103 protein-coding genes, 1 pseudogene and 1 riboswitch are annotated in these 107,049 nt (G+C 71.6%); of the genes and pseudogenes, 67 read left to right on the forward strand and 37 right to left on the reverse strand.

Annotation, left to right across the window (positions count from 1 at the left end):
- From IG54_RS0116265 to IG54_RS0116280, 4 genes and pseudogenes are all read left to right on the forward strand, one after another.
- A pseudogene (locus IG54_RS0116265) lies at nucleotides 1-295 on the forward strand (hypothetical protein); the annotation flags it as partial.
- Between the two features lie 34 nt (nucleotides 296-329).
- Nucleotides 330-794 carry a DUF5304 domain-containing protein gene (locus tag IG54_RS0116270; RefSeq protein WP_030783710.1) on the forward strand — a complete coding sequence of 155 codons (465 nt, stop codon included), beginning with the start codon at nucleotides 330-332 and terminating at the stop codon, nucleotides 792-794.
- Between the two features lie 51 nt (nucleotides 795-845).
- A complete protein-coding gene (locus IG54_RS0116275; protein ID WP_030783713.1) occupies nucleotides 846-1,799 on the forward strand; it encodes an ROK family glucokinase in 954 nt (317 codons plus the stop codon).
- 122 nt (nucleotides 1,800-1,921) lie between these two features.
- Nucleotides 1,922-2,686 (forward strand): endonuclease/exonuclease/phosphatase family protein, encoded by a 765-nt coding sequence (locus IG54_RS0116280; RefSeq protein ID WP_030783716.1) that lies wholly within the window; start codon nucleotides 1,922-1,924, stop codon nucleotides 2,684-2,686.
- 28 nt (nucleotides 2,687-2,714) lie between these two features.
- On the opposite strand, the gene IG54_RS0116285 is transcribed toward IG54_RS0116280, so the two are convergent.
- Together IG54_RS0116285 and IG54_RS0116290 are read right to left on the reverse strand one after the other, a co-directional pair.
- A complete protein-coding gene (locus tag IG54_RS0116285) occupies nucleotides 2,715-3,410 on the reverse strand; it encodes a hypothetical protein (protein ID WP_030783719.1) in 696 nt (231 codons plus the stop codon).
- Nucleotides 3,403-4,182 (reverse strand): alpha/beta hydrolase, encoded by a 780-nt coding sequence (locus IG54_RS0116290; RefSeq protein ID WP_030783722.1) that lies wholly within the window; start codon nucleotides 4,180-4,182, stop codon nucleotides 3,403-3,405. Before IG54_RS0116290 ends, IG54_RS0116285 begins: the two co-directional genes overlap by 8 nt.
- A 195-nt stretch (nucleotides 4,183-4,377) precedes the next feature.
- On the opposite strand from IG54_RS0116290, the gene IG54_RS0116295 reads away from it, so the two are divergent.
- From IG54_RS0116295 to IG54_RS0116315, 5 genes are all read left to right on the forward strand, one after another.
- Nucleotides 4,378-5,163: a lysophospholipid acyltransferase family protein gene (locus IG54_RS0116295; RefSeq protein WP_078594176.1), complete on the forward strand. Its 786-nt coding sequence runs from the start codon at nucleotides 4,378-4,380 to the stop codon at nucleotides 5,161-5,163.
- 40 nt (nucleotides 5,164-5,203) lie between these two features.
- Nucleotides 5,204-6,451: a MacS family sensor histidine kinase gene (gene macS, locus IG54_RS0116300; protein WP_030783728.1), complete on the forward strand. Its 1,248-nt coding sequence runs from the start codon at nucleotides 5,204-5,206 to the stop codon at nucleotides 6,449-6,451.
- A gap of 83 nt (nucleotides 6,452-6,534) precedes the next feature.
- Nucleotides 6,535-7,206, forward strand: a complete 672-nt coding sequence (locus IG54_RS0116305; protein WP_030783731.1) for a response regulator — start codon at nucleotides 6,535-6,537, stop codon at nucleotides 7,204-7,206.
- Between the two features lie 134 nt (nucleotides 7,207-7,340).
- The gene (locus IG54_RS0116310; protein WP_030783735.1) at nucleotides 7,341-8,378 is read left to right on the forward strand and encodes a 6-phosphofructokinase; all 1,038 of its coding nucleotides are present in this window, start codon (nucleotides 7,341-7,343) and stop codon (nucleotides 8,376-8,378) included.
- A gap of 162 nt (nucleotides 8,379-8,540) precedes the next feature.
- Nucleotides 8,541-9,545, forward strand: a complete 1,005-nt coding sequence (locus tag IG54_RS0116315; RefSeq protein WP_030783738.1) for a 2-hydroxyacid dehydrogenase — start codon at nucleotides 8,541-8,543, stop codon at nucleotides 9,543-9,545.
- Here IG54_RS0116315 and IG54_RS0116320 read toward each other — a convergent pair.
- The 3 genes from IG54_RS0116320 to IG54_RS0116325 all read right to left on the reverse strand — a co-directional run bounded on the left by IG54_RS0116320 (nucleotide 9,488) and on the right by IG54_RS0116325 (nucleotide 12,180).
- Nucleotides 9,488-11,410, reverse strand: coding sequence for an anthranilate synthase family protein (locus IG54_RS0116320; RefSeq protein ID WP_030783741.1), 1,923 nt, complete (start codon nucleotides 11,408-11,410; stop codon nucleotides 9,488-9,490). The genes IG54_RS0116315 and IG54_RS0116320 overlap by 58 nt on opposite strands.
- A 106-nt stretch (nucleotides 11,411-11,516) precedes the next feature.
- A complete protein-coding gene (locus IG54_RS43780; RefSeq protein WP_106977022.1) occupies nucleotides 11,517-11,576 on the reverse strand; it encodes a trp operon leader peptide in 60 nt (19 codons plus the stop codon).
- Nucleotides 11,577-11,586: 10 nt separating this feature from the next.
- Nucleotides 11,587-12,180, reverse strand: coding sequence for a TetR/AcrR family transcriptional regulator (locus IG54_RS0116325; RefSeq protein WP_030783744.1), 594 nt, complete (start codon nucleotides 12,178-12,180; stop codon nucleotides 11,587-11,589).
- A gap of 45 nt (nucleotides 12,181-12,225) precedes the next feature.
- On the opposite strand from IG54_RS0116325, the gene IG54_RS0116330 reads away from it, so the two are divergent.
- From IG54_RS0116330 to IG54_RS0116340, 3 genes are all read left to right on the forward strand, one after another.
- Nucleotides 12,226-13,164 (forward strand): DUF2867 domain-containing protein, encoded by a 939-nt coding sequence (locus tag IG54_RS0116330; RefSeq protein WP_030783747.1) that lies wholly within the window; start codon nucleotides 12,226-12,228, stop codon nucleotides 13,162-13,164.
- A 35-nt stretch (nucleotides 13,165-13,199) separates the two neighbouring features.
- Nucleotides 13,200-14,552 (forward strand): class II 3-deoxy-7-phosphoheptulonate synthase, encoded by a 1,353-nt coding sequence (locus IG54_RS0116335; protein WP_030783750.1) that lies wholly within the window; start codon nucleotides 13,200-13,202, stop codon nucleotides 14,550-14,552.
- 167 nt (nucleotides 14,553-14,719) lie between these two features.
- Nucleotides 14,720-14,965, forward strand: coding sequence for a (2Fe-2S)-binding protein (locus tag IG54_RS0116340; protein WP_030783753.1), 246 nt, complete (start codon nucleotides 14,720-14,722; stop codon nucleotides 14,963-14,965).
- A gap of 12 nt (nucleotides 14,966-14,977) precedes the next feature.
- Here IG54_RS0116340 and bfr read toward each other — a convergent pair whose 3' ends face one another.
- Entirely contained in the window at nucleotides 14,978-15,457 is a 480-nt protein-coding gene (bfr, locus tag IG54_RS0116345; protein ID WP_030783756.1) for a bacterioferritin, read from the reverse strand.
- A 165-nt stretch (nucleotides 15,458-15,622) separates the two neighbouring features.
- Between bfr and IG54_RS0116350 the strand changes: the two genes are divergently transcribed.
- Nucleotides 15,623-16,255 (forward strand): sulfite oxidase-like oxidoreductase, encoded by a 633-nt coding sequence (locus IG54_RS0116350; protein ID WP_030783759.1) that lies wholly within the window; start codon nucleotides 15,623-15,625, stop codon nucleotides 16,253-16,255.
- Nucleotides 16,256-16,311: 56 nt separating this feature from the next.
- Here IG54_RS0116350 and IG54_RS0116355 read toward each other — a convergent pair whose 3' ends face one another.
- The 6 genes from IG54_RS0116355 to thiO all read right to left on the reverse strand — a co-directional run bounded on the left by IG54_RS0116355 (nucleotide 16,312) and on the right by thiO (nucleotide 22,398).
- On the reverse strand, nucleotides 16,312-16,908 hold the full coding sequence (locus IG54_RS0116355; protein WP_030783762.1) for a DUF4396 domain-containing protein: 597 nt from the start codon (nucleotides 16,906-16,908) through the stop codon (nucleotides 16,312-16,314).
- A gap of 81 nt (nucleotides 16,909-16,989) precedes the next feature.
- On the reverse strand, nucleotides 16,990-17,865 hold the full coding sequence (locus IG54_RS0116360) for a deoxyribonuclease IV (RefSeq protein WP_030783765.1): 876 nt from the start codon (nucleotides 17,863-17,865) through the stop codon (nucleotides 16,990-16,992).
- 196 nt (nucleotides 17,866-18,061) lie between these two features.
- On the reverse strand, nucleotides 18,062-20,020 hold the full coding sequence (pknB, locus tag IG54_RS0116365; RefSeq protein ID WP_030783780.1) for a Stk1 family PASTA domain-containing Ser/Thr kinase: 1,959 nt from the start codon (nucleotides 20,018-20,020) through the stop codon (nucleotides 18,062-18,064).
- 119 nt (nucleotides 20,021-20,139) lie between these two features.
- A complete protein-coding gene (locus IG54_RS0116370; RefSeq protein ID WP_030783783.1) occupies nucleotides 20,140-20,934 on the reverse strand; it encodes a thiazole synthase in 795 nt (264 codons plus the stop codon).
- Nucleotides 20,935-20,941: 7 nt separating this feature from the next.
- Nucleotides 20,942-21,166, reverse strand: coding sequence for a sulfur carrier protein ThiS (gene thiS, locus IG54_RS0116375; RefSeq protein WP_030783786.1), 225 nt, complete (start codon nucleotides 21,164-21,166; stop codon nucleotides 20,942-20,944).
- On the reverse strand, nucleotides 21,163-22,398 hold the full coding sequence (gene thiO / locus IG54_RS0116380) for a glycine oxidase ThiO (RefSeq protein WP_030783789.1): 1,236 nt from the start codon (nucleotides 22,396-22,398) through the stop codon (nucleotides 21,163-21,165). The genes thiS and thiO overlap by 4 nt, the downstream gene beginning before the upstream one ends.
- A riboswitch (TPP riboswitch) is annotated at nucleotides 22,396-22,508 on the reverse strand. It overlaps the preceding gene by 3 nt.
- Nucleotides 22,509-22,561: 53 nt before the next feature.
- Here thiO and IG54_RS0116385 point away from each other — a divergent pair.
- The 5 genes from IG54_RS0116385 (at nucleotide 22,562) to IG54_RS0116405 (ending at nucleotide 26,930) form a co-directional block, all read left to right on the forward strand.
- Complete coding sequence (locus IG54_RS0116385) at nucleotides 22,562-23,812, forward strand: FAD-dependent oxidoreductase (protein ID WP_030783792.1); 1,251 nt, start codon at nucleotides 22,562-22,564, stop codon at nucleotides 23,810-23,812.
- Nucleotides 23,813-23,867: 55 nt separating this feature from the next.
- Nucleotides 23,868-24,233, forward strand: coding sequence for an Rv2175c family DNA-binding protein (locus IG54_RS0116390; protein WP_030783794.1), 366 nt, complete (start codon nucleotides 23,868-23,870; stop codon nucleotides 24,231-24,233).
- A gap of 94 nt (nucleotides 24,234-24,327) precedes the next feature.
- Complete coding sequence (gene thiE, locus IG54_RS0116395; protein WP_030783796.1) at nucleotides 24,328-24,990, forward strand: thiamine phosphate synthase; 663 nt, start codon at nucleotides 24,328-24,330, stop codon at nucleotides 24,988-24,990.
- A gap of 124 nt (nucleotides 24,991-25,114) precedes the next feature.
- Nucleotides 25,115-26,032 carry a methylenetetrahydrofolate reductase [NAD(P)H] gene (gene metF, locus IG54_RS0116400; protein WP_030783797.1) on the forward strand — a complete coding sequence of 306 codons (918 nt, stop codon included), beginning with the start codon at nucleotides 25,115-25,117 and terminating at the stop codon, nucleotides 26,030-26,032.
- Nucleotides 26,033-26,084: 52 nt separating this feature from the next.
- Nucleotides 26,085-26,930, forward strand: a complete 846-nt coding sequence (locus IG54_RS0116405) for a hypothetical protein (protein ID WP_030783799.1) — start codon at nucleotides 26,085-26,087, stop codon at nucleotides 26,928-26,930.
- A gap of 16 nt (nucleotides 26,931-26,946) precedes the next feature.
- Here the strand turns inward: IG54_RS0116405 and IG54_RS0116410 are convergent, their stop codons facing one another.
- From IG54_RS0116410 to IG54_RS0116430, 5 genes are all read right to left on the reverse strand, one after another.
- A complete protein-coding gene (locus tag IG54_RS0116410) occupies nucleotides 26,947-28,446 on the reverse strand; it encodes a phytoene desaturase family protein (protein WP_030783801.1) in 1,500 nt (499 codons plus the stop codon).
- Between the two features lie 60 nt (nucleotides 28,447-28,506).
- Nucleotides 28,507-29,121, reverse strand: coding sequence for a DUF4126 domain-containing protein (locus IG54_RS0116415; RefSeq protein WP_030783804.1), 615 nt, complete (start codon nucleotides 29,119-29,121; stop codon nucleotides 28,507-28,509).
- Nucleotides 29,122-29,494: 373 nt separating this feature from the next.
- Nucleotides 29,495-30,115, reverse strand: a complete 621-nt coding sequence (locus IG54_RS0116420; protein WP_030783814.1) for a TetR/AcrR family transcriptional regulator — start codon at nucleotides 30,113-30,115, stop codon at nucleotides 29,495-29,497.
- Nucleotides 30,116-30,162: 47 nt separating this feature from the next.
- The gene (locus IG54_RS0116425) at nucleotides 30,163-32,247 is read right to left on the reverse strand and encodes a YhgE/Pip family protein (protein ID WP_030783817.1); all 2,085 of its coding nucleotides are present in this window, start codon (nucleotides 32,245-32,247) and stop codon (nucleotides 30,163-30,165) included.
- A complete protein-coding gene (locus IG54_RS0116430; RefSeq protein ID WP_030783820.1) occupies nucleotides 32,219-33,016 on the reverse strand; it encodes an ATP-binding cassette domain-containing protein in 798 nt (265 codons plus the stop codon). The genes IG54_RS0116425 and IG54_RS0116430 overlap by 29 nt, the downstream gene beginning before the upstream one ends.
- Nucleotides 33,017-33,174: 158 nt before the next feature.
- Between IG54_RS0116430 and IG54_RS0116435 the strand changes: the two genes are divergently transcribed.
- The 3 genes from IG54_RS0116435 (at nucleotide 33,175) to IG54_RS0116445 (ending at nucleotide 35,347) form a co-directional block, all read left to right on the forward strand.
- Nucleotides 33,175-33,723, forward strand: coding sequence for an SAV_6107 family HEPN domain-containing protein (locus tag IG54_RS0116435; protein WP_030783824.1), 549 nt, complete (start codon nucleotides 33,175-33,177; stop codon nucleotides 33,721-33,723).
- 97 nt (nucleotides 33,724-33,820) lie between these two features.
- Nucleotides 33,821-34,657, forward strand: coding sequence for a class I SAM-dependent methyltransferase (locus IG54_RS0116440; protein WP_030783827.1), 837 nt, complete (start codon nucleotides 33,821-33,823; stop codon nucleotides 34,655-34,657).
- A gap of 276 nt (nucleotides 34,658-34,933) precedes the next feature.
- The gene (locus IG54_RS0116445) at nucleotides 34,934-35,347 is read left to right on the forward strand and encodes a DUF3040 domain-containing protein (RefSeq protein ID WP_030783830.1); all 414 of its coding nucleotides are present in this window, start codon (nucleotides 34,934-34,936) and stop codon (nucleotides 35,345-35,347) included.
- A gap of 138 nt (nucleotides 35,348-35,485) precedes the next feature.
- Here IG54_RS0116445 and IG54_RS0116450 read toward each other — a convergent pair whose 3' ends face one another.
- The 4 genes from IG54_RS0116450 to IG54_RS0116465 form a co-directional block, all read right to left on the reverse strand.
- Nucleotides 35,486-37,918, reverse strand: coding sequence for a transglutaminase TgpA family protein (locus tag IG54_RS0116450; protein WP_030783831.1), 2,433 nt, complete (start codon nucleotides 37,916-37,918; stop codon nucleotides 35,486-35,488).
- A gap of 28 nt (nucleotides 37,919-37,946) precedes the next feature.
- Nucleotides 37,947-39,314 carry a DUF58 domain-containing protein gene (locus IG54_RS0116455; RefSeq protein WP_030783834.1) on the reverse strand — a complete coding sequence of 456 codons (1,368 nt, stop codon included), beginning with the start codon at nucleotides 39,312-39,314 and terminating at the stop codon, nucleotides 37,947-37,949.
- The gene (locus tag IG54_RS0116460; protein WP_030783837.1) at nucleotides 39,314-40,330 is read right to left on the reverse strand and encodes an AAA family ATPase; all 1,017 of its coding nucleotides are present in this window, start codon (nucleotides 40,328-40,330) and stop codon (nucleotides 39,314-39,316) included. Before IG54_RS0116460 ends, IG54_RS0116455 begins: the two co-directional genes overlap by 1 nt.
- A gap of 221 nt (nucleotides 40,331-40,551) precedes the next feature.
- Nucleotides 40,552-41,130 (reverse strand): beta-class carbonic anhydrase, encoded by a 579-nt coding sequence (locus tag IG54_RS0116465; RefSeq protein ID WP_199809547.1) that lies wholly within the window; start codon nucleotides 41,128-41,130, stop codon nucleotides 40,552-40,554.
- A 398-nt stretch (nucleotides 41,131-41,528) separates the two neighbouring features.
- On the opposite strand from IG54_RS0116465, the gene rsmH reads away from it, so the two are divergent.
- From rsmH to IG54_RS0116545, 16 genes are all read left to right on the forward strand, one after another.
- Complete coding sequence (gene rsmH, locus IG54_RS0116470) at nucleotides 41,529-42,488, forward strand: 16S rRNA (cytosine(1402)-N(4))-methyltransferase RsmH (protein ID WP_106977021.1); 960 nt, start codon at nucleotides 41,529-41,531, stop codon at nucleotides 42,486-42,488.
- 70 nt (nucleotides 42,489-42,558) lie between these two features.
- Complete coding sequence (locus tag IG54_RS42525; RefSeq protein ID WP_063756230.1) at nucleotides 42,559-43,209, forward strand: hypothetical protein; 651 nt, start codon at nucleotides 42,559-42,561, stop codon at nucleotides 43,207-43,209.
- 6 nt (nucleotides 43,210-43,215) lie between these two features.
- Nucleotides 43,216-45,168, forward strand: a complete 1,953-nt coding sequence (locus tag IG54_RS0116480; protein WP_078594168.1) for a peptidoglycan D,D-transpeptidase FtsI family protein — start codon at nucleotides 43,216-43,218, stop codon at nucleotides 45,166-45,168.
- 19 nt (nucleotides 45,169-45,187) lie between these two features.
- Nucleotides 45,188-46,849 carry a UDP-N-acetylmuramoyl-L-alanyl-D-glutamate--2,6-diaminopimelate ligase gene (locus IG54_RS0116485; RefSeq protein WP_078594170.1) on the forward strand — a complete coding sequence of 554 codons (1,662 nt, stop codon included), beginning with the start codon at nucleotides 45,188-45,190 and terminating at the stop codon, nucleotides 46,847-46,849.
- Nucleotides 46,850-46,853: 4 nt separating this feature from the next.
- Nucleotides 46,854-48,269 (forward strand): UDP-N-acetylmuramoyl-tripeptide--D-alanyl-D-alanine ligase, encoded by a 1,416-nt coding sequence (locus IG54_RS0116490; RefSeq protein WP_030783858.1) that lies wholly within the window; start codon nucleotides 46,854-46,856, stop codon nucleotides 48,267-48,269.
- The gene (gene mraY / locus IG54_RS0116495; protein ID WP_030783859.1) at nucleotides 48,266-49,336 is read left to right on the forward strand and encodes a phospho-N-acetylmuramoyl-pentapeptide-transferase; all 1,071 of its coding nucleotides are present in this window, start codon (nucleotides 48,266-48,268) and stop codon (nucleotides 49,334-49,336) included. Before IG54_RS0116490 ends, mraY begins: the two co-directional genes overlap by 4 nt.
- Nucleotides 49,318-50,757, forward strand: coding sequence for a UDP-N-acetylmuramoyl-L-alanine--D-glutamate ligase (murD, locus tag IG54_RS0116500; RefSeq protein WP_030783861.1), 1,440 nt, complete (start codon nucleotides 49,318-49,320; stop codon nucleotides 50,755-50,757). The genes mraY and murD overlap by 19 nt, the downstream gene beginning before the upstream one ends.
- Nucleotides 50,758-50,805: 48 nt before the next feature.
- On the forward strand, nucleotides 50,806-52,116 hold the full coding sequence (ftsW, locus tag IG54_RS0116505; RefSeq protein ID WP_030783863.1) for a putative lipid II flippase FtsW: 1,311 nt from the start codon (nucleotides 50,806-50,808) through the stop codon (nucleotides 52,114-52,116).
- Between the two features lie 6 nt (nucleotides 52,117-52,122).
- Entirely contained in the window at nucleotides 52,123-53,217 is a 1,095-nt protein-coding gene (gene murG, locus IG54_RS0116510) for an undecaprenyldiphospho-muramoylpentapeptide beta-N-acetylglucosaminyltransferase (protein ID WP_030783866.1), read from the forward strand.
- Nucleotides 53,218-53,231: 14 nt separating this feature from the next.
- A complete protein-coding gene (locus tag IG54_RS0116515) occupies nucleotides 53,232-54,023 on the forward strand; it encodes a cell division protein FtsQ/DivIB (protein ID WP_030783869.1) in 792 nt (263 codons plus the stop codon).
- A 275-nt stretch (nucleotides 54,024-54,298) separates the two neighbouring features.
- The gene (gene ftsZ / locus IG54_RS0116520) at nucleotides 54,299-55,546 is read left to right on the forward strand and encodes a cell division protein FtsZ (RefSeq protein WP_030783874.1); all 1,248 of its coding nucleotides are present in this window, start codon (nucleotides 54,299-54,301) and stop codon (nucleotides 55,544-55,546) included.
- A 37-nt stretch (nucleotides 55,547-55,583) separates the two neighbouring features.
- Nucleotides 55,584-56,294 (forward strand): peptidoglycan editing factor PgeF, encoded by a 711-nt coding sequence (gene pgeF, locus IG54_RS0116525; RefSeq protein WP_078594181.1) that lies wholly within the window; start codon nucleotides 55,584-55,586, stop codon nucleotides 56,292-56,294.
- 6 nt (nucleotides 56,295-56,300) lie between these two features.
- Entirely contained in the window at nucleotides 56,301-57,020 is a 720-nt protein-coding gene (locus tag IG54_RS0116530) for a YggS family pyridoxal phosphate-dependent enzyme (protein WP_030783878.1), read from the forward strand.
- A 124-nt stretch (nucleotides 57,021-57,144) separates the two neighbouring features.
- Complete coding sequence (locus IG54_RS0116535; protein WP_030783880.1) at nucleotides 57,145-57,771, forward strand: cell division protein SepF; 627 nt, start codon at nucleotides 57,145-57,147, stop codon at nucleotides 57,769-57,771.
- Between the two features lie 81 nt (nucleotides 57,772-57,852).
- On the forward strand, nucleotides 57,853-58,143 hold the full coding sequence (locus tag IG54_RS0116540) for a YggT family protein (RefSeq protein WP_030783884.1): 291 nt from the start codon (nucleotides 57,853-57,855) through the stop codon (nucleotides 58,141-58,143).
- A gap of 46 nt (nucleotides 58,144-58,189) precedes the next feature.
- Nucleotides 58,190-59,296 (forward strand): DivIVA domain-containing protein, encoded by a 1,107-nt coding sequence (locus tag IG54_RS0116545; RefSeq protein ID WP_030783887.1) that lies wholly within the window; start codon nucleotides 58,190-58,192, stop codon nucleotides 59,294-59,296.
- Nucleotides 59,297-59,436: 140 nt separating this feature from the next.
- Here IG54_RS0116545 and ileS read toward each other — a convergent pair whose 3' ends face one another.
- Nucleotides 59,437-62,577, reverse strand: a complete 3,141-nt coding sequence (gene ileS, locus IG54_RS0116550; RefSeq protein WP_030783890.1) for an isoleucine--tRNA ligase — start codon at nucleotides 62,575-62,577, stop codon at nucleotides 59,437-59,439.
- 593 nt (nucleotides 62,578-63,170) lie between these two features.
- On the opposite strand from ileS, the gene IG54_RS0116555 reads away from it, so the two are divergent.
- The 5 genes from IG54_RS0116555 to IG54_RS0116575 all read left to right on the forward strand — a co-directional run bounded on the left by IG54_RS0116555 (nucleotide 63,171) and on the right by IG54_RS0116575 (nucleotide 68,231).
- The gene (locus IG54_RS0116555) at nucleotides 63,171-64,433 is read left to right on the forward strand and encodes a TraR/DksA family transcriptional regulator (protein WP_030783893.1); all 1,263 of its coding nucleotides are present in this window, start codon (nucleotides 63,171-63,173) and stop codon (nucleotides 64,431-64,433) included.
- 78 nt (nucleotides 64,434-64,511) lie between these two features.
- Nucleotides 64,512-65,105 (forward strand): signal peptidase II, encoded by a 594-nt coding sequence (gene lspA, locus IG54_RS0116560; protein WP_030783896.1) that lies wholly within the window; start codon nucleotides 64,512-64,514, stop codon nucleotides 65,103-65,105.
- 62 nt (nucleotides 65,106-65,167) lie between these two features.
- Nucleotides 65,168-66,109 (forward strand): RluA family pseudouridine synthase, encoded by a 942-nt coding sequence (locus IG54_RS0116565; RefSeq protein WP_030783904.1) that lies wholly within the window; start codon nucleotides 65,168-65,170, stop codon nucleotides 66,107-66,109.
- The gene (locus tag IG54_RS0116570) at nucleotides 66,106-66,573 is read left to right on the forward strand and encodes a GNAT family N-acetyltransferase (RefSeq protein ID WP_030783905.1); all 468 of its coding nucleotides are present in this window, start codon (nucleotides 66,106-66,108) and stop codon (nucleotides 66,571-66,573) included. Before IG54_RS0116565 ends, IG54_RS0116570 begins: the two co-directional genes overlap by 4 nt.
- A gap of 71 nt (nucleotides 66,574-66,644) precedes the next feature.
- Nucleotides 66,645-68,231 (forward strand): Na+/H+ antiporter, encoded by a 1,587-nt coding sequence (locus IG54_RS0116575; protein ID WP_030783906.1) that lies wholly within the window; start codon nucleotides 66,645-66,647, stop codon nucleotides 68,229-68,231.
- A gap of 23 nt (nucleotides 68,232-68,254) precedes the next feature.
- On the opposite strand, the gene IG54_RS0116580 is transcribed toward IG54_RS0116575, so the two are convergent.
- Nucleotides 68,255-69,346 (reverse strand): mechanosensitive ion channel family protein, encoded by a 1,092-nt coding sequence (locus IG54_RS0116580; protein ID WP_030783911.1) that lies wholly within the window; start codon nucleotides 69,344-69,346, stop codon nucleotides 68,255-68,257.
- Between the two features lie 44 nt (nucleotides 69,347-69,390).
- Between IG54_RS0116580 and IG54_RS0116585 the strand changes: the two genes are divergently transcribed.
- Nucleotides 69,391-69,960, forward strand: coding sequence for a dienelactone hydrolase family protein (locus tag IG54_RS0116585; RefSeq protein ID WP_030783914.1), 570 nt, complete (start codon nucleotides 69,391-69,393; stop codon nucleotides 69,958-69,960).
- A 43-nt stretch (nucleotides 69,961-70,003) separates the two neighbouring features.
- Here the strand turns inward: IG54_RS0116585 and IG54_RS0116590 are convergent, their stop codons facing one another.
- The 4 genes from IG54_RS0116590 to IG54_RS0116605 all read right to left on the reverse strand — a co-directional run bounded on the left by IG54_RS0116590 (nucleotide 70,004) and on the right by IG54_RS0116605 (nucleotide 74,724).
- Complete coding sequence (locus IG54_RS0116590) at nucleotides 70,004-71,671, reverse strand: alkaline phosphatase D family protein (RefSeq protein ID WP_037897261.1); 1,668 nt, start codon at nucleotides 71,669-71,671, stop codon at nucleotides 70,004-70,006.
- A 99-nt stretch (nucleotides 71,672-71,770) separates the two neighbouring features.
- A complete protein-coding gene (locus IG54_RS0116595) occupies nucleotides 71,771-72,589 on the reverse strand; it encodes a thioredoxin domain-containing protein (protein WP_030783918.1) in 819 nt (272 codons plus the stop codon).
- A 42-nt stretch (nucleotides 72,590-72,631) separates the two neighbouring features.
- Nucleotides 72,632-73,318 carry a hypothetical protein gene (locus IG54_RS0116600; RefSeq protein WP_030783920.1) on the reverse strand — a complete coding sequence of 229 codons (687 nt, stop codon included), beginning with the start codon at nucleotides 73,316-73,318 and terminating at the stop codon, nucleotides 72,632-72,634.
- Nucleotides 73,319-73,395: 77 nt separating this feature from the next.
- Nucleotides 73,396-74,724, reverse strand: coding sequence for a DUF2252 domain-containing protein (locus IG54_RS0116605; protein WP_030783923.1), 1,329 nt, complete (start codon nucleotides 74,722-74,724; stop codon nucleotides 73,396-73,398).
- A gap of 205 nt (nucleotides 74,725-74,929) precedes the next feature.
- On the opposite strand from IG54_RS0116605, the gene dnaE reads away from it, so the two are divergent.
- The gene (gene dnaE / locus IG54_RS0116610) at nucleotides 74,930-78,472 is read left to right on the forward strand and encodes a DNA polymerase III subunit alpha (RefSeq protein WP_030783926.1); all 3,543 of its coding nucleotides are present in this window, start codon (nucleotides 74,930-74,932) and stop codon (nucleotides 78,470-78,472) included.
- 101 nt (nucleotides 78,473-78,573) lie between these two features.
- Here dnaE and IG54_RS0116615 read toward each other — a convergent pair whose 3' ends face one another.
- A complete protein-coding gene (locus IG54_RS0116615) occupies nucleotides 78,574-78,753 on the reverse strand; it encodes a hypothetical protein (protein ID WP_030783929.1) in 180 nt (59 codons plus the stop codon).
- A gap of 334 nt (nucleotides 78,754-79,087) precedes the next feature.
- Here IG54_RS0116615 and IG54_RS0116620 point away from each other — a divergent pair, with 334 nt between their 5' ends.
- The 4 genes from IG54_RS0116620 (at nucleotide 79,088) to IG54_RS37995 (ending at nucleotide 83,036) form a co-directional block, all read left to right on the forward strand.
- Nucleotides 79,088-80,329 (forward strand): NYN domain-containing protein, encoded by a 1,242-nt coding sequence (locus IG54_RS0116620; RefSeq protein WP_030783932.1) that lies wholly within the window; start codon nucleotides 79,088-79,090, stop codon nucleotides 80,327-80,329.
- A gap of 63 nt (nucleotides 80,330-80,392) precedes the next feature.
- Nucleotides 80,393-81,430, forward strand: a complete 1,038-nt coding sequence (locus IG54_RS0116625; protein WP_078594174.1) for an ABC transporter ATP-binding protein — start codon at nucleotides 80,393-80,395, stop codon at nucleotides 81,428-81,430.
- 46 nt (nucleotides 81,431-81,476) lie between these two features.
- Nucleotides 81,477-82,298 (forward strand): ABC transporter permease, encoded by an 822-nt coding sequence (locus tag IG54_RS0116630; protein WP_030783938.1) that lies wholly within the window; start codon nucleotides 81,477-81,479, stop codon nucleotides 82,296-82,298.
- Between the two features lie 87 nt (nucleotides 82,299-82,385).
- Nucleotides 82,386-83,036, forward strand: coding sequence for a hypothetical protein (locus IG54_RS37995; protein WP_030783941.1), 651 nt, complete (start codon nucleotides 82,386-82,388; stop codon nucleotides 83,034-83,036).
- A 226-nt stretch (nucleotides 83,037-83,262) separates the two neighbouring features.
- On the opposite strand, the gene ybaK is transcribed toward IG54_RS37995, so the two are convergent.
- The 4 genes from ybaK to IG54_RS0116655 all read right to left on the reverse strand — a co-directional run bounded on the left by ybaK (nucleotide 83,263) and on the right by IG54_RS0116655 (nucleotide 87,294).
- Nucleotides 83,263-83,760 (reverse strand): Cys-tRNA(Pro) deacylase, encoded by a 498-nt coding sequence (ybaK, locus tag IG54_RS0116640; RefSeq protein ID WP_030783944.1) that lies wholly within the window; start codon nucleotides 83,758-83,760, stop codon nucleotides 83,263-83,265.
- Between the two features lie 30 nt (nucleotides 83,761-83,790).
- Nucleotides 83,791-84,537 (reverse strand): LON peptidase substrate-binding domain-containing protein, encoded by a 747-nt coding sequence (locus IG54_RS0116645; RefSeq protein WP_030783945.1) that lies wholly within the window; start codon nucleotides 84,535-84,537, stop codon nucleotides 83,791-83,793.
- A gap of 2 nt (nucleotides 84,538-84,539) precedes the next feature.
- Entirely contained in the window at nucleotides 84,540-85,517 is a 978-nt protein-coding gene (locus tag IG54_RS0116650; RefSeq protein WP_051819554.1) for a hypothetical protein, read from the reverse strand.
- A gap of 262 nt (nucleotides 85,518-85,779) precedes the next feature.
- Nucleotides 85,780-87,294 (reverse strand): oxidoreductase, encoded by a 1,515-nt coding sequence (locus IG54_RS0116655; RefSeq protein ID WP_234336202.1) that lies wholly within the window; start codon nucleotides 87,292-87,294, stop codon nucleotides 85,780-85,782.
- Between the two features lie 223 nt (nucleotides 87,295-87,517).
- Here IG54_RS0116655 and hisD point away from each other — a divergent pair, with 223 nt between their 5' ends.
- The 8 genes from hisD to hisF are packed head-to-tail and all read left to right on the forward strand — an operon-like array spanning nucleotide 87,518 to nucleotide 93,250.
- Nucleotides 87,518-88,840 carry a histidinol dehydrogenase gene (gene hisD, locus IG54_RS0116660; RefSeq protein ID WP_030783953.1) on the forward strand — a complete coding sequence of 441 codons (1,323 nt, stop codon included), beginning with the start codon at nucleotides 87,518-87,520 and terminating at the stop codon, nucleotides 88,838-88,840.
- A complete protein-coding gene (locus tag IG54_RS0116665) occupies nucleotides 88,837-89,964 on the forward strand; it encodes a histidinol-phosphate transaminase (protein ID WP_030783954.1) in 1,128 nt (375 codons plus the stop codon). The genes hisD and IG54_RS0116665 overlap by 4 nt, the downstream gene beginning before the upstream one ends.
- Nucleotides 89,961-90,554 carry an imidazoleglycerol-phosphate dehydratase HisB gene (hisB, locus tag IG54_RS0116670; protein ID WP_030783956.1) on the forward strand — a complete coding sequence of 198 codons (594 nt, stop codon included), beginning with the start codon at nucleotides 89,961-89,963 and terminating at the stop codon, nucleotides 90,552-90,554. The genes IG54_RS0116665 and hisB overlap by 4 nt, the downstream gene beginning before the upstream one ends.
- A 3-nt stretch (nucleotides 90,555-90,557) precedes the next feature.
- On the forward strand, nucleotides 90,558-90,722 hold the full coding sequence (locus IG54_RS42530; RefSeq protein ID WP_030783958.1) for a hypothetical protein: 165 nt from the start codon (nucleotides 90,558-90,560) through the stop codon (nucleotides 90,720-90,722).
- Between the two features lie 17 nt (nucleotides 90,723-90,739).
- A complete protein-coding gene (hisH, locus tag IG54_RS0116680) occupies nucleotides 90,740-91,381 on the forward strand; it encodes an imidazole glycerol phosphate synthase subunit HisH (RefSeq protein WP_030783959.1) in 642 nt (213 codons plus the stop codon).
- Nucleotides 91,378-92,106: a bifunctional 1-(5-phosphoribosyl)-5-((5-phosphoribosylamino)methylideneamino)imidazole-4-carboxamide isomerase/phosphoribosylanthranilate isomerase PriA gene (gene priA / locus IG54_RS0116685; protein WP_030783961.1), complete on the forward strand. Its 729-nt coding sequence runs from the start codon at nucleotides 91,378-91,380 to the stop codon at nucleotides 92,104-92,106. The genes hisH and priA overlap by 4 nt, the downstream gene beginning before the upstream one ends.
- Complete coding sequence (locus tag IG54_RS0116690; protein WP_030783964.1) at nucleotides 92,103-92,498, forward strand: Rid family hydrolase; 396 nt, start codon at nucleotides 92,103-92,105, stop codon at nucleotides 92,496-92,498. Before priA ends, IG54_RS0116690 begins: the two co-directional genes overlap by 4 nt.
- Complete coding sequence (gene hisF / locus IG54_RS0116695) at nucleotides 92,495-93,250, forward strand: imidazole glycerol phosphate synthase subunit HisF (protein ID WP_030783967.1); 756 nt, start codon at nucleotides 92,495-92,497, stop codon at nucleotides 93,248-93,250. Before IG54_RS0116690 ends, hisF begins: the two co-directional genes overlap by 4 nt.
- 166 nt (nucleotides 93,251-93,416) lie before the next feature.
- On the opposite strand, the gene IG54_RS0116700 is transcribed toward hisF, so the two are convergent.
- Entirely contained in the window at nucleotides 93,417-94,052 is a 636-nt protein-coding gene (locus IG54_RS0116700) for a TIGR03085 family metal-binding protein (RefSeq protein ID WP_030783969.1), read from the reverse strand.
- An 82-nt stretch (nucleotides 94,053-94,134) separates the two neighbouring features.
- Between IG54_RS0116700 and hisI the strand changes: the two genes are divergently transcribed.
- The 11 genes from hisI (at nucleotide 94,135) to lgt (ending at nucleotide 102,846) form a co-directional block, all read left to right on the forward strand.
- Complete coding sequence (hisI, locus tag IG54_RS0116705) at nucleotides 94,135-94,533, forward strand: phosphoribosyl-AMP cyclohydrolase (RefSeq protein ID WP_030783971.1); 399 nt, start codon at nucleotides 94,135-94,137, stop codon at nucleotides 94,531-94,533.
- A gap of 11 nt (nucleotides 94,534-94,544) precedes the next feature.
- Nucleotides 94,545-96,047, forward strand: coding sequence for an anthranilate synthase component I (locus IG54_RS0116710; RefSeq protein WP_030783974.1), 1,503 nt, complete (start codon nucleotides 94,545-94,547; stop codon nucleotides 96,045-96,047).
- Between the two features lie 7 nt (nucleotides 96,048-96,054).
- Entirely contained in the window at nucleotides 96,055-96,729 is a 675-nt protein-coding gene (locus IG54_RS0116715) for a TIGR02234 family membrane protein (protein WP_030783979.1), read from the forward strand.
- 106 nt (nucleotides 96,730-96,835) lie between these two features.
- Entirely contained in the window at nucleotides 96,836-97,060 is a 225-nt protein-coding gene (locus tag IG54_RS0116720; RefSeq protein ID WP_030783982.1) for an HGxxPAAW family protein, read from the forward strand.
- A gap of 122 nt (nucleotides 97,061-97,182) precedes the next feature.
- The gene (locus IG54_RS0116725; RefSeq protein WP_030783985.1) at nucleotides 97,183-97,635 is read left to right on the forward strand and encodes a DUF2752 domain-containing protein; all 453 of its coding nucleotides are present in this window, start codon (nucleotides 97,183-97,185) and stop codon (nucleotides 97,633-97,635) included.
- 141 nt (nucleotides 97,636-97,776) lie between these two features.
- Nucleotides 97,777-98,586 (forward strand): indole-3-glycerol phosphate synthase TrpC, encoded by an 810-nt coding sequence (trpC, locus tag IG54_RS0116730; RefSeq protein WP_030783987.1) that lies wholly within the window; start codon nucleotides 97,777-97,779, stop codon nucleotides 98,584-98,586.
- 9 nt (nucleotides 98,587-98,595) lie between these two features.
- On the forward strand, nucleotides 98,596-98,757 hold the full coding sequence (trpM, locus tag IG54_RS43785) for a tryptophan biosynthesis modulator TrpM (protein WP_420712259.1): 162 nt from the start codon (nucleotides 98,596-98,598) through the stop codon (nucleotides 98,755-98,757).
- A 133-nt stretch (nucleotides 98,758-98,890) separates the two neighbouring features.
- On the forward strand, nucleotides 98,891-100,177 hold the full coding sequence (gene trpB, locus IG54_RS0116735; RefSeq protein WP_030783990.1) for a tryptophan synthase subunit beta: 1,287 nt from the start codon (nucleotides 98,891-98,893) through the stop codon (nucleotides 100,175-100,177).
- Complete coding sequence (gene trpA / locus IG54_RS0116740; RefSeq protein ID WP_030783995.1) at nucleotides 100,174-100,989, forward strand: tryptophan synthase subunit alpha; 816 nt, start codon at nucleotides 100,174-100,176, stop codon at nucleotides 100,987-100,989. Before trpB ends, trpA begins: the two co-directional genes overlap by 4 nt.
- A 62-nt stretch (nucleotides 100,990-101,051) precedes the next feature.
- On the forward strand, nucleotides 101,052-101,831 hold the full coding sequence (locus tag IG54_RS0116745) for a DsbA family protein (RefSeq protein ID WP_030783999.1): 780 nt from the start codon (nucleotides 101,052-101,054) through the stop codon (nucleotides 101,829-101,831).
- Between the two features lie 100 nt (nucleotides 101,832-101,931).
- Nucleotides 101,932-102,846 (forward strand): prolipoprotein diacylglyceryl transferase, encoded by a 915-nt coding sequence (lgt, locus tag IG54_RS0116750; protein WP_051819551.1) that lies wholly within the window; start codon nucleotides 101,932-101,934, stop codon nucleotides 102,844-102,846.
- 64 nt (nucleotides 102,847-102,910) lie between these two features.
- On the opposite strand, the gene IG54_RS0116755 is transcribed toward lgt, so the two are convergent.
- From IG54_RS0116755 to IG54_RS0116770, 4 genes are all read right to left on the reverse strand, one after another.
- Nucleotides 102,911-103,753, reverse strand: coding sequence for an HpcH/HpaI aldolase/citrate lyase family protein (locus IG54_RS0116755; RefSeq protein WP_030784005.1), 843 nt, complete (start codon nucleotides 103,751-103,753; stop codon nucleotides 102,911-102,913).
- Nucleotides 103,750-104,970: a CaiB/BaiF CoA transferase family protein gene (locus IG54_RS0116760; RefSeq protein WP_030784008.1), complete on the reverse strand. Its 1,221-nt coding sequence runs from the start codon at nucleotides 104,968-104,970 to the stop codon at nucleotides 103,750-103,752. The genes IG54_RS0116755 and IG54_RS0116760 overlap by 4 nt, the downstream gene beginning before the upstream one ends.
- On the reverse strand, nucleotides 104,967-105,899 hold the full coding sequence (rbsK, locus tag IG54_RS0116765) for a ribokinase (protein ID WP_030784011.1): 933 nt from the start codon (nucleotides 105,897-105,899) through the stop codon (nucleotides 104,967-104,969). The genes IG54_RS0116760 and rbsK overlap by 4 nt, the downstream gene beginning before the upstream one ends.
- On the reverse strand, nucleotides 105,896-107,049 hold a 1,154-nt coding region (locus tag IG54_RS0116770; RefSeq protein WP_051819552.1), incomplete at its 5' end, for an ADP-ribosylglycohydrolase family protein. The genes rbsK and IG54_RS0116770, both read right to left, overlap by 4 nt.

Genomic DNA, 107,049 nt, shown 5'->3' on the forward strand with positions numbered 1-107,049 from the left:
CCCCGCCGCCGCCCCCGCCGCCCCCCAACCCATCGAGTGGCCCGTCACCCGAGCGCCCGCCGACGAGGACGGACACGCGTACGTCTGGCACATCCCGCTCCCCGGCGCCGTACGCGAGCAGCTCGGCCTGATCCGGCGCGGTGACGAACTCGTCGTCACCGCCGGGGCCCACCGCCGCATCGTCACCCTGCCGTCCGCGCTGCGCCGCTGCACGGTCGCCGGGGCCGGGCTGCGCGACGGCGAGCTGAGAGTGCGGTTCGCGCCGGACCCGGACCTGTGGCCGCAAGGACGGTGAACGGGGTACCCCCATTCGGGTAACGTCGAGTGGTATGAGCGATGCCACCGGGCGCGAAGCCCCCGAAGCCGACGCCGACGCCTGGGGGCAGGCGTGCGCCGAGGACCTCGCGGCGGAACAGGCCCGCCGCCGTGCCGAGTACGGGCCGCAGCCCGGCACGGCCGCCGAGGAGCTGCGCAAGCTCGTCGACGCCGTCTCGGAGAAGCTCTCCGGGCTCCAGACACCGCTGCTCGGCGCGGTCGGCCAGGGCGTCGTCGAGCAGACCGTGAAGCAGGTCGTCCAGCAGGCGAAGGCCGCGGTCGAGCCGGTCATCGAGCGCAACCCCGACGTCTTCGACCACCTCGCCGCCGCCGGTTCCGAGCTGCTCGCCGCCTACCGCTCGGCGGCCCGCGGCCAGGAGGGCCGCTGGACCCGCGGCGCCACCCCGGGCACCCCCGCACCCGGCCCTGACCGCAAGGACGACGGCCCCGCTCCCGGGGAACACATAGACCTCGACTGACCCCCCTCGGGTACGGTGGCCCTAGCGGGGTTGGATCGAACTGAGGGATTCATGGGACTCACCATCGGTGTCGACATCGGCGGCACCAAGATCGCGGCCGGAGTGGTGGACGAGGACGGCAACATCCTCTCGACCTTCAAGGTGCCGACCCCCGGAACGTCCGAGGCCATCGTCGACGCGATCGCCTCCGCCGTGGAAGGCGCGCGGGCCGGACACGAGATCGTCGGCGTGGGCATCGGCGCCGCCGGTTACGTCAACCGCCAGCGCTCCACGGTCTACTTCGCGCCGAACATCGACTGGCGGCAGGAGCCGCTCAAGGACGAGGTCGAAAGGCGCGTCGGTCTGCCGGTCGTCGTGGAGAACGACGCCAACGCGGCCGCCTGGGGCGAGTACAGGTTCGGCGGCGGCAAGGGCCACCGCAACGTCATCTGCATCACGCTCGGCACCGGCCTCGGCGGCGGCATCATCATCGGCAACAAGCTGCGCCGCGGCCACTTCGGCGTGGCCGCCGAGTTCGGCCACATCCGGATGGTCCCGGACGGGCTGCTCTGCGGCTGCGGCAGCCAGGGCTGCTGGGAGCAGTACGCCTCCGGGCGCGCCCTCGTGCGCTACGCCCGCCAGCGGGCCAACGCGACACCCGAGAACGCGGAGTACCTCCTCTCGCTGGGTGACGGCACCCCCGACGGCATCGAGGGCAAGCACATCTCGATGGCCGCGCGGCAGGGCGACGCCGTCGCCATCGACTCCTACCGCGAACTGGCCCGCTGGGCGGGTGCCGGCCTCGCCGACCTGGCGTCGCTCTTCGACCCGTCGGCGTTCATCGTCGGCGGCGGCCTCTCGGACGAGGGCGAGCTGGTCCTCGACCCGATCCGCAAGTCCTTCAAGCGCTGGCTCGTCGGCGCCGCCTGGCGCCCCGAGGCCCAGGTCATCGCCGCCCAGCTGGGCAACAAGGCGGGTCTGGTCGGCGCGGCGGACCTGGCGCGGGAGCCCGACCCGGTCATGTGACCCCGCGACAAAGTGCCGTCGACGGTGCCACGGGCGCCGTCGATCGCGCCGCGCGCACGTCCTCAAACGCCGGACGGGCTGGATGACCTCCGCCCGTTCGGCGTTCGCGTATCTTGATCGGCATGTCGACGAGCCCGGCCCGTACGCTGCCCAACTCCCACACCGAAGAGGACGGTTCGGCCGTCGTGCGGGTGCTCAGCTACAACATCCGTTCGATGCGGGACGACACCGACGCGCTCGCCCGGGTCATCGCCGCCTGCGCCCCCGACCTCGTCCTGATCCAGGAGGCGCCGCGGTTCTTCCGCTGGCGCAAGAAGCTGGCCCGTCTCGCGCGCGCGGCCGACCTGGTGATCCTCTCCGGGGGCGGCACCGCGTCCGGACCCGCGCTGCTCTGCTCGCTCCGGGCGACCGTGGAGCGCACCGAGGACGTGCTGCTGCCCCTCACCCCGGGGCTGCACCGGCGCGGCTTCGCGACGGCGGTCGTCCGTTTCGGGGGCGCTCGGCTCGGCGTCCTGAGCTGTCACCTGAGCTTGCAGACCGACGAGCGGTACGCGCAGGGCGGGATGCTGCTGGAGCGGCTCGCCGGGCTCGGCGTGGAGCACGCGGTCGCGGGCGGCGACCTCAATGAGCGTCCTGACGGCCGTACGTTCCGAAGGCTGTCCTCCGCGCTTCAGGACTGCTGGGTGGCGCGGCCGTGGGGCGGCGAGCACACCTCGACGCCCGGAGATCCGCACCAGCGCATCGACGCGCTCTTCGCCACGCCGGGCGTCGAAGTGCTCGGCTGCGGTGTGCCGTTGGGGCTGCCCGGGGTGACGGAGGAGGACTTGAGGGCGGCCACGGACCATCTGCCGGTCCTGGCCGCCCTCAAGGTTCCCGCCGCGCGGTGAGGCGCGTGCTGTGATGCTGTGGTGAGGCTCAGACGACGGCGCCGCGTCCCGGGTCGTCGTCCTCGTCCTCGTCGCCGCTGTTCATCCGCATGACGAGCGTGGCGAAGCCGCCCAGGAAGCCGCCGAGGCCGAGCGTGGTCAGCCACCATGTCATCTGCCAGCCGAACAGCACCGCGAGCAGGATGAGGAGCGGGCCGCCGAGCACCGCGAGCCAGGCGAACTTGGCCGTCACGTCCGCCTCGGGCAGCCCCGGCGGGTCCGGAGGCACGAAGTGCCCCTCGTCGTCCGCGTCGAAGTCGTCCTCGGAGGGCTCCGGGGCGGTGTAGTCGCGCGGTCCGCCGACGCCGGGCGCGAAGGAGACGGAGCTGCCGAGCGGCTTGTCGGCGCCCGCGTCGGACTTGGCGTCGGGGTCCCGGTCGGTCGTGTCCTTGCCGGGGCCGTCCTTGCCGGATCCGCCCCTGGCAGGGCCGCCCGCCGGGCCGTTGCTCTCGGGCTCCAGAAGCGCCAGGTCCTCGACCGACTTGAAGGGCTTCGCGCCCGGCGGATCCGCGGGCTCCTCGCCGTACCCCGCGACGATCGCCTGCCAAGCGGCGTCCTCGTCCAGCGGCAGCCCGTCGTCGCCGGGCGCCTTGTTCTTCCCGGCGTTCTTCCCGGCGCTCTTCTCGGGCTCCAGGTCCTTCTCGGGCTCGCGGCTCTCGTCGCGGTCCGCCTCGTGCTCAGCCACCGGTGGCCGTCCCTTCCTTACCGACGCTGGGGGCGAGCCGGCCGATGAACGCGTAGCTCTCCTCGAAAATCCGGTCCGCGTCGTGGTCCAACGTCGCCACGTGGTAGCTCTGTTCCAGCAGGATCTCCGTGACGTCCCTGGACGAGACGCGGCTGAGGACGCGCGCCGAGTCGGCGGGCGGCACCACGTGGTCGCGCGGGCTGTGGAGCAGCAGCAACGGCTGGGTCACCTGCGGCAGTTCCCCGTCGACCATGCGGAAGAAGACGCGCATGGAGTGCGCGGCGTGCAGGGGCACCCGGTCGTAGCCGATCTCCACCGAGCCGGGCTTGGCGATGTCGCTGGCGATGCCCTTCGTCGTCCGTACGAAGTGCCGGGCGACCGGCAGCGCGTAGGGGGACAGGCCGTGCAGCTTGTTCGCCGGGTTGACCAGGACGATGCCGCTGATGGCGTCGCCGTGCTTCGCCGCGAGGCGCAGCGTGAGCGTGCCGCCCATCGAGAGGCCGAAGACGAAGACCCGCGTGCACCGCTCCAGGAGGCCGCGCAGCTCGCGCTCCACCTCCGCGTACCAGTCCTGCCAGCCGGTGGCCTGCATGTCCTCCCAGCGGGTGCCGTGCCCGGGAAGGAGCGGCAGCGAGACGGTCAGGCCGCGCTCCGCCAGATACTCGGCCCATGGGCGCAGCGACTGCGGGGATCCGGTGAAGCCGTGGCAGAGCAGGACGCCGACCTCGCCGCCTTCGTGGCGGAACGGCTCGGCTCCGGGGAGGACCGGCACCTTCGGTCTCCTTCGTGAGAGGTGGCAACGGGGCTGATGGGCAAGGGGATGTGAAAAAGGGGGTGACAGCTTGCGAGGAGTGGAGAGGAGTACTTCACCGTACGCGACCGGACTGACACCGACCAGGGTCGTCGGGCCCATTGGCCGTACCCCGGGTTAAGGTCTGATCCACAGAAACAGGAGGCACTCGGTTTGATCTACGGCGCAATGAAGGTTGCCATCGGAGGGCCGCTGAAGCTCGGCTTCAGGCCCTGGGTGGAGGGCCTTGAGAACGTCCCCGCCGAGGGCCCCGCGATTTTGGCGAGCAACCACCTCTCGTTCTCGGACTCCTTCTTCCTGCCCGCGGTCCTCGACCGCAAGGTGACCTTCATCGCCAAGGCGGAGTACTTCACCTCGCCCGGTGTGAAGGGCAAGCTCACCGCCGCCTTCTTCAAGGGCGTCGGCCAGCTTCCCGTGGACCGCTCCGGAGGGCGCGGCGCGGGCGAGGCGGCCATCAAGAGCGGCATCGAGGTCCTGGAGCGCGGCGAGCTGTTCGGCATCTACCCCGAGGGCACGCGCTCGCCCGACGGACGCCTCTACCGCGGTAAACCGGGCGGCCTCGCGCGCGTGGCGCTCGCCACCGGAGCGCCGGTGCTCCCCGTGGCCATGATCGACACGGAGAAGATCCAGCCGCCCGGCAAGGTGATGCCGAAGCTGATGCGCCCCGGCATCCGCATCGGCAAGCCGCTCGACTTCCGCCGCTACCAGGGCATGGAGCAGGACCGCTTCGTGCTGCGGGCGCTGACCGACGAGGTCATGTACGAGATCATGAAGCTCTCCGGCCAGGAGTACGTCGACATGTACGCGACGGCCGCGAAGCGCCAGATCACCGAGGCCGCGAAGGCAGCCAAGGCGCTCGAGAAGGCGGCCGAGAGGGCGGCCGAGAGGGCGGCGGAGAAGCCGGGGGACAAGGCGGGGGACAAGGAACGGACCGGCTCCTAGCCGCGTCCGTTCAGGGGCGGGAAGGCGGGCGGTGGGGGACATGGCCAAGCGCGAGAGAGTCATGCGGATGTTGGTCGAGCAGCCGCTCTGGCGCGCGCTCGTCGGCTACCGCGTCCTGACGATGCTGTACGCGATCGGGCTCTTCGCGGCGGCGCACGAGAAGCTCGACCACCCCTGGGTGGCCATCGCCTACTTCGTCGTGCTCGCCGGCTGGACGATCGGCACGCTGCCCCGCGTGGCGAACGCCGCGAGCTGCACCAGGCGGTTCCTCGTCAGCGATCTGACCGTGGCCATCGCCGGCATCCTGCTCACGCCGCTGGCCTACTCGCACCAGCGGATCCTCGACGGCGGCCCGACGCTGCCCTCCATATGGACCGCCGGGGCCGTCCTCGCCTACGCCATCAAGGGCGGCTGGCGCTGGGCGGCCTTCGCGTCCCTGCTGGTGGGCGTCGCCAACGTGGTGCAGCGCGGCGCGTTCAGCCGCGACACCGTCCACAACGTCCTGCTCGTCTGCATCGCCTCCATCGCCATCGGATACGTCGTCGAGGTGGCCCGCGCCTCCGAGCGCACCCTCGCCCGCGCCCTGGAGATCGAGGCCGCGACGCGCGAACGCGAACGCCTCGCCCGCGACATCCACGACAGCGTCCTCCAGGTCCTCGCCATGGTGCAGCGGCGCGGTACCGCCATCGGCGGCGAGGCGGCGGAGCTGGGCCGGCTCGCGGGCGAGCAGGAGGTGGCGCTGCGCACCCTGGTCGCCGGGGGCCTGGTGCCCGCCTCGCACGTCTCGGAGGACGCCTCGCAGGGCGCGCTGGTACGCGCTGTCGAGGAACCGGACGAGGAGTACGACACCGACGGCACGGTGCCCCGCGATCTGCGCCCGCTGCTCGCCCGGCACGCCGGTTCGAAGGTGACGCTCTCCGAGCCGGGGGCCCCGGTGCTCCTCGCGCCGCCCGCAGCGCGGGAGCTGGCGGCCGCTGTCAGTGCCGCGCTGGACAATGTCCGCAGACATGCCGGAGCCGAGGCGCACGCCTGGATCCTGGTCGAGGACGAGCCGGACGGGGTGATCGTTACGGTCAGGGACGACGGGCCCGGCATCCCGGAGGGCCGCCTCGCCGAGGCCGAGGGGGAGGGGCGCCTCGGCGTCGCCCTGTCGATCAGGGGGCGGCTGCGGGAGATCGGGGGCACGGCCGAGCTGATCTCGGTGCCGGGCCAGGGCACGGAAGTGGAACTGAAAGTCCCGCGCGAAGCGGCGCGGGAAACACGGGGGAAGGCAGGAAAGACACGATGAGCGAGCAGAGTCAGCTGGACCGGCAGGCGGATCCGCGGGGACCGGCCACGGACACCGGCGGGGGAGCGGACCCCGTCAAGGTCATGGTCGTCGACGACCACCCGATGTGGCGGGACGCCGTGGCCCGTGACCTCGCCGAGGCCGGCCTCGACGTGGTGGCCACGGCGGGGGACGGCGAGCAGGCCGTCCGCCGCGCGCAGGCCGCCGCCCCCGACGTCCTGGTCCTCGACCTGAACCTCCCGCTGAAGCCCGGCGCCCAGGTCTGCAAGGAAGTCGTCGCCGCCAACCCGGCGCTGCGCGTCCTTGTCCTGTCCGCGAGCGGCGAGCACGCCGACGTCCTGGAGGCCGTCAAGTCGGGCGCCACCGGCTATCTCCTGAAGTCGGCGTCCACGGAGGAGCTGATCGACGCGGTGCGCCGCACGGCCGTCGGCGACGCGGTCTTCACGCCGGGCCTCGCGGGCCTGGTCCTCGGCGAGTACCGCCGCCTGGCCACCGAGCCCGCCGCGGGCACCCCGGAGGACCCCAAGGCGCCGCGGCTCACCGACCGCGAGACGGAGGTCCTGCGCCTGGTCGCCAAGGGCCTGAGCTACAAGCAGATCGCCGAGCGCCTGGTCATCTCCCACCGCACCGTGCAGAACCACGTCCAGAACACCCTGGGCAAGCTCCAGTTGCACAACAGGGTGGAGCTGGTGCGGTACGCGATAGAGCGAGGCATCGACAAGGGCGACAAGGCAGACAAGGCCGACCACGCGTGACCCCTCGTAAGAGTGAACGCCTGTGATCAACTCCCCAGCGTGGCACAGGAATTGACCGTTCGCCCCGTCCCGGGGTGACCTGGATCACCATTAGCGTGACTCGCGTCAGGTCACTGAGGCGAAGGGACTCCTCCATGGGGGCCAAGAAAATCGGCGCACTGACCGGAGGCGGCGACTGCCCCGGGCTCAACGCCGTCATCCGGGGCATCGTCCGCAAGGGCGTACAGGAGTACGACTACGGCTTCGTCGGCTTCCGGGACGGCTGGCGCGGTCCGCTGGAGGGCGACACCGTCCCGCTCGACATCCCCGCGGTCCGCGGCATCCTGCCGCGCGGCGGCACCATCCTCGGCTCCTCGCGCACCAACCCGTTCAAGGCGGAGAACGGCGTGCGCCGCATCAAGGAGAACCTCGCCAAGTACGAGGTCGACTCCCTCATCGCGATCGGCGGGGAGGACACGCTCGGTGTCGCCGCGCGCCTCACCGACGAGTACGGCGTCCCGGTCGTCGGCGTCCCGAAGACCATCGACAACGACCTCTCCGCCACCGACTACACCTTCGGCTTCGACACGGCGGTCGGCATCGCGACCGAGGCGATCGACCGGCTGCACACCACCGCCGAGTCCCACATGCGTGTCCTGGTCGTCGAGGTCATGGGCCGGCACGCGGGCTGGATCGCCCTGCACTCGGGCCTCGCGGGCGGCGCCAACGTCATCCTCATCCCCGAGCAGCGCTTCGACGTCGACCAGGTCTGCGCATGGGTGACCTCGCGCTTCAAGGCGTCGTACGCCCCGATCGTCGTCGTCGCGGAAGGGGCGATGCCCAAGGACGGCGAGATGGTCCTCAAGGACGGTACGCAGGACTCCTTCGGGCACGTCCGCCTCTCCGGGGTCGGCGAGTGGCTCGCCAAGGAGATCGAGGGGCGCACCGGCAAGGAGGCGCGCACCACGGTCCTCGGGCACGTCCAGCGCGGCGGCACCCCGAGCGCCTTCGACCGCTGGCTCGCCACCCGCTTCGGCCTGCACGCGATCGAGGCCGTGCGCGACGGCGACTTCGGCAAGATGGTCGCGCTCAAGGGCACGGACATCGTCCGCGTCCCGATCGCGGAGGCGACGGCGAAGCTGAAAACGGTGGACCCGGCGCTGTATGAGGAGGTAGGCGTGTTCTTCGGCTGAGCAGAGCGCCCCGCGGAGGTGCGCCCCGCGGAGGTGCGCCCCGAAGGGGCGCGGGGAACTGCGCGACCAGCCCACGACGGCCCGCGGACAGAGGCACACGAGGGACGGCCCCCACCCAGCGCTCCGGGTGCCGTCCCCACGGGCGGTACTTAGACTCGCCGCATGGAGATCCTCGCATTCGGCGTGCAGTCGGACGAGCGGCCGCTGATCGAGAAGGCCTTCGAGGGACACCACGACGTCCGCTGCCTCGACGTCTTCCTGAACGAGGACACCGCCCCCATCGCCGCGGGCTACGAGATCATCTCCTCCAGCGTCAACGCGACCCTGGACAATCACGTGCTGCAAACCCTCGCCGCCGGCGGCACGCAGATGATCGCCCAGCGCTCCACCGGGTTCAACAACATCGACCTCCAGGTCGCCGAGCGCCTCGGCCTGACCGTCGCCCGCGTCTCGTACTACTCGCCGTACTCCGTGGCCGAGTTCGCCTGGACCCTCGCGATGGCCGTCAACCGCCGCATCGTCCGCGCGAGCAACCGGACCCGCGACTTCGACTTCCGCCTCGACGGCCTGATGGGCCGCGATCTGCGCGGCCGCACCGTCGGCGTGCTCGGCACCGGCAAGATCGGCGAGGCGTTCACCCGGATCGCGCACGGCTTCGGCATGGAGCTGCTCGGCTGGGACGCCGTGCGCAACCCCGCCTGCGTCGAGCTGGGCATGACGTACGTGGAGAAGGAGCAGCTCTTCGCCGAGGCCGACCTGATCAGCCTGCACCTGCCGCTGCTCCCCTCGACCCAGCACATCGTCGGCGCCGCCGCGCTGCGGACGATGAAGGACGACGCGATCCTGGTGAACTCCAGCCGCGGCGGGCTGATCGACACCGAGGCCCTGGTGGCGGAGCTGCGCGCCGGGCGCTTCACGGGCGTCGGCCTGGACGTGTACGAGGCCGAGGCGGGCCTGTTCTTCCTCGACAAGTCCCTGGAGGTCGTCGAGGACGACACCCTGGCCCGCCTGGTGACGTTCCCGAACGTGGTGGTCACCTCCCACCAGGCCTACTACACCGCGGACGCGGTCGGCCAGATCATCGACACCACCCTGCGCAACGTCCTGGACTACACACAGGGCCGCCGCTCCGAGAACGTCCTCGTCCCCGCCGCGGCCAGGAGCTGACCGAGCAGTTCCCGCACGATCGCGGTCCCGCGCAACGTCAGCACCGACTCCGGATGGAACTGCACGCCCGCGAAGGAGGGCCCGCGCACCGCGTGGACCTCCCCGTTCGTCCGGTCCCTGCTGACCTCCACGGCGTGCGCGGCCAGCTCCGCCGCCGCCTCGTCGTCGCAGCGCGCCACGAAGCTGTTGTAGAACCCGACCGTCTCGGCCCGCCCGAACAGGTCGACGTCCGTCTGCGCGCCCTGGTAGGGCACGTCCTTCCGTACGATCTCCAGGCCCAGCTCGGCCGCGATCAGCTCGTGTCCGAGGCAGACGCCGAGCACGCCGTACTCGTGGCCCCGGAGCACCTCCGCCGTCAGGGAGCGCAGGAACCGCATCTTCGGGTCGGTGAGGTCGGACGGGTCGCCGGGGCCCGGGCCGAGCACGACGGGCCCCTGGTGCGCGCGCACCGCCTCCCGCAGCCCCGCCTCGTCGTACCGCCGCACCGACACCGCGAGGCCCAGGGAGCGCAGGACGTGCGCGAGCATCGCCGTGAACGTGTCCTCGCCGTCCACGACGAGCGCGTGCCCGGCCCGCTCGCGGGCCGGCTCCTGCATCCGCAGCCAGAACGGCGCGAGGCGGTCCCGCCGCCCGTCCAGTGCCGCACGCACGCGTGGATCATCGGCGAGGGCGGGCCGCGCGCCCTCCTCGCGCGGGCGCCCGGGGCGCACCCCCAGCGCGGCGAGCACCCCCGCCGCCTTCGCATGGGTCTCCGCGACCTCGCCCGCCGGGTCCGAGCCCCGCACGAGCGTCGCGCCGACCGGCACCCGCAGCCTCCCCGTTGCGGAGATGTCGGCGGTGCGGATCAGGATGGGGGAGTCCAGGGTCTGCGCGCCGACGCCCCCTTCCCGCCCACCGCTCCCCGCGGACCGGCCGATGAGCGCGAGGGCGCCGGCGTAATAGCCCCGCCCGCCGCTCTCGTACCGCTCGATGACCCGGCAGGCGTTCTGCACCGGCGACCCGGTGACGGTCGCCGCGAACATGGTCTCCTTCAGGACCTCGCGCACGTCGAGCGACGACTTGCCGCGCAATTCGTACTCGGTGTGCGCGAGATGGGCCATCTCCTTCAGGCGCGGCCCGACCACGACACCGCCCATATCGCCGACGGTGCACATCATCTTCAGTTCCTCGTCGACGACCATCGACAACTCCTCGGTCTCCTTGCCGTCGGCGAGGAAGGCGAGCAGTCCCTCGGGGGTCGGCCCGCCGGCCGGGTAGCGGTAGGTGCCGCTGATGGGGTTCATGACGACCGTCCCGCCGGACATCCGCACATGCACCTCGGGGCTCGCCCCCACGAGCGTGCGGTCACCGGTGTGCACGACGTACGTCCAGTACGCGCCCCGCTCGCCCACCAGGAGCCGCCGGAAGAGGGCGAGGGCGTCCGCCCTGCCGAATCCGGGGATCGCACCCTCGTACGTACGGCGGATGACGAAGTTGGCGCCCTCGCCCCGCCCGATCTCCTCGCGCAGGACGCGCCCCACGATGTCCGCGTACGCCGCGTCGTCCACGTCGAAGGCGCCGCCCTCGACCCGCACCTCGTGCGCGGGCAGCGCCGACAGGGCCGTGTCGAGCGGGAGTTCGTACGTCTCCTCGGGGGTGAGGACGGTCAGCGGCGTGCCGTCGTCGCGGACGTCGAAGCCGCGCTCCCTGATCTGCCGGAAGGGCACGAGCGCCAGGCCGTCGGGGATGTCCGCCAGCCGGTCGTAGGTCCCCGTGGGACCGATGAGGACCTCGACGGTGTCGTGGTCGCGGCCGGGTGTGCGGCGGCGCAGCAGGGCGAACGGGCGGTCGTCGGACAGGAGGTCGGTGAGGACGGTGGGCTGCATCGGTTCTGTTCCTTCTCACTCGGAGAGGAACGGCCGCGCCCGGGACTCCGGGAAACAAAAAAGACCGCCCCTCGGGCGGCCTTTCGCGAGTCTTGCGTACGCGCAGTCAGTGGGCCGCCGGATGAGCGGGCCACCACCAGTTACGAGTCGTCGTCTGCGCGTGCATGTCCGGCACCTTAGCGCATCATCAGGAGATCGAGGCTCTCGTCGAGGTACGCGTCGAATTCAGGGGTGGCGGGCAGGACCGAGGGCACCGCGTGACCGAGCTGGGTGTGGCCCAGATAGACGCTGTACGCGAGCAGACCGCGCCTGCGCGCCTCCGCATCGGGGAAGCCGAGCCCCGCGAACAGTTCGGCGACGTACGCCACGCGGCGCTCGGTCACCTTCCGCAGGGCCGCGGCCACCTGGGGGTGCCCGGCGGTCGCGAGCAGCGAGACCTCCAGCGGGCTGGAGGCGGCGGTGGTCACCGCCTCGGCGAAGAGCAGCCTGATCCGCTTGCGGAGGTCGGGCTCGGCCTCCACGTGGCTGATCATCCCCTCGGTGTGGAGCTTCGCCCACCGGTCCAGGGCGGCTTCGATGAGCGCGTCGCGGCCCGTGAAGTGCCAGTAGAAGCTGCCTTTGGTGGTGCCGAGACGCACGGCGAGGGGCTCCACGGCGACGGCCGCGAGGCCGCCCTCGCCGATCGCCGTGAGCGCGGCGTCCGCCCAGTCGTCGGCGGACAGCCGGGGTTTCGCCGGGGTCTTCTTCCGCTGCCGTTGCGCCATGCCCATACGGTACCGTACGGTTGACCATACGCCAGCGTATGGAGGTGCGGCATGGGAGTCGTGCGCAACGAACACGAGCGGGTCGTCGAGGCTTCGGTGGAGGCGGTCGGGGCGCTGCTCGACCGGCTGTCCGCCGAGGACGACCCGATCTTCCCCACCCCGGCCTGGGAGCCGATGACCTTCGACCGCCCCCTCGGCGTCGGCGCGACCGGCGGCCACGGCCCGATCCGGTACGAGGTCACGGCCTACGAACCGGGCCGCCGCGTCCGCTTCGCCTTCACCCCGCCGGGCCCGCCGGACGAGGGCTTCCACGAGCTGACCGTCGAGCGGCTGGACGAGGGGCGCTGCCTGGTGCGGCACGTCCTGGAGGCGCGCTGGAGCGGTATCGACCGGCTCCTGTGGCCGACCGCCGTCCGGCCCGCCCACGACTCGATGATGGAAGAGCTGTTCGACAACATCGAGCGCGCGGTGGCAGGCGGCTGCGCACGTCCCGTCCGCTGGTCGCCCTGGCTGCGGCTGCTCCACCGCCTCTGGTGGAGCAGGCCCCGGACCGTGGAGGTCCCGCCGGAGGCCCGGCTGCTCCGCGCCTCGGTGGAAGGGCCCGGATACCAGGACGCGTACCGCATGGACATGCTCCCCGGCCTGCCCCGGGACCCCCAGGCGTGGACCGGCGTCCTGCGAGACGCCTTCCCCGTCATCGCGCGAGAGGGGGGCGAGCTGCTGATGGACGTGGACACGGCGGGCCTGACCGCCCGCGCCTCGATCCTGGTCGACGAGCGGCACGTCACGCTGTGCACGGCCGTGCGGGCGGACACCTGGCGCTCCCGGCTCTACTGGGGCGCGGTCAGGCCCGTCCACCCCTTCATGGCCCGCATCATGCTCCGCCGCGCGCACCGGGGGCTCGCCCTCGCGGCGCCGAGCGCGGGCGAGCGGGCCGCGCGGCGGGGCCGCTCGTCCGTGTCTGCTCCGTCTCACTTGGTGAGCGGGTGAATGGACGCCGCGCCCGACCCCGTAATGTTGACGAGGTGACCGTGAACGCTAAGACCACCGCTACCGGTGGCAACACCTGGCGAAACCTGCCCGCGGCGCAGCAGCCCGAGTACCCCGATGCCGAGGCTCTGCGCGATGTGATCGCGGACCTCGAGTCGTATCCCCCGCTCGTCTTCGCGGGCGAGTGCGACCAGCTGCGTGCCCGACTGGCCTCTGTCGCCAAGGGAGAGGCGTTCCTGCTCCAGGGCGGCGACTGCGCCGAGGCCTTCGACGCCGTGTCGGCCGACCACATCCGCAACAAGCTGAAGACCCTGCTCCAGATGGGCGCCGTCCTCACGTACGCGGCGTCCGTGCCCGTCGTGAAGGTGGGCCGCATCGCGGGGCAGTACTCCAAGCCGCGCTCCAAGCCGACCGAGACCCGCGACGGCGTGACGCTCCCGACCTACCGGGGCGACTCCGTCAACGGCTTCGACTTCACCGAAGCGGCCCGGATCCCGGACCCCGAGCGCCTGAAGCGGATGTACAACGCCTCCGCCTCCACGCTCAACCTGGTCCGCGCCTTCACCACGGGCGGTTACGCCGACCTGCGCCAGGTGCACGCCTGGAACCAGGACTTCGTGAAGTCGTCCCCCTCCGGCCAGCGGTACGAGCAGCTGGCCCGCGAGATCGACAACGCGCTCAACTTCATGCGGGCCTGCGGCACCGACCCGGAGGAGTTCAAGACCGTCGAGTTCTACGCCTCCCACGAGGCGCTGCTGCTCGACTACGAAGGCGCGCTGACCCGCGTCGACTCCCGCACCGGCCGGCTGTACGACACCTCGGGCCACATGGTCTGGATCGGCGAGCGCACCCGTCAACTGGACGGCGCGCACATCGAGTTCGCCTCCCAGGTGCGCAACCCCATCGGCGTCAAGCTCGGCCCGACCACCACGGCCGAGGAGGCGCTCCAGTACATCGAGCGCCTCGACCCCGACCGCGAGCCCGGCCGGCTGACCTTCATCGTCCGTATGGGCGCCGACAAGGTCCGCGACAAGCTGCCCGAGCTGGTCGAGAAGGTCACCGCGTCCGGCGCGACCGTCGCCTGGATCACCGACCCGATGCACGGCAACACCTACGAGGCGGCCTCCGGTCACAAGACCCGCCGCTTCGACGACGTGCTCGACGAGGTCAAGGGCTTCTTCGAGGTCCACAAGGCCCTCGGCACCCACCCGGGCGGCATCCATGTCGAGCTGACCGGTGACGACGTCACCGAGTGCGTGGGCGGCGGCGACGAGATCTTCGTCGACGACCTCCACCAGCGCTACGAGACGGCCTGCGACCCGCGGCTCAACCGCAGCCAGTCGCTCGACCTGGCGTTCCTGGTGGCGGAGATGTACCGCGACCAGTAGCCCGCAAGGCTGTACGTACGTGTGGGGCGCGGATCCATGTGATCCGCGCCCCACCGGCGTATCGGGGGCTTTTGTGTGCCGGGAGTCGTGGGTAAGGTTAGGTTAGCCTCACCGATCAATCGGGACGGCGCTACCGATGAGTCCTGTCCGTCCGTCCCCTCCGGGAGGTGAGCCGCGTGTACGTCTGCAACTGCTTCGGGGTCACCGAGGCGCAGGTGAAGAAGCACGCGGAGGACGGTGCCTGCACCCCCCGCCAGATAGCCTCGGCCTGCAAGGCGGGCACGGACTGTGGTTCGTGCGTACGCCGCATCCAGGCGCTGCTCGGCCGGGGCGCGTGCCCGCGGCGCGAGCTGGCCGACCAGGGTGAGCCGGTGCTCTCCGGCCTGGACGAGCCGGCCCGGCAGGCCGCCTAGCTCTCGGGCTGCTTAGCCCTCGGGCTGCTCGATGAGCTGCGCGAGGTACAGCGGCTCGCCCAGCTTCTCGACCAGTTCCAGCTGGGTGTCGAGATAGTCGATGTGGTGCTCCTCGTCCGCGAGGATCGACTCGAAGATGTTGGCCGACGTGATGTCGCCCTTGGTCCGCATCACCTCGATGCCGCGCTTGAGGCGGTCGATCGCCTCCACCTCGACCTGCCGGTCCGCCTGGAACATCTCGGTGACCGTCTGGCCCACCCGGACGTGGAAGAGCCGCTGGTAGTTGGGCAGGCCGTCGAGGAAGAGGATCCGGTCGGTCAGCACCTCCGCGTGCTTCATCTCGTCGAACGACTCTGCGCGGGTGTACTTGGCGAGCTTCGTCCAGCCGAAGTTCTCCTGCATCTTGGCGTGCAGGAAGTACTGGTTGATCGCCGTCAGCTCGGCGGTCAGCTGCTCGTTGAGAAATTCGATGACCTCGGGGTCGCCCTGCATCGCAGAGGCTCCTTCCACACGGGTAACTGGGCAGGTAGCGCGCATCTTTGCACCGGCGTTCGGAAGCCGTCCAGTAAGTGCACGCTTAGTAGGAGTTGCCCGAATCCGTATCTGTCAGACTTCGTCTGGTCACGTCCACCGTCCACGGTCTGTCAGGATGGAGTCATGGGTCAGCCGGCGGAACGCGCATCTCGACAGGCAGCGGAGCCGGAGCTTCCGCCGGGTCAGCGGTTGCAGCGCGGCTGGCCGGTCACGCACTACGGCCCGGTGCCGAAGTTCCGCCCCGAGCGCTGGGAGTTCAGGGTCTTCGGGGCCACCGCGGACGGCGAGAAGCACTGCTGGACCCATGAGGAGTTCTCGGCCCTGCCGTACGCCACGGTCGTCGGCGACCTGCACTGCGTCACGAAGTTCAGCATGCTGGGGGCCGAGTGGGGCGGCGTGACGGCCCGTACGATCCTGGACCTCGCGCCGCCCGCCGCCGACGCCACGCACGTCATGGTCTGGGCGGAGTACGGCTTCAGCTCGAATCTGCGGATGGCCGACTTCGCCGCCGAGGGCACGATCTTCGCCACCCACAAGGGCGGTGAACTGCTCACCGCGGAGCACGGTTTCCCGCTGCGGCTCGTGGTGCCCCATCTGTACGCCTGGAAGGGCCCCAAGTGGGTCCGCGGCGTCGAGTACATGACCGCCGACCGCCGCGGCTTCTGGGAGGAGCGCGGCTATCACAACGTCGGCGACCCCTGGCGCGAGCAGCGCTACTCCTACCAGGAAGAGCCCGGGGACGGCCCCGAACTCTAGCTCTCGCTCTGGCTCCAGCCCTGGCTCCACGCGTGTCGGCGCCGCGTCGCCGCTGGTCAGTGGTGGTACTGATGCACCACCGCATGGCCCTTGCCGCGGCCGATCAGCCACTTGTTCACCGGCGTGGTGATCACGAAGGCGGCGGCCAGCGCGAAAGCGAGGAGCCACCAGAACATCGGGTCCGACAGGTGCGCGTCCATGCCGCCGGGCCAGAGCGCGATCACGCCGTTGTCGATCAGCTCCATCACGGTGATGGAGAGGGTGTCGGCGGCGAGCGCGACACGGAACGCCGTCTTGAAGTCGACGCCCGCCTTGAGGATGCCGCGCAGCGTGAGGGCGTATCCGAAGGTGAACGCCAGGGCGATCGCGAGGGCCATCGTCGGTACGTTGCCCCAGCCGAGCGCGGTGCCGATGATCATGCCGAGCACCTCTCCGATGGCGCAGCCGGTGAGGCAGTGCAGGGTGGCCTGGGCGGCCATGCGCCAGCTGACCTTGCCGGGGGCGACGCCGGGGCCGGTGCCGTGGTCGTGACCGTGGTGGCCGTGACCGTGGTGGCCGTGGCCGTGGCTGTGGCCATGGCCGTGGCTCTGGCTGTGACCGTGCTCCTCGCCGTGCCCGTGGTGCGTGTGCTCGGCGTGTGTGTCGTGCTGCATGAGTAGCCCCCAACGTCGGATAGCGGTTCCTGCCGCTCGACAGGAACCGTATACCCCCGGGGGGTACTCTTCAAGTGTTTTCTAGCTGCTCCTGAGCCCCTTCAGCCGCGCCACGTCCGCCGCGTGCCCCTCCTTGCCGCCGGGCGTCTCGATGATCAGCGGCACGCCCTCGGTGGCGGGGTGCAGCATCAGCTCGCGGAAGGGGTCCTCGCCGATATGGCCGGTGCCGATGTTCTCGTGACGGTCCTTGTGGGCGCCGACGACGTCCTTGGAGTCATTGGCGTGCACGAGCTTCAGGCGGCCCTCGCCGACCGTGTCCACGAGGAGATCCAGGGTCTGCTTCATGCCGCTCGGGCCGGTCAGGTCGTGGCCCGCGGCGAAGATGTGGCAGGTGTCCAGGCAGACGCCCAGCTTGGGGTGGGAGTCCAGCGCCTCGAAATAGGGACCGAAGTCCCAGGTGCGGGAGCACAGGGAGGCGCCCTGACCGGCGGTGGACTCCAGGAGCAGATGCGGGTCGTCGTCGTGCGTCAGCTCGTCGAGCAGGGGCAGCACCAGCTCGCGCACCTGCTTGAGGGCGACCTCGCGGTCCCGTCCGCCCGTCGCCGAACCCGTATGTACGACGACTCCGAGCGCCCCGATCTCGCGTCCCCGGCGCAGCGAGTGCCGCAGGGAGTCCACGGACTTCTCGGCGGTGGCCTCGGTGTGCGAGCCGAAGTTGATGAGGTAGGGCGCGTGGACGTACGCCGGAATGCCCTCGGCCGCGCAGGTCGCGCGGAACGCCTCGTCCTGCTTGGGATTGCCGGGCGGGGTCGCCCAGCCGCGCGGGTTGGCGACGAAGACCTGGACGGCCTCCGCGCCGAGATCACGGGCGTAGGACAGACCCACGGAGGCGAGGCCCCCGGCGACGGGGACATGACCGCCGACGGGGTTACGGGAGGCGGCGCCCAGGGACGCCATGAGGGGGGACTTGTTGCTGCTCACACCGTCAAGGGTGGCACGGGCACGGGGGCGGACGGGCACCGGAGCGGGGTGGGATTGGTCATCACGGGCGGGGCCTGCGGAGGTCCGGGGCGGGGCCTGCGGTTCCGGGGCGGGGCCTGGGGGCGGCTCCTGGGGGCGGGGCAGCTACCCCGCCCCCAGGAGCCGCGGGGTCTCAGCGGATCTCGATGGTGATCGTCGACCCCTTGGGGGCCTCGTCGCCCCCGTCCACCGACTGGTCCTTCACCGTGTCCCCGAAGAGGCCGAGCAGACCGCGGTCCTTGTCCACCTCGAAGCCCGCGGCCTCCAGCTCCTTCACGGCGTCGTCGACGTCCATCCCGGTCACGTCCGGGACCTCGACCATCGGCGGGCCCTTGGAGATCGTCAGCTTGACCGTGTCGCCCTCGGCGAGGGGCCTGCCCTCCCCGGGGGACTGCCGGGCGACATCGCCCTTGTCCTCGTCGGAGGGGACGCGCTTCGAGACGATCTCCGCCCTGAGCCCGGCCTCCTCCAGATCGGCGGTGGCGTCCGCCGCGGACTCGCCCACCACGTCAGGGACCTTGACCTCGCGGCCCTTGCTGACGACCAGCGCGACGGCGGAGCCCGCCTTGCGGGTGAACCCGGCCCGCGGGTCCGTGCTGATCACGGAGCCCTTCTTGACGGCGTCGCTGAAGGCCTTGCTGACCATGCCGGGGGCGAGACCGGAGTTCCTCAGCTCCTTCTTCGCCGTGGCCAGCGGGATGTTCTTGACGTCCGGCACCTTCACGGTCTCCGGGCCGCGCGAGACGGTCAGCGTCACCTGGCCGTTCTGCCGGATGCGCGCACCCGCCGCCGGGTCGCTGTCCATGACCGTGCCGCGCTTGTCGGTGTCGCTGTAGGCGCGCTTGACGTCCTTCACCTCGAGCCCGGCGTCCTCAAGGCGCTGCTTCGCCTGCGCCTCGGTCTTCGCGAGCAGCGGCGGGACCTTCGTGAACTGCCCGGAGTTGATGTACCAGACGCCCGCGCCGAGGCCGAGGGCCAGCAGCACCGCGGCGACCACCACCAGCGTGCGGCGGCGCGGGTCGAGGCGGCCGCGCCCGGACCGGGCCCGCGCGGGAGGCGCGGGCGGCGTCGTCGTCAGGACACTGGTGCGGTTCAGCGGGTCCTGGCCGTCCGGCCCGCCCTGAGCACCCTCGGCGGGCAGCGGAAGCTGTACGGAGCGCGCCGCGCGCGGGATGACGCTGGTGCGGTCCTCGGCGTTGTCGTGCCCCGTCGTGCGGGCCTGCGGCGGGACCGCGTCCAGCTGCTCCTCGCTGAGCGCGGCCCGTGCCTCCCTGAGCCGGGAGAGGAGGGCCACCGCGTCGTACGGCCGGACGTCGGGGGTGCGGGCGGTGGCGCAGGCCACCAGCTCGTCCAGCTCGAGGGCGAGCCCGGGGACGGCCGCCGACGGGGGCGGCACGTCTTCGTTGAGGTGTTGGTAGAGCACCTGGGCGGGGGAGTCACCGGAGTGCGGCTTGGCGCCGGTCAGCATTTCGTAGAGCACGACCCCGCACGCGTACACGTCCACGCGGGTGTCCGCCGTGCCGTGCTCGATCTGCTCGGGAGCGAGATAGGAGACGGTCCCGAGGACGGTGCCGGTCGTGTTCGTGACGGTGTCCACCGCGCGGACGAGCCCGAAGTCGGCGACCTTGACCCGGCCGTCGTCCCCTATGAGGACGTTCTCCGGCTTCATGTCGCGGTGCACGAACCCGGCGCGGTGCGCGGCACCGAGCGCGGCGAGGACCGGCTCCAGGATGTCGAGCGCGGCCCGCGGCTGGAGCGCGCCGCGCTCACGCAGGACGTCGCGCAGGGTGCAGCCCGCCACGTACTCCATCGCCAGATAGACGTACGACCCGTCGGTGCCCTGGTCGAAGACGCCGACCACGTTCGGATGGGAGAGGCGGGCGACCGATTTGGCCTCGCGGATGAAGCGGTCCACGAAGGAGGCGTCCGCCGCCAGCGTGGGGTGCATCACCTTGAGCGCGAGCACGCGGTCGAGGCGGGTGTCCACGGCCCGGTAGACCGTGGCCATCCCGCCGACCGCGATGCGCCCCTCGATCCGGTATCGGCTGTCGAGCAGCTGCCCGACGAGGGGGTCCTGAAGGGTCGTGTCCACGCAGGGGAGTCTACGAGCCGGCACCGACAGCCCATCCCGCCCGGGTGAATTCAGGGCTGGACTGAAGCCGAGCTGTAACAGGCCGGCCCCCGCCCGCGCGCGGCCTTGCGCACGGCCCCTCAGAAGGCGGGCCGCTCCGGGTCCAGCCGTGCCAGGCCCTCCGCGGGGGAGGACGCCTGTGCGAAGTGCCGCCGCGGGATCCGCCCGGCCCGGTACGCCAGGCGCCCCGCCTCGACGCCGTGCCGCATGGCCTCCGCCATCAGGACCGGCTCCTGCGCCCGCGTCACGGCCGAGGCGAGCATCACGCCCGCGCACCCCAGCTCCATCGCGAGCGCGGCGTCGGACGCCGTGCCCGCGCCCGCGTCCAGGATCACCGGCACGCGCGCGTGCTCCACGATCAGCTGGAAGTTGTGCGGATTGCGGATGCCGAGTCCGGAGCCGATGGGGGAGCCGAGCGGCATGACCGCCGCGCAGCCCACGTCCTCCAGCTTCCGCGCGAGCACCGGGTCGTCGTTCGTGTACGGAAGGACCGTGAATCCGTCGTCGACCAGGGTCTCGGCGGCGTCCAGCAGCTCGATCGGATCGGGCAGCAGCGTGCGCTCGTCCGCGATCACCTCCAGCTTCACCAGGTCCGTACCGAGCGCCTCGCGCGCGAGACGGGCGGTGAGGACGGCCTCGCCCGCGGTGAAACAGCCCGCCGTGTTCGGCAGGACGCGGATGCCGAGCCGGTCCAGTACGGAGAGCACCGAGCCCCGCACGCCCGGGTCGAGGCGGCGCATCGCGACCGTGGTCAGCTCCGTGCCGGACGCGACCAGGGAACGCTCCAGGACGTCGAGGCTGGGCGCCCCGCCCGTGCCCATGATCAGGCGCGAGGAGAGCGTGAGCCCGCCGAGGACGAAGGGGTCGTCTGCCATGGCCTGATCAGCCTCCTTGGACGGCGGTGAGTACTTCGACGCGGTCACCCGCGGCCAGTTCCGTACCGGACCACTGCGCGCGCGGGACGACGGTTTCGTTGAGGGCGGCGGCCACCCCGGAGGGCGCCGCGGTGAGGGTGGCGACGAGGGCGTCGAGCGTGGTGCCCGGGGCCACCTCTCGTACTTCTCCATTGATGGAGACGGAGAGCGAAGCGGGGAAAGGCGTACTCATGCGGGTTGCTCCGTGAAGGACTGCGCGGGGATGGGGGGCGGCGGGGCGGTGAAGCGCGCGGGCGTGAACGGAAGTGCCTCGGCGGGCAGTTCGCCGGTGGTCAGGCAGTGCGCCATGACGTCGCCCGTCAGGGGCGCCAGCAGGACGCCGTTGCGGTAGTGCCCGGTGGCCAGCTGGAGGCCGGGCAGCCGCGTCGGGCCGAGCAACGGCGCGTTGTCCGGCGAGCCGGGGCGCAGACCCGCGCGGGTCTCGGTCAGCGGCAGTTCCGTGATGCCGGGTACGAGTTCGTGGGCGTCGCGCAGGAGTTCGTAGACGCCGCCCGCGGTGACCGTGGTGTCCCAGCCCAGCTCCTCGCTGGTGGCCCCGACGACGAGTTCGCCGTTCTCGCGGGGCACGAGGTAGACGTGGCTGCCGCGCACGACCGCGCGCACGGTACGGCTCAGGAACGGCGCGTACGGCTTCGGCACCCGCAGCCGCAGCACCTGCCCCTTCACCGGCCGTACGGGCGGCAGGACGTCGTCGGGGACGCCCGCGAGGCGCCCGCTGAGGCTGCCGGCCGCCAGCACCACCTGAGCCGCGTGCAGCTCCGTGCCGTCCGCGAGGACCACGCCCCGGGCCCGGTCCCGTACCACCGACAGCCGCTCGGCCCACGCGCGGTGGAAGACCACGCCCGCCCGCTCGCAGGCCACCAGGAGCGCCGCCGCGAGCCTGCGCGGGTCGATCTGGTGGTCGCCGTCGACCCGGAGTCCGCCGCGCACACCCGGCGCCAGCATCGGCTCCAGACGACGGCACTCGCGGCCGCTCAGCCACTCCGACTCAAGACCGGAGCGGCGCTGGAGGGCGTGCAGTTCGCGCAGGTGGGCGCGGTCGTCGGAGTCGAGCGCGACGGCGAGCGTGCCGCACGCGCGATAGCCGAGGCCGCCCGCGTCACCGGCATCACCGACCTCACGGCCGCTCGCCTCGGCCAGTTCGGCCGCGAAGTCCGGATAGCGCCGCGCGGACGCGAGGTTGAGCCCGAGCAGTGTCTGCTCGCCGTGGTGCAGCTCCGTGACGGCGGCCAGCATGCCCGCCGCGACCTGCGCGGCGCCGCCGCCGGGCTCGGGGTCCACGACGGCGACCGAGAGCCCGCGCTGCGCGGTCCGCCAGGCCGTGACCAGGCCGATGATCCCGCCCCCTACGACGAGGACGTCTTGCGGAGTCTTCGCTTCCACCGGTGGTGTACATGGCTGCATGGGCGTCCAGCCCCTCCCTTCGCCGGCATGACCCGGATCAGGTTCGTACGGTCGGAGGCCGTCCAGCCTCCCTCTCAGCCCGGTGCGTCCGGGCTCCCGCGAGTGCTCTGCACCGGCCACCCTAGCCCGTCGCCCCGGGCGGCAGTAGCCCTACAGTGATCGGGTGAGCGAGCAGCAGAGGCAGAGCGGGCGGCAGGGCGGGCGGGCGGAGCGGCAGGGGGAGCGGCATGTCGTCATCGTCGGCGCCGGGATGGCCGGGGTGCAGACCGCCGTGGCCCTGCGCGAGCAGGGTTTCGCAGGCACGGTCACCCTGATCGGCGCGGAACCCCACCAGCCGTACGACAGACCACCGCTGTCCAAGGCGGTGCTGCTCGGCAAGGCGGAGGGCTCCGCGTTCGACATCGACTTCGAGGCGCTCGGCATCGGCCTGACCCTGGGTCGCGAGGTCACCGGGGTGCGCCCCGCCGACCACGAACTGGACACGGCCGACGGCCCCGTCGCCTACGACGTCCTGGTCCTCGCGACCGGCGCCGAACCGATCCGGCTGCCGGGTACCGAAGGCGTCCCCGGCGTCCATCTCCTGCGCACCCTGGACGATGCCGCGCGGCTGCGGCCGGTCCTCGCCGAGCAGCACGACATCGTGGTCGTGGGGGCGGGCTGGATCGGCGCCGAGTTCGCCACCGCCGCGCGCGAGGCGGGCTGTGCCGTCACCGTGGTCGAGGCCGCGCCTCGGCCGCTGGCCGGGGCGCTCCCCGAAGCCGTCGCCGCCCCCATGGCGAGCTGGTACGCGGACTCCGGAGCCGACTTGCGCACCCACGCGCGCGTGGAGCACGTCGAACCGGGCGCGGTGGTCCTGGCCGACGGGACCCGCCTGCCCGCCGGCGCCGTCGTCGTCGGTATCGGCGCCCGGCCCGCGACGGCCTGGCTGACCGGCTCCGGCATCGAACTCGGAGCCCACCGCGAAGTAGTGGCCGACGACCACCTGCGCGCCTCGGCGCCCGACGTCTACGCGGTCGGCGACTGCGCCTCCTTCCCCTCGGGGAGGTACGGCGAGCGCCTGCTCGTCCACCACTGGGACAACGCCCTCCAGGGCCCGCGCACGGTGGCGGCGAACATCATCGGCGACACCCCCGCGGTGTACGACCCCGTGCCGTACTTCTGGTCGGAGCAGTTCGGCCGCTTCGTGCAGTACGCGGGCCATCACGCGCCGGACGACGAACTGGTGTGGCGGGGCGATCCCACCGGCGTGGCGTGGTCGGCGTGCTGGCTGCGGGAGGGCGCCCTGGTGGCGGTCCTCGCGGTGGGCCGCCCGAGGGACCTGGCCCAGGGCCGCAAACTGATCGAATCGGCCACCCCCCTGGACCCGGCCCTGGCAGCGGACCCCTCGGTCCCGCTCAAGAGGGCGGCACTGTAGAGCGCCCCTGACCGGCGCAGGCGCCCGGACCCCCGGCCGGAGATACCCTGGGACGGTGACCGAGATTGACGCAAAGACAGACGCTCTCGTCCCCGCCTGGCTCCACCTCCCCGACATCGCCGAAATGCTCGATGTCGAGGTCACGCGCGTGCGCCAGCTGGTCAAGGAGGGCCAGCTGATCGCCGTACGCCGTGGTGAGAACCGGACGCTCCAGGTGCCCGCCGCCTTCATCGACGGCGACAAGGTCGTCAAGGGCCTCGTCGGCACCTTGACGCTCCTGAGGGACGACGGCTTCTCCGACGAAGAGATGATCGAGTGGCTCTTCACCCCCGACCCGACCCTGCCCGGCACCCCCGCGCAGGCACTGAGCGAGAATCGCGGCACGGAGGTGAAGCGCCGCGCCCAGGCGCTCGCCGTCTGAGCAGGCGTTCGTCGTCTGACTGAAAACACCGTTCGGGGTGCGGGCCGCGTGAGACGCGGCCCGCACGCCCATCGACACCGGGGGGACCTCTTCCATGGCCGCCGACCAGCCGCGCGCCCAGCTCGCCGACGCCCGCCTCTACCTGTGCGTGGACGCCCGCAAGCGCCAGGGAGACCTCCCCGAATTCCTCGACGCCGTCCTCGCGGGCGGCGTCGACATCGTGCAGCTGCGCGACAAGGGCATGGAGGCCGGCGAGGAGCTGGAACACCTCCAGGTCTTCGCCGACGCCGCCCGGCGCCACGGCAAGCTCTTCGCGGTGAACGACCGCGCGGACATCGCGCACGCCATCGGCGCCGACGTGCTGCACCTCGGCCAGGGCGACCTGCCGGTCCCCGCGGCCCGCGCCATCCTCGGCGGCAGCAGCGACGACGTGCTCATCGGCCGCTCCACGCACGCTGAATCCGAGGCCGCCGCGGCCGCCGCCCAGGAGGGCGTGGACTACTTCTGCACGGGTCCCTGCTGGCCCACGCCCACCAAGCCGGGCCGCCACGCCCCGGGCCTGGACCTGGTGCGTTACACGGCCGGGCTCGGCACGGACCGCCCCTGGTTCGCCATCGGCGGCATCGACGCGGGCAACCTCGACCAGGTGCTCGAAGCGGGCGCGCGGCGCGTGGTCGTCGTGCGGGCGATCACCGAGGCCGACGACCCGGGAGCCGCCGCCGCGGACTTCGCCAAGCGGCTGCGCACGGCCGACTGAGCCGTGTCCGGACCCGCCCGAGCGCCGTCCCCGCCGTGTCCGATCCGTGGACAAGAAACCGGCAAATGCGGCGAAAGCCCAAGGTCCGGTTGGGCGACCGCCGTGGCCTGGCTAACCTGCCCGTATGGCCCTAGGCACAGCTTCCACCAGGACTGACCGCGCACGCACCGTGCGCGACATGCTCGCGACCGGCAAGACGACGTACTCGTTCGAGTTCTCCGCGCCGAAGACCCCGAAGGGCGAGCGGAATCTGTGGAACGCGCTGCGCCGGGTCGAGGCCGTCGCCCCGGACTTCGTCTCGGTGACCTACGGAGCGGGCGGTTCGACGCGCACCGGCACGGTCAAGGAGACCCAGCAGATCGTCGTCGACACCACCCTGACGCCCGTCGCGCACCTGACCGCGGTCGATCACTCCGTGGCCGAGCTGCGCAACATCATCGGGCAGTACGCGGACGCCGGGATCCGGAACATGCTCGCGGTCCGCGGCGACCCGCCGGGCGACCCGCTCGGCGACTGGGTCGCGCACCCCGAGGGCCTCACCTACGCCGCCGAGCTGGTCGAGCTGATCAAGGAGTCCGGCGACTTCTGCGTGGGCGTGGCCGCCTTCCCCGCGATGCACCCGCGCTCGCCCGACTGGGAGTCGGACACCCGGCACTTCATCGACAAGTGCCGGGCCGGCGCGGACTACGCGATCACGCAGATGTTCTTCGACCCGGCCGAGTACCTGCGGCTGCGCGACCGCGTCGCGGCGGCGGGCTGCGAGACGCCGATCATCCCCGAGATGATGCCGGTCACCAACGTCCGCCAGCTCGACCGGCTGCCCCAGCTCAGCAACGCCGTGGTCCCGGCCGCGCTCAAAGACAGGATCCTCGCGGTCAAAGACGATCCAGCCGCTGTACGCTCCATTGGCATCGAGTTCGCGACGGAGTTCTGCGCGCGATTGCTGGCCGAAGGCGTGCCGGGATTGCACTTCATCACGCTCAACAACTCCACGGCGACGCTGGAAATCTACGAGAATCTGGGCCTGCACCGACAGGCTTGACCGGCCGTACCCCCGTATCCACGGGCGGCGGCCGTAGGGGAGAGGGGCGTACGTGGGCTGGACGGTCCTCTACATCGCGTTCGGATTCGTCGCGCTGTGGCTGCTCGGCGAGGTGCTGTTGCAGTACAAGGCCAGGCTGCGCTGGCGCCTGCTGGCCTTCGTGGGCTTCCTCGGGGTCGTCGTCGGCGTGCTGATGCCGTCCGTGTGGGTCATCGGGGCCGGCGCCATCGCCTTCGCCACGGGCCAGACGTATGTGACGCTGTCGTTCCGCCGGGGCTTCTCCACCGGCTGGGCGCTCGGCGGGAAGCCGGGGCTCAGCAAGCGCCGCAAGAAGCCGTCCCCGGCCGCGGCGGCGAAGGAACCGACGCTCGAGGTCTCCGGTCTGGAGTACGAGCAGGCCCCGCCGCCGCCCTCGCACGACCCCGGGATCTACGAACCGGAGCCGCTGCCCGACGACACCGGGCAGTACGGCGTGTACACCGACACGGCGTACGCCCCGCCGTCCGCGGGCGACGCCCACCAGGGCGACGGCCAGGGCTACGACACCGCGGCCTACACCGGCTACGACCAGCAGAGCTACGGCTACGACGAGACCGGGCACCAGCAGTACGCCGCGTACTCCGACCCGTACGTCGGCACGCAGACCTACGGCGCCGGGCAGGGCTACGACGCCTACGGCGACCAGCAGCAGTACGCCCCGTACGGCGGCGACACCTACGGCGGGCTCGGCGAGGCGTACAACGACACCCCGCCCGGCGGTGTCTGGGTGCCGCACCAGCGCACCACCGACGAGCCCTACGGCGGTGAACTCCCGCAGGAGCAGCCCTACCCGTACCAGGACGGGCCCGCCGACGGCCAGGGGCACTCGGGTCACAACGGGCAGCAGTACCGCTACTGACCCTCTCCGGAGGCCGTCACTGCGAGCCGCGGAACTCCGGACCCTCGACGATCAGCCCCGCGACCAGCGCGCCCGACATCCCCGCGTGGGGCAGCCCGCCGCCGGGGTGCGACCAGCCGCCGACCGCGAACAGGCCCGGCAGGCGGGTGCTGTTGGCCGGGTGCAGGAGCTTTCCGCCGGCCGCGGCGAGCGCCGGGGCGGGGACCGAGCCGCCGTCGGCGCCCGTGGCCTCCGCGATGTCCGCGGGCGTGCGCACCTCGTGCCACAGGAGGCGCTCGCGCAGCCCGGGGATCACCGACTCCGCGCGGGACATGACCCGCTCCACGTCGGCCGGACCCACCTCCAGGTGCGCGGGCACCGTCACCGTGAGCGTCACGGCCTCGTGCGCCCCGTCGGGCGTGCTGTCCGGGTCGTCGGGGCGCAGGACCGTGACGGTGGGGGAGGCGGGGAGTCCGGGCCGCTCTCCGAAGAGGCGGTCCAGCTCGTCGAGGCGGTCGGCCGAGTGCAGCACGGTCCGGTGCGCGGTGCCCTCGGGGCGGGCGCCCGACAGGGCCAGGAGGACCGCCAGGCGGCTGGGGAGCCCGGAGCGCGCGGGGGCGTCACCCTCCGCCCGTATGTTCACACCGGACAGCATCGCGTCCAGGGCCGTGGGGGCCACCCCGGCGACCACGAAGTCCGCGTCGGCCGCCCGGCCGTCCGCTAGCTCCACGCCCGCCGCCCGACCGTCCTTCTCGACGATCCGGACCACCGCCGCGTCGAACACGAACTCGACCCGGCGGGCCAGGCACCGCTCGTACACCGCCGTGGCCAGCGCGCGCAGACCGCCCCGCACCGACCAGGTGCCGAAGGTCTGCTCCATGTACGGCAGGACGGATGCGCTCGCCGGGGTCGTCCGCGGGTCGAGGCCCTGCGCGAGGGCGAACTGCTCCAGGAGCGCGAGCAGCCGGGCGTCGCCGCCCAGCTCCAGCTCGCCGATCTCACTGAGCGTGGCGGCCCGGCGCTCGCGGCGCAGCAGGCGCTTGTGGGGCACCGCGGGGTACGGCTCGCGGGCGCCGAGCACCTGCCAGTTCGGATACAGGGGCTCTTCCAGGAGCGGGCGGCGGGTGCGGTCCCACGTCTCCCGCGCGCGGTTCATGAACGCCGCCCAGCGAGCGCCCGCGCCGTCGCCGAGGGCCGCGTCCAGGGCTTCGCCGACGCCCGCGCGCGAGGCGTTCGGCAGGTCGGTCGTGGTGCCGTCGGCGAAGACATGGCGCACGGCGGGCTCCACCTGGGAGAGCTGGACGCACTGCTCCAGGGGCTCCTTGCCGGTCTTGACGAACACGTCCCGGTAGACCGCGGGGAGCTGGAGCAGTCCCGGGCCGGTGTCGAAGACGAAGCCGTCCCGCTCGACCACGCCGAGCGAACCGCCGTACGTCCGCCCGCGTTCGTACACCACCACCCGGTGGCCCGCGACGGCCAGCCGGGCGGCGGCCGTCATGGCGCCCATCCCGGCGCCGATCACCACAATCCGTGCCATGCCAGGGACTTTATCGGCCACCACTGACAGTCACGCCGCGACCCCGGGGCACACCGGCTCTCAGGGCGGCGGCGGCCCGGTCCGGGCCGCGAGCCGCCTCTCCTCGCGCCGCTGCGCCCTGCGCCGCAGGAACCGCCGGATGCGCGAGACGAGGAAGAACAGCACGAACAGACCGAGCAGCAGGAGCACCGCCGCGATGATCGCGGCCGCCTCCGGATAGAACATCGCGAAGGAGATGAGCCCGCCGACGCCGAGGTCCTCGGCCGTGCTCATCACGACGTTGCTGAACGGTTCGGGCGAGGTGTTGATCGCCATCCGCGTCCCGGCCTTCACCGCGTGGCTCGCCAGCGCGGTCGATCCGCCGACGGCCCCCGCGGCGAGGTCCGGCAGGGAACCGCTCTGGCCCGCGAGGAGCGCCCCCACCACGGCCCCGGACACCGGCCGGATCACGGTGTGCACCGAGTCCCAGACCGAGTCGACGTACGGGATCTTGTCGGCGACGGCCTCACAGACGAAGAGCACACCGGCCGCGATCAGCACGTCCGGCCGCTGAAGCGCCTCAGGGACCTCGTCACTGATCCCGGTCGCGCCGAAGACGCCGAGCAGCAGGACAACGGCGTACGCGTTGATCCCGCTCGCCCAGCCGCTGGTGAACACCAGGGGGAGTACGGACACGGACGTGATCGTAACCAGTCCGGGGCCCGTCGGCCTGGGGTCCCGTGCGCATGCGTGAGTACGGGTACCTAGACGCTGAGATGAGTACGCGCGCGGATGGGCCTCCACCTGCGGAGACGGAAGAGTGTGGGGCACGGAGAAGGGCACGGCGCCGGTACCGCCGACACGGGGCGGCGGAACGGCGCCGGGCCCTTGGCCGCTCCTTCCGCCGTGAGGCGGGAGCGAGGTACGGGGGTGACTCGGGGGGCGACCGTACGGGGGGCCGAACGGGGGTTCGGGGGGACACGAGGACAGCGCCGGGCCGGTGCCGCCTGGAAAACAGGGGCACCGGACCGGCGCTGTCGTACGCGCTGTCGTACGCGCTACCGGGCCGCTACGCGCGCGTGCCGCTGACCCGGCCCTGCAACAGGCGCGACAGCGCCGCGTGCACATCGTCGAGGGAGCGCTCCGGCTGGAAGGCCTGCCAGTCGAGGGCGGCCACCAGCACCATGCCAACGAGCGCGGCGGCCGTCAGCGGGATGTCGATCTCGTCGGCCAGCTCGCCGTTCTCGACGCCCCCGCGCAGCACGTCCTCGACCACGGCGACGGCCTGCTGCCTGACGACCAGGAGCGTGGACTGCCAGGCCCGGTTGGTGCGCCACAGCTCGGCCACATACAGCTGGGTGAAGGCGGGGTAGCGGTTGATGAAGACGAGACCGGCCCTGATCATCGCGTCGAGGGCGTCGACCTTGCTGCCGCCGCTCTTGTCCGTCTTCTCGGCCGCCTCCTTCAGGGAGGCGGTCAACAGGCCGACGCCGTGCCGCAGCAGCTCTTCGAAGAGGACCGATTTGCTCGCGAAGTTGTAGTAGACGGTGCCCTTCGCGACCCCGGCCCGCTCGGCGATCTCGTCCACCGTCGTGGCGGAGAAACCCTGTTCCGCGATGAGGGTGACGGCTGCCTCGTAGAGCTTCTGCCGGGTGGCCTCGCGGCGGGTGCTGCCTGCACTGCTGTCCATGGTCTTGATTCTCACAGGTCTCGCCGGGCTCCCCGGCAGTGCCGCACTCACAGGGTCAGCTCCGGGTGCAGTCGGTCCATGGTCCACACCTGCTTGCGGTGCGCGGAGAGCGCGGTGAGCGCGAGGGCGCCCAGCGTGAATGCCGTCAGGACCGCGCACGCCTGCCAGACGGGGCCGAGGCCACCGCCCGTGATCAGCCTCCGGAGAGCGTCGACCACGTGGCTCATCGGCAGGAAGGGGTGGATCGCGCCGAAGAAGCCGGGGCTCGTCTGCACGGGGTAGGTGCCGCCCGCCGACGTCAGCTGGAGCATGAGCGCGGCGAGGACGAGGATCCGCCCGGCCGCTCCGAAGCGGGCGTTGAGCCACTGCACGATGGCCGCGAAGCACACCGTGACCAGGCAGAGGAAGCCGATGGTGCCGGCCGCCCTGGCCATCTGGAGGCCGAGGCCCCAGTGCAGTACGGACATGAGGGCGGCCGTCTGGAGTACGCCGAGGGCCGCCACCGGCAGCCAGCCTGCCAGCGCGATGCGCCACGCGGAGGCGCCCGCGGCGAGCGCGCGCCGGTTGAGCGGCTGGATCAGCATGTACGCCACCATCGCGCCGACCCAGAGGGACAGCGGGATGAAGTAGGGCGCGAAGCCCGTGCCGTAGTTGGGCGCCTTGTGCATCGACCGCGAGGCGAGCTGGACGGGGTCGGCCATGACGTCGGTGCGCTCGTCGCGGTCCTTCTTGCCGTAGTCGGGGATCTTCTTGACGCCGTCGTGCAGCCCGCCGGACAGCTTCGCCGAGCCGTCGGCCAGCTTGAACAGACCGCCCTTGAGGTCGCTCGCGCCCGTCTCCAGCTTGCCGATGCCCGCGTCGAGGTCCTTCACCCCGGTCTTGGCGTCACCGAGGCCCGTGTACAGCTTCCTGGCGCCGTCGGCCACCTTGCCCGCGCCCTTGTCGAGGTCGTTGATCTGGGTGACGGCCTTCTCCAGGTCCTCGTCGAGGTGCGGGGCGCGGTCGGCGAGCGCCTGCGACTTCTTCTGGAGCGCGGCCAGGTGCTTGTCGAGCTTCTCGGCGTCGCTGTGCTGGTCCTTGATCACCGTGTTCATGTCGTCCGCGATCGTCGACACGTCATCGGCGGCCTTCTTGACCTTCTTGAACTCGGCGCAGCCGGGGTCGGGCACCGGAGCCGTCTCACAGTGCTTCGTGTAGAAGCCGCCGATGATCCTGGAGCCCTCCTTGGCCCCCTTGGCGGCCCCGGGGGCGTGCTTGACCCAGTCGTCGAGGTTGCGGCGCATCGCCTTGGAGGAGTCGGCGACCAACTGGGCCGTGTCACCGATCGTCTTGCCGTTGTCCTTCAGGAAGGGCCGCACCTTGTCGGCGGTGCCGTTGACCTTTCCGGCGAGCTTGTGCGTACCGTCCGCGACCCGCCTCGAACCGCTCTTGATGTCACCCGCGCCCTTGTGGAGCTTCTTGATGCCCGCGACCAGGTCGCCGCTGCCCTTCTTGGCGTTCCCCAGGCCGTTCACGAGGGTTTTGGACCCCTTCTTCGCCTTGCCGATGCCGCCGTCGAGCTTGTCGGCGCCCTCGGCGGCCTTCTGGGTCTCGTCGTGGATGTCGGAGAACGAGATGAAGATCTTGTCGAGGAAGGAGCGCGAGGCCTTGGTGGACGCCGCCCTGCGCACCTCGGAGAAGACCGTCCGTGAGATCTGCCCGACGATGTAGTTGTTGGCGTCGTTCGTACGCACCCGCAGAGCGCCCGTCTCCGGAGAGTCCCCCGAACTCGACGCGATGCGCTTGCTGAAGTCCGACGGCATCGTCAGCGACAGGTAGTACCTCCCGTCCTCGACGCCCTCGCGCGCCTCGGCGTCCGTCACCTCGTGCCACTCGAAGGTCTTGCTGTCGTGCAGCCGCTTGACGATGGAGTCGCCCGCCTCCAGCTTCTTGCCCTGCGCGGTGGCGCCGTCGTCCTCGTTGACCAGCGCCACGGGGATGCGGTCGAGACGGCCGTACGGGTCCCAGAAGGAGCACAGGTACAGCGCGCCGTACAGCAGGGGCAGCAGCAGGAGCGCGACCAGCGCGAGGCGTGGCAGCTTTCCCCTGCCGAAGCGCCTCAGCTCAAGCGCGGCCAGCTTCGGGGAGCGCATCCGCCGTCTCCTTGTCGTCGTCGGTGCCGTGCCGTTCCGGTTCGGTGGCGGTGTCCGTCTCCTGGGCGCCGGTGCGCACCACGACCGCGCCCTCGGGCGCCTCGCTGCACACCGCCACGACGGTCGTCCCGCTCTCGGTGAGGGACGTCAACAGGTCCCAGGCCTCGGCCCGTTCGGCGTCCGAGAGCTTGAGGTCGGTGTCGTCGACGCCGAGTACGCGCGGCCGGCCGATCAGCGCGAGGGCTATGGACAGGCGCAGGGCTTCGAGCCGCTCCAGATCGCGTACGGAGGTCCGCGGCCCCTTGGGCAGCGACTCCATGTCGAGGCCCGCGGCGGTCAGCGCGGTGACGACGCGCAGCCGCGTCTCGTTCCTGCGCTCGGCGCGCGGGCGCAGAAGCCCCCGCAGCGGACCGCCGAACCGCCGCTCCAGGAGCGCCCGTTCGTGCAGGTGCTCGGCGACGGTCAGGGCCGGGTCGAGGTCGGTGACGCCGGGCACCGGCCCGAGCCCGCTGATCCGGCGCACGGCGGCCAGTTGCTTGGGCAACTGGAAGCGCCCCACGCGCGCGTGCCCCTCGGTGGCGCGCATACGTCCCGTCAGAGCGAGCAGGAGGCACGTACGGCCCGAGCCCGAGGGGCCCTCCAGCGCGATCAGTGACCCGGGCTCCGCGGCGATGTCGATGCCGCGGAACGCCCAGCCGCGCGGCCCTTCGAGGCCGAAGCCCTCGGCGGTGACGGCGGCGGCGTACAGGCCGTCGGTCGGATCGTCCACAGTCCCCCCAGACCCTTCTTTTGAACTGACTGGTCAGTACAAAAGTAAGCCCGAACCCTTGCCCGGGGCAAAGGAGCAGGTCAGGGCCGATTGTCAGTGGGGTACTCCACTCTGGGCACATACGGCCACGCGCCGTCACCGACGACAGGAGGTTCGTCATGGCCAGCACTTCCGCAGCAGCCGCACACCGGCACCGCGCCGTGCGCCCCGCGCCCTCACTGACCGGCCCGGCGAGCGATGTCCACCCCGTCCTGCGCCGCGCGACCGCCCCGCCCGCCGCCCTCGAACTGCTCGCCCAGGCCCGCGCCGGAATCGACGAGGCCGCCCGCCTGGACACTCCGAACGAGCGCTACGCCACCGCCCACCTCGCCGCCCTGCGCACCGCCGCCGCCGTGCTGGCCGCGCGCGGCCGCCCCGAGACGAGCCCGCGCCGCAGGCAGCGCATCCGCAGCGCCTGGGAAGTCCTCCCCGAGATAGCCCCCGAACTGACCGAATGGAGCGCCCTGTTCGCCTCCGGCGCCGCCCGCCGGGCCCGCGCGGAGGCGGGCATCCAGGGCGCCGCCACCGCCCGCGACGCCGACGACCTGCTCCGTGACGTGGCGATGTTCCTGCGCCTGGTCGAGCGGATGCTGGTGCTCCAGCCCGTGCTGCCCCAGGCGAGGCAGGATCGGCCGGACCGGGGAGAGGAGCGGCCGGACGCGGGCTGACCGGCGCGTGCGCCCCCGGGACGGGTGACCGGGGCACCGCACGGCAGGCAATAAGGTGGGGTTGATCGCAACCCCACGCGCCGAGGAGTCAACTGCCGTGTCGGACCCGATGCGCCCGCCCGTCTCCCACCACCGCCCTCACGCGGCGTCGGTGCGCTCCGACCCCTCCCGCCCCCGCGCGTCTCTGCGTACCGCCGTGGTCTGGGACGTCCTGAAGGACGCCCTCGACCGCCGCGCGGAGGTCACCGCCCGGGAGTCGCGCACCGCACTCGACGTGCTCGACACCGGAGGCGGCAGCGGCAACTTCGCGGTACCCGTCGCCGGACTGGGCCACCGGGTCACGGTCGTCGACCCCAGCCCGAACGCCCTGTTCGCACTGGAGCGCAGGGCCGCCGAGGCCGGCGTCGCCGAGCGGGTGCGCGGAGTCCAGGGCGATGTGCTCGGCCTCTTCGACGTGGTCGAGCGCGGCGGCTTCGACGCCGTCCTGTGCCACGGCGTCCTGGAGTACGTGGACGACCCCGCCGAAGGCGTGCGCCTGGCCGTCGACGCGCTGCGGCCCTCCGGAGTGCTCAGCCTGCTCGGCGCGGGCCTCGGCGGAGCGGTGCTGGCGCGCGCCCTCGCCGGGCACTTCAAGGAGGCACAGACGGCGCTCACCGACCCGGCGGGCCGCTGGGGCGCGGGCGACCCCGTGCCGCGCCGCTTCACCGCCGAGCAGCTCACCGAGCTGGTCGAGGCCGCCGGCGTGCGCGTGGACGCGGTGCACGGCGTGCGGGTCTTCGCCGACCTGGTCCCCGGCGTCCTCGTGGACACCGAGCCGGGCGCCATGGAGGCCCTCCTCCAGCTGGAGGCCGCCGCCGCCGAGCTGCCCGCCTTCCACTCCGTCGCCACCCAGCTGCACGTACTCGGTGAGGCGCGCGGTGCCACCGAGGCCTGAGAGGCGGCCGGGGCTGCCCTGCTGATCAGGGACGCAGCCGCAGATGGAGTACGCCACAGGCCCCCCGAACGGGCTACAGGCGCCGTATGATCGAGGGACACCGTCCTGCATGACGGTTCGGCCACTGGGGAATGCACGCTTCAGTGAGCCGGAGCGATGTGAAGGTCCGGTTTGGCGAAGTTGGCGCAGAGGGGCGGGTTTCACGGGGGCGATTCCCTGCCTATCCTGAAGGGGACCCCCGGTCGCCCCCGGCGACTGCACGATGAGGAGGACTCCGTGCCGCTCTCGGAGCACGAGCAGCGCATGCTCGAGCAGATGGAGCGAGCGCTGTACGCCGAAGATCCCAAGTTCGCGACAGCGCTTGAGGGAAGCGGGCTGCGTACGTACACCCGGAAGCGGGTCTACCAAGCGGTCGTCGGCTTCCTGGTGGGTATCGCCCTTCTCATGGCCGGAATGGTCGCCCAGCAGATCTGGATCAGCGTGGTGGGATTCCTCGTCATGCTGGGCTGCGCGGTGCTCGCCGTCACCGGTTGGCGCAAGGCGCCGAAGCCGGGTGAACAGCCCTCGGGCGCGGCCGCTGCGCAGGGCGGGCTCCAGGCCCGTCGGCAGACGCGACAGCGCCGTTCCGTCATGGACCGCATCGAGCAGCGGTGGCAGCGCCGCCGCGACGAGCAGCAGGGTGGTCAGTGAGTTCGGCCCCGCAAGGCTGACCCAACAGATGTGAGCGCGTGAGGGGTGACCGCCGGCCTGGCGGTCACCCCTCACGTGCGTCTCAGCGGCGGGGACCCCTCCCGCAGCGGGGCCCCCGGCGCGGGGAGCCCCCGCGCCTCATCCCTCCTGCTGCGAAGCCCTTCGCGGCAGCCTCCGTGTCAGTGCCGTCCACCGCTTCGCGACCCGCTCGCTCCAGCGTGCGCTGAACGCCGCCCAGCGGTCCGAGACCGCCCACACCACCCGTGCGGCCGAACGCGGCGCGAGTGCCGCCCGCAGCCGGGCGGAACGGGTCGACGAGGCGTGCAGCCCCTGCCGTACGCGCCGTACGTCCTCGGAGAGCCCCGCCGCGGGAAGCCGCGGGTCCGGCGCGTAGAGCACCTGTTCCACGGAGGTCGCCACCCGGTGGACCGCCTCAGCGGGACCCGCGGGCAGCTGACCGATGCGGACGATCCGCGCGGCCGCCTTCCGGGGGGTCTGTGACTCGTCCGGCTCAATGCCGTGGTCCCAGGCCGTATCCGTCACCTCCCGCCAGGCCAAGAGGGTCCGCGCGGCGGTGTCCGAGGGCGTACGGCCGCCGGAAGCCAGCCGCGCCGTCCGGACACGGGTCCGCCACAGCAGGGGCAGCAGCGGAACCGTGAGGACGAGCAGCGCCGCCAGGGCCAACAGGACGATCGTCCCGATAGGCGGCCCGTCGCCGCCCGAACCGGCCGCGAGCTGCGGGGCGGCGCTCTCGCAGCCGCCCTGCTTCCTCATGTCGGGCGGGCAGCTGTCGGACGCCGAGGGCGCCGTGGACGGCTGCGCCGCGCGGGACGGCTCAGGGGTGTCCAAGTCGCTCGCGTCATCGGAGGGGACGTTCGAGCGGGTGTACTCGGGCACCGAGCCGCGGCTCGGGGTCGGCTCGAAGCGGGTCCAGCCCACCCCCTCGAAGTACAGCTCGGGCCAGGCGTGCGCGTCGCGCAGCCCGACCGACATCGAGCCGTCGGCCCGCGCGGAGCCCGGCGTGAAGCCCACCGCGACACGCGCCGGTATGCCCAGCGTGCGCGCCATGGAGGCCATCGCGAAGGAGAAGTGGACGCAGAAGCCCTCCTTCTGCTTCAGGAACTTCTCGATCGCGGCAGGACCACTGCCCGCCCGCACCTGCGTGTTGTATGTGAAGCCGCCGTCGGAGGCGAAGTAGTCCTGGAGCTTGACCGCCTGCTCGTACGGGTTCGAGGCGCCCTTCGTGACCCGGCGTGCCGTGTCCGCGACCATCCCCGGCAGGGAGTCCGGCACCTTCGTGAACTCGCGCCGCAGGTCGGCGGGGGGCGAGGACGCGTTCGCCAGCTGCTCGGCCGTGGGCTCCACCACCAGGCTCCTGACCTGGTACTCGGCGCCGCGCGTGGTCTGCCCCCGGTCGCCGACGAGCGCGCGGCCCACCGGCTCGTACCGCCAGCGGCCGTCGATCTCGACCTGGCTGGCGGGGAACGGCATCGGCAGCCAGTTCTGCGCGTAGCCGTCGGCGGCCGAGATGGTCGTTCGGACCTCGGTCCTGCGGACGTCGGGGGACAGCCCCCGGGGGTCCGGGAGGGGGGACGGCACGTCCTCGATGCGCCGGACGGTGGTCTTCCACGTGGTGCCGTCGAACTGGTCGAGCGAGACGATCCGCAGATACAGCTCGTCGGTGCGCTCGGCGTTCGTGCGGTATGAGAGGACCTCGCGGTCCTCCGGTTGGTTCAGACTGTCCTGGAGCGCGACCAGGGGGTTCACGGCGGAGATCGTCCCGCCGCCGCCCGATCCGCTGCCACCCGGGCCGCGGGAGCCGCCCAGGAGGCCGCCGTCCAGAGCCGGCAGCGCGAGCGGCACCACGAGGGCGATGCCCAGGGCGAGGGCGCCGATGCGCCGCCCCGTGCGGACCGGGGCGATCGCCCCGGTGTTGCTCTCCAGGCCTCCGGAGACCCGCCCCGGAGCGCGCGCCGCGCCGCCGAACACCCGGCCCCACGCGGAGATCCGGTCCCGCCCCTCCGCGAGGAGCAGCAGCAGATACCCGGCGGCGGCCAGCAGGAACCACAGCCATCCGGCGCCGTCACCGGAGAGCCCCGCCGCGACCGAGTACAGCGCGAGCAGCGGCAGCCCCGCGGGCGCCGCCGTACGGAACGTCACCGCCAGCGCGTCCACCGCGAGGCCGATCACCAGGACCCCGCCGACCAGCATCAGCCTGATGCCGTCGCTGAGCGGCGCCGGGGTCGCGTACCGCCCGACGTCGTCGCCGCCCGCTTCGAGGAGCATGCCGAAGCGACGGAACACCTCGGGCCCCGGCAGGATCCCCGCGACCGCCTGCTCACGGGCGAAGACCAGGGTGAGCAGCAGCAGCGACACCAGCGCCTGCGCCGCCACGGTGAGCAGCCTGGCCAGCGGCACCCGCCGGGCCAGCGCGCCCGCCCCGCTCTGCACCGCCAGCAGGATCACCGCCTGGAGGAACCACGTCGCCGGATCGACCAGCGGCAGCAGCGCGCCCGAGGCCATCAGTGTCGCCGCGGTGGCACACAGCGCGAGCCGCGCGCGTCCACTCATGACCGTCCCCCCACCGTCGTACCCGTTCTCATGCCCAGCCCCCGGTCGTCGTCCCCGCGGCGGGCGCGGGGCCCGCGCTCGTGCGCGCGTGGTCGGCCTGGCGCCACAGCTCCGTCAGGCTCGCCCCCGGGAGCACGGGGAGGGCGGTCCAGCCCGCCTCGCGCAGCATCCGCACCCGCGCCTCACCGGCGCCGGACAGCACACCGCCGGGCCCCAGCGCCCAGGCCGCGCTGTCCAGGACGAAGGCGACCGCGGAGCCGCTGCGCTGGCGCATTTTGGCGACCACCGCCGCCTGCGCCTCGTCGAGGTCGCCGAGGAAGGCGACCAGGAGGCCTTCGTTGCCACCGCGCAGTACGTCGTACGCGCGCGAGAGCCCCGCCTCGGCGGAGTGGTCGATCACCGCGAGGGTGTCCATCATCAGCCCGGCCGCGTCCGCCGACTCCTGGCTCGCACCCGCGAATCCGTCGGAGCCCTCGCCCGGCACGGAGGTACCGGTGTCGGTCAACAGCCTTACCGAGAAGCCCCGTTCGAGCATGTGCACCAGCGCGGACGCCGCGCCCGACACCGCCCACTCGAACGCCGAGTCGGGGCCCGCACCGCGGAAACCGGCGCCCCGGGTGTCCAGGAGGACCGTGCAGCGGGCCCGCTGCGGCTGCTCCTCGCGGCGCACCATCAGCTCGCCGTAGCGCGCGGTGGAGCGCCAGTGCACCCGGCGCAGATCGTCGCCGTGGCGGTACCCGCGCGGGATGACGTCGTCCTCACCGGCGAGCGCCAGGGAGCGGTTGCGCCCGTCGCCGTACCCCTTGGCCTCGCCCGTGAGCCGCACCGGCGGCAGCGGCTCCACGCGCGGGATGACCGTCAGGGTGTCGTACGTCGAGAAGGAGCGGGTCAGTTCGCACATTCCGAAGGGGTCCGCGAGGCGCAGTTGCAGCGGGCCCAGCGGGTAGCGGCCGCGCAGGTCGGAGCGGACGCGGTAGGACACCTCGCGGCGCCCGCCCGCCTCGACGCGGTCGAGTACGAAGCGGGGCCGGGGCCCGAGGACGTACGGCACCCGGTCCTGGAGCATCAGCAGGCCCGTGGGCAGCCGGGAGACGTTGTCCATGCGCAGGTGTACGCGGGCCTCCGAACCGGCGGGCACGCGCGAGGGGGAGAGCCTGCGGCTGCCCGCGACGCGGTAGCGGGTGCGGAAGAGGACGGCGGCGCAGACCAGCGGCAGCACGGCGAGCAGCAGCCCGACGCGCAGCAGGTCGCTCTGGCCGAGGACGTAGGCACAGATGGCGGCGGCGACGCCGGCCGCGAGGAAGGAACGCCCGCGGGTGGTCAGGCCCGCGAGAGCCGTGCGCACCCCGCCCCTGCCGTCCTCGGCGGGGCCCGCCGGCCTCCCCCCGGCCGCCATCACAGCCTCCGCGTGCCGGGCGGCTGCTGGTCGAAGAAGCCGCCCGGCTGGGCGGCGGCGGGGACCGGGGTGTGATGGAGGATCTCGAGGACGACCGCTTCGGCCGTACGCCTGTTCAGCTGGGCCTGTGCGGTGGGCAGCAGGCGGTGCGCGAGGACCGCGACGGCCAGGGCCTGCACGTCGTCCGGGAGGGCGAACTCCCGGCCGCTGAGCGCCGCGGAGGCCTTGGCGGCGCGCAGCAGATGCAGCGTCGCGCGCGGGGAGGCCCCGAGTCTGAGGTCCGGGTGGTTGCGCGTGGCGCCGACGAGGTCGACCGCGTACCGCCGCACGCTCTCGGCGACGTGGACCGTGCGGACCGCGTCGATGAGCTTCACGATGTCGTGCGCGTGCGCCACCGGCTGGAGGTCGTCCAGGGGCGAGACACCGCCGTGCACGTCGAGCATCTGCAACTCGGCCTCGGGGCCCGGATAGCCGATCGAGACGCGCGCCATGAAGCGGTCGCGCTGCGCCTCGGGCAGGGGATAGGTCCCCTCCATCTCCACCGGGTTCTGCGTGGCCACCACCATGAACGGGCTGGGCAGTTCGTACGTCTGCCCGTCGATGGTGACCTGGCGCTCCTCCATGGACTCCAGGAGCGCGGACTGCGTCTTCGGAGAGGCGCGGTTGATCTCGTCGCCGATCACGATCTGCGCGAAGATCGCGCCCGGCTTGAACTCGAAGTCCCTGCGCTGCTGGTCGAAGATGGACACACCGGTGATGTCCGAGGGCAGCAGGTCGGGCGTGAACTGGATCCGGCGCACCGAGCAGTCGATGGACCGGGCGAGCGCCTTGGCGAGCATGGTCTTGCCCACGCCCGGCACATCCTCGATGAGCAGGTGCCCCTCGGCGAGGAGCACGGTCAGCGAGAGCCGTACGACCTCCGGCTTGCCCTCGATCACACCCTCCACCGACCTGCGGACACGCTCCGCTGTCGTGGTCAGATCTGTGAGGCTCGCTCGATCGTCATACGTCGTCACCCGGCCCTCCTCGGCCCTTACCCAAGCTCGCGAAGGAGCAGGGATACCCCAATTCCGGGCCGCTCATCGTGTGCGCGGCCCGGGCCACCCCGAATTCACCGACACCACGCGTGATGGTTCCGCGTGGTGTCACCCCCGCATTGTTGTTGGGCATGGCGGGTCGTGTCACTCGCCTGTGGATAACTGGCGGCGATTTGTCGGGCCTTACGACCTTTTGTTAGTCACGCAGGGTCGATCTCCCGCAGCAGACCCGTCGTCACGTCGAACACGAATCCGCGGATGTCGTCCGTGTGCAGCAGGAACGGCGAGGTCCGCACGCGCTGCATCGACTGACGTACGTCCTGGTCGACGTCGCGGAAGGACTCCACCGCCCACGTCGGCCGCTGCCCGACCTCGTTCTCCAGGTCCTGCCGGAAGTCCTCGGTGAGGGACTCCAGGCCGCAACCGGTGTGGTGGATGAGGACCACGCTGCGGGTGCCGAGCGCGCGCTGGCTGATGGTCAGGGAGCGGATCACGTCGTCGGTGACCACGCCGCCCGCGTTGCGGATGGTGTGGCAGTCGCCCAGGTTCAGACCCAGCGCGCTGTGCAGGTCGAGACGGGCGTCCATGCAGGCCACGATGGCGACGCGCCCCACGGGGCGGGCGTCCATGCCCGGATCGGTGAAACCGGCGGCGTACCGCTCGTTCGCTGCGACCAGGCGGTCGGTGACCGTGCCGACGGCTATGTCGCCGATCGGCTCTGCGGGGCTGTGGCCCGAGGGGGATGCGGAAGTCGACATGGTGCAGACGTTAGTGGTCATTGATCCAGTCGGCCCGCTGTGGGAAGGGACAAAGAACGCCAAAGACTCTTGTTGTGAGGTAAACCACAGGGCTGGGGAAGGTGCGGCCGAATGGGCGACTTCGCCTGATTCGCGACTCCGTTCCCGACCCGTCCGCGACGCGCAGGCCGGTTGATTGACCGGGCGACACCGTGGACTAAAGTGACGCGAAGCGGGAGACGTGACCTGCTCCCCGCTGGACCGCACATCCCGGAGATTCTCTGAATCCCCACGTGCGCGGCGCGTACGTACGGCTCGGCCTCCTCCCGCTCCCGGTCGGCTGACGCCACTTCCCCGGCGCCGGCAGGCCATTCCCCTTCCCGGAGCGGGCGGGGACCCGGCAGTGCGTACGAACGCCGCGCCGGACCTGAGAGGGCCCCTTGACCGACAACAGCCGACACGTCCCGGTGATGCTCCAGCGGTGCCTGGACATGTTGGCCCCCGCTCTCGCCGAGCCCGGCGCGGTCGTCGTCGACTGCACCCTCGGCCTCGGCGGCCACAGCGAGGCCCTCCTGGCGACCTTCCCCGCGGCCCGCCTCATCGCCCTGGACCGCGACAAGGAAGCGCTGCGCCTGTCCGGCGAGCGCCTCGCTCCCTACGGCGACCGGGCCACCCTGGTGCACGCCGTCTACGACGAACTCCCCGAGGTCCTCGACCGCCTGGACATCCCGCGCGTCCAGGGCGTCCTGTTCGACCTCGGCGTCTCCTCCATGCAACTCGACGAGGCCGACCGAGGCTTCGCGTACGCCCAGGACGCGCCCCTGGACATGCGGATGGACCAGACGACCGGCATCAGCGCCGCCGAGGTCCTCAACACGTACGCGCCCGGCGAACTGGTGCGGATCCTGCGCCAGTACGGCGAGGAGAAGCAGGCCAAGCGCATCGTGAGCGCCGTCGTGCGCGAGCGCGAGAAGGAGCCGTTCAGCAACAGCGCGCGGCTCGTCGAACTCATCCGCGACTCCCTGCCGCAGGCCGCCAAGCGCACCGGCGGCAACCCCGCCAAGCGCACCTTCCAGGCCCTGCGCATCGAGGTCAACGGCGAACTGAGCGTCCTGGAGCGGGCGATCCCGGCGGCCGTGAAGGCCCTCGCCGTCGGCGGCCGGATCGCCGTCCTGTCGTATCACTCGCTCGAAGACCGCTTGGTCAAGCAGGTGTTCGCGGCCGGCGCCACCAACACCGCGCCGCCCGGCCTGCCCATCGTCCCCGAGCGCTACCAGCCGCGCCTCAAGCTCCTGACCCGCGGCGCCGAACTGCCCACGGAGGAAGAGGTCGCCGAGAACCGCAGGGCGGCCCCGGCGCGACTGCGAGGCGCCCAGCGCGTGCGGGAGGACGTCGGCTGAGGCCGGACCCCGAGAACACCGAAAGGCCCGTGAGCCCACGTCCGCCGAGCCGAGTCCGCGAGGAGGCTCCATGAGCAAGAAGCCCGAGCTGCGGGGGAGGGCCGCCCGCCTCGCGCGACTGCTTCCGCAGGGCCCCAACCAGGCCGCGCGCACGCCCTTCGTCCTCCTGGTGGTCCTGCTCCTCGGCGGCGGCCTGATCACACTGCTCATCCTGAACTCCTCCCTCAACGAAGGCTCGTTCCAGGTGAGCGAGCTGAAGAAGGAGACGAAGGACCTCACCGAGGAGGAGCAGCAGCTCCAGCGCGACGTGGACAGCTACTCGGCCCCCGACGCCCTCAAGCGGCGCGCCGACGAACTCGGCATGGTCCCCGGCGGCGACCCCGCCTTCCTGAACCCCGACGGGAGCGTGCGCGGCGTGCCCGGCGCCGCCCCCGCCCGCCCCTCGGCGCTGCGCCCGCCCGCGCCGCGCCCCCAGGAAGTGGCGTCCCCCGCGGCCTCCGTCCCGATCCCGGTCCGGTCCCCGGCCGAGGCCTCCGCCCAGGCCTCCCTCCCGGCCCAGGCCTCCGCCCCGGCCCAGCCCTCCGCCCAGGCCTCCCTCTCGGCCCGGGCCTCCGCCCCGGCGCCCGCCGCCGCGCGCACCGCGGCTCCCCGGCCCACGAACCCCCGGCCCAGGAACCCCGAGCCCACGAACCCCGGCCCCACGACGACCTCCGGCAGGTGACGTTAAGTGTCCGACAGGGAACCCCCGCGGCGCCGGGTACCAGGGCCCGCGCGGCCCGCGCGGCCCGCCGCGCCCCGCCGCCCGGCAGCCGCGGGACGCCGCCCCGCCACCCGTCGCCCCGCCGCGAAGGCCAAGCCCCGCACCATCCGCCTGGGCAGCCCCCGCCCGCGGCTGCGCATGGTCAGTCTGGGCCTGACGCTGGTGATGCTGGCCTTCGTCGTACGGCTGCTCCAGGTGCAGGCGGTGGACGCGGACGTGTACGCGGCCAAGGCCGAGAAGAACCGCTACTTCACACACACCCTGGCCGCCGAGCGCGGGCGCATCACCGACCGCGGCGGCGTCGAACTGGCCGCCAGTGTGGACGCGTACGACATCACGGCGGACCCCACGCTGTTCACGCCGAAGGAGGCGAGGACCAAGGACGCCCCCGAGCAGGCGGCGGCGCTCCTGGCCCCCATCCTCGACAAGGACATCGCCGAGCTGACCAAGAAGCTCAAGAAGCCGAACACGCGTTACGTCCTGCTCGCGCGCCGCCAGGCCCCCCAGGTGTGGAAGCAGATCAAGGACCTGCGCGGCGCGCTCGCCGAGAAGGCGAGCGTCGACCCCGCCTCCCCGAACGTCCTGGCCGGCGTCCTCGCGGACCCGAGCAGCAAGCGGGTCTACCCGAACCACGATCTGGCCGCCGGGATACTGGGCTGGGTCAACGCCGACGGCGAGGGCGGCGGCGGCCTCGAACGGCAGCTCGACAAGCAGCTGGCGGGCGAGGACGGCAAGGTCCGCTACGCCCAGTCCGGCGGCCGTCAGGTACCCACGGCGGGCTCCACGGAGACGCCCGCCGTGCCCGGCTCGGACATCGAACTCACCATCGACCGCGACATCCAGTGGGCCGCGCAGAACGCCATCACCGAGCAGGTCAGGAAGTCCAAGGCCGACCGCGGCTACGTGATAGTCCAGGACACCAGGACCGGCGAGGTCCTCGCGATGGCCAACGCCCCCGGCTTCGACCCGAACGACCTCTCGAAGGCCAACGGCGCGTCGCTCGGCAACGCCGCGCTCCAGGACGCCTTCGAGCCCGGCTCCACCGCCAAGGTCATGTCGATGGCGGCGGTCCTCGAGGAGAACGTGGCCACCCCCGGCACCCACGTCACGGTGCCCAACCGCCTGCACCGTGGCGACCGCCTCTTCCAGGACGACATCGACCACCCCACCTGGCACCTGACGCTCAACGGCGTGCTCGCCAAGTCCTCGAACATCGGCACGATCCTCGCCACCGGACAGCTGGGCAAGACGCAGCAGGAGGCCAACAAGGTCCTCTACTCGTACCTGCGCAAGTTCGGCCTCGGCAAGGAGACCGGGCTCGGCTTCCCGGGCGAGACGTCCGGCATCCTCGCGCCCGCCGCCAAGTGGTCCACCTCGCAGCAGTTCACGATCCCGTTCGGCCAGGGCGTCTCGATCAACGCCATGCAGGCCACCTCGGTCTACTCGACGATCGCCAACGGCGGCGTACGCGTCGAGCCCACCCTGGTCCGCGGCGCCAAGGGCCCCGACGGCCGCTTCACGCCCGCGCCGAAGCCCAGGAAGACCCGGGTGGTGAGCGACAAGACGGCCAAGACCGTCTCGCAGATGCTCGAATCCGTCGTCGACGACGAAGAGGGAACCGGCACCAAGGCCCGCATCCCCGGCTACCGCGTCGCGGGCAAGACCGGTACGGCCAACCGGGTCGATCCCGCGACCGGCCGTTACAAGGGCTACACCTCGTCCTTCGCCGGGTTCGCGCCCGCCGACAAGCCGCGTGTCACGGTCTACTGCGCGATCCAGAACGCCACCAAGGGCAGCTACTTCGGCGGTCAGATCTGCGGACCCATCTACAAGGAAGTGATGGAGTTCGCCCTCAAGACCCTCCAAGTCCCGCCCACGGGAAGCGGCCCGGCCCGCCTCCCCGTGACCTTCGAGCCCTGAGACCCACCAGGAACCGCCCGTGACAACGATCACTCCCGGCCCGGGGAACCACCCCTCGCCACACCGCCCGCTTCGCCCCGAGAGGGGTACGCCCGGTACGCTCACCGCCGTGCCACACGCTGATCAGTCCCAAACCACCCAGAAGGGCGCTCCCGTGACATATCCGGGACCGCCGCGGCCGGAACAGGTCTTCGCGGCCTCACTGACGGAGCTAGCGGGCCAGCTGGGCGTCGCGGTCGAGGCAGACGCGGCCAGCACGGAGATCACGGGCATCACGCACGACTCCCGCGCGGTGCGCCCCGGTGACATCTACGCCGCGCTGCCCGGCGCCCGGATGCACGGCGCCGACTTCGTCGCGCAGGCCGCCGACCTCGGCGCCGCGGCGATCCTCACCGACCCGACCGGCGCCGAGCGCGCGGCCGCGACCGGCCTGCCGGTCCTGGTCGTCGAAAGCCCGCGCGACGAGATGGGCGAACTCGCGGCGACGGTCTACGGCCACCCGGGCCGCGACCTCCTCCAGATCGGCATCACCGGCACATCCGGCAAGACCACGACCGCGTACCTCGTCGAGGGCGGCCTCAAGGGCCTGCGCGCGACCGGCCTCATCGGCACGGTCGAGATGCGTATCGGCGAGACGCGCATCAAGTCCGAACGCACGACCCCCGAAGCCACCGACCTCCAGGCCCTGTTCGCGGTGATGCGCGAGCGCGGCGTCGAGGCGGTCGCCATGGAGGTCTCCAGCCACGCCCTGGTGCTCGGGCGGGTGGACGGCTGCGTCTTCGACGTCGCCGTCTTCAACAACCTCAGCCCGGAGCACATGGAGTTCCACTCCGGCATGGAGGACTACTTCCAGGCCAAGGCGCAGCTGTTCACCAAGCGGCGCTCGCGGCTCGGCGTGGTCAACTTCGACGACGAGTACGGGCGTCGGCTCATCACCGAGTCCGAGGTGCCCGTCATCACCTTCTCCGCCGAGGGGCACCCGGACGCCGACTGGCGCGCCGAGGACGTCGTGGTCGGGCCGCTCGACTCGACGTTCGTCGCCGTCGGCCCCAAGGGCGAGCGGATCACCGCCAAGTCGCCGCTGGCCGGGCCCTTCAACGTCGCCAACACCCTCGCCGCGATCGTCTCGCTGGCCGCCGCGGGCATCGACCCGCAGCAGGCCGCCGACGGCATCGCCGCGGTGCCCGGCGTGCCGGGCCGCCTGGAGCGCGTCGACGCGGGCCAGCCCTACCTCGCGGTCGTCGACTACGCCCACAAGACGGACGCCGTCGAATCGGTCCTGCGCGCGCTGCGCAAGGTCACCGAGGGCAAGCTGCACATCGTGCTCGGCTGCGGCGGCGACCGCGACAAGACCAAGCGGATGCCGATGGGCGCGGCCGCGGCCCGCCTCGCCGACACCGCCGTACTGACCTCCGACAACCCCCGTGGCGAGGACCCCCTCGCGATCCTCGCCACGATGCTCGCCGGTGCCGCCGAGGTGCCGATCCACGAGCGCGGCGACGTCGCCGTGTTCGAGGACCGTGCCGCCGCCATCCGCGCGGCCGTCGTCCGCGCGCGGCCGGGCGACACCGTCCTGGTCGCGGGCAAGGGCCACGAGCAGGGACAGGACATCGCCGGGGTGGTGCGTCCCTTCGACGACCGCCAGGTGCTTCGCGAAGCTATCCAGCAAACCCAGGGATGAAGTTGTGATCGCCCTCTCCCTCGCCGAGATCGCCACCGTCGTCGGCGGGCAGACGTACGACATACCGGATCCGGCCATCCAGGTCACCGGACCCGTCGTCCGGGACTCCCGTGAGGTGGCGCCCGGCAGCCTCTTCGTCGCCTTCGTCGGCGAGCGCGTCGACGGCCACGACTACGCGGCGGACGTCGTCGCGGCGGGTGCCGCGGCCGTCCTCGCGTCGCGGCCCGTCGGGGTGCCCGCCATCGTCGTCGACGACGTACAGGCGGCGCTCGGCGCCCTCGCACGGCACGTCGTCGAACGCCTCGGCGCCACGTTGGTGGCGCTGACCGGCTCGGTCGGCAAGACCAGCTCCAAGGACCTGCTCGCCCAGGTGCTGCGCCGCAAGGCGCCCACGGTCTTCACGCCGGGCTCCCTCAACAACGAGATCGGCCTGCCGCTGACCGCGCTCAGCGCCACCGACGACACGCGGTTCCTCGTCCTGGAGATGGGGGCGCGCGGAATCGGCCATATCCGGTACCTCACCGAACTCACGCCGCCGAAGATCGGCCTCGTCCTGAACGTCGGCACCGCCCACATCGGCGAGTTCGGCGGCCGCGAGCAGATCGCACAAGCGAAGGGCGAGCTGGTCGAGGCGCTGCCCGCGGACGGCGCCGCGGTCCTCAACGCCGACGACCCGCTCGTCCGCGCCATGGCGTCGCGTACGAAGGCGCGCGTGCTGCTCTTCGGAGAGGCCGAGGACGCCGACGTACGCGCCGAGAATGTCCGTCTCACCCCGGTCGGGCAGCCCACTTTTACGCTGCACACACCCTCCGGGTGCAGCGACGTGACCTTGCGGCTGTACGGTGAGCACCACGTGTCGAACGCGCTTGCCGCGGCCGCCGTCGCCCATGAGCTGGGCATGTCCGTCGACGAGATCGCCCTCGCGCTCTCCGAGGCGGGCACGCTGTCCCGCTGGCGGATGGAGGTCACCGAGCGCCCGGACGGTGTGACGGTCGTCAACGACGCCTACAACGCGAACCCCGAGTCCATGCGAGCCGCTCTGCGCGCGCTCGCGGCCATGGGCAAGGGGCGCAGGACGTGGGCGGTGCTCGGTCAGATGGCCGAGCTGGGGGACGAGAGTCTCACCGAGCACGACGCGGTCGGACGCCTTGCCGTCCGGCTCAACGTGAGCAAGCTCGTGGCAGTCGGGGGCAGGGAAGCGTCCTGGCTCCAACTGGGCGCATACAACGAGGGTTCGTGGGGTGAGGAGTCGGTGCACGTGTCCGACGCACAGGCGGCGATCGACCTGCTGCGCAGCGAGCTGCGCGCGGGAGACGTCGTACTGGTGAAGGCGTCCAGATCGGTCGGTCTCGAGCGGGTCGCCACGGCGCTGCTCGACGACGCCGCGGTGTCTTCTGAGGGGCAGGTCTCCGGCCGATGAGGCAGATCCTCTTCGCGGGTGTGATCGGGCTCTTCCTGACCCTGGTCGGCACCCCGCTGCTGATCAAACTCCTGGCCCGCAAGGGTTACGGCCAGTTCATCCGGGACGACGGCCCGCGCGAGCACCACAGCAAGCGCGGTACGCCGACCATGGGTGGCATCGCGTTCATCCTGGCCACGCTCATCGCCTACTTCCTCACGAAGATCATCACGGGCACGGAGACCACGCTCTCCGGCCTGCTGGTGCTCTTCCTGATGGCGGGCATGGGCCTCGTCGGCTTCCTCGACGACTACATCAAGATCGTCAAGCAGCGTTCGCTCGGTCTGCGCGCCAAGGCGAAGATGGCCGGCCAGCTGATCGTCGGCATCGGCTTCGCCGTGCTCGCGCTGAACTGGCCGGACAACCGCAACCAGACGCCGGCCTCCACCAAGCTGTCGTTCGTCACGGACTTCGGCTGGTCGATCGGCCCGGTCCTGTTCGTGGTCTGGGCGCTGTTCATGATCCTCGCCATGTCGAACGGCGTGAACCTCACCGACGGTCTGGACGGCCTCGCCACCGGCGCCTCCGTGATGGTCTTCGGCGCGTACACCTTCATCGGTGTCTGGCAGTACCAGGAGTCCTGCGCCAACGCGACGACGCTGACCAACCCCCAGGCGTGCTTCGAGGTCAGGGACCCGCTCGACCTCGCGGTCGTGGCGTCCGCCCTGATGGGCGCCTGCTTCGGCTTCCTGTGGTGGAACACCTCGCCCGCCAAGATCTTCATGGGTGACACCGGCTCGCTCGCCCTCGGCGGCGCGCTGGCGGGCCTCGCGATCTGCTCCCGTACAGAGCTGCTGCTCGCGCTGCTCGGCGGCCTCTTCGTGATGATCACGATGTCCGTCGTCATCCAGGTCGGCTCGTTCAAGCTGACCGGCAAGCGCGTCTTCCGGATGGCGCCACTCCAGCACCACTTCGAACTCAAGGGGTGGTCCGAGGTCCTTGTGGTGGTCCGCTTCTGGATCATCCAGGGCATGTGCGTGATCGTCGGCCTCGGCCTCTTCTACGCGGGATGGGCAGCCGAAAAGTGACCACTGCGCACGACTGGCAGGGCAAGAACATCACCGTCGCCGGTCTCGGCGTGAGCGGCATCAGCGCCGCCCGCGCCCTGGCCGGCCTCGGCGCGTCGGTGACCGTGGTGGACGGCGGCTCGGGAGCGGCGCACGAGGAACGCGCCGCCTCGCTCCGGGGCGAGGGCATCGCCGTACGCCTGGGTGACGCCGAGAGCCTGCCGCCCGGCACGGATCTCGTCGTCACCTCGCCCGGCTGGAAGCCGTCGTCGCCGCTGTTCGCGGCGGCCGCGGAGGCGGGCGTGGACGTCATCGGCGACGTGGAGGTCGCCTGGCGGCTGCGCGGGCCCGACGCGGCGCCCTGGCTCGCCATCACCGGCACCAACGGCAAGACCACGACCACGCAGATGCTCGCCTCGATCCTTGAGGCGGCGGGCCTGCGCACGGCGGCCGTCGGCAACATCGGCACCCCGATCGTGGACGTCGTCCTGGAGGGCGACGACGCGTACGACGTGCTGGCCGTCGAGCTGTCCTCCTACCAGCTGCACTGGGCGCCCTCCGTGCGCGCCCACTCCGCCGCGGTCCTGAACCTCGCGCCCGACCACCTCGACTGGCACGGCTCCATGGAGGCGTACGCCGCCGACAAGGGACGTATCTACGAGGGCAACCACATCGCCTGCGTCTACAACGTGGCCGACGGGGCGACCGAGGACCTCGTCCGCGAGGCCGACGTCGAAGAGGGCTGCCGCGCCATCGGTTTCACGCTGAACGCGCCCGCGCCCTCGCAACTGGGCGTCGTGGACGGCATCCTGGTCGACCGTGCGTTCGTGCCGGACCGCCAGAAGCAGGCCCAGGAGCTGGCGGAGATCTCCGACGTCAAGCCGCCCGCGCCGCACAACATCGCCAACGCGCTGGCCGCGGCGGCCCTCGCGCGCGCCTTCGGCGTCCCGGCGACGGCCGTACGCGACGGCCTGCGCGCCTTCCGCCCCGACGCCCACCGCATCGAGCACGTCGCCGAGGTCGCCGAGGTCGCCTACATCGACGACTCCAAGGCCACCAACACCCACGCGGCACAGGCCTCGTTGGCGGCGTACGAGTCGATCGTGTGGATCGCCGGCGGACTCGCCAAGGGCGCCACCTTCGACGAACTCGTCGCCGGGGCGGCGAAGCGGCTGCGCGGTGCCGTACTTATCGGCGCCGACCGCGCGCTGATCCGCGAAGCCCTCGCGCGACACGCGCCCGAGGTCCCGGTCGTCGACCTCGACCGGACCGACACTGGGGCGATGTCCGAGGCGGTACGGCGGGCGGCGGAGCTGGCTCAGCCGGGGGACACCGTGCTGATGGCTCCGGCCTGTGCGTCGATGGACATGTTCACCAACTACAACAAGCGTGGTGAAGCCTTCGCGGACGCCGTCCGCGAACTCGGCTCCACGCGCGCCTGACCGGGACTCGCGCCCGGCAGGCGCCGGGCACACCCTTGGGAGGGGAACGTGGCCAGGTCTTCCGTGCGGGTCCCCAGACGACCGGCTCCGGTACGCGCCAGAGGTACCTCCCACCCTCCGGGCGAGAGCGGACTCAGGCGGCTGCGCACCCGGGCCCGCAAGGCCTGGGACCGGCCGCTCACGGCGTACTACCTGATCTTCGGCAGCAGCCTGCTGATCACCGTGCTCGGCCTCGTGATGGTCTACTCCGCGTCGATGATCCAGGCGCTCCAGCTGAACCTGCCCGCCTCGTACTTCTTCCGCAAGCAGTTCGTCGCCGCCGTGCTCGGCACGGTCCTGCTGCTCCTCGCGATGCGGATGCCCGTCAAGCTCCACCGGGCGCTGGCCTACCCGATGCTCGCGGTGACCGTCTTCCTCATGGTCCTCGTCCAGATCCCGGGGATAGGGCGCAGCGTCAACGGCAACCAGAACTGGATCTATCTGGGCGGCCCGTTCCAGCTCCAGCCCAGTGAGTTCGGCAAGCTCGCCCTGGTCCTGTGGGGCGCCGATCTGCTCGCCCGTAAACACGACAAGCGGCTTCTGACCCAGTGGAAACACATGCTGGTGCCGCTCGTCCCGGTCGCCTTCATGCTGCTCGGGCTCATCATGCTCGGCGGTGACATGGGAACCGCGATCATTCTCACCGCGATCCTTTTCGGCCTGCTGTGGCTCGCGGGCGCACCCACCCGGCTCTTCGCCGGCGTACTCGGCATCGCGGCCCTGCTCGGTGTGATCCTCATCAAGACGAGCCCCAACCGCATGGCGCGGCTCGCCTGCATCGGCGCCACCGATCCGGGCCCCGGCGACCAGTGCTGGCAGGCCGTACACGGCATCTATGCCCTGGCCTCCGGCGGATTCTTCGGTTCCGGACTGGGCGCCAGTGTGGAAAAATGGGGTCAACTGCCGGAACCGCACACCGACTTCATCTTCGCCATCACCGGGGAGGAACTCGGTCTGGCGGGGACACTGTCGGTGCTCGCCCTCTTCGCGGCTCTAGGCTATGCGGGTATCCGCGTGGCCGGACGCACGGAGGACCCCTTCGTGAGGTATGCCGCGGGAGGCGTGACCACCTGGATCACGGCCCAGGCCGTGATCAACGTCGGTGCGGTGCTCGGTCTGCTGCCGATCGCCGGAGTCCCGCTCCCGCTGTTCTCCTACGGGGGTTCGGCCCTGCTGCCGACCATGTTCGCCATCGGGCTCCTCATCGCTTTCGCGCGATCGGACCCCGCTGCGAAGGCGGCCCTGGCCATGCGGCAACCTCGGGTGAGATGGAACACGATGCGACGGCGCGCCAAGGCGCGTTCGTCCGGAGAGCGGTGAATTTCGGTGCATGTCGTACTCGCCGGTGGGGGGACCGCCGGCCACATCGAGCCCGCGCTCGCCCTCGCGGACGCCCTGCGGAGGCAGGACCCGACCGTGGGCATCACGGCCCTGGGCACGGAGCGTGGACTCGAGACCCGGCTCGTACCCGAGCGGGGCTACGAACTCGCGCTGATCCCGGCCGTCCCGCTGCCGCGCAAGCCCACCCCTGAACTGATCACCGTCCCGGGGCGGCTGCGCGGCACCATCAAGGCGGCCGAGCAGATCCTGGAGCGCACCAAGGCGGACTGCGTCGTCGGCTTCGGCGGCTACGTCGCCCTGCCCGGCTATCTCGCGGCCAAGCGGGCCGGGGTGCCGATCGTCGTGCACGAGGCCAACGCGCGCCCCGGACTCGCCAACAAGATCGGTTCGCGGTACGCCCACGGGGTGGCCGTCGCCACCCCCGACAGCAAGCTGCGCAACTCCCGCTACATCGGCATCCCGCTGCGCCACACGATCGCCACGCTCGACCGGGCCCGGGTCCGCCCGGAGGCGCGCGCCGCCTTCGGCCTCGACCCCAACCTGCCCACGCTGCTGGTCTCCGGCGGCTCCCAGGGCGCCCGGCGGCTCAACGAGGTCGTCCAGCAGGTCGCGCCGGTGCTCCAGCGCGCGGGCATCCAGATCCTGCACGCGGTCGGACCCAAGAACGAATTGCCGCATGTACAGCAGATGCCGGGAATGCCCCCGTACATCCCGGTACCGTACGTGGACCGGATGGACCTCGCGTACGCCGCTGCCGACATGATGCTCTGCCGCGCGGGCGCGATGACCGTCGCCGAACTCTCCGCCGTCGGGCTCCCCGCCGCCTACGTCCCGCTGCCGATCGGCAACGGCGAACAGCGGCTGAACGCCCAGCCGGTGGTCAAGGCGGGCGGCGGACTCCTCGTCGACGACGCGGAACTGACGCCCGAGTGGGTCCAGGGCAACGTCCTGCCCGTCCTGGCGGATCCGCACCGGCTGTACGAGATGTCCCGCGCCGCCTCGGAGTTCGGCCGCAGGGACGCCGACGAGCTGCTCGTCGGCATGGTGTACGAGGCGATTGCGTCACGCCGCGACGCGTGAGAAGGCAGGGGACCGTGGCCGGACCGACCACCGCCGAACGGCAGCAGAAGAAGTCCGGCCCGCCCCGCCCGCAGCGCACCCGCCGCACCCGGCTGTCGCGTACACGCGCCCTGATCCTGGGCCTGGTCCTCGCCGCGCTCCTCGCGGCGGGGGTCGGCTGGGTGCTCTACGGCTCGCCGTGGCTGCGCCTGGAGAGCGTGCAGGCGTCCGGCACCCGGATGCTGACGCCCCAAGCGGTCGTCGAGGCGGCGGACGCCCCCCTCGGGGCACCGCTGATTTCGGTCGACACGGACGCTCTTGAGAGCCGACTGCGCTCGAAATTGCCCCGAATTGACTCGGTTGAGGCCGTCCGGTCATGGCCGCACGGAATCGGGCTCAAGGTGACGGAACGCAAGCCGGTTCTCCTCATCGAAAAGGGCGAAAAGTTCGTCGAAGTGGACGCCGAGGGAGTGCGATTCGCCACGGTCGAGCACGCGCCCAAGGGCATCCCGCGGCTCGAATTGACGCCGGATCAGGAGAGCGGGGCGGCCAGTCTGCGCCGCTTCGGCACCGACCGGCTGCTGCGGGAAGCGGTGCGGGTCGCCGGTGACCTGCCCGAAGCCGTCGCCGGGGATACTCAGAGCGTCAAGGTCCGCTCGTACGACTCCATCTCGCTGGAGTTGAGCCATGGCCGTACGGTCGTCTGGGGCAGTGGCGAGAAGGGGCGTACGAAAGCCACTACCCTCACCGCGCTGATGAAAGCAGCTCCTGAGGCACGGCACTTCGATGTGAGCGTCCCCACGGCCCCTGCGTCATCGGGGAGTTGACGCGTATCTGTGCAGGCCAGCACCCTGGTTCGGCATCGCTACGGCTGATCACATAGGGTGAAAAGAAAAACGGGAGGTTCGGCGTGTTCGTTGAACGTGCGCCACTTGTCGACTTAGTGTCCTGTTCGGAAGAGTCCAGGGAACAGACACACTGGTAACCCTAAACTTCAGCGTTAGGGTTCGGGTCGGCGTTCGGACCGTCCCATTCGGCATCAGTCGCCGCTTCGCATCGATGCGATACGGCGACACGTAACTCGAGGCGAGAGGCCTTCGACGTGGCAGCACCGCAGAACTACCTCGCAGTCATCAAAGTCATCGGTGTCGGCGGCGGTGGTGTCAATGCCATCAACCGGATGATCGAGGTCGGTCTCAAGGGCGTCGAGTTCATCGCCATCAACACCGACGCGCAAGCCCTGTTGATGAGCGACGCCGACGTCAAGCTCGACGTCGGCCGTGAACTCACCCGCGGCCTCGGCGCCGGCGCCAACCCGGCCGTCGGCCGCAAGGCCGCAGAGGACCACCGCGAGGAGATCGAGGAGGTCCTCAAGGGGGCCGACATGGTCTTCGTCACCGCCGGCGAGGGCGGTGGCACCGGCACCGGCGGCGCACCCGTCGTCGCCAACATCGCGCGCTCGCTCGGCGCCCTCACCATCGGCGTGGTCACCCGGCCGTTCACCTTCGAGGGCCGCCGCCGCGCCAACCAGGCCGAGGACGGCATCGCGGAGCTGCGCGAAGAGGTCGACACCCTCATCGTCATCCCCAACGACCGACTGCTGTCCATCTCGGACCGCCAGGTCTCCGTCCTCGACGCCTTCAAGTCGGCGGACCAGGTCCTGCTCTCCGGTGTCCAGGGCATCACCGACCTCATCACCACGCCCGGCCTGATCAACCTCGACTTCGCCGACGTCAAGTCGGTCATGTCCGAGGCCGGTTCGGCGCTCATGGGCATCGGCTCGGCCCGCGGCGACGACCGCGCGGTGGCGGCGGCCGAGATGGCGATCTCCTCGCCGCTCCTGGAGGCGTCCATCGACGGCGCCCGCGGCGTGCTGCTCTCCATCTCCGGCGGCTCGGACCTCGGCCTCTTCGAGATCAACGAAGCGGCCCAGCTGGTCAGCGAGGCCGCGCACCCCGAGGCCAACATCATCTTCGGCGCGGTCATCGACGACGCGCTCGGCGACGAGGTCAGAGTCACCGTCATCGCGGCAGGCTTCGACGGCGGGCAGCCGCCGTCCAAGCGGGACACCGTCCTCGGCTCGGCCGCCGGCTCCGGATCCGCCGCCAAGCGGGACGAGCCGACGCCGCCCCCGGCCGGGCCCTCGCGTCCCGCCGAACCGTCCCGCCCGGCCTTCAGCGGCCTCGGCAGCGTCACGACGCGCGACGAGCCCTCGACCCCGGAGCCCGCCGAGGCGGCCCCGGCGAGCGAGGCCCCGGCCACGTCCGCGACCCCGCCGCAGGTCCCGCCGGCCCGTCCGTACCAGGACAGCCAGGCCGAAGAGCTGGACGTGCCGGACTTCTTGAAGTGATACCGGACCTCTCGAAGTGATAAGCAAGCACAGCACCGTGAGCGGCGCGCACTTCGCCTTCACCGACAGGTGGGGCGGGGTGAGCGCCGTTCCGTACGAGGAGCTGAATCTCGGCGGCGCGGTCGGCGACGACGCCGACGCCGTCCGGGAGAACCGGACGCTGGCCGCCACCTCCCTCGGCGTCGACCCCGCCCGGGTCGTCTGGATGAACCAGGTGCACGGCCGCGACGTCGCCGTGGTCGACGGGCCCTGGGGCGCCGGGGCCGAGATCCCCTCCGTCGACGCGGTGGTGACCGCCCGCAGGGGCCTCGCCCTCGCCGTACTGACCGCCGACTGCACGCCCGTCCTGCTCGCCGATCCGGCTGCCGGGGTCGTGGCGGCGGCGCACGCCGGGCGCCCCGGGATGGTGGCGGGCGTCGTCCCGGCCGCCGTCGAGGCCATGGTGAGGCTCGGCGCGGAGCCGGGGCGCATCACCGCCCGCACCGGTCCCGCCGTCTGCGGGCGGTGCTACGAAGTGCCGGGGGCGATGCGCGCCGACGTGGCCGCCGTCGAGCCCGCGGCGTACGCCGAGACGAGCTGGGGTACGCCGGCGGTCGATGTGACCGCGGGGGTGCACGCGCAGCTGGAGCGGCTCGGGGTGCGCGACCGGGAGCAGTCGCCGGTGTGCACGCTGGAATCCGCTGACCACTTCTCGTACCGCCGCGACCGCACGACCGGTCGCCTCGCGGGCTATGTCTGGCTGGACTGATAACGCATGACGGACCGTAGGACCGAACTCGCGGCGAATCTCTCGAAGGTCGAGGAGCGCATCGCCGCCGCCTGCGACGCCGCCGGGCGCAAGCGGGAAGAAGTGACCCTGATCGTGGTCACCAAGACCTATCCGGCGAGCGACGTGCGCATCCTGTCGGAACTCGGCGTGCGCCACGTCGCGGAGAACCGCGACCAGGACGCGGCACCCAAGGCCGCCGCGTGCGCGGATCTCCCTCTCACCTGGCACTTTGTCGGTCAGTTGCAGACCAACAAGGTCCGTTCCGTGGTCAGTTATGCCGATCTGGTGCAGTCTGTGGACCGGCCCAAGCTCGTCACGGCCCTCTCGACGGCCGCGGTGCGCGCGGAGCGGGAGCTGGGCTGCCTGATCCAGGTCGCGCTCGACGCCGAGGAGAACGGCCGGGGGGAGCGCGGCGGTGTGGGGCCGGGCGGAATCGAAGAGTTGGCCGACCTCGTCGCCGGGGCGCCCGGGCTGCGGCTCGACGGTCTGATGACCGTGGCCCCGCTCACCGGACCGTACGCGGGACGGCAACAGGCGGCGTTCGAGCGGTTGATGGAATTCGCAACCCTCATGCGCGCGACTCATCCGGCTGCGAACATGGTGTCAGCAGGGATGAGTGCGGACCTCGAACAGGCCGTTGCGGCCGGGGCGACACATGTGCGCGTCGGTACGGCGGTACTCGGAGTCCGACCCGGGCTCGGGTAACGTCGCCAAGAAGTCGGACCACAGCAGAAAATATGGTCATTCTCGCTGTTGGGCGGGGATACCTCGTGGATCGCGGGCAGTTGGTGACGACAGCCGATCCACCACAGAGCGGAGGACTCAGAGCATGGCCGGCGCGATGCGCAAGATGGCGGTCTACCTCGGCCTCGTGGAGGACGACGGGTACGACGGTCCGGGGTTCGACCCCGATGACGAGTTCGAACCCGAGCCGGAACCCGAGCGCGACCGCAGGCGGCACGAACCGCCGCACCAGTCCCATCAGTCCCAACGGGACGAATCGGTACGAGTGGTGCAGCCACCCGCCCCCCGTGAACCGGCGGCCCATTCCGCTTCGCTGGCCGCGGAATCGGGACGTCCGGCACGAATCGCCCCCGTGGCATCTATCACACCCGAACGCCAGAGCCTGGAGAAGAACGCACCGGTGATCATGCCCAAGGTCGTGTCCGAGCGGGAGCCCTACCGCATCACCACATTGCACCCCCGGACCTACAACGAGGCCCGTACCATCGGGGAACACTTCCGCGAGGGCACTCCGGTGATCATGAATCTGACCGAGATGGACGACACCGACGCGAAGCGACTTGTCGACTTTGCCGCCGGTCTGGTCTTCGGGCTGCATGGCAGCATTGAGCGAGTGACGCAGAAGGTGTTCCTGTTGTCGCCTGCTAACGTCGATGTAACGGCGGAGGACAAGGCTCGCATCGCAGAGGGCGGGTTCTTCAACCAGAGCTGAGACGTAAGTGATGAAGTAGTTGCCTTAGACGCAGTACCGGAACGACGCAGTACGAGTATCAGGGGAGAGGGAAGCGCGAACATGAGCGTGGTCTTGCAGGTGCTTTACATCGCGCTGATGTGCTTCCTCATCGTGCTGATCTTCCGGTTGGTCATGGACTACGTCTTCCAGTTCGCCCGCTCATGGCAACCCGGTAAGGCGATGGTGGTCGTTCTGGAGGCCACCTACACTGTCACTGATCCACCGCTCAAGCTTCTGCGGCGGTTCATTCCGCCGCTGCGTCTCGGGGGCGTGGCGCTCGACCTGTCCTTCTTCGTACTGATGATCATCGTCTACATCCTGATCACCGTCGTCAGGTCGGTGTCTGTGTGAACGATACGGTCTTGCCGAATGCCGACGACTACGTTGAGGTGAAGAGATGCCGTTGACCCCCGAGGACGTGCGGAACAAGCAGTTCACGACCGTCCGCCTCCGAGAAGGTTATGACGAGGACGAGGTTGATGCCTTCCTCGATGAGGTCGAAGCCGAACTGACCCGCCTGCTCCGCGAGAACGAGGACCTGCGCGCCAAGCTGGCCGCCGCCACCCGCGCCGCTGCTCAGAACCAGCAGCAGGGCGGTATGCGCAAGGGTCCCGACGGGCCGCAGGACCAGCGCGGTCCCGGCGCCCCCGTGCCCGCCGCTATATCGGGTCCGCAGCCGGTCCCGCCGCAGCAGCAGATGGGTGGCCCGATGGGTGGCCCGCCGCAGCTGCCCGGTGGTGCTCCGCAGCTGCCCGCAGGTCCCAGCGGCCACGGTCAGGGACATGGCCAGCAGGGCGGTCCGCAGGGTCCCGGCCCGATGGGTCAGGGTCCGATGGGCGGCCCCATGGGCGGTCCCATGGGCGGCCACGGTCCGCAGATGCCGCAGCCCGGTCAGGGCCCCGGTGGCGACAGCGCCGCTCGCGTGCTGTCCCTCGCGCAGCAGACCGCCGACCAGGCGATCGCGGAGGCCCGTTCCGAGGCCAACAAGATCGTCGGCGAGGCCCGTTCGCGCGCCGAGGGTCTTGAGCGTGACGCCCGTGCCAAGGCCGACGCCCTGGAGCGGGACGCGCAGGAGAAGCACCGCGTCGCGATGGGCTCCCTGGAGTCCGCCCGCGCCACGCTGGAGCGCAAGGTCGAGGACCTGCGCGGCTTCGAGCGCGAGTACCGCACGCGTCTGAAGTCCTACCTGGAGTCGCAGCTGCGCCAGCTGGAGACCCAGGCGGACGACTCGCTGGCCCCGCCGCGCACTCCGGCCACCGCCTCGCTGCCGCCGTCCCCGGCGCCGTCGATGGCCCCGGCCGGCGCTGGTGCCCCGTCCTACGGCGGCAACCAGTCGATGGGTGGCGGAAACCAGCCGGGCAGCGGCCCGTCCTACGGCGGCCAGCAGCAGATGTCCCCGGCGATGACCCAGCCGATGGCGCCGGTGCGGCCGCAGGGCCAGCAGCCGATGCAGCAGGCTCCGTCGCCGATGCGTGGCTTCCTCATCGACGAGGACGACAACTGACGGGCGCCAACACGCCTTAGGCGTCGGCAGCGTTCAGGGCCGGGCCCCCAGAGTCTCTGGGGGCCCGGCCCTTTTGTGTGAGTAAGAAAAAGCCCGGTTCCGCCAGATCTCCCTGGCGGAACCGGGCCTTCGTACGAGCGTTACGCCTTGCGGAGGCGGAACGTCAGCTTCAGGGAGTCGTCGGTGAACGGCTGCCCGAAGGTGTCGTCCGCGTCACCCTCCGTGTAGGCGGTGGCGAGGACCTCGTCGGAGATGAGCCCGGCGTGCTCGGAGAGGGCCGTGGTCACCTCCGGGTCCGTGGAGGTCCAGCACAGGGCGATCCGGTCCGCGACGTCCAGGCCGCTGTTCTTGCGGGCTTCCTGGATCAGGCGGATCGCGTCACGGGCCAGGCCCGCGCGGCGCAGCTCCTCCGTGATCTCCAGGTCGAGGGCGACCGTGGCACCGGAGTCGGAGGCCACCGACCAGCCCTCGCGCGGGGTCTCCGTGATGATGACCTCGTCCGGGGCGAGCGTCACCGTCTCGCCGTCGACCTCGACGGAGGCCGTCCCCTCGCGCAGGGCCAGGGACAGCGCGGCCGCGTCGGCGTCGGCGACGGCCTTGGCGACCGCCTGGACACCCTTGCCGAAGCGCTTGCCGAGGGCGCGGAAGTTCGCCTTGGCGGTGGTGTCGACCAGCGAGCCGCCGACTTCGGAGAGCGACGCCAGCGAGGAGACGTTCAGCTCCTCGGTGATCTGGGTGTGCAGCTCGGGGTTGAGCGACTCGAAGCCGGTCGCCGCGATCAGCGCGCGGGACAGCGGCTGACGCGTCTTGACGCCCGACTCCGCGCGCGTGGCACGGCCCAGCTCCACGAGACGACGTACGAGGACCATCTGCCGGGACAGCTCCGGGTCGATCATCGACAGATCGCCCTCGGGCCAGGAGGAGAGGTGGACCGACTCCGGGGCGTCCGGGGTGACCGGGGCGACCAGGTCCTGCCAGACGCGCTCGGTGATGAACGGCGTCAGCGGGGCCATCAGGCGCGTGACCGTCTCGATGACCTCGTGCAGGGTGCGCAGGGCCGCCTTGTCGCCCTGCCAGAAGCGGCGGCGCGAGCGGCGTACGTACCAGTTGGAGAGGTTGTCGACGAAGACGGACAGGAGCTTGCCCGCGCGCTGGGTGTCGTAGCCCTCCAGGGCCTGCGTGACCTGGTCGGTCAGCGCGTGCAGCTCGCTGAGCAGCCAGCGGTCCAGGAGCGGGCGGTCCGCGGGCGCCGGGTCGGCGTCGCTGGGGGCCCACTTCGACGTACGGGCGTACAGGGCCTGGAAGGCGACCGTGTTCCAGTACGTGAGGAGGGTCTTGCGGACGACTTCCTGGATGGTGCCGTGGCCTACGCGGCGTGCCGCCCACGGGGAGCCGCCGGCGGCCATGAACCAGCGCACCGCGTCGGCGCCGTGCTGGTCCATGAGCGGGATGGGCTGGAGGATGTTGCCCAGGTGCTTGGACATCTTGCGGCCGTCCTCGGCGAGGATGTGGCCGAGGCAGACCACGTTCTCGTAGGACGACTTGTCGAAGACCAGGGTGCCCACGGCCATGAGCGTGTAGAACCAGCCGCGGGTCTGGTCGATGGCCTCCGAGATGAACTGCGCGGGGTAGCGGCTCTCGAAGAGTTCCTTGTTCTTGTACGGGTAGCCCCACTGCGCGAACGGCATCGAGCCCGAGTCGTACCAGGCGTCGATGACCTCGGGCACGCGCGTGGCCGTGTTCTCGCACTGGGGGCACGCGAACGTGACCTCGTCGATGAACGGGCGGTGCGGGTCCAGGTCCGACTGGTCGGTGCCCGTCAGGTCGGACAGCTCCGCGCGCGAGCCGACGCAGGTGAGGTGGTTCTCCTCACAGTGCCAGATGGGCAGCGGGGTGCCCCAGTAGCGGTTGCGGGAGAGCGCCCAGTCGACGTTGTTGTTCAGCCAGTCGCCGAAGCGGCCGTGCTTGACCGAGTCCGGGAACCAGTTGGTCTTCTCGTTCTCCTGGAGGAGACGGTCCTTGAGGGCCGTGGTGCGGATGTACCAGGACGGCTGCGCGTAGTAGAGCAGTGCCGTGTGGCAGCGCCAGCAGTGCGGGTAGCTGTGCTCGTACGCGATGTGCTTGAAGAGCAGGCCTCGGTCGTCGAGGTCCTTGGTGAGGCTTTCGTCGGCCTTCTTGAAGAAGACACCGCCCACGAGCGGAAGGTCCTCTTCGAAGGTGCCGTCGGGGCGGACCGGGTTCACGACCGGGAGGCCGTAGGCGCGGCAGACCTTGAGGTCGTCCTCACCGAAGGCGGGGGACTGGTGGACGAGACCGGTGCCGTCCTCCGTCGTCACGTACTCGGCGTTCACCACGTAGTGCGCCGGGGCCGGGAACTCGACGAGGCCGAAGGGGCGTTGGTAGGTCCAGCGCTCCATCTCGGCGCCGGTGAAGGTCTCGCCGGTCACCGTCCACTCCTCGCCGAGGGCCTTCTCGACGAGCGGCTGGGCCACGACCAGCTTCTCCGTGCCGTTCGTCGCGACGACGTAGGTGACGTCGGGGTGCGCGGCGACGGCGGTGTTGGAGACGAGGGTCCAGGGCGTCGTCGTCCAGACCAGGAGGGCGGCCTCGCCCGCGAGGGGGCCGGAGGTGAGCGGGAAGCGGACGTAGACGGACGGGTCGACGACCGTCTCGTAGCCCTGCGCCAGTTCGTGGTCCGAGAGGCCCGTGCCGCAGCGGGGGCACCAGGGGGCGACGCGGTGGTCCTGGACGAGGAGGTCCTTGTTGAAGATCTCCTTGAGGGACCACCAGACGGAGTCGACGTACTCGGGGTCCATCGTGCGGTACGCGTCGTCGAGGTCGACCCAGTAGCCCATGCGGGTCGTCAGCTCGGCGAAGGCGTCGGTGTGGCGGGTGACGGACTCGCGGCACTTGGCGTTGAACTCGGCGATGCCGAAGGCCTCGATGTCCTTCTTGCCGTTGAACCCCAGCTCCTTCTCGACCGCCAGCTCCACGGGCAGGCCGTGGCAGTCCCAGCCGGCCTTGCGGGCCACGTGGTACCCCCGCATGGTGCGAAAGCGCGGGAAGACGTCCTTGAAGACGCGGGCCTCGATGTGGTGGGCGCCCGGCATGCCGTTGGCGGTGGGCGGGCCCTCGTAGAACACCCATTCGGGGCGGCCCTCGGACTGGTCGAGGCTCTTGGCGAAGATCTTCTGCTCGCGCCAGAAGTCGAGCACGGCGTGCTCAAGGGCGGGCAGGTCGACCTGGGCGGGCACCTGGCGGTACTGCGGCGGCGTATTCAACGAAGTCCTCCGGCGGATGTGCTGCCTTCCGTCGGAGGGACGAGAGCCGTGTGCGCCTGGTGCGGCGCGCTCCCGCGGTACCACCCTCCTTGGCTCTCCGGAACGGGGTCCGTGCCGGTGAGCCCCCTCATTGGGGTCGCGATACCGGGTCTACTCGCCTGCGCTTGACGCGTCGGCTTTCTTCCGGCGGCTCCGGGGTGATCTTCGCGTCGCGCTCGCCCCCGGGCTCTCACCGTCCCCGGGTCGCTCATGGCTGCGTACGCCGCTACTCGTCCCCATCCACGCTTCTCGCTGCCGCCCAGTGTACGGCGCCCGGGGTGGGGCGGCCGACCGGTTTTCCCGCACTCGCGGTGGCCGCCGGGGCGGGGCGCGGACTGACCCGAATGGCGAGACGCGGGGTGAGCGGATCCGCCGCGCGCACCGGCCGGCGGATTACCCGGCAGGGAGTTGGGCAAAACGCTTGCAGACTCGCCGTGCGGGAGCCGCGGGGCGGGCGAATCGGGCGGCGTGCCCCGTTGCCGCGGGCCTGGAGTCGATTTATCGTCCCAGCACGATTCGCGTGCAAGATCACAATATGTGAAGGGGCCGCGGCCATGGTGGCGAAGAAGACCGCCGTACAGCAGTCGGCGTCCGGCAGATCCACCGGCGCGGGGGCGGGGTCCGAAGCAGAGGGTAAGGGGGCGGGGAAGAAGGCCGCGGCCGCGGTGAAGAAGGCGGTCGCGAAGAAGGTCGCGGCGAAGAAGGCCGTGGCGAAGAAGGCCGTGATGGGGGAGCCGGTGCGGGCGGGGGCGGCTGCGGCGCCGGGGGGTTCCGAGGCTCCGGTGGGGGAGGTGCCCGCGCCGGAGGGCTCCGAGGCTCCCGCGAAGAAAGCCCCCGCGAAGAAGGCTGTCGCCAAGAAGGCCCCCGCGAAGAAGGCCGTCGCCAAGAAGGCCGTCGTCAAGAAGGCCGTCGCTAAGAAAGCGACCGCGGCTGAGGAGGTGCCGGCGAAGAAGATCGCGTCCAAGAAGGCCGCGTCCAAGAAGGCCGCCTCAAAGAAGGCGGCGCCCCACAAGGCCGCGTCCAAGGAGAAGGCCGCTCACGAGGCGGAGCTTGAGGGGGCGCACCAGGCGGGCTCTGAGAGCGCTGCCAAGAAGAGCGCCGCAAAGGCGAGCGCGGTCGGGAAGCCCCCCGCTAAGGAGAGCGCCGCAAAGGCGAGCACGGCCGGGGAGGGCGCGGCCGAGAAGCGCACCTCAAAGAAGAGCGCCGCCTCGAAGCGCGCCGCCAAGAAGGTGGACGCGGAGAGCGCGGCAGGGCAGCAGGGTACGGACAACGACACGGTCGCGATCGCGGCCGAAGATGCGGCTGAGGCCGCGGAGACGACGGGAGCCACGACAGTGGTTGCGAAGAAGACTCCGGGCACGGCGACCGCAGCGACGCAGCCGACGGCGGTGCCCAAGGCGCGTGCCGCCGCGGCGGAACCCGGTGAGCTGGCGGTCCGCCCGGGTGAGGACCCCTGGACTCCGGAAGAGGTCGAGGAGGCCCGCACGGAGCTACAGAGCGAGGCGCTGCGCCTCGGCAGCGAGATCTCGTCCTCCGAGGAGGCCCTGGCGGGGCTGATGCGGGACTCCGGTGACGGGGCGGGCGACGACGACGCGGACACCGGTACGAAGAACATCACGCGCGAGCACGAGATGGCGCTGGCCGCCAACGCGCGCGAGATGCTCCTCCAGACCGAGCGCGCCCTGGAACGCCTGGACGCGGGGACGTACGGCCTCTGTGAGAACTGCGGAAATCCGATCGGCAAGGCGCGGATGCAGGCCTTCCCGCGCGCGACCCTGTGCGTGGAGTGCAAGCAGAAGCAGGAACGACGCTCCTGAGCACGGCCTGGACACCTGGGCCCGTACGTGTGTGCCGTACCCTCGTCCCCAGTCAGGTACCTAGGTTGAGGGACTCACGTGGCAGAGGCGGAGCGCATCATCGGTACGCCGGAGAACCCTGAGGCGGTCGGGGGCGAGCCGGAGCGGCCCGGCGACGTCGTGGGCGAGGACGAGCAGCGGCCCAAGGGCAGGCGCAAGATCGCCGTGCTGTTCGCCGTGGCCGCCGTGGCGTACGCCTTCGACCTGGTCAGCAAGATGATCGTGGTCGCGAAGCTGGAGCACCACGACGCCATCGAGGTCTTCGGCGAGTGGCTCCGCTTCAACGCGATCCGCAACGCGGGCGCCGCGTTCGGGTTCGGCGAGGCCTTCACGATCATCTTCACGTGCATCGCGGCGGCGGTCATCGTGGTGATCGCCCGGCTCGCCCGCAAGCTCTACAGCCTGCCGTGGGCGATCGCGCTCGGCCTGCTCCTCGGCGGCGCGCTCGGCAACCTCACCGACCGGATCTTCCGCGCGCCCGGCGTGTTCGAGGGCGCGGTGGTCGACTTCATCGCCCCCAAGGGCTTCGCGGTCTTCAACCTCGCGGACTCGGCGATCGTCTGCGGCGGCATCCTGATCGTCCTGCTGTCCTTCAAGGGGCTCGACCCGGACGGCACGGTCCACAAGGACTGAGGCGGGGCCCGGCGGGAGACCTGTGGTCGGGGAGTGTCGGTGGGCTCCTGCATACTCAATGGGTGAGCACGATTCCCGAGATCCGTACCCTGCCCGTGCCGGACGGCCTGGAGGGCGAGCGCGTCGACGCCGCCATCTCTCGCATGTTCGGTTTCTCCCGCACGAAGGCCGCCGAGCTCGCCGCGGCGGGGAAGGTCTCGGTCGACGGCTCGGTGGTCGGCAAATCCGAGCGGGTGCACGGCGGCGCCTGGCTGGAAGTGGAGATGCCGCAGGCGCCCGCTCCGGTGCAGATCGTGGCCGAGCCCGTCGAGGGCATGGAGATCGTGCATGACGACGACGACATCGTCGTGATCGTCAAGCCGGTCGGCGTCGCCGCGCACCCGAGCCCGGGCTGGACCGGGACGACCGTGATCGGCGGCCTCGCCGCCGCCGGTTACCGCATCTCCACCTCCGGTGCCGCCGAGCGCCAGGGCATCGTGCACCGCCTGGACGTGGGCACGTCCGGCCTGATGGTGGTCGCCAAGTCGGAGCGCGCGTACACGTCGTTGAAGCGCCAGTTCAAGGAGCGCACGGTCGACAAGCGCTACAACGCGCTGGTGCAGGGCCACCCCGACCCGATGAGCGGCACGATCGACGCCCCCATCGGCCGCCACCCGAACCACGACTACAAGTGGGCGGTCACGGCCGAGGGCAAGCCCTCCGTCACGCACTACGACCTCATCGAGGCCTTCCGGGCCGCCTCCCTGCTCGACATCAAGCTGGAGACGGGGCGCACCCACCAGATCCGCGTCCACATGGCGGCCCACCGGCACCCCTGCGTGGGCGACCTGACGTACGGCGCGGACCCGACGCTCGGCAAGCGCCTCGGCCTGACGCGCCAGTGGCTGCACGCGGTCCGGCTCGGCTTCGAGCACCCGGGCGACGGGCAGTGGGTGGAGTTCGAGAGCCAGTACCCCGAGGACCTCCAGCAGGCGCTCGACCGGGTGCGGGCGGAGAGCGCGTGACCGGTGTGACGATCCGGGTCGCGCGGGATCCGGAGGACCTCGCGGCCTGTTTCGCGGTCCGCAAGGACGTCTTCGTGGCGGAGCAGCAGGTGCCCGAAGAGGTTGAGTACGACGCGTACGACGCCGGGGCGGTGCACGTCCTGGCCGTGCGCGAGGACGGCGTGCCGCTGGGCACGGGCCGGCTCCTGACCGGCGCCGCGGCGGCCGCCAAGAACGGCGGGGACGCCGGCGTGGGCGCGCTCGGCCGGCTCGCGGTGACCGCGGCGGCCCGCGGCGCGGGCGTCGGGGCGGCCCTGGTCCGGGCCATAGAGGACGCGGCACGCGCGCGTGGCCTGGCGGCGGTCGACCTGCACGCGCAGACGCACGCCCTGGGCTTCTACGAACGCCTGGGGTACGAGGCGTACGGCCCGGAGTTCCCGGACGCCGGGATTCCGCATCAGGCGATGCGCAAGGCGCTGCACTGACGCGATGAGCGCCGCCGCGTGGCAGGGTTGAGTCTTGATCGTTGAAGTCTCGACCGCCCGGAGGGCGCACCGTGGATCAATTGGCGCTGCTGCTCGTCCTGCTCCTTGGAGCCGTGGTCACGGTGCCGTTGGGGGACCGGCTCGGGCTGCCCGCACCCGTCCTGATGACGCTCGCGGGGATCGGCATGGCCCTGCTGCCGTTCGTGCCCAATGTCGAGATCCCGCCGGACTACATCCTTCCGCTGGTGCTGCCCCCGCTGCTCTACGCGTCCGTGCAGCGCACGTCGTGGCGGCAGTTCGCGGCCAACCGGCGCCCCATCTTCCTGCTCGCCGTGGCACTGGTCTTCGTGACGACGGCGGCGGTCGCCGCGATGGCCAACGCCGTCGTCCCCGGCCTGCCGATCGCTGCCGCCGTCGCCCTCGGGGCGCTCGTCGCGCCGCCGGACCCGGTCGCCGCGACCGCCGTGGCGGGCTCGCTCGGGCTGCCCCGCAGACTCGTATCGATCCTGGAGGGCGAGGGCCTCTTCAACGACGTCACGGCGATCGTGCTCTACCACGTGGCCATCGCGGCGGCGGTGAGCGGCACCTTCTCCTGGCCGTCCGCCGCGGGCCGCCTGGTGCTCTCCGCCGTGGTGGCCGTGCTCGTCGGGCTCGCGCTCGGCTGGCTGACGAACAAGCTCATGGGGCTGCTCGGTGACGCCATCTTGCAGACCGGCCTGACGCTGCTCGTGCCGTTCGTCAGCTATGTGCTGGCCGAGGAACTGCTCGGCTCCGGTGTGCTCGCCGTCCTCACCACCGCCCTCTACCTCGCGGAGAACGCCGTCGACGCCGACGACGTGCTCGGGCGCATCACCGGGCAGACCTTCTGGCAGATCGTCGACACCCTGGTGACCGGCGCCGCGTTCGGGCTCATCGGTCTCGAACTGCACAACGTGTTCGGCATCGCGAGCGGCCGCGAGTGGGAGATGTTCGGCTGGGGCGCGGCGGTCGTCGGCGTCGTCGTCGGCGGGCGGCTGCTGTGGCTGCTGCCCGCGACCTGGCTCGCCAAGCGGCTGCACAAACGCCGGGACTACGACGAGGAGATCCCGACGACCTGGCGCGAGACCGTCGTCATGTGGTGGGCCGGTATGCGCGGCGTGGCGTCCGTGGCGCTCGCGCTCGCCATCCCGCTCAAGACGGACGACGGGGCTCCGTTCCCGGCGCGTGACGAGATCATCTTCATCGCGTTCTGCGTGATCATGGCGACGCTGGTCGTCCAGGGACTCACCCTGCCCTGGCTGGTGCGGAAGCTCGGGGTGCGCGCCGACACCGACGCGGAGCGGGAGCTGGAGCGGGCGCTCGCGGTGCGCGCCGCCAAGGCCGCCAAGCGCCGCCTCAAGGAGATCGAAGCGGTCGAGGAGCTTCCGGAGGAGGTCTCCGAGCGGCTGCTGCGCGGCGCGTTCGACATCGGGGCCAGGATCAGCCCGGACGTGGTCGACGAGGAGCGGCGCGAGCGGTACGCCAAGCGCGTGGACCGGCTGAAGGCCGTCCAGCGCATCCAGCGCGAGATGATGTCGGCCGCGCGCCATGAGGTCCTCGCGGCGCGCAGCGAGCCCGGCGCCGACCCGGAGGTCGTCGACCGGGTGCTGCATCACCTCGACGTACGCAGCCTGCGCTGACCCCGGGCCCGGTGCCGGGCAGCTCAGCCGCGGCCGGTCCGCGGCACCTTCGGGGCGAGGTGCAGCGGGCGGTGGCCGTTCGGCGCGGGTTCCGCCGAGGCCGTGGTGACCTTCGGCAGTGCGTACGGATGCTTCTCGGTCAGCCACTGCACCATCTGCTCGCGCACCGTGACCCGGACGGTCCAGATGTCGTCCGCGTCCTTCGCGGTGACCAGGGCGCGGACCTGCATCGTGCTCGGCGTCGTGTCCGTGACCGCGAGGCCCCAGTCCCTGCCGTCCCACGCCGCGCAGTCGCGCAGGATGTCGCGGAGCTTGTCGCGCATCTGGTGGACCGGCGCCGAGTGGTCCAGGTGGAAGAAGACCGTGCCGGTCATCTGCGCGCCGCCACGGGACCAGTTCTCGAAGGGTTTCGACGTGAAGTACGACACGGGCATCGTGATCCGGCGCTCGTCCCAGGTGCGTACCGCGAGGAAGGTCAGGGTGATCTCCTCGACGGTGCCCCACTCGCCGTCCACCACCACGGTGTCACCGATCCGCACCATGTCGCCGAAGGCGATCTGGAGGCCCGCGAAGAGGTTGCCGAGGGTGGACTGGGCCGCGACACCGGCGACGATGCCGAGGATGCCGGCCGAGGCCAGCAGCGAGGTGCCGGCCGCCTGCATGGCGGGGAAGGTCAGCAGCATCGCGGCGGCCGCCACGACACCCACGATCGCGGAGAGCACCCGCTGGATGAGGGTCACCTGCGTACGGACCCTGCGGACGCGCGCCGGATCGCGGTGGACCGTGGCGTAGCGGGCGTACGAGGACTCCACTATCGCCGTGGCGATCCGCACCACCAGCCAGGCCGTGGAGCCGATGAGGACGAGCGAAAGGATCCGCCCGATGGCCGCCGAGTGGTCCTTGGCGAGCTGGGCCTGGCCGTAGGAGCCTCTCAGCAGAGCGGTGCACAGGACGATGTGCAGGGGCACGCGGCAGCGGCGCAGCAGCCCCCACAGCGGGGTGTCGTGACGCCGTTCGTCGGCCCTGCGCAAAGCGAGGTCGACCAGCCAGCCGACCAGCACTGTGAGCACGACCGAGCCGCCGATCACGATCAACGGACGCAGTACGTTCTCCATGCCTCCGAGGGTAGGGGTACCGAAGTGAATGGCACGATGGCCCCATGAACATCATGCTTTTCCACTCGACGTACGGGCTGCGGCCCGCGGTGCACGCGGCGGCGGACCGGCTGCGCGCCGAGGGGCACGAGGTGTGGACCCCGGATCTGTTCGGCGGGCGCACGTTCGACGACGTCGAGGCCGGAAGGGCCTACCAGGACGAGATCGGCAAGGACGAACTCCTGAAGCGGGCGATCCTCGCCGCCGCCCCCTACTCCGAGCGCGGCCTCGTCTACGCGGGCTTCTCCCTCGGCGCCGCGACCGCCCAGACCCTCGCGCTCGGCGACGCGAAGGCGCGCGGTCTGCTGCTCCTGCACGGCACGTCCGACATCGCGGAGAACGCGTCCGTGGACGAGCTGCCGGTGCAGCTGCACGTGGCGGAGCCCGACCCGTTCGAGACGGACGACTGGCTGAGCGCCTGGTACCTCCGGATGGGCCGGGCCGGGGCCGATGTGGAGATCTACCGCTACGCGGGAGCGGGCCACCTCTTCACCGACCCGGGCCTCGACGACTACGACGCCGAGGCCGCGGAGAAGACGTGGCGCACGGCGATCGGCTTCCTGGAGACGCTCTGAGGGGGCCGGGCGGGGCTGCTGGGAGGCCCCGCCCGGCGACGGGTCAGCGCACCGGCTCGCGTACCCGCTCGACCTTCTGCGTGCCGCTGAGCGTGCGGTACGAACGGACCCAGGACGAGGTCGCGTCCGGGTCGGTCCGGTCGGAGAGCGCGTAGTAGTCCATCTGCGAGCGCTCGGCGGTGACGTCGAGGACGCCGTAGCCGTGCGAGTCCATGTCCAGCCACTTCACATGGCGGTTGGCCGCCCTGAGGGTGGTCGCGGCCGCCAGGGACACCGTGTGCGGGGCGACGCCGAGCAGGTCGTCGATGTTGTCGGAGCTGACCGAGGTGACGACGAACTCGGTGGCGGCCGAGGCGCTCAGCGGATACGTGGCCGCCTTGGCCGGTACGTCGTTCGCCCACGCCATGTGGATGTCGCCCGTCAGGAAGACGGTGTTGCGGATGTCGTTGTCGCGCAGGTGGGAGATGAGTTCCCTGCGGTCGTCCGTGTAGCCGTCCCACTGGTCCACGTTGATGGCGATGCCCTCCTGGGGCAGGCCGAGCAGCTTCGCGAGCGGCTTGAGGAGATGGGCCGGCAGGGCACCGAAGGCGACCGGCGAGATCATCACCGACGTGCCGACCAGCTTCCAGGCGGCGTCCGAGGACGCGAGGCCCGACTTCAGCCAGTCGAGCTGCGCGCGGCCGGTGAGCGTACGTTCCGGGTCGTCCACCGCGCCGCTGCCGGTGCCCGCCTGCTGGGAGCGGAAGGAGCGCAGGTCGAGCAGGTGCAGGTCGGCCAGCTTGCCGAAGCGGATGCGGCGGTAGACGGTGCCCTCGGTGGACGGGCGTACCGGCATCCACTCGAAGTAGGCCTGCTTGGCCGCCGCCACGCGCTCCGCCCAGGCGCCCTCGGTCTCGGGGGTGTGGTTCCCCGCGCCGCCCTGCCAGGCGTTGTCGGCGAACTCGTGGTCGTCCCAGATCGCGATGACCGGGTGCGTCGCGTGCATCGCCTGCGCGTCCCGGTCGGTCTTGTGGACGCCGTGCCGGGTGCGGTAGTCGGCGAGCGTGACGATCTCGTGCCGGGGCTCGTGCTGACGTACGACCTTCTCGGCCCGCGGGTACTCGCCGCTCGGGTACTCGTAGAGGTAGTCCCCGAGGTGGAGGACCGCGTCCAGTTCGGTGCGGGCCGCGAGGTGGCGGTACGCCGAGAAGTAGCCGGCCTCCCAGTTGGCGCAGGACACCACACCGAAGCGGACGCCGTGCGCGGAGGCGTCGTGCGCGGGGGTGGTGCGGGTGCGGCCCACAGGGGAGTGCACGGGGGAGGCATCGCCTACGGAGAAGCGGAAGTAATAGGTGGTCGCCTGGCGCAAGCCCCTTACATCGGCTTTCACCGTGTGGTCGGAGGCGGCCCGCGCGGTGGTGGAGCCACGGCTGACGACTCTGGAGAACCCCTTGTCCTCGGCTATCTCCCACCTCACCTCGGTGTCGGCCCCCTTGCCGGACCCGGGCACGGCGTCCGGCTCGGGCGTCACCCGGGTCCAGAGCAGGACGCCGTCGGGCAGCGGGTCCCCCGAGGCGACGCCGTGGTGGAAGGCGGGGGTGTCGGCGGCGTGTGCGGGGGTGGCGGCGAGCGGGGCGGCGAGTGCGGCGGTGGCGGCGGCGGCCTTGACGACCGTACGGCGGCTCGGGGCTATGGAGTTGAGCGCCTGCTGAAGATCAGTTCGACTGGTCACGGACGATCACCATACTGATCGGTAAGCCAAAGAGCGGGCGAACTCAGTGAGTTCGCCCGCTCATTCCCCGTGGGCCGGGTAACCGACTCCGGCCCCGGGTCAGCCCTTGAGGGCCTTGTCGACCACGGTCTTGAAGTCCTTCGCCGTGCTCGGCGCGTTCTTCGAGCCGGGAGCGGTCAGCTGCTTGCCGTCCATGACCAGGGAGGGCGTGCCCCTGACGCCGTCCTTGTTGTCGTCGAACTTCTCCGACATCTCCAGGGCCCAGCGGTCGAAGGTCCCGTCCTTGACGTCCTTCTTGAAGGACGCGCTCTTCTTCAGCTCGGGGACCTCGTCGGCGATCTTCAGGAGGTAGGAGTCGTTCTTGAACTTGTCGTCCTGCTCGGCGGGGTGGTTCTTCGCCGAGTACAGGGCCTTCTTGAACTCGAGGAACGCGTCGTCGCTGACGTTCAGCGCCGCGCCCATCGCGCTCAGGGCGTTCCTGGAGCCCTCGCCGGGGATGCCGTTGTCGAGGAAGGTGGCGCCGACGAACTGGAGCTTGTACTTGCCGTCCTTCAGGTCCTTCTCGATGGTCGGGCCGACGGCCTGCTCGAAGCCGGCGCAGACCGGGCAGCGCGGGTCCTCGTAGAGCTTGAGGGTCTTCTTCGCCGAGTCCTTGCCGAGGACCACCGTCGTGCCGTTCGCGCCCGAGGTGTTCGCGGGCTTGACCAGCTTGTTGTCCTTCGCGGCGTCCCAGTAACCGGGCTTGTTGGCCTCCATCACGGCATAGCCGACGCCGCCTGCGATCGCGAGGACGCCGACGATCGAGACGCCGACGATCACCGCGCGCTTGCGCTTCTCGCGCTTGCGCTCGGCCTCCTGCTGGGCGCGGATCCGCTCGCGGGCGGCGGACTTAGCGGCCTGGCTGTTGCGCTTGCTCATGATCTTTTTCTCCGTGTGGGTGACTGCGTGGGAATGTCGTGCTCAGGCGAAGGCGGCCGAGCACGGCGGTCCACGCCGCCCCACGAAGTGCACCAGCAGGCGCGTGCGCGTGACCCGCGCCCGGCGCTCGGGGCGCGGCAGGCGGCGTACGGGGGTGCGCGGAGCGGTCACCGAGGCGACCGCGATCAGGAGCGGCCGGAACGTGGCCCCGGCGACCGCGCGCAGCAGCTGGGCCAGTGCCCGCTCGCCGCGCCGCAGCCAGCCCGCGGCCAGGAGGCCCACGCCGATATGCGCCCCGAGCAGCAGCCAGGCGGCGCCCGGTTCGGCGTCGGCGAGCAGCGCGGCGGCGCCGCCGTGGCCGTCCGCGGTCATCCGGGCCAGCGGCGTCCCGACGGGCGTACCGCCGCACAGCACGTCGAAGCCGACGGAGCGCAGCGGACCCGCCACCGGGCCGCCCGCCTCGCCGTAACAGACGTGCTGGCCCGCGGTGAACACCGTGTCGGCGGCCAGTTCGAGGGGGATCAGCAGGGCGGCGATCCGCCCGAAGCCCCGCTCGTGGCCCGCCAGCGCGTACGCGATGACGAAGACGGCGGCGGCGACAGCCGTGACGGTCGCCAGCGGCAGGGGGACCCGGGACAGCAGCACGTGCGACGCGGCGGAGAGCGTCACGACGAGCGCCGTGAAGAGCGCCGCGCGCACGGCTCTGAGCTGGGTCCCGGATATGTCCATCGCGGAGGAGTGTGCCACGTGTTCCCGTAGGAGGTCCCTAAAGGGTGCCTATGAGTTCCCCATTGGGCCGCGGACGCTTACAGACCTGGAATCCGACCGTTACGGAACAGGTCGACGAAGATCTGGTGGTCCTCCCGCGCGCGGGCGCCGTAGCTGTGGGCGAAGTCGACGAGCAGGTCTCCGAAGCCGGCCTCGTCGGCGGCGATCGCGGCGTCGATGGCGCGCTCCGTGGAGAACGGCACCAGGTCCGAGTGGCCGCTCTCGTCGTCCGCCGCCGCGTGCATCGTGGCGGTGGCACGGCCGAGGTCGGCGACGACCGAGGAGATCTCCTCCAGGTCGTCGATGTCCGACCAGTCCAGGTCCACCGCGTACGGCGAGACCTCGGCGACCAGCTGGCCCGCGCCGTCCAGCTCGGTCCAGCCCAGCCACGGGTCGGCGTGCGCCTGGAGCGCGCGCTGGGAGATGACCGTGCGGTGCCCCTCGTGCTGGAAGTAGCCCCGCACCGCCGGGTCCGTGATGTGCCGGGAGACCGCCGGGGTCTGCGCCTGCTTGAGGTAGATCACGACGTCGTTCTCCAGCGCGTCGCTGTTGCCCTCGAGGAGGATGTTGTACGAGGGCAGGCCCGCGGAGCCGATGCCGATGCCGCGCCGGCCCACGACGTCCTTCACGCGGTAGGAGTCGGGGCGGGTGAGCGAGGACTCCGGCAGCGTCTCCAGATAGCCGTCGAAGGCCGCGAGGACCTTGTAGCGCGTGGCGGCGTCCAGCTCGATGGAGCCGCCCCCGGGCGCGAAGCGGCGCTCGAAGTCGCGGATCTCGGTCATCGAGTCGAGCAGCCCGAAGCGGGTCAGGGAGCGCGCGTCACGCAGCGCGTCCAGGAGGGCGCCCTGGGCGGTGTCCAGCGTGAAGGGCGGCACCTCGTCGCTCTTGGCGCCCGTCGCCAGGTCGTGGATGCGCTCGCGGTACGCCGCGGCGTAGGTCCGCACCAGCTCGGAGATCTGGCCGTCGCTGAGCGCCTTGGAGTAGCCGATCAGGGCCACGGAGGCGGCGAAGCGCTTCAGGTCCCAGGTGAAGGGGCCGACGTATGCCTCGTCGAAGTCGTTCACGTTGAAGATCAGGCGGCCCTGGGCGTCCATGTACGTGCCGAAGTTCTCCGCGTGCAGGTCGCCGTGGATCCACACCCGGCCCGTGCGGTCGTCCAGGTACGGCCCGCCGTGCTGCTCGCGCTCCAGGTCGGCGTAGAACAGGCAGGCCGTGCCGCGGTAGAACGCGAAAGCGGAGGAGGCCATCTTCCGGAACTTCACCCGGAACGCGGCGGGGTCCGCGGCAAGCAGCTCGCCGAAAGCGGTGCCGAAGACGGCGAGGATCTGCTCGCCGCGCTGATCGGCCGTGGGCTGCGGGACGGACATCGCTGGGTGCCTCCTGGTGCGGGGTGGGGCGTGACATTCGAAACAGGGCTCTCGACCGGTCCGACGCACGACGCTCTCGACCGGTCCAACGCACGACCGTACCCCCGAGTGCCCGCCCGCTGTCAGTGCCCCGGATTAGACTTCGTCGCTGTCCCCCCAGACTGCCCGCAGCCTGTCGCCCACCGTTCTCCGGAGGCCTCCCGTCGTGACCAAGCCGCCCTTCACGCACCTGCACGTCCACACGCAGTACTCGCTTCTGGACGGTGCCGCGCGGCTCAAGGACATGTTCAACGCGTGCAATGAGATGGGCATGACGCATATCGCGATGTCCGACCACGGCAACCTGCACGGCGCGTACGACTTCTTCCACTCGGCGCAGAAGGCGGGCGTGACGCCGATCATCGGCATCGAGGCGTACGTCGCCCCGGAGTCGCGGCGCAACAAGCGGAAGATCCAGTGGGGCCAGCCGCACCAGAAGCGCGACGACGTGTCGGGTTCGGGTGGTTACACCCACAAGACGATCTGGGCGGCGAACAAGACGGGCCTGCACAACCTCTTCCGCCTCTCCTCCGACGCGTACGCGGAGGGCTGGCTACAGAAGTGGCCGCGCATGGACAAGGAGACGATCTCCCAGTGGTCGGAGGGCCTCATCGCCTCCACGGGGTGCCCGTCGGGGGAACTCCAGACGCGGTTGCGCCTCGGACAGTACGAGGAGGCGCGGAAGGCCGCCGGTGAGTACCAGGACATCTTCGGCAAGGACCGGTACTTCCTGGAGCTGATGGACCACGGCATCGAGATCGAGCGCCGGGTCCGTGACGACCTGTTGAAGATCGGCAAGGAGCTGGGGATCCCGCCGCTGGTCACGAACGACTCGCACTACACGTACGCGCACGAGTCGACCGCCCACGACGCCCTGCTGTGCATCCAGACCGGCAAGAACCTCTCGGACCCGGACCGCTTCCGGTTCGACGGCACCGGCTACTACCTGAAGTCCACGGACGAGATGTACGCCATCGACTCCTCGGACGCGTGGCAGGAGGGCTGCCGCAACACCCTCCTGGTCGCCGAGCAGATCGACACCACGGGGATGTTCGAGAAGCGCGACCTGATGCCGAAGTTCGACATCCCCGAGGGCTTCACCGAGGTCACCTGGTTCCAGGAGGAGGTCCGGCGCGGCATGGAGCGCCGCTATCCGGGAGGTGTCCCCGAGGACCGGCAGAAGCAGGCCGAGTACGAGATGGACATCATCATCCAGATGGGCTTCCCGGGGTACTTCCTCGTGGTCGCCGACTTCATCATGTGGGCGAAGAACAACGGCATCGCGGTGGGCCCGGGCCGAGGCTCCGCGGCCGGTTCGATCGTGGCGTACGCCATGGGCATCACCGACCTCGACCCGATCACGCACGGCCTGATCTTCGAGCGGTTCCTCAACCCCGAGCGCGTCTCCATGCCCGACGTCGACATCGACTTCGACGAGCGTAGGCGCGTGGAGGTGATCAGGTATGTGACGGAGAAGTACGGCGCCGACAAGGTCGCCATGATCGGCACGTACGGAAAGATCAAGGCGAAGAACGCCATCAAGGACTCCGCGCGCGTGCTCGGATATCCGTACGCGATGGGCGACCGCCTCACCAAGGCGATGCCCGCCGACGTCCTCGGCAAGGGCATCGACCTCTCCGGCATCACCGACCCCAAGCACCCGCGCTACAGCGAGGCGGGCGAGATCCGGGGGATGTACGAGAACGAGCCGGACGTGAAGAAGGTCATCGACACCGCCAAGGGTGTGGAGGGCCTGGTCCGGCAGATGGGCGTGCACGCGGCCGGCGTGATCATGTCCAGCGAGCCGATCGTCGACCACGCCCCGATCTGGGTGCGGCACACCGACGGCGTGACCATCACGCAGTGGGACTACCCCCAGTGCGAGTCGCTCGGCCTGCTCAAGATGGACTTCCTGGGCCTGCGCAACCTCACCATCATGGACGACGCCGTCAAGATGGTGAAGGCCAACAAGGGCATCGAGCTGGAGATGCTCTCCCTCCCGCTGGACGACCCGAAGACCTTCGAACTGCTCTGCCGCGGTGACACGCTCGGCGTCTTCCAGTTCGACGGCGGCCCGATGCGCTCGCTGCTGCGCCAGATGCAGCCCGACAACTTCGAGGACATTTCCGCCGTCTCGGCCCTGTACCGGCCGGGCCCGATGGGCATGAACTCGCACACGAACTACGCCGAGCGCAAGAACGGCCGCCAGGAGATCACGCCGATCCATCCGGAGCTGGAAGAGCCCCTGAAGGAGACGCTGGGCCTGACCTACGGCCTCATCGTGTACCAGGAGCAGGTGCAGAAGGCCGCCCAGATCGTCGCGGGCTACAGCCTCGGCGAAGCCGACATCCTGCGCCGCGTGATGGGCAAGAAGAAGCCCGAGGAGCTGGAGAAGAACTTCGTCCTCTTCCAGGCGGGCGCCCGGAAGAACGGCTACTCCGACGAGGCCATCCAGGCCCTGTGGGACGTCCTGGTCCCCTTCGCCGGCTACGCCTTCAACAAGGCGCACTCCTCCGCGTACGGCCTGGTCACCTACTGGACCGCCTACCTCAAGGCGAACTACCCGGCCGAGTACATGGCCGCGCTGCTCACCTCGGTGAAGGACGACAAGGACAAGTCGGCCGTCTATCTGAACGAGTGCCGCCGCATGGGCATCAAGGTGCTCCCGCCGAACGTGAACGAGTCGGTGCACAACTTCGCCGCGCAGGGCGACGACGTGATCCTCTTCGGCCTGGAGGCCGTCCGCAACGTCGGTACGAACGTGGTGGAGTCGATCATCCGGTCGCGGAAGGCGAAGGGGAAGTTCACCTCCTTCCCCGACTACCTCGACAAGGTCGAGGCGGCCGCCTGCAACAAGCGCACCACGGAATCGCTCATCAAGGCGGGCGCGTTCGACACCATGGGGCACACCCGCAAGGGCCTGACCGCGCAGTACGAACCGATGATCGACAATGTGGTCGCGGTGAAGAGGAAGGAAGCCGAGGGCCAGTTCGACCTCTTCGGCGGCATGGGCGACGAGTCCGGCGGCGACGAGCCGGGCTTCGGGCTCGATGTCGAGTTCTCCGAGGACGAGTGGGAGAAGACCTACCTCCTCGCCCAGGAGCGGGAGATGCTCGGCCTGTACGTCTCCGACCACCCGCTCTTCGGCCTGGAGCACGTGCTCTCCGACAAGGCCGACGCGGGCATCGGGCAGCTCACCGGCGGTGACTTCTCCGACGGGTCGGTGGTCACCATCGGCGGCATCATCTCCGGCCTCCAGCGCAAGATGACCAAGCAGGGCAACGCCTGGGCCATCGCCACCGTCGAGGACCTCGCCGGTTCCATCGAGTGCATGTTCTTCCCGGCGACGTACCAGCTGGTCTCGACCCAACTCGTCGAGGACGCGGTGGTCTTCGTCAAGGGACGCCTCGACAAGCGCGAGGACGTGCCGCGGCTCGTCGCGATGGAGCTACAGGTCCCCGACCTGTCGAACGCGGGCACCAACGCGCCCGTGATCATCACCATCCCGACCGTCAAGGTCAGCCCGCCGATGGTCCACCGCCTGGGCGAGGTCCTCAGCCACCACCGCGGCAACAGCGAGGTGCGGATCAAGCTCCAGGGGGCGCAGAAGACCACGGTGCTGCGGCTCGACCGGCACCGCGTCAAGCCGGACCCGGCGCTCTTCGGCGATCTGAAGGTGCTGCTCGGCCCGTCCTGCCTCGCGGGCTGAGCCCACCCGCCCGCGTGAGGCGGGCAGAGCATCTCCAGGCGGGCAGAGCATGAGGGGCGCACCCGGATCGGGTGCGCCCCTCATGTGTGCCTCAATGTGCGTCAGTTGTGGCCGAAGCGGCGCTGGTGCTTACGGGCAACATCAGCGGGGCTGCCCTGAGCCTGCGTGTCCATCGGCGACTGGGCCTCGGCGGCGGCCGACTTGGCCTGCTCCGACGCCTGCTCGGCCGCCGAGGCGCGGTTCTCCTGGCTGCCCTGCTTGCGATTCTTGTTCTTGGCCATGGTGATCTTCCTCCTGAGGGGGATCCGGGGGCCATGACGCGATCAGACTCACATATGCCGACAGAACGCGCATTTCGGATAATTACCGTGCGTAATAAGGGCTGCCCCGGAGTGATGCGCCGATACGCCACGCCGAAGATCGAGTTCCGCCCGTTAACCTCCGCCAGGTCGGGCAGACTCGAAGCAAACCCGACGCGGACCCGCACCCGCACCCCTGATTCGTTCTCGTCACAGGGTGTGTTCGCGGGCCTTCTAGGGAACGTCCAGGAACCTCCGGACACTTTCAGGAACTTCCCGGAACGCCGGAGACCTCCAGGGAAAGAGGGTGGATCGCGTGGACCGCTGCATCGTCCTGGTGGACGCCGGGTATCTGCTGGGTGCCGCCGCGAGTCTGCTCGCGGGGGAGCCCTCCAGGTCCCGGATCACCGTCGACCACGCCGCCCTGATCCAGGGCCTGCGCGAGCGCGCGGAGTCCGACACCCAGCGTCCGCTGCTGCGGATCTACTGGTTCGACGGCGCCCCCGACCGCGTACCGCAGCCCGAGCACCGGCGGCTGCGCGTCATGCCGCGCGTGACGGTCAGGCTCGGCGCCCTGACCCGCAGCGACGGGCGGTGGGCGCAGAAGGGCGTGGACGCCGCCATGCACGCCGAGCTGACCGAGCTGGCCCGCAACCGCGCCTGCTCCGACATCGTGCTCGTCACCGGCGACGGGGATCTGCTGCCCGGCATGATGGCCGCCAAGGAGCACGGCGTCGCCGTCCACCTGTGGGCCGTACAGGCCGCCGACGGGGACTACAACCAGTCGGAGGACCTGGTCGCCGAGGCCGACGAGCGGCGCGTCCTCGACCGGGCGTGGATCACCAAGGCCGTACGCCCCAAGGAGCTGACCGGCATCTGCGCGCCGTCGCCCGCGCCGCGCCCCGAGATCGCCGCGATCCTCTCCGCCCCGCTCCCGGAGTCCGCTCTCGCCGCCGCCGCGCAGCGCGCCGAGGAAGAGGCCGCCCCCGCCCGCCACGCCGACGCCACGTCCAACGGCCGGGAGCCCGGCGAGCACCGCGTCCCCCCGGGCAAGGGCGTGCCCACCCCCAAGGACCTGGCCGCCCTGCGCGGCCCCGGCACCCAGCCCCCGCAGCCCCCCACGAGCGCGACGCTGCGCTGGTCCTCCGACAAGGGCTGGGTCGAGCGGCCCGGAGGCGCGCCCGAGGGCCCCGAGGCCGCCGCCCTGCCCACCCTCGCCCAGCTGACGACGGCCGAGCAGCGCTGGGCGGACCGGGAGGAGGACATCACCACGGTCGGCGGCGACCCTTTTGAGGTAGGACAGGTGTTCGCCCGGCGGTGGATGGCACGCCTGCCCGAACAGCACAACCTGCAAAAGCTCTCGACGATGTACCCGCGCATCCCGCACCGCATCGACGGCGAGCTGCTGCGCTACGCCGCACGGTTCGGTCTGCTCGCGCACAAGGACGACCAGATCGACGAGCACGACCGGTACGCGATCCGGGCCGGCTTCTGGCGGGAGGTCGACGCGCGGACAGCCGCCGAGCACGCGCCCGCGGGGGACCGGGCAGGTGACTGATACGGGGCGTACGGGGCGCCCCGGGCGTCATCCGCGCCCGCCGACCCCGTAGTCTCGTCCTTCGTGAGTACGCGCCCCGCACCGGCAGTCCGACAGGGACTCCGTCAGGAACACGGCATCGACGCCGTCTGCGCGGTGGGCGACCTGGTCAAGACCTACCCCGCCGCCCGAGGCAGGCGAGGCAGGCCCGCGACGCCCGAGGTCCGCGCCACCGACGGCATCTGTCTGACGGTCCGGCGCGGGGAGATCTTCGGTCTGCTCGGGCCCAACGGTGCCGGCAAGTCCACCCTCGTCCGCCAGCTGACCGGGCTGATGCGGCCCGACAGCGGCACCGTCGACATCCTCGGCCACGACATCGTGCGCCACCCCGAGCGGGCGGCGCGGATCCTCGCCTACCTCGGGCAGGAGTCCACGGCGCTCGACGAGCTGACCGTGTCACTGGCCGTCGAGACCACCGGGCGGTTGCGGGGGCTCGACGTGCACCGGGCGCGGGCCGAGCGGGACGCGGTCCTCGAAGAGCTGGGGCTCACCCCGCTGGCCTCGCGGCCGCTGAAGAAGCTTTCCGGCGGGCAGCGGCGGCTCGCCTGCTTCGCCACCGCGCTGGTGGGGGAGCGGCCGCTGCTCGTCCTGGACGAACCGACCACCGGCATGGACCCCGTCGCGCGCCGTGCCGTGTGGGCGGCGATCGACCGGCGTCGGGCCGAGCGCGGGACGACCGTGCTGCTCGTCACGCACAACGTCATCGAGGCGGAGACCGTGCTGGACCGGGTCGCCGTGCTCGACCGGGGCAGGGTCATCGCCTGCGACAGTCCGGCCGGGCTCAAGGAGCAGGTCGCCGACGAGGTGCGGGTGGAGCTGGTGTGGCGGGAGCGCGCGCCGCTCGGCGTCCCCGAGGTGGCCGCGCTCCGCTCCTTCGCCGTCGAGTCGGGGCGGCGGTGGTCCCTGCGGCTCGCGCCCGAGGAGGCCCGGGCAGCCGTCGCGGCGGTGACGGGCGGGAGCGCCTTCGCCGCGCTGGATGACTTCACCGTGGCTACGCCCAGTCTTGAGGACGTCTATCTTGCGTTGGGCGGGAGCAGTCGGCGGGGGTTGGTGAAGGCGTGAGTTCTTGGGGTGCGGGTGGCAGTGACAGTGACAGAAGGGTTCTCCGGTGAGTGCCGTTCCGCTTGAAGCCGTGGTGCGGGCCGAGGAGCCGGGTGCGGCCGACCTCGGTGGGCCCGCGGTGCTCGGGCCGCGCGCCCGGCTCTTCCCCGCGCTCTGCGCCGTCTACCGCGCCCAGCTCTCCCGCGCGCGGGTCGCGCGGATACCGCTGCTCTTCGTGGCGACCTTCCAGTCCGTCGGCATCATGATCCTGATGCGCGGCGTCGTGGACGGCGGCGGCGAGGCCCGTGCCGTGGTGGCCGGGTCCTCCGTGCTCGTCGTCGCGTTCGTCGCGCTCAACCTGCTCGCGCAGTACTTCGGGCAGCTCCGCGCCGACGGCGGGCTCGACCACTACGCCACGCTGCCGGTGCCGCCCGCCGCCGTGGTGCTGGGCGCCGCGGCCGCGTACGCCTCCTTCACGGTCCCCGGCACCCTCGTCACGGCGATCGTCGGCTGCGGGCTCTTCGGGCTGCCTCTCACGCACCTGTGGGTGCTCGCCGCGGTGATCCCGCTCGCGGGGGCCGCCCTCGCGGGCCTCGGCGCCGCGCTCGGTCTGCTCGCGCCCCGGCCCGAGCTGGCCACGCTGCTCGGCCAGATGGGTATGTCCGCGGCGCTGCTCCTCGGAGTGCTCCCGGCCGAGCGGATGCCGATCCTGCTTCAGTACGCGCGAGACCTGCTGCCTTCCACGTACGGCGTCGAGGCCTTCGCTCGTACGTTCGGGCCGAACCCTGATTGGGCCGTCGTCGCCCTCGATCTGGCGGTCTGCGCGGGGGTCGGTGTCGGCTCGCTCGCCGTGGCCACCTGGGCGTACCGCCGGGCCGCCGTCCGGTGACGCGGCGCACCATCAAAAAGGGGTAGCGCGCAGCGCTTCGGTGAGGGGCGGCGGCCAGGAGAGGGGTAGGCCTGGCACGATGTGTGGGTGACCGCACCGCTGACTCCCTCCCAACCGCCGCACGACCGACCCGCGAGCGACCCCTGGCAGGCACCCGCGCAGCTGTGGGGGGTGGGGGCGATGCCTCCTCACGGCCACGAGCAGGATGGGCCCGGCATGAAGAAGGAACTGTTGCTGGCCGCGGTGATCTTGGCCGTGGTGGCGCTCAGCGGCTTGGTGCTCGGTGCGCTGTGGCTCGGGTTCGCGCCGCGCATCCCGCTCATCTCGGACGGCGAGGCGGTGTACCTCAAGGACACCGAGGGCGAGCAGGCGATCGGTGTCGACGGAACGTTCACTCTGCTCGCGATCGGCTTCGGACTCGTCAGCGGCGTCGCCGCCTTCCTGGTGCGCAGGAGCGGGGGCGTCCCGATCGTGGTGGCCCTGGCGCTGGGCAGCCTGCTGGGTGCCCTGCTGGCCTGGAAGGCCGGGGTTGTGATCGGCCCCGACACGGACGTCGTCGCGCACGCCAAGGCCGTCGGCAAGGGCGTGGTCTTCAACGCCCCCCTGGAACTCAAGGCCAAGGGCACGCTCCTCGCCTGGCCGGTGGCCGCGCTGGCCGTCCACCTCGGCCTCACCGGGCTGTTCGGGCCGCGCGACCCGGAGCCGTACGCGGTGCCTTACGAGGAGCGGGTTCCCTGAGCGGGTCCCCTGAGGTCCCCTGAGCGGGTCCCCTGAGCCGGGCCAAGCGGGGCTAAGCGGGGCGTTTCCCGTGGTTGGCCTTGCGCTTCTTCGCCCGCCACTTCCGCATGCGCGTCTTCTTCGACATGCCTTGGGTTACTAGTCCGGCCCCGCCCGGGTGTCGAGGGCACTTTCACGTCGTAAGAAGCCGTGAGAAGGACGCCGTGCCGAGACGCCGAGGGGAGCGTCAGGCCCTGCCGATCGGCGCCAGCACCGCTCCCGTGAGTTCCGCCAGGTCGCCCGGCGCCAGCTCGACCTCCAGGCCCCTGCGGCCCGCCGAGACGCAGATCGTGGCGTGCGCCGACGCCGAGTCGTCCAGGACCGTGCGCAGCCTCTTGCGCTGGCCGAGCGGGGAGATGCCGCCGCGCACATAGCCCGTCGTGCGCTCGGCGGCGGCCGGATCGGCCATCACCGCGCGCTTGCCGGACACCGCGGCGGCCAGCGCCTTCAGATCCAAAGTGCCCGCCACGGGGACGACGGCGACGGTCAGTTCGCCGTCGACCTCGGCGACGAGCGTCTTGAAGACCCGGTCGGGGGAGACGCCCATCGCCTCGGCGGCCTCCTCGCCGTACGAGGGATGGGCGGGGTCGTGCTCGTAGGCGTGGACCGTGAAGGCGGTCCCGGCCGCGGTGAGCGCTACCGTCGCCGGGGTGCCGGCCGCCTGCTTCTTCTGCTTCTTCGCCAAGGTGTTCGCCTTACGTGCTCAGGGCGTACGTCAGTTGAGGCTGGTCGTCCCGCGCGTCAGTTCCGTCGCGGGCAGCGAGGGCAGATTACGGATGATCGCGGTCTCCGCGCGCAGCAGTTTCAGCTCGTCCCGCAGCCGCGCCGCGGTGTCCGGTGCCTCCAGGAGCCGCTGCTTGGTCGGGGTGTCGAGGACGGCCGCCGCGGCGACCAGGTACGACACCACGGACGGCTCGTCCGGCAGCTCGGCCCCCGTCGTCAGGGAACGCTCCCGCGCCCCGGCCAGCCGCTTCTGGTAGGCGCGGAAGGCCCGCAGCACGCCCTCCGCGAGCGTGCCCGCGCCCTCGCCCGGCTCCTCCGGCACCTCCTCGACCTCCGCGGTGAGGAACGCGCCCGAGGCGTCGACCGAGTGGATCCGCACCCGTGTCGTACCGGTGGCGAGCACCTCGAAGCCGCCGTCGGCGCGCTCCCTGATCGTCGCCGCGTCCGCCACGCAGCCCATGGCGTGGAAGGCCTTGAGCGGATCGTCGCCGAAGCCCGCGGCGGGCCCGTGCTCGGGCACCGCCGTCTGGTCGGGGAGGCCGGGCGCGCTGGGCGCCACCTCCAAGCCGTCGCGGATGGCGACGACGGCGAACTGGCGCTGCTCCTCCTCGGGGGTCTTGAGCAGGTCGCGCATCATGGCGCGATATCGCTCCTCGAAGACGTTCAGCGGCAGGACGAGGCCGGGGAACAGCACCGAGTTGAGCGGAAAGAGCGGAAGCCGGATGGTCACGACCGGCAAGCCTAATGCTCGCCGGAGCGGACGGGTCCGCGCGGCGGCCGCAGCGGGGTCATCGACGCCACTTCGATGCGTACGCCGTCGCGCAGTTCCAGGAACTGGCCGAGTGGATCGTCGGCCATCCGGTCCCAGGGGAAGGACGTGGCGTACGGGCCGATCAGACGCAGCTGTTCGAGGGCGTCGTCCCACCGCTCCAGGCGGACGAGCACGTACGTGAGGAGGTTGCGGACCTCGGCGGGCCAGGGGTCGGCGGCCTCGTACTCCCGGGAGAGACCGATCGCGAGGTCGGCCGCCGCGTCCAGGCGCTCGCGCGGGATGCCCAGGGAGTGCGCGGGACTGGTGAGGTAGGCGAAGGCGGCCCGCGCCGGGAGGACCTGTATCAACGAGCCGGGCAGCGCGTCGGCGGCGGCGCGCTCGGCGAAGTCGAAGCACTCGCGGTGCGAGCCGTACCAGGCGGCCGAGAGGTACTGGAGGGCCGAGGCGTGGCAGCCGTAGTGGTACGAGGAACGGCGCACCGCCTCCTCCCACAGCTGTTCGAAGACGGTGTGCGAGGCGTGTGTGCCGCGCGCGTGGTCGAGGGCTATCCGCCACGGCACCGGGTCGCGCGGGTCGGCCTCGGCGGCGGCGGTGAGCAGCGGGCTCATCTCGCGCAGCAGCTCGGCGCGGGCCGGGGACTCCCAGCCGCGGACGACGGCCAGCTCGGCCTTGACGAGCAGGGCGTCCGGGTCGTGCGGGGACGCGCAGAGCCAGTCGTCGAACCACTCGGGGCGGGAGCGGGCGAAGGCGGCGAGCCGGGTGGTGTAGCGGTCGCGGTTCTCCCACTCGGCGGCCTCGCGGGTGGTGGCGAGCAGCTTGGCCGCCGGGCCGTGGTCGCCCCGGCCCGCGGCGACGAGTGCGGGGGCGAGCCGCTCGTCGGGCACGTCGAGGAGTACGTCCTCGTCCGGCGGCAGCCCGGCGGCGAGCCGCGGGGTGTGCCGGACCATGCGGGCGGTACGGATGAAGGCACGTAGCACCGTGCCCTCCTTTGCGCCTCAACCGGAGCCGCTCGCGCGGGGGAACCGGTCACCGTCGTGGTTGCTCAATTGTTGGTTGCGCAGGGATGACGGTCAAAGGGCGGGGAAGGTTGCTTGTGGCCGGATAACGGTTGAGCGGCGGCCTGCCACCGCCGGGAACCGGCCCGGAACCGGAGCCCGCGCGGCACACGGGCCCCGCCCGGGAGCGCAGGCCCCCGCCCTCCGCCACCCCTCAGTTGCGCCGCAGCAGCCGTGTCGCGCCCGCCGCAACCGTCGTCGCCAGGACCCAGCCGAGCAGGATCAGCGCGGTCGAGAACCACTGCCAGCCGCCGCGCAGCTGCCAGTAGCTGTCCTGGCCGAGATTGATCACGGGCAGCAGCAGGTCGAGGGAGAAGAGCGCCGGGTTCCAGTGCGGGTGTTCGCCCGGTTTGATCGCCGGGTGGTCCGCGTGCGAGAACGCCACCGCGCTGATCGCCCACAGCACGGCCATCCAGACCGCCGCGCGGCCGGGGCGGTAGCCGTACGCGACCGTCCAGTCCTGCGCGTACCCCCACAGCTTCGCCGCCAGCGGCAGCGTCTCGCGGCGCCGGCGCTGCTTGGCGAGGAGGACCTCGCGGGCGTCGGCGTCCTCGCCGCCATTGCGCAGGACGGCGGCCAGCTTCTCGTACGGCTCGGGGTTGTACTCGGCGGTCGCGGCCGCCACCCAGCTCAGCCGCTGGGAGAGCGGGAAACTGCCCAGCGGGACGAGGTTCTCGTAGGTGAAGCCGCCCATCTGGAGGCCGCCGGGCCCGGGCCAGCTGACCGCCTTGTCGATGAGATTGACGACCTTGGCGCCGGACAGGACGACCTTGCCGCGCTGCGGCGCCTCGCCGAGGAAGCGCAGCTCGGGCGTCTGGACGCGGCGCAGCGAGATCTCCTGGTCGTTCTGGAGCACGAAGCGGGCCTGCGCGAAGTCGATGGCGTCGCCGAACCGGCCGTCGTCGAGACGGATGCCGCCCTCGCACTCGAAGCGCTGCACGCGCGTGCCACGCGCCGGCGTCATGCCGCTGGTCTGCGGCGGATTGCCGACGGCGGCCGGGGTCAGATACAGCGTGCGCTCGACCGTCAGCTGCGGGGCGTTGAACGCGTGCCGCCCGTACTGGTTGATGAGCCTGCTGCCGCGCAGGCTCAGCGAGACGCCGATCTTCGCGCCGCGCAGGCTCAGTTCGCCGTGCGACTCCATCATCTCGGCCTGGAGGTCCTGCCCGACGGCGAGGCCGTCGCCGGTGATCGAGCGGCCGCGCCGGTCGCGGTAGACCACCGCCTGGTTCAGGAGCAGGTCCGTGCCGATCTGGGCGTCGGTGAGGCGGATGCCGTTGTGGACCCGGCAGCGCGGCAGGTGCAGATCGCCCTCCGTGTGCAGCCGGGCCGCCTCGATGCGCGGGATCGAGCAGTCGACGAGCCGCAGGGTGGCGAAGCGGGACTCGGGGAGCACGACCTCCTTCTCGAAGCGGCAGTGCTTCATCTCCGTGTACGGCACGACCGTGCCGCCCGCGAGATCGAGCACGTCCGTGATCTGCACGCCCGCCAGCTTCAGCGAGGAGACCCGGCCCGCGAGCGCGGGCGGCCCGTCGAGCAGCAGCCAGCACACGATGCGCGCCCGCACACTGCGCTCGGGACCCCAGGGGTGCCCGCCGTGCGGATCGTCCACCGCCGCGTCGCCCGATCTGAGGTCGTAGACGCTGCCGTTGCGGAAGGCCTGCCACATGCCGATCTCCGCGGCGGTCAGCCCGTCCGGCGGGTCTCCGGCGCCCGCGTCGTCGACCACTGACTCGTCCTCCCCCTCTGCCGTGCACTCATGCCTCGTACACCTGTTTCATGCCCGCTGTGTGACCGGCTGAACGCTAGTGGTGAACGGCGTCTTCCGGGATCCATATCAGCCAGTGATACGGGCGACCGGGGTCGAAAGAAGGTCTGAGAGAATTGGCCATGTGATCTCTCGAATCGATCTGCGCGGCGACGCCCTCCCCGAGGGCCCCGCCCTGCGCGCCCTGCTGCCCCGTGCCGACTTCGACGTCGCGGCCGCCCTGGAGAAGGTGCGTCCCATCTGCGAAGACGTGCATCATCGCGGCGACGAGGCGCTGATCGAGTACGCGGAGAAATTCGACGGAGTGCGGCTCGACCAGGTCCGGGTACCCGCGTCCGCCCTCAAGGAGGCCCTGGCCGGTCTCGACCCCGTCGTACGCGAGGCGCTGGAGGAGTCGATCCGCCGCGCCCGCACCGTCCACCGCGAGCAGCGCCGCGCCCCGCACACCGTCCAGGTCGCCCCCGGCGGCAAGGTCACCGAGAAGTGGGTCCCGGTCGAGCGCGTCGGGCTCTACGCCCCGGGCGGCCGGTCCGTCTACCCCTCCTCCGTGATCATGAACGCGGTCCCGGCGCAGGAGGCGGGCGTCGCGTCGATGGCGCTCGCGTCCCCGCCGCAGGCCGACTTCGGCGGCCTCCCGCACCCGACGATCCTCGCCGCCTGCGCGCTGCTGGGCATCGACGAGGTGTACGCGGTCGGCGGCGCCCAGGCCGTCGCGATGTTCGCCTACGGCACCGAGACCTGCGCCCCCGCGAACATGGTCACGGGGCCTGGCAACATCTGGGTCGCCGCCGCCAAGCGGTACTTCACCGGACGCATCGGCATCGACACCGAGGCGGGCCCGACCGAGATCGCGGTCCTCGCCGACGACACCGCCGACCCGGCGCACGTCGCGTCCGACCTGATCAGCCAGGCCGAGCACGACCCGCTCGCGGCCGCGGTCCTCGTCACGGACTCCGTGGCGCTCGCGGACGCGGTCGAGAAGGAGCTGGCACCGCAGGTCGCCGCGACCAAGCACGTCGAGGACCGGATCGTCCCGGCGCTGAGCGGCCGCCAGTCCGCGATCGTCCTGGTCGACGGCCTGGCGGAGGGCCTGCGGGTCGTCGACGCGTACGGCGCCGAGCACCTGGAGATCCAGACCGCCGACGCCGCCGCCCTCGCGGACCGCGTCAAGAACGCGGGCGCGATCTTCGTCGGTCCCTGGGCGCCCGTCTCCCTCGGCGACTACTGCGCGGGCTCCAACCACGTCCTGCCGACCGGCGGCTGCGCCTGCCACTCCTCGGGGCTGTCCGTCCAGTCGTTCCTGCGCGGCATCCACATCGTCGACTACACCCGCGAGGCCCTCGCGGACGTCGCCCACCACGTGGTGACGCTCGCCGAGGCGGAGGACCTGCCGGCGCACGGCGCCGCGATCAAGTCCAGGTTCGGATGGGAGGTGCCGGGCCAGTGAGCGACGTACGCATCGGCATCGACGACCTCCCCGTCCGCGACGAGCTGCGCGGCAAGTCCCCCTACGGCGCGCCCCAGCTCGACGTACCCGTACGCCTGAACACCAACGAGAACCCCTACCCGCTCCCCGAGCCGCTCGTCGAGCGCATCGCGGAGCGGGTCCGCGAGGCCGCCCGCGACCTCAACCGCTACCCCGACCGGGACGCGATCGAGCTGCGCACCGAGCTGGCGCGCTACCTCACCCGCACCGGCGGCCACGAGGTCACGCTCGCCAACGTCTGGGCGGCCAACGGCTCCAACGAGGTCATCCAGCAGCTCCTCCAGACCTTCGGCGGGCCCGGCAGGACGGCCATCGGCTTCGAACCGTCGTACTCGATGCACGGCCTGATCGCGCGCGGCACCGGCACGGACTGGATCCCGGGACCGCGCCACGACGACTTCACGATCGACGCCGAGGCGGCCACGAAGGCCATCGCCGAGCACCGGCCGGACGTCGTCTTCATCACCACGCCCAACAACCCCACGGGCAACACCGTTCCGGCCGAGACGGTCCTCGCGCTGTACGAGGCCGCACAGGCCGCGAAGCCGTCCATCGTGGTGGTGGACGAGGCGTACGTGGAGTTCAGCCACGGCGACTCCCTGCTCCCCCTGATCGAGGGGCGGCCCCACCTCGTCGTCTCGCGGACCATGTCGAAGGCGTTCGGCGCGGCCGGTCTGCGCCTCGGCTACCTCGCCGCCCACCCGGCGGTCGTCGACGCCGTACAGCTGGTGCGCCTGCCGTACCACCTGTCGGCCGTCACCCAGGCCACCGCGCTCGCGGCCCTGGAGCACACGGACACGCTCCTGGGATACGTCGAGCAGCTCAAGGCGGAGCGCGACCGGCTCGTCGCCGAGCTGCGCGCCATGGGCTACGAGGTGACGGACTCCGACGCCAACTTCGTGCAGTTCGGGCGCTTCGAAGGCGAAGGGGCCGCTCATGAGGTGTGGCGGAAGATCCTCGACCGGGGCGTCCTGGTCCGGGACAACGGCGTACCGGGATGGCTGCGGGTCACCGCGGGAACCCCGGCCGAAAACGACGCGTTCCTCGATGCGGTACGCGAACTCAAGAAGGAGCACGGCGCATGAGCCGCGTAGGACGGGTCGAACGGACCACCAAGGAGACGTCGGTCGTCGTCGAGATCGACCTCGACGGCACCGGTAAGGTCGACGTGTCGACCGGGGTCGGCTTCTACGACCACATGCTCGACCAGCTCGGCCGCCACGGCCTGTTCGACCTCACGGTCAAGACAGAGGGCGACCTGCACATCGACTCCCACCACACCATCGAGGACACCGCGCTCGCGCTCGGCGCCGCCTTCAAGCAGGCCCTCGGCGACAAGGTGGGCATCTACCGCTTCGGCAACTGCACGGTCCCGCTGGACGAGTCGCTGGCCCAGGTGACGGTCGACCTGAGCGGCCGCCCCTACCTCGTGCACACCGAGCCCGAGAAGATGGCGCCGATGATCGGCGAGTACGACACGACGATGACCCGGCACATCCTGGAGTCCTTCGTCGCCCAGGCGCAGATCGCGCTGCACGTCCACGTGCCGTACGGCCGCAACGCCCACCACATCGTGGAGTGCCAGTTCAAGGCTCTGGCCCGCGCCCTGCGGTACGCCTCCGAGCGCGACCCGCGCGCCGCCGGGATCCTTCCCTCCACGAAGGGCGCGCTGTAACCGATGACCGGCCTCAACACCATCCTCATCGTCGTCGGTCTCTTCCTGATCGGCGGCATCATCTCCTTCGTCAAGCAGGGGATGCCCAAGGGCCTGATCACGCTGCTGTCGATCGCCGCCGTGATGTGTCTGGCGGCGGGCATCCTGCGGCTCGACTACTGGAACTGACGGGAGGCGTACGACACATGAGCACGTCCAAGAAGGTCGTCGTCTTCGACTACGGCTTCGGCAACGTCCGCTCCGCCGAGCGCGCCCTCGCCCGCGCGGGCGCCGACGTGGAGATAACGCGCGACTACGACAAGGCCATGAACGCCGACGGCCTCCTCGTGCCCGGCGTCGGCGCGTTCGCCGCCTGCATGAAGGGCCTCAAGGAAGCGCGCGGCGACTGGATCATCGGGCGCCGCCTCTCCGGGGGCCGCCCGGTCATGGGCATCTGCGTGGGCATGCAGATCCTCTTCGCACGCGGCATCGAGCACGGCGTGGAGACCGAGGGCCTGGACGAGTGGCCCGGCACGGTCGAGCCGCTGAAGGCCGAGATCGTCCCGCACATGGGCTGGAACACCGTCCAGGCGTCGGCCGGGTCCACGCTGTTCAAGGAGCTGGAGGACGACGCCCGCTTCTACTTCGTGCACTCCTACGCGGTGCACCACTGGTCCCTCGAAGTCGCGAACCCGGCGATGCGCGCCCCGCACGTCACCTGGTCCACGCACGGCGAGCCCTTCGTGGCGGCCGTCGAGAACGGCGCCCTGTGCGCCACCCAGTTCCACCCCGAGAAGTCCGGCGACGCCGGCGCCCAGCTCCTCACCAACTGGATCGGAACCCTGTGAGCACCCTCGAACTCCTTCCCGCCGTCGACGTCCGCGACGGCCAGGCCGTACGCCTCGTCCACGGCGAGTCCGGCTCGGAGACCTCCTACGGCTCCCCGCTGGAGGCCGCCCTCGCCTGGCAGCGGTCGGGCGCCGAGTGGCTCCACCTGGTCGACCTGGACGCCGCCTTCGGCACCGGCGACAACCGCGAGCTGATCTCTGAGGTCGCGGGGGCCATGGACATCAAGGTCGAGCTGTCCGGCGGCATCCGCGACGACGCCTCGCTGGCCGCCGCCCTCGCCACCGGCTGCACCCGCGTCAACCTCGGCACCGCCGCCCTGGAGACCCCCGAGTGGGTCGCCAAGGTCATCGCCGAGCACGGCGACAGGATCGCGGTCGGCCTCGACGTACGCGGTACGACGCTGCGCGGCCGCGGCTGGACCCGCGACGGCGGCGACCTCTACGAGACGCTCGCGCGCCTCGACTCCGAGGGCTGCGCGCGCTATGTCGTCACGGACATCGCCAAGGACGGCACGCTCCAGGGCCCCAACCTGGAGCTGCTGCGCGACGTGTGCGCGGCCACGGACCGCCCGGTGGTCGCCTCCGGCGGTGTCTCGTCGCTGGACGACCTGCGCGCGATCTCCGAACTCGTCCCGCTGGGTGTCGAGGGCGCGATCGTCGGCAAGGCGCTGTACGCGAAGGCGTTCACGCTCGAAGAGGCGCTCGCCGCGGTGGCGTCGTCATGAGCGGCGTGCGGCGCGTGCAGAGCGGGAGCCCCTGGGAGGAGGCCTTCGGCTTCGCCCGCGCGGTCGAGGCCGGCGACCGGGTCGTGGTCGGCGGCACCACCTCCTTCAAGGGGGACATCCTCTACGGGGAGGGCGACCCCTACGAGCAGACGCAGGTCGCCATCGCCAACGCGCTGGAGGCGATCGGCCAGTTCGGGCTCGGCCCCGAGTCCGTGACCGCCGTACGCCTCCTCATCACCCACGCGCGGGACGTCGACGCGGTGGGCCGCGCGCACAAGGAGGTCTTCGACACCGTGCGCCCGGTGATGACCATGGTGGTCGTGTCCGGCTTCGTCGACTCGCGCATCCTGGTCGAAGTGGAACTGGAAGCCTTCCGAGGAGCCCCCGCATGACGCTGGCAGTCAGGGTCATTCCCTGCCTCGACGTGGACAACGGCCGTGTCGTCAAGGGCGTCAACTTCCAGAACCTGCGCGACGCGGGCGACCCCGTCGAGATGGCCAAGGTGTACGACGCCGAGGGCGCCGACGAGCTGACCTTCCTGGACATCACCGCCTCGTCCGGCAACCGCGAGACGACGTACGACGTGGTCCGCCGCACCGCCGAGCAGGTCTTCATCCCGCTCACGGTCGGCGGCGGCGTGCGCACCGCCGAGGACGTCGACAAGCTCCTTCGCGCGGGCGCGGACAAGGTCGGCGTGAACACCGCCGCGATCGCCCGCCCCGACCTGATCCGCGAGATCGCCGAGCGCTTCGGACGCCAGGTGCTGGTGCTCTCGGTCGACGCCCGGCGTACGGCCGCCGGCTCCTTCGAGGTGACGACCCACGGCGGCCGGAAGTCCGCCGGGATCGACGCCGTCGAATGGGCGCACCGGGCCGCCGAGCTGGGCGCGGGCGAGATCCTGCTCAACTCGATGGACGCCGACGGCACCAAGGACGGCTATGACCTGGAGATGATCGAGGCCGTACGCAAGCACGTCACCGTCCCCGTCATCGCCTCGGGCGGAGCGGGCCGGCTGGAGCACTTCCCCCCGGCGATCGAGGCGGGCGCGGACGCGGTCCTCGCGGCCTCGGTCTTCCACTTCGGCGATCTGCGGATCGGCGAGGTGAAGGAGACGCTGCGGGAAGCGGGACATCCGGTGCGCTAGGGCCTGTCCGGCGGATCAGGCCGTACTTGGGTGGCGGTCACCCTTCTGCGCAGATCGGCGTGCCAGACCCCGCGGCCCGCGGCATGATCCGCCGGACAGGCCCTAGGCGGCTTCCCCTCGGCACCGCCCGCCGCGCACGCGGCGGGCGACGCCGAAGGACGCGAGGCTAGAGCCCCAGCTGCTTCGTCTCGTGGAGGGTGGCGATCGCGCCCTTGTCGCCGTCCAGGGCCACGTCGGCGACGTCCTGCCTGCCGAAGGCGAACATCAGCAGCTCGGACGGCTCGCCCGTCACCGTCACCACCGGCGTGCCCCGGTGCGCCACCGCCGTCTGGCCGTCCGGGCGCCGCAGCACCAGCCCGACCGGAGCCTTGCGGCCCACCAGCCGGGCCGTCCGCTCCAGCCGGGACCACAGGGCGTCCGAGAAGACCGGGTCGAGGTCGCGCGGGGTCCAGCCGGGGCGCGCGCGGCGCACGTCCTCGGTGTGGATGTAGAACTCCACGGCGTTCGAGGCCTCGTCGATCTGCTTGAGGCTGAAGGGCGAGAAACGCGGCGGTCCCGTCCTGATCAGCTGGATCAGTTCCTCGTACGGCTTCGCGGCGAACTCGGCCTGCACCCGCTCCAGACGGCCCGCGAGCTGCTTGATCAGGAGCCCGCCCGCCGCGTCCGCGCGGCGCTCGCGCACCACCACGTGGGCCGCGAGATCGCGGGTCTTCCAGCCCTCGCAGAGGGTGGGGGCCTCGGGCCCCTCCGCCTCCAACAGGTCGGCGAGGAGAAGTCGTTCACGCTTCGCATGGGTCGACATACCGGCAAGCCTACGACCCTCGCCCCCGTCCGGACAGTGGACGTGCGCCGGACCGTCCGCGGCCGCGCGGCACAATGGGCCCATGACCAGCGTTCCCCCGCCCAGCAGCGGCCCCAGCAGCGGCCTCGACCCGGAGATCGCCGCGCGCCTCAAGCGCAGCGCCGACGGCCTCCTTCCCGCCATCGCCCAGCAGTACGACACCGGTGAGGTGCTGATGCTCGGCTGGATGGACGACGAGGCGCTGCACCGCACCCTCACCACGGGCCGCTGCACCTACTGGTCCCGCAGCCGCCAGGAGTACTGGGTCAAGGGCGACACCTCAGGACACGTCCAGCACGTCAAGGAAGTGGCCCTGGACTGCGACGCCGACACCGTCCTCGTCCAGGTCGACCAGGTCGGCGCCGCCTGCCACACCGGCACCCGCACCTGCTTCGACTCCGACGTGCTGCCCTTGTCCGGCGCCCCGGCGCCCGGTCAGTAGGGTCTGCTGCCATGGACCTGGAGACCTTCCGCAAGCTCGCGACCGACCGCCGAGTGATCCCCGTCAGCCGCAAGCTCCTCGCGGACGGCGACACCCCCGTCGGCCTCTACCGCAAGCTCGCCGCCGAGCGCCCCGGCACCTTCCTCCTGGAGTCGGCGGAGAACGGCCGCACCTGGTCCCGCTACTCCTTCGTCGGCGTCCGCAGCGCCGCCACCCTCACCGTCAAGGGCGGCGAGGCCCACTGGCTCGGCACCCCGCCCGTCGGCGTCCCCACCGCGGGCGACCCGCTCGCCGCGCTGCGCGCCACCGTCGGCATACTGCACACCCCGCGCGACCTGGCAGGCCAGCTCCCGCCCTTCACCGGCGGCATGGTCGGCTACCTCGGCTACGACATCGTGCGCCGCCTGGAGAAGATCGGCCCGGGGGAGCGGGACGACCTGAGGCTCCCCGAGCTGACCATGCTCCTCACCAGCGACCTCGCCGTCCTCGACCACTGGGACGGCTCGGTCCTGCTGATCGCCAACGCGATCAACCACAACGACCTCGACACCGGCGTCGACGAGGCGTACGCCGACGCGATCGCCCGGCTCGACGCCATGGAGGCCGACCTCTCGCGCCCCGTCGCCCAGCCCCCGGCCGCGCTCCCGCCCTCCGAGCTTCCGGAGTACACCGCGCTGTGGGGCGGCGAGCAGTACCAGGACGCCGTCGACGACATCAAGGAGCGCATCCGGGACGGCGAGGCCTTCCAGGTCGTGCCGTCCCAGCGCTTCGAAACGCCGTGCACGGCAAGCGCGTTGGACGTCTACCGCGTACTGCGGGCCACCAACCCGTCGCCGTACATGTACCTCTTCCGCCTCGACGGGTTCGACGTCGTCGGCTCCAGCCCCGAAGCGCTCGTCAAGGTCGAGGACGGGCGCGCCATGGTCCACCCCATCGCCGGCACCCGGCACCGCGGCGCCACCCCACAGGAGGACCACGCCCTCGCCGAGGAACTCCTCGCCGACCCCAAGGAGCGCGCCGAGCACCTCATGCTCGTCGACCTCGGCCGCAACGACCTCGGCCGGGTCTGCGAGCCCGGCTCCGTCGAGGTCGTGGACTTCATGTCCATCGAGAAGTACTCCCACGTCATGCACATCGTCTCCACGGTCACCGGACAGGTCGCCCGCGGCCGCACCGCCTTCGACGTGCTCACCGCCTGCTTCCCCGCGGGCACCCTCTCCGGCGCACCCAAGCCGCGCGCGATGCAGATCATCGACGAGCTGGAGCCGTCCCGGCGCGGGCTGTACGGCGGCTGCGTCGGCTACCTCGACTTCGCGGGGGACTCCGACACCGCCATCGCCATCCGCACCGCCCTGCTGCGCGACGGCACGGCATACGTCCAGGCCGGGGCGGGTGTCGTCGCCGACTCCGACCCCGTCGCCGAGGACACCGAGTGCCGCAACAAGGCCGCCGCCGTGCTGCGCGCCATCCACACCGCCAACCGCCTGCACGCCCCCACGCGCCGTGAGGGATAGTGGACAAGTGACTTCCGCAGTACCACCGCCCCGTACCGACACGCCGGCCGAGACCCCCGGACCCTCCGGACCCTCTGAGAGCAGGGAACAGCGCGGCAGCAGGCGCAGCATCGCCGCCGCGCTGCTGCTCGGTGCCGTCGGCGCGGCCCTCGCCCTGCTCGCCTCCCGCCAGGCCTGGGCCCACGGGACCGCGTCGGTGGCCGGTGGCGAGCTGCCGCTGACCGTCAAGGGCAGCGACGTCACGGGCGTGCCCGCCGCTCTCGCGATAGTGGGCCTCGCCGCCCTCGTCGCGGTGTTCGCCGTCCGCCGCACCGGACGCGCCCTGGTCTCCCTGCTGCTCATGGCCAGCGGCGCGGGCACCGTGGCCGCGGCCCTGCTCGGCGCGGGCGACAGCGCCGCCCTCGACGAGAAGGCGGCCACCGCGTCCGGCGACGCCGCCGCCACCATCGGCGACCTCAGCCACACCGGCTGGCCCTACGCCGCGGCGGCCGCGGGCGTACTGCTCCTGCTCGCGGGACTCCTCGCCCTCACCTACGGCCGCTCGTGGCCCGCCATGTCGGGGCGTTACGAACGCGACGGCTCGCCCGCCCCCCGCAGGGCCCGCCGCGCCCCGGACCCGGAACGGCCCGAGGAACTGTGGAAGGCTCTCGACCGCGGCGAGGACCCGACGCGCGAAGCGTGACCCCGCGCTCGGAGCTGACTCGCCGGTACGGGACAATGACAGCGAGCGCACGACTCGCGGTGGGCCTCCCACCGACTACCACGCATACAGCAACGAGGAGCAAGTCATGGCGGGCAGCAGCCACGGACACACCCCGGCCGCCTGGACCGGTGTCATCATCGCCTTCATCGGTTTCTGCGTCGCGGGTGCCTTCATGGTGATGGCCAACGTGCCCGGCTTCTGGGCCGGCATGGCCCTCGTCGTGGTCGGCGGCCTCGTGGGCGGCGTGATGCGCGCCATGGGCCTCGGCGCGGAGAAGCGCCCGCAGCGGGAGATCCGCTCCGAGAGCTGACCCTCGCCGTACGACACGCGGTACGGGAAGTACGGGAAGAGGCGGTCCGGCAGCAGCCGGGGCCGCCTCTTCCCGCGTGCGCCCACCGGGCGCCGGACCTCCTCGCGAGGCAGAATGCACGGGTGACCGCCGAAACCGCCGACACCAGGAGCGCCGAAGCCGCCCGGAAGGGCGCGCCCGCCGTCCTGGGCCGCCTCCTCGTGCCGGCCGGCCTGCTCGCCTCCGTCGCGGGCGCCTTCGCCTACGTCGGCGCGGTCGACCCCAACGAACCGGGCCACTACCCCGTCTGCCCGCTCCTGCGCCTCACCGGCGTCTACTGCCCCGGCTGCGGCGGGCTGCGCAGCGCCCACGCCTTCGTCCACGGCGACCTCGCCGCGGCCCTCGGCGCCAACGCGCTCGCCGTCCTCGGATACGGCCTCTTCGCGGTGGTGTGGGCCGTCTGGGTGATCAAGGCGGTGCGCGGGCGGCCGCTGCGCGTCGCGTTGGGCGCCGCGCAGCTGTGGGGCGTCGGCGTCCTGGTCGCGGTCTTCACGCTCGTACGCAATCTGCCGTTCGGGTCATGGCTGCATCCGTGAGCGCGCGGGCCGCACGGGTGGTGAATGTCCAGGTCGTGGGACGGGCGTCAACCGGATGCGGGGCCTTCGCCCTCCTGCGGATACCATCGCAGTGACCAGCTTGAACGTCAGCTTCAACCGTCAGGGAAGGGGACCGCTCGCGTGAGTGTGCTCGACGAGATCATCGACGGAGTCCGTGCCGACCTCGCGGAGCGGCAGGCGCGCGTCAGCCTCGACGAGCTGAAGGAACGCGCGGCCAAGGCCCCCGCGGCCAAGGACGGCGCGGCCGCCCTGCGCGGCGACGGCGTCAAGGTCATCTGCGAGGTCAAGCGCTCCAGCCCCTCCAAGGGCGCCCTCGCCGCGATCGCCGACCCCGCCGGGCTCGCCGCCGACTACGAGGCGGGCGGCGCCGCCGTCATCTCCGTGCTCACCGAGGAGCGCCGCTTCGGCGGCTCGCTCGCCGACCTGGAGGCCGTCCGCGCCAAGGTCGACATCCCGGTGCTCCGCAAGGACTTCATCGTCACCTCGTACCAGCTGTGGGAGGCCCGGGCGTACGGCGCCGACCTCGCGCTGCTGATCGTGGCCGCCCTGGACCAGCCCGCCCTGGAGTCCCTCATCGAGCGCGCCCAGTCGATCGGCCTCACGCCGATCGTCGAGGTGCACGACGAGGAGGAGGCGGAGCGCGCCGTGGACGCGGGCGCCCGCGTGGTCGGCGTCAACGCCCGTGACCTCAAGACCCTCAAGGTCGACCGCACCGTCTTCGAGCGGATCGCCCCCGAGCTGCCGGACAGCGTCGTCAAGATCGCCGAGTCCGGTGTGCGCGGCCCGCACGACCTGATCGCGTACGCCAACGCGGGCGCCGACGCGGTGCTCGTGGGCGAGTCCCTGGTCACCGGCCGCGACCCGAAGGCCGCGGTCTCCGACCTGGTCGCCGCGGGCGCGCACCCGGCCCTGCGCCACGGACGGAGCTGACCCCTCCCGATGTCCCTCTCCGCCCGCCTCGCACCCGGCTGCCGCCCCCGCGGCTGCCGGGCTCCCGCGCGGCGCGTGCGGGGCAGGCGGGTGCGGTACCACATCGGCTCGGAGCCGGGCCAGATCCCCGGCATGCGATGGCGACGCGGCGCTTTGGACGCCGCGAGCTGAGCGCCCCTGAAAGGGGCGCGGGGAACTGCGCGACAAGCCCAGGACGGGCCGCGGTCGCGCAAGGACCCGTACCAGCTACGGCGCCAGGGCGTACTCGTGTCAGACACCAACGCCAGCCATAGCGAGGTTCCGCATGCCCAGCCAGTTCTTCATCCCGGACCCCGAGGGTCAAGTCCCCAGCGCCGAAGGCTACTTCGGCGCGTTCGGCGGCAAGTTCATCCCGGAGGCCCTCGTGGCCGCCGTCGACGAGGTAGCCGTCGAGTACGACAAGGCCAAGAGCGACCCCGCCTTCGCCGCCGAACTGGACGACCTGCTCGTCCACTACACGGGCAGGCCCAGCAGCCTCACCGAGGTGCCCCGCTTCGCCGAGCACGCGGGCGGCGCCCGCGTCTTCCTCAAGCGCGAGGACCTGAACCACACCGGCTCGCACAAGATCAACAACGTGCTCGGCCAGGCCCTGCTCACCAAGCGCATGGGCAAGACCCGCGTCATCGCGGAGACCGGCGCCGGCCAGCACGGCGTCGCCACCGCCACCGCCTGCGCGCTCTTCGGCCTCGAATGCACCATCTACATGGGTGAGATCGACACCGAGCGCCAGGCCCTGAACGTGGCCCGCATGCGCATGCTCGGCGCCGAGGTCATCGCCGTGAAGTCCGGCAGCCGCACCCTGAAGGACGCCATCAACGAGGCGTTCCGCGACTGGGTCGCCAATGTGGACCGCACCCACTACCTCTTCGGGACCGTGGCCGGGCCGCACCCCTTCCCCGCGATGGTCCGCGACTTCCACCGCGTCATCGGCGTCGAGGCCAGGCGGCAGATCCTGGAGCGCGCCGGACGCCTCCCCGACGCCGCCGTCGCCTGCGTGGGCGGCGGTTCCAACGCCATCGGCCTCTTCCACGCCTTCATCCCGGACAGGGACGTACGCCTCATCGGCTGCGAACCCGCCGGACACGGCGTCGAGACGGGCGAGCACGCGGCCACGCTGACCGCGGGCGAGCCGGGCATCCTGCACGGCTCGCGCAGTTACGTCCTCCAGGACGAGGAGGGCCAGATCACCGAGCCCTACTCGATCTCCGCCGGGCTCGACTACCCCGGCATCGGCCCCGAGCACGCCTATCTCAAGGACAGCGGCCGCGGCGAGTACCGGGCGGTCACCGACGACGCCGCCATGCAGGCCCTGCGGCTCCTCTCCCGCACCGAGGGCATCATCCCGGCCATCGAGAGCGCCCACGCGCTCGCCGGGGCGCTCGACATCGGCAAGGAGCTGGGCGAGGACGGGCTGATCGTCGTCAACCTCTCCGGGCGCGGCGACAAGGACATGGACACGGCCGCACGCTACTTCGGCCTGTACGACACGGACGCCACGGTCGAAGCGGACGCGTCCGCCACCGGCGCGGAGATCAAGGGGGACGCCAAGTGAGCGGCAACATCCAGCTGCTGGAGGACACGCTGGCGGCCGCCAAGGCCGAGGGCCGCTCCGCGCTCATCGCCTACCTGCCCGCCGGTTTCCCCACCGTCGACGGCGGCATCGAAGCCGTCAAGGCCGCCTTCGACGGCGGCGCCGACGTGGTCGAGGTCGGTCTGCCGCACAGCGACCCGGTGCTCGACGGGCCGGTCATCCAGACCGCCGACGACATCGCGCTGCGCGGCGGCCTCAAGATCCGCGACGTGATGCGCACGGTCCGCGAGGCCCACGAGGCGACCGGCAGGCCGGTGCTCGTCATGACGTATTGGAACCCGATCGACCGCTACGGCGTGGAGCGCTTCACCGCCGAGCTGGCCGAGGCGGGCGGCGCCGGCTGCATCCTGCCCGACCTGCCCGTGCAGGAGTCCGCGCTGTGGCGGGAGCACGCCGAGAAGCACGGCCTCGCCACGGTCTTCGTCGTCGCGCCGAGCAGCAAGGACGAGCGGCTCGCCACGATCACGGCGGCGGGCTCAGGCTTCGTCTACGCGGCGTCGCTGATGGGCGTCACCGGCACCCGCGAGTCCGTGGGGGAGCAGGCGCAGGACCTGGTGCGGCGCACCAAGGCCACCACCGAACTGCCGGTCTGCGTCGGCCTCGGGGTCTCCAACGCCCGCCAGGCCGCCGAGGTCGCGGGCTTCGCCGACGGCGTGATCGTCGGCTCCGCCTTCGTACAGCGGATGCTGGACGCCCCGGACGCGGCCGCCGGGCTCGCCGCCGTGCGCGCGCTCGCGGCCGAACTCGCCGACGGGGTGCGCGGCAAGGCGTAACTCGTACGGGTGGACCTGGACCGGGGAGGCGCGCTCGCGCCTCCCCGGTTCGTTGGCGGGGTGTGAGTGAGAAGAACCGAGAGGCAAAGCGATCGGCCCGTGAGCGGCTGGCGGAAGAGCGAGAGCGGCAGAAGGCCCGCGACAAGAAGCGCCGTGCGCTGATCGTCGCCGCCGCGGTGGTCGGCGTCCTCGGCCTCGCCGCGGTCGTGGGGCTGCTCGCCGCCAATTCCGGCGACGACGCCAAGGACACATCGGGGCCGCTGGCCGTCCCGAAGGGGGCGACGGGCAAGGACGAGCTGACGCTCCCGCTCGGCAAGGCGGACGCCAAGTCGACCCTCACCATCTGGGAGGACTTCCGCTGCCCGGCCTGCAAGGGCTTCGAGGACGCGTTCCGCTCGACCATCCACGACCTCGCCGACAAGGGCCAGCTCAAGGTCGAGTACCACCTGGCCACCCTCATCGACGGGAACATGGGCGGCAGCGGCTCCCTGCGCGCGGCCAACGCCGCGGCGTGCGCCCAGGACACCGGCAAGTTCCCCGCGTACCACGACGTGCTGTTCAAGAACCAGCCCGTCGAGACGGACGACGCCTTCGGTAAGAACGACAAGCTGATCGACCTGGCCGGCCAGGTCGACGGTCTCGTCACGGACTCCTTCAAGAAGTGCGTCGAGGACGGCACGCACGACAAGTGGGTCACCAAGTCGCACAAGGCGTTCGAGGACGCGAAGCTTCAGGGCACGCCCACCGTCCTGCTGAACGGCAAGAGCATCTTCGGCGACCAGAAGAACCCGCTCACCCCGGCCAAGCTGCGCCAGATGGTGCGGGACGCCAACAAGGGCTGACGCCTGCCGCGCCGATTCCGGAGGCGCCGAGGCCCGTTACGGACCCGTAGCCGGGCTGGTTGCCGACGCCACCGCCCGGCACGGTAGCGTCAGACCTGCCATGGACCTTGCCTTCATTCCCAGTCCCTCGCGCGGTGTGGTCGAACTCGGACCCATTCCGCTGCGCGGCTACGCGTTCTGCATCATCATCGGCGTCTTCGTGGCCGTCTGGCTCGGCAACAAGCGGTGGGTCGCTCGCGGGGGCCAGTCCGGCACCGTGGCGGACATCGCCGTGTGGGCCGTTCCGTTCGGCCTCGTCGGCGGGCGTCTCTACCACGTGATCACGGACTACCAGCTGTACTTCAGCGAGGGCCGTGACTGGGTCGACGCCTTCAAGATCTGGGAGGGCGGCCTCGGCATCTGGGGCGCCATCGCGCTCGGCGCGGTCGGCGCGTGGATCGGCTGCCGCCGTCGGGGCATCCCGCTGCCGGCCTGGGCCGACGCGCTGGCCCCCGGCATCGCCCTCGCCCAGGCCATCGGCCGCTGGGGCAACTGGTTCAACCAGGAGCTGTACGGCAAGCCCACGGATCTCCCCTGGGCCCTGAAGATCACCTCGGCGGAGGACGGCCGGATCCCCGGCACGTACCACCCGACCTTCCTGTACGAGTCCCTGTGGTGCGTCGGCGTCGCCCTCCTCGTCATCTGGGCCGACCGCCGCTTCAAGCTCGGGCACGGACGGGCGTTCGCCCTGTACGTCGCCGCGTACTGCGCCGGGCGCGGCTGGATCGAGTACATGCGGGTCGACGACGCGCACCACGTCCTCGGCCTGCGGCTGAACGTGTGGACCGCGATCGTGGTCTTCGTGCTCGCGGTGGTCTACCTGGTGATCTCGGCGAGGACCCGCCCCGGGCGCGAACAGGTCGTGGAGCCCGCGGCCCTCGTCCCCGGCGAGGACGCGTCCGCCGAGGGCGAGGGCGAGGGCGAGGGTGCCGACGGCACCGTGAAGCTCACCAAGGGGTCGGCCAAGAAGAGCTGAGGCTCTTCGCTCGTACGCCGATGGGGCGCCGGATCGAACGGATCCGGCGCCCCATCGCTTTGGGCTAGCGCAGGCGTTGCGCCAACGCCAGGACCCGCTGTGCGCCCTCCACCACCGCCCTGTCCACGAAGCGGCCGTCCGGGAGGGCGAGGGCGCCGCCGTCCGTGGCCGCCGCCTTGGTGACCTCCTCCGCCTGTTCGATCTCCTCGGGAGTGGGGAGGTACGCCCGTTCGATCACCGGGAGTTGACGGGGGTGGATCGCCGCGCGGCCGAGGAAGCCGAGGGCGCGGCCCCGGGCGCAGGAGGCCGCCAGGCCTTCGAGGTCGCGGATGTCCGGGTGGACCGACTGGCTGGGCGGGGCGAGGCCCGCCGCCCGCGCGGCCACCACCACGCGGGAGCGCGCCCAGTCCAGGCCCGCGTCCTCGCGCACACCGAGATCCGCGCGGAGGTCCGCCTCGCCGAGGGACAGGCCGCGCAGCGCCGGGTGCGCGGTGGCGATGGCGAAGGCGTGTTCCAGGCCGAGAGCCGATTCGACGAGGGCGTGCAGGGTGGGGGAGCCGCCGTCGGCGGGGGCCGCGCGCTCCGCGACGCGGATGACGTCGGCGCGGGAGGCGACCTTGGGCAGGCGCAGCCCCGCCACGCCGGGGAGCGGCGCGATCGCGCGGAGGTCGGCGTCGCCGAGGGGGCTGGCCAGGGCGTTCACGCGGACGTGTACGGGGACGGGGGGCGGCTCGGGGCCGCGGAGGAGGTCCGCCGTCGCCGATCTCGCGTACTCCTTGCGGTCGGGGGCGACCGCGTCCTCCAGGTCGACGATCACCGCGTCGGCCCCCGCGCGCAGGGCCTTGCCCACCACATCGGGCCGGTCACCGGGGACGTAGAGCCAGGTCAGGGGGAGGGACGTGGTCACAGGGCGCCTTCCTTGCGGAGGGTGGTGATCTCCCTTTCCGTCAGGCCGAGTTCGGTCAGGACCGCGTCCGTGTCCGCGCCGTGCGGGCGCCCGGCCCAGCGGACCGCGCCGGGGGTCTCGGAGAGCCGGAAGAGTACGTTCTGCATGCGCAGCGGGCCCAGTTCCGGGTCGTCGACCGTGGTGAGCGTGGACAGGGCCGCGTACTGAGGGTCCGTCATGACGTCCCGTACGTCCTGGACGGGAGCGACCGCCGCCTCCGCCTTCTCGAAGGCCTCGATCACCTCCGCGCGGGTGTGGCGGGCGATCCAGCCGCCGACCGCCTCGTCGAGGACGTCGGCGTGCCGGGCCCGGTCGGCGCCCGAGGCGAACCACGGCTCGGCGATCAGCTCCGGGCGGCCGACCAGCCGCATCAGGCGTTCCGCGATGGACTGGGCCGAGGTGGAGACGGCGACCCAGCGGCCGTCGGCGGTGCGGTAGGTGTTGCGGGGCGCGTTGTTCGTGGAGCGGTTGCCGGTGCGGGGCTGGACGTGGCCCAGCTGGTCGTACCAGAGGGGCTGGGGGCCGAGGACGGTGAGAATCGGCTCGATGATCGCCATGTCGACCACCTGGCCGCGGCCGGTGCGGTCGCGGGCCGCGAGGGCCGTCATCACCGCGTACGCCGTCGCCAGCCCCGCGATCGAGTCGGCGAGGCCGAAGGGGGGAAGCGTCGGGGGCCCTTCGGGGTCGCCGGTGATCGCGGCGAAGCCGCTCATCGCCTCGGCGAGCGTGCCGAAGCCGGGGCGGCGGGCGTAGGGGCCGAACTGTCCGAAGCCCGTGACCCGGGTCAGGACCAGGCGGGGGTTGGCCTCGCTCAGCTCCGCCCAGCCCAGCTCCCACTTCTCCAGGGTGCCGGGGCGGAAGTTCTCCACGATCACATCGGCGGTGGCGGCCAGGCGCAGCAGCGTGTCACGGCCGCCGGGCGTGGACAGGTCCAGCGTCATCGTGCGCTTGTTGCGGCCGAGCAGCTTCCACCACAGACCGACGCCGTCCTTCGACGGGCCGTGGCCGCGGGAGGGGTCCGGGCGGCCGGGGTGCTCGACCTTGATGACCTCCGCGCCGAAGTCGCCGAGCATCGTGGCGGCGAGGGGACCGGCGAAGAGGGTGGCCAGGTCCAGGACGCGCAGGCCGGTGAGGGGCGACCGGGTCACGGGCGGCTGGGTCACGGGCGGCCGGGTCATGCCGGGGCGCCGTTCGTCGTGGCCGCGTCGGCCGCGCGGGCGTCGATCTCTTTGCGGTACGGCATGGAGGCCGACGCCCCCGGGCGCTGGACGGAGAGCGCGGCCGCCGAGGACGCCCAGGTGAGGGCGTCCGGCACGGGCCTGCCCTCGGCGAGCGCCACCGCGAGGGTCCCGGCGAACGTGTCGCCCGCTCCGGTCGTGTCGACCGCGGTGACCCGGGGGGCGGGGACCATGACCGGTTCGGCGCCGCGTGCCGCGTACAGGCTGCCCCGCGAGCCGAGGGTGATGACGACCTCGGGGACCTGGGAGAGGAGCGAGCGGGCGGCGGCGCGCGGGTCGTCCGCGATGCCGGTGAGGGTGGCCGCCTCGTGTTCGTTGGGCAGCAACAGGTCGGTGGCGGCGAGGAGTTCCTCGGGCAGCTCCTGCGCGGGGGCGGGGGTGAGGACCGTGCGGACGCCGTGGCGGCGGGCGGCCCTGGCCGCGGTGAGGGCCCCCTTGACCGGGATCTCCAGCTGGAGCAGCAGGGCGTTGGCGGAGGCGATCAGGGCCTCGTCGCCGGGGGTGAGGCCCTTCACGGTGCCGTTGGCGCCGGGGACGACGACGATCGAGTTGCCGCCCTCGTCGTCGACGACGATATGCGCGGTGCCGGTCGGGGTCTCGACGGTGCGCAGCAGATCCGTGTCGACGCCGGAGTGTTCGAGGGTGGAGCGCAGCCGCGCGCCGAACACGTCGGTGCCGACCGCGCCGATCATCGAGACGGTGGCGCCCGCGCGGGCGGCCGCGACGGCCTGGTTGGCGCCCTTGCCGCCGGGGATCGTACGGAACTCGCGGCCCGTCACGGTCTCACCGCGCCGCGGGGCCCTGGTGACGTACGCGACGAGGTCCATGTTGGCGCTGCCGAGTACGGCGATGTGGGGCGTCGGGGTCATGAGCGGTGTGCCTCCCGGGCGGTGAGTTCTGCGAGGGTGTCGAAGCCGATGCCGTCGAAGTCGCCCACGGACGTGGCGAGCCGGTTCTTGAGCGGCGCCGTCCAGCGGGCGGGGAGCGCGTCCGGGCGGCCCGCCAGCAGGCCCGCGATCGAACCGGCGGTCGCGCCGTTCGAGTCGGTGTCCCAACCGCCCGAGACGGCGCGGGTGATGGAGCCGGTGAAGTCGCCGTCGGCGTGGGTGAGGGCGGCGGCGAGGAGGGCGGCGTTGGGGACGACGTGCACCCAGTGGTGGGTGGTGAAGGCGGCGTGCAGACGGTCCACGACCTCGTCGAAGTCCCGTGTCCGCGCGGCGAGTCGGATGCCGTCGCGGATGGCCCGGGCCAGTGGGGAGTCCGGTGGGACGGTGGCCAGCCCGGCGCGCAGGCAGCGGTGGATGTCCGCGTCCGCGGTCGCCGCCTCGGCGATCGTGGCGGCCGCGAACATCGCGCCGTGGACGCCGTCCGCCGTATGGGTCAGCGCCGCGTCCCGGCAGGCCTGTTCGGCGGCCGCTCCGGGGGCGCCGGGGTTGGTCCAGCCGTGGATGTCGGCGCGGATCAGGGCGCCGATCCACTCACGGAAGGGGTTGCGGTGGGTGGCGGTGTGCGGGGGCTCGATGCCCTGGAGGAGGTTGCGGTACGCGACGCGTTCGGCGGTGAAGGTGCGGCCCGCGGGCAGCTCGTCCAGCCAGAGCCTCGCCACGTCCGCGGTGGTGAAGGACTTTCCGTGACGCTGGAGCAGGAGGAGGTTCAGGACGGGGTAGTTGAGGTCGTCGTCCTCGGGCATGCCGTCGATGTTCTCGGCGAGGGAGGTCGCCGCCGAGCGCTTGTTCCAGGGGTGCGCGGCCTTGAGCGCGGGCGGCAGGCCGCGCTCCGTGAACCAGGTGGTGAGCGGCCAGTTCCCGGTCGCCCGAGCGAGACTGCGGATGCCGTGGAGGGGCAGCTTCTCGACCGGCTTGCCGAGCAGGCACCCCGCGGCCCTGCCGAGCCAGGCGGCGTGGAGGCGCTCGCGCAGGTCGCCGGGGGCGGCGGCGGGGCGGGTCGCCCCCGGGGCGGGGAGGGCTGTCGCTGGGGCGGGCCCCAGCTCGTCCAGGAGCTGTTCGGCCAGGGCGCGGA

It is taken from the genome of Streptomyces sp. NRRL S-920 (assembly GCF_000717945.1).
In the GTDB taxonomy this organism is placed as follows: Bacteria; Actinomycetota; Actinomycetes; order Streptomycetales; family Streptomycetaceae; genus Streptomyces; species Streptomyces alboniger.

Bases quoted from the DNA above. Each gene is read 5' to 3' on its own strand.
- macS (WP_030783728.1), top strand. From the start codon at position 5,204: ATGGCCAAGCGCGAGAGAGTCATGCGGATGTTGGTCGAGCAGCCGCTC.
- IG54_RS0116310 (WP_030783735.1), top strand. From the start codon at position 7,341: ATGGGGGCCAAGAAAATCGGCGCACTGACCGGAGGCGGCGACTGCCCC.
- IG54_RS0116595 (WP_030783918.1), bottom strand. From the start codon at position 72,589: ATGAGCAAGCGCAACAGCCAGGCCGCTAAGTCCGCCGCCCGCGAGCGG.
- IG54_RS0116585 (WP_030783914.1), top strand. From the start codon at position 69,391: ATGAACATCATGCTTTTCCACTCGACGTACGGGCTGCGGCCCGCGGTG.
- IG54_RS0116435 (WP_030783824.1), top strand. From the start codon at position 33,175: ATGGCCAGCACTTCCGCAGCAGCCGCACACCGGCACCGCGCCGTGCGC.
- hisH (WP_030783959.1), top strand. From the start codon at position 90,740: ATGAGCACGTCCAAGAAGGTCGTCGTCTTCGACTACGGCTTCGGCAAC.
- IG54_RS0116325 (WP_030783744.1), bottom strand. From the start codon at position 12,180: ATGGGCATGGCGCAACGGCAGCGGAAGAAGACCCCGGCGAAACCCCGG.
- thiE (WP_030783796.1), top strand. From the start codon at position 24,328: ATGGCCGCCGACCAGCCGCGCGCCCAGCTCGCCGACGCCCGCCTCTAC.
- lgt (WP_051819551.1), top strand. From the start codon at position 101,932: ATGGACCTTGCCTTCATTCCCAGTCCCTCGCGCGGTGTGGTCGAACTC.
- IG54_RS0116690 (WP_030783964.1), top strand. From the start codon at position 92,103: ATGAGCGGCGTGCGGCGCGTGCAGAGCGGGAGCCCCTGGGAGGAGGCC.
- IG54_RS0116355 (WP_030783762.1), bottom strand. From the start codon at position 16,908: ATGCAGCACGACACACACGCCGAGCACACGCACCACGGGCACGGCGAG.
- thiO (WP_030783789.1), bottom strand. From the start codon at position 22,398: ATGCAGCCATGTACACCACCGGTGGAAGCGAAGACTCCGCAAGACGTC.
- IG54_RS0116600 (WP_030783920.1), bottom strand. From the start codon at position 73,318: ATGGACATATCCGGGACCCAGCTCAGAGCCGTGCGCGCGGCGCTCTTC.
- IG54_RS0116350 (WP_030783759.1), top strand. From the start codon at position 15,623: ATGGGTCAGCCGGCGGAACGCGCATCTCGACAGGCAGCGGAGCCGGAG.
- IG54_RS0116605 (WP_030783923.1), bottom strand. From the start codon at position 74,724: ATGTCCGTCCCGCAGCCCACGGCCGATCAGCGCGGCGAGCAGATCCTC.
- IG54_RS0116650 (WP_051819554.1), bottom strand. From the start codon at position 85,517: ATGGTCCGGCACACCCCGCGGCTCGCCGCCGGGCTGCCGCCGGACGAG.
- trpM (WP_420712259.1), top strand. From the start codon at position 98,596: ATGTCCCTCTCCGCCCGCCTCGCACCCGGCTGCCGCCCCCGCGGCTGC.
- IG54_RS0116320 (WP_030783741.1), bottom strand. From the start codon at position 11,410: ATGCAGCCCACCGTCCTCACCGACCTCCTGTCCGACGACCGCCCGTTC.
- IG54_RS42530 (WP_030783958.1), top strand. From the start codon at position 90,558: ATGACCGGCCTCAACACCATCCTCATCGTCGTCGGTCTCTTCCTGATC.
- mraY (WP_030783859.1), top strand. From the start codon at position 48,266: ATGAGGCAGATCCTCTTCGCGGGTGTGATCGGGCTCTTCCTGACCCTG.
- IG54_RS0116370 (WP_030783783.1), bottom strand. From the start codon at position 20,934: ATGGCAGACGACCCCTTCGTCCTCGGCGGGCTCACGCTCTCCTCGCGC.
- IG54_RS0116410 (WP_030783801.1), bottom strand. From the start codon at position 28,446: ATGGCACGGATTGTGGTGATCGGCGCCGGGATGGGCGCCATGACGGCC.
- IG54_RS0116360 (WP_030783765.1), bottom strand. From the start codon at position 17,865: ATGGCGTCCCTGGGCGCCGCCTCCCGTAACCCCGTCGGCGGTCATGTC.
- IG54_RS0116450 (WP_030783831.1), bottom strand. From the start codon at position 37,918: ATGAGTGGACGCGCGCGGCTCGCGCTGTGTGCCACCGCGGCGACACTG.
- IG54_RS0116615 (WP_030783929.1), bottom strand. From the start codon at position 78,753: ATGGCCAAGAACAAGAATCGCAAGCAGGGCAGCCAGGAGAACCGCGCC.
- IG54_RS0116280 (WP_030783716.1), top strand. From the start codon at position 1,922: ATGTCGACGAGCCCGGCCCGTACGCTGCCCAACTCCCACACCGAAGAG.
- hisB (WP_030783956.1), top strand. From the start codon at position 89,961: ATGAGCCGCGTAGGACGGGTCGAACGGACCACCAAGGAGACGTCGGTC.
- IG54_RS0116305 (WP_030783731.1), top strand. From the start codon at position 6,535: ATGGTCGTCGACGACCACCCGATGTGGCGGGACGCCGTGGCCCGTGAC.
- murD (WP_030783861.1), top strand. From the start codon at position 49,318: ATGGGCAGCCGAAAAGTGACCACTGCGCACGACTGGCAGGGCAAGAAC.
- rbsK (WP_030784011.1), bottom strand. From the start codon at position 105,899: ATGACCCCGACGCCCCACATCGCCGTACTCGGCAGCGCCAACATGGAC.
- IG54_RS0116455 (WP_030783834.1), bottom strand. From the start codon at position 39,314: ATGGCGGCCGGGGGGAGGCCGGCGGGCCCCGCCGAGGACGGCAGGGGC.
- IG54_RS0116545 (WP_030783887.1), top strand. From the start codon at position 58,190: ATGCCGTTGACCCCCGAGGACGTGCGGAACAAGCAGTTCACGACCGTC.
- IG54_RS0116700 (WP_030783969.1), bottom strand. From the start codon at position 94,052: ATGTCGACCCATGCGAAGCGTGAACGACTTCTCCTCGCCGACCTGTTG.
- IG54_RS0116655 (WP_234336202.1), bottom strand. From the start codon at position 87,294: ATGTGGCAGGCCTTCCGCAACGGCAGCGTCTACGACCTCAGATCGGGC.
- hisI (WP_030783971.1), top strand. From the start codon at position 94,135: ATGACCAGCGTTCCCCCGCCCAGCAGCGGCCCCAGCAGCGGCCTCGAC.
- IG54_RS0116530 (WP_030783878.1), top strand. From the start codon at position 56,301: ATGACGGACCGTAGGACCGAACTCGCGGCGAATCTCTCGAAGGTCGAG.
- IG54_RS0116540 (WP_030783884.1), top strand. From the start codon at position 57,853: ATGAGCGTGGTCTTGCAGGTGCTTTACATCGCGCTGATGTGCTTCCTC.
- bfr (WP_030783756.1), bottom strand. From the start codon at position 15,457: ATGCAGGGCGACCCCGAGGTCATCGAATTTCTCAACGAGCAGCTGACC.
- IG54_RS0116270 (WP_030783710.1), top strand. From the start codon at position 330: ATGAGCGATGCCACCGGGCGCGAAGCCCCCGAAGCCGACGCCGACGCC.
- trpB (WP_030783990.1), top strand. From the start codon at position 98,891: ATGCCCAGCCAGTTCTTCATCCCGGACCCCGAGGGTCAAGTCCCCAGC.
- thiS (WP_030783786.1), bottom strand. From the start codon at position 21,166: ATGAGTACGCCTTTCCCCGCTTCGCTCTCCGTCTCCATCAATGGAGAA.
- hisF (WP_030783967.1), top strand. From the start codon at position 92,495: ATGACGCTGGCAGTCAGGGTCATTCCCTGCCTCGACGTGGACAACGGC.
- IG54_RS0116535 (WP_030783880.1), top strand. From the start codon at position 57,145: ATGGCCGGCGCGATGCGCAAGATGGCGGTCTACCTCGGCCTCGTGGAG.
- metF (WP_030783797.1), top strand. From the start codon at position 25,115: ATGGCCCTAGGCACAGCTTCCACCAGGACTGACCGCGCACGCACCGTG.
- IG54_RS0116710 (WP_030783974.1), top strand. From the start codon at position 94,545: ATGGACCTGGAGACCTTCCGCAAGCTCGCGACCGACCGCCGAGTGATC.
- IG54_RS0116760 (WP_030784008.1), bottom strand. From the start codon at position 104,970: ATGACCCGGCCGCCCGTGACCCAGCCGCCCGTGACCCGGTCGCCCCTC.
- IG54_RS0116720 (WP_030783982.1), top strand. From the start codon at position 96,836: ATGGCGGGCAGCAGCCACGGACACACCCCGGCCGCCTGGACCGGTGTC.
- IG54_RS0116580 (WP_030783911.1), bottom strand. From the start codon at position 69,346: ATGGAGAACGTACTGCGTCCGTTGATCGTGATCGGCGGCTCGGTCGTG.
- IG54_RS0116420 (WP_030783814.1), bottom strand. From the start codon at position 30,115: ATGGACAGCAGTGCAGGCAGCACCCGCCGCGAGGCCACCCGGCAGAAG.
- IG54_RS0116315 (WP_030783738.1), top strand. From the start codon at position 8,541: ATGGAGATCCTCGCATTCGGCGTGCAGTCGGACGAGCGGCCGCTGATC.
- IG54_RS0116275 (WP_030783713.1), top strand. From the start codon at position 846: ATGGGACTCACCATCGGTGTCGACATCGGCGGCACCAAGATCGCGGCC.
- IG54_RS42525 (WP_063756230.1), top strand. From the start codon at position 42,559: ATGAGCAAGAAGCCCGAGCTGCGGGGGAGGGCCGCCCGCCTCGCGCGA.
- IG54_RS0116330 (WP_030783747.1), top strand. From the start codon at position 12,226: ATGGGAGTCGTGCGCAACGAACACGAGCGGGTCGTCGAGGCTTCGGTG.
- IG54_RS0116465 (WP_199809547.1), bottom strand. From the start codon at position 41,130: ATGACCACTAACGTCTGCACCATGTCGACTTCCGCATCCCCCTCGGGC.
- IG54_RS0116555 (WP_030783893.1), top strand. From the start codon at position 63,171: ATGGTGGCGAAGAAGACCGCCGTACAGCAGTCGGCGTCCGGCAGATCC.
- IG54_RS0116425 (WP_030783817.1), bottom strand. From the start codon at position 32,247: ATGCGCTCCCCGAAGCTGGCCGCGCTTGAGCTGAGGCGCTTCGGCAGG.